This is a genomic window from Streptomyces sp. NPDC005808, assembly GCF_042871385.1.
Taxonomy (GTDB): Bacteria; Actinomycetota; Actinomycetes; order Streptomycetales; family Streptomycetaceae; genus Streptomyces.
Map to the genome: position 1 here is coordinate 1 of NZ_JBIAIK010000015.1, position 115,343 is coordinate 115,343.

The 115,343-nt window shown below is 69.3% G+C and carries 96 protein-coding genes, 5 tRNA genes, 1 pseudogene and 1 riboswitch (1 of these 103 running past the window's edge); of the genes and pseudogenes, 70 read left to right on the forward strand and 32 right to left on the reverse strand.

Annotation, left to right across the window (positions count from 1 at the left end; genetic code table 11):
• The first annotated feature begins 232 nt into the window (after positions 1-232).
• Positions 233-1,588 (forward strand): hypothetical protein, encoded by a 1,356-nt coding sequence (locus ACFYPC_RS28420; RefSeq protein WP_388681794.1) that lies wholly within the window; start codon positions 233-235, stop codon positions 1,586-1,588.
• A gap of 47 nt (positions 1,589-1,635) precedes the next feature.
• Here the strand turns inward: ACFYPC_RS28420 and ACFYPC_RS28425 are convergent, their stop codons facing one another.
• Together ACFYPC_RS28425 and ACFYPC_RS28430 are read right to left on the reverse strand one after the other, a co-directional pair.
• Entirely contained in the window at positions 1,636-2,130 is a 495-nt protein-coding gene (locus ACFYPC_RS28425; protein ID WP_388681797.1) for an N-acetyltransferase, read from the reverse strand.
• Positions 2,131-2,345: 215 nt separating this feature from the next.
• Positions 2,346-2,963 carry a YceI family protein gene (locus ACFYPC_RS28430; protein ID WP_388681800.1) on the reverse strand — a complete coding sequence of 206 codons (618 nt, stop codon included), beginning with the start codon at positions 2,961-2,963 and terminating at the stop codon, positions 2,346-2,348.
• A 434-nt stretch (positions 2,964-3,397) separates the two neighbouring features.
• Here ACFYPC_RS28430 and ACFYPC_RS28435 point away from each other — a divergent pair, with 434 nt between their 5' ends.
• Positions 3,398-5,005 (forward strand): acyl-CoA carboxylase subunit beta, encoded by a 1,608-nt coding sequence (locus tag ACFYPC_RS28435; protein ID WP_388681803.1) that lies wholly within the window; start codon positions 3,398-3,400, stop codon positions 5,003-5,005.
• 56 nt (positions 5,006-5,061) lie between these two features.
• Positions 5,062-5,256: an acyl-CoA carboxylase epsilon subunit gene (locus tag ACFYPC_RS28440; RefSeq protein WP_388681805.1), complete on the forward strand. Its 195-nt coding sequence runs from the start codon at positions 5,062-5,064 to the stop codon at positions 5,254-5,256.
• A 164-nt stretch (positions 5,257-5,420) separates the two neighbouring features.
• On the opposite strand, the gene ACFYPC_RS28445 is transcribed toward ACFYPC_RS28440, so the two are convergent.
• From ACFYPC_RS28445 to ACFYPC_RS28480, 8 genes are all read right to left on the reverse strand, one after another.
• Complete coding sequence (locus tag ACFYPC_RS28445; protein ID WP_103554950.1) at positions 5,421-6,002, reverse strand: ATP/GTP-binding protein; 582 nt, start codon at positions 6,000-6,002, stop codon at positions 5,421-5,423.
• A complete protein-coding gene (locus ACFYPC_RS28450; RefSeq protein ID WP_388681808.1) occupies positions 5,983-6,576 on the reverse strand; it encodes a DUF742 domain-containing protein in 594 nt (197 codons plus the stop codon). The genes ACFYPC_RS28445 and ACFYPC_RS28450 overlap by 20 nt, the downstream gene beginning before the upstream one ends.
• Before the next feature lie 94 nt (positions 6,577-6,670).
• The gene (locus tag ACFYPC_RS28455) at positions 6,671-7,084 is read right to left on the reverse strand and encodes a roadblock/LC7 domain-containing protein (RefSeq protein ID WP_266836330.1); all 414 of its coding nucleotides are present in this window, start codon (positions 7,082-7,084) and stop codon (positions 6,671-6,673) included.
• A 10-nt stretch (positions 7,085-7,094) separates the two neighbouring features.
• Complete coding sequence (locus ACFYPC_RS28460) at positions 7,095-10,403, reverse strand: nitrate- and nitrite sensing domain-containing protein (protein ID WP_388681810.1); 3,309 nt, start codon at positions 10,401-10,403, stop codon at positions 7,095-7,097.
• A 391-nt stretch (positions 10,404-10,794) separates the two neighbouring features.
• Positions 10,795-11,370: an ATP/GTP-binding protein gene (locus tag ACFYPC_RS28465; protein WP_028802395.1), complete on the reverse strand. Its 576-nt coding sequence runs from the start codon at positions 11,368-11,370 to the stop codon at positions 10,795-10,797.
• A complete protein-coding gene (locus tag ACFYPC_RS28470) occupies positions 11,351-11,749 on the reverse strand; it encodes a DUF742 domain-containing protein (protein WP_384379036.1) in 399 nt (132 codons plus the stop codon). Before ACFYPC_RS28470 ends, ACFYPC_RS28465 begins: the two co-directional genes overlap by 20 nt.
• Positions 11,750-11,862: 113 nt before the next feature.
• Positions 11,863-12,276 (reverse strand): roadblock/LC7 domain-containing protein, encoded by a 414-nt coding sequence (locus ACFYPC_RS28475; protein ID WP_044471908.1) that lies wholly within the window; start codon positions 12,274-12,276, stop codon positions 11,863-11,865.
• Between the two features lie 9 nt (positions 12,277-12,285).
• Positions 12,286-16,065, reverse strand: a complete 3,780-nt coding sequence (locus ACFYPC_RS28480) for a nitrate- and nitrite sensing domain-containing protein (RefSeq protein ID WP_388681813.1) — start codon at positions 16,063-16,065, stop codon at positions 12,286-12,288.
• A 599-nt stretch (positions 16,066-16,664) separates the two neighbouring features.
• Between ACFYPC_RS28480 and ACFYPC_RS28485 the strand changes: the two genes are divergently transcribed.
• The 9 genes from ACFYPC_RS28485 (at position 16,665) to ACFYPC_RS28525 (ending at position 20,738) form a co-directional block, all read left to right on the forward strand.
• Positions 16,665-16,853 (forward strand): hypothetical protein, encoded by a 189-nt coding sequence (locus tag ACFYPC_RS28485; protein ID WP_388681816.1) that lies wholly within the window; start codon positions 16,665-16,667, stop codon positions 16,851-16,853.
• 186 nt (positions 16,854-17,039) lie between these two features.
• Positions 17,040-17,828 carry a fumarylacetoacetate hydrolase family protein gene (locus ACFYPC_RS28490; protein WP_388681818.1) on the forward strand — a complete coding sequence of 263 codons (789 nt, stop codon included), beginning with the start codon at positions 17,040-17,042 and terminating at the stop codon, positions 17,826-17,828.
• Positions 17,821-19,290 (forward strand): glutamate--tRNA ligase, encoded by a 1,470-nt coding sequence (gene gltX, locus ACFYPC_RS28495; RefSeq protein WP_388681821.1) that lies wholly within the window; start codon positions 17,821-17,823, stop codon positions 19,288-19,290. The genes ACFYPC_RS28490 and gltX overlap by 8 nt, the downstream gene beginning before the upstream one ends.
• A 107-nt stretch (positions 19,291-19,397) precedes the next feature.
• Positions 19,398-20,132, forward strand: coding sequence for an HAD family hydrolase (locus tag ACFYPC_RS28500; protein ID WP_388681823.1), 735 nt, complete (start codon positions 19,398-19,400; stop codon positions 20,130-20,132).
• A 93-nt stretch (positions 20,133-20,225) separates the two neighbouring features.
• Positions 20,226-20,297: transfer RNA gene (locus tag ACFYPC_RS28505), tRNA-Gln, on the forward strand.
• Positions 20,298-20,339: 42 nt separating this feature from the next.
• Positions 20,340-20,412, forward strand: a tRNA-Glu gene (locus ACFYPC_RS28510).
• Between the two features lie 62 nt (positions 20,413-20,474).
• Positions 20,475-20,547 (forward strand) — tRNA-Glu (locus tag ACFYPC_RS28515).
• 26 nt (positions 20,548-20,573) lie between these two features.
• Positions 20,574-20,645 (forward strand) — tRNA-Gln (locus tag ACFYPC_RS28520).
• 20 nt (positions 20,646-20,665) lie between these two features.
• Positions 20,666-20,738, forward strand: a tRNA-Glu gene (locus tag ACFYPC_RS28525).
• 211 nt (positions 20,739-20,949) lie between these two features.
• Here the strand turns inward: ACFYPC_RS28525 and ndgR are convergent.
• Positions 20,950-21,666 (reverse strand): IclR family transcriptional regulator NdgR, encoded by a 717-nt coding sequence (gene ndgR / locus ACFYPC_RS28530; protein WP_006383662.1) that lies wholly within the window; start codon positions 21,664-21,666, stop codon positions 20,950-20,952.
• Between the two features lie 190 nt (positions 21,667-21,856).
• Here ndgR and leuC point away from each other — a divergent pair, with 190 nt between their 5' ends.
• From leuC to ACFYPC_RS28550, 4 genes are all read left to right on the forward strand, one after another.
• Positions 21,857-23,284 carry a 3-isopropylmalate dehydratase large subunit gene (leuC, locus tag ACFYPC_RS28535; protein WP_388681827.1) on the forward strand — a complete coding sequence of 476 codons (1,428 nt, stop codon included), beginning with the start codon at positions 21,857-21,859 and terminating at the stop codon, positions 23,282-23,284.
• Between the two features lie 3 nt (positions 23,285-23,287).
• Positions 23,288-23,881: a 3-isopropylmalate dehydratase small subunit gene (gene leuD, locus ACFYPC_RS28540; protein WP_388681830.1), complete on the forward strand. Its 594-nt coding sequence runs from the start codon at positions 23,288-23,290 to the stop codon at positions 23,879-23,881.
• 364 nt (positions 23,882-24,245) lie between these two features.
• Positions 24,246-24,476 carry a hypothetical protein gene (locus ACFYPC_RS28545; protein ID WP_388681833.1) on the forward strand — a complete coding sequence of 77 codons (231 nt, stop codon included), beginning with the start codon at positions 24,246-24,248 and terminating at the stop codon, positions 24,474-24,476.
• A gap of 138 nt (positions 24,477-24,614) precedes the next feature.
• Positions 24,615-25,265, forward strand: a complete 651-nt coding sequence (locus ACFYPC_RS28550) for an HU family DNA-binding protein (RefSeq protein ID WP_388681836.1) — start codon at positions 24,615-24,617, stop codon at positions 25,263-25,265.
• Positions 25,266-25,346: 81 nt separating this feature from the next.
• Here the strand turns inward: ACFYPC_RS28550 and ACFYPC_RS28555 are convergent, their stop codons facing one another.
• Positions 25,347-25,550 (reverse strand): hypothetical protein, encoded by a 204-nt coding sequence (locus tag ACFYPC_RS28555; RefSeq protein ID WP_384379002.1) that lies wholly within the window; start codon positions 25,548-25,550, stop codon positions 25,347-25,349.
• Between the two features lie 70 nt (positions 25,551-25,620).
• A complete protein-coding gene (gene cofC, locus ACFYPC_RS28560; RefSeq protein ID WP_388681838.1) occupies positions 25,621-26,268 on the reverse strand; it encodes a 2-phospho-L-lactate guanylyltransferase in 648 nt (215 codons plus the stop codon).
• A 144-nt stretch (positions 26,269-26,412) separates the two neighbouring features.
• Between cofC and ACFYPC_RS28565 the strand changes: the two genes are divergently transcribed.
• Genes ACFYPC_RS28565 through ACFYPC_RS28575 form a run of 3 tightly spaced genes read left to right on the forward strand, consistent with a single transcriptional unit; the run spans position 26,413 to position 29,487 of the window.
• On the forward strand, positions 26,413-27,264 hold the full coding sequence (locus ACFYPC_RS28565) for a lysophospholipid acyltransferase family protein (protein WP_388681841.1): 852 nt from the start codon (positions 26,413-26,415) through the stop codon (positions 27,262-27,264).
• Entirely contained in the window at positions 27,261-28,271 is a 1,011-nt protein-coding gene (locus tag ACFYPC_RS28570; RefSeq protein ID WP_388681842.1) for an NAD(P)H-dependent glycerol-3-phosphate dehydrogenase, read from the forward strand. Before ACFYPC_RS28565 ends, ACFYPC_RS28570 begins: the two co-directional genes overlap by 4 nt.
• Before the next feature lie 58 nt (positions 28,272-28,329).
• Positions 28,330-29,487, forward strand: a complete 1,158-nt coding sequence (locus ACFYPC_RS28575) for a D-alanine--D-alanine ligase family protein (protein ID WP_388681845.1) — start codon at positions 28,330-28,332, stop codon at positions 29,485-29,487.
• Positions 29,488-29,511: 24 nt separating this feature from the next.
• Here the strand turns inward: ACFYPC_RS28575 and ACFYPC_RS28580 are convergent, their stop codons facing one another.
• Positions 29,512-30,003 (reverse strand): DUF3515 domain-containing protein, encoded by a 492-nt coding sequence (locus ACFYPC_RS28580; RefSeq protein ID WP_388681848.1) that lies wholly within the window; start codon positions 30,001-30,003, stop codon positions 29,512-29,514.
• A 20-nt stretch (positions 30,004-30,023) separates the two neighbouring features.
• Positions 30,024-30,257, reverse strand: coding sequence for an Lrp/AsnC family transcriptional regulator (locus ACFYPC_RS28585; RefSeq protein ID WP_003997603.1), 234 nt, complete (start codon positions 30,255-30,257; stop codon positions 30,024-30,026).
• A gap of 272 nt (positions 30,258-30,529) precedes the next feature.
• Here ACFYPC_RS28585 and ACFYPC_RS28590 point away from each other — a divergent pair, with 272 nt between their 5' ends.
• Both ACFYPC_RS28590 and thiD read left to right on the forward strand, forming a co-directional pair.
• Entirely contained in the window at positions 30,530-31,495 is a 966-nt protein-coding gene (locus tag ACFYPC_RS28590) for a thiamine-phosphate kinase (protein WP_388681850.1), read from the forward strand.
• Positions 31,492-32,289 (forward strand): bifunctional hydroxymethylpyrimidine kinase/phosphomethylpyrimidine kinase, encoded by a 798-nt coding sequence (gene thiD, locus ACFYPC_RS28595; RefSeq protein ID WP_388681853.1) that lies wholly within the window; start codon positions 31,492-31,494, stop codon positions 32,287-32,289. Before ACFYPC_RS28590 ends, thiD begins: the two co-directional genes overlap by 4 nt.
• A gap of 147 nt (positions 32,290-32,436) precedes the next feature.
• On the opposite strand, the gene rpmB is transcribed toward thiD, so the two are convergent.
• Positions 32,437-32,622, reverse strand: coding sequence for a 50S ribosomal protein L28 (gene rpmB, locus ACFYPC_RS28600; RefSeq protein ID WP_266474652.1), 186 nt, complete (start codon positions 32,620-32,622; stop codon positions 32,437-32,439).
• 258 nt (positions 32,623-32,880) lie between these two features.
• On the opposite strand from rpmB, the gene ACFYPC_RS28605 reads away from it, so the two are divergent.
• Positions 32,881-34,668, forward strand: coding sequence for a DAK2 domain-containing protein (locus ACFYPC_RS28605; protein WP_388681856.1), 1,788 nt, complete (start codon positions 32,881-32,883; stop codon positions 34,666-34,668).
• 233 nt (positions 34,669-34,901) lie between these two features.
• Here ACFYPC_RS28605 and ACFYPC_RS28610 read toward each other — a convergent pair whose 3' ends face one another.
• Together ACFYPC_RS28610 and ACFYPC_RS28615 are read right to left on the reverse strand one after the other, a co-directional pair.
• A complete protein-coding gene (locus ACFYPC_RS28610; RefSeq protein WP_388681858.1) occupies positions 34,902-37,877 on the reverse strand; it encodes a tetratricopeptide repeat protein in 2,976 nt (991 codons plus the stop codon).
• Positions 37,874-39,712 carry an HSP90 family protein gene (locus ACFYPC_RS28615; RefSeq protein ID WP_388681861.1) on the reverse strand — a complete coding sequence of 613 codons (1,839 nt, stop codon included), beginning with the start codon at positions 39,710-39,712 and terminating at the stop codon, positions 37,874-37,876. The genes ACFYPC_RS28610 and ACFYPC_RS28615 overlap by 4 nt, the downstream gene beginning before the upstream one ends.
• Before the next feature lie 163 nt (positions 39,713-39,875).
• On the opposite strand from ACFYPC_RS28615, the gene ACFYPC_RS28620 reads away from it, so the two are divergent.
• The 8 genes from ACFYPC_RS28620 to mutM all read left to right on the forward strand — a co-directional run bounded on the left by ACFYPC_RS28620 (position 39,876) and on the right by mutM (position 48,396).
• Positions 39,876-43,115, forward strand: coding sequence for a helicase-related protein (locus ACFYPC_RS28620; protein WP_388681864.1), 3,240 nt, complete (start codon positions 39,876-39,878; stop codon positions 43,113-43,115).
• A gap of 112 nt (positions 43,116-43,227) precedes the next feature.
• Positions 43,228-43,815 carry a 16S rRNA (guanine(966)-N(2))-methyltransferase RsmD gene (gene rsmD / locus ACFYPC_RS28625; protein WP_388681866.1) on the forward strand — a complete coding sequence of 196 codons (588 nt, stop codon included), beginning with the start codon at positions 43,228-43,230 and terminating at the stop codon, positions 43,813-43,815.
• Positions 43,816-43,841: 26 nt separating this feature from the next.
• Positions 43,842-44,321 carry a pantetheine-phosphate adenylyltransferase gene (gene coaD / locus ACFYPC_RS28630; RefSeq protein WP_388682253.1) on the forward strand — a complete coding sequence of 160 codons (480 nt, stop codon included), beginning with the start codon at positions 43,842-43,844 and terminating at the stop codon, positions 44,319-44,321.
• A 180-nt stretch (positions 44,322-44,501) separates the two neighbouring features.
• The gene (locus tag ACFYPC_RS28635) at positions 44,502-45,593 is read left to right on the forward strand and encodes an ATP synthase F0 subunit B (RefSeq protein WP_388681869.1); all 1,092 of its coding nucleotides are present in this window, start codon (positions 44,502-44,504) and stop codon (positions 45,591-45,593) included.
• Positions 45,594-45,720: 127 nt separating this feature from the next.
• Positions 45,721-46,365 (forward strand): YceD family protein, encoded by a 645-nt coding sequence (locus tag ACFYPC_RS28640; protein WP_388681872.1) that lies wholly within the window; start codon positions 45,721-45,723, stop codon positions 46,363-46,365.
• Positions 46,366-46,367: 2 nt separating this feature from the next.
• The gene (gene rpmF, locus ACFYPC_RS28645) at positions 46,368-46,541 is read left to right on the forward strand and encodes a 50S ribosomal protein L32 (RefSeq protein ID WP_033321093.1); all 174 of its coding nucleotides are present in this window, start codon (positions 46,368-46,370) and stop codon (positions 46,539-46,541) included.
• A 19-nt stretch (positions 46,542-46,560) separates the two neighbouring features.
• Positions 46,561-47,415 carry a ribonuclease III gene (rnc, locus tag ACFYPC_RS28650; protein ID WP_388681875.1) on the forward strand — a complete coding sequence of 285 codons (855 nt, stop codon included), beginning with the start codon at positions 46,561-46,563 and terminating at the stop codon, positions 47,413-47,415.
• Between the two features lie 120 nt (positions 47,416-47,535).
• Entirely contained in the window at positions 47,536-48,396 is an 861-nt protein-coding gene (gene mutM, locus ACFYPC_RS28655; RefSeq protein ID WP_388681878.1) for a bifunctional DNA-formamidopyrimidine glycosylase/DNA-(apurinic or apyrimidinic site) lyase, read from the forward strand.
• A gap of 14 nt (positions 48,397-48,410) precedes the next feature.
• Here mutM and ACFYPC_RS28660 read toward each other — a convergent pair whose 3' ends face one another.
• Both ACFYPC_RS28660 and ACFYPC_RS28665 read right to left on the reverse strand, forming a co-directional pair.
• A complete protein-coding gene (locus ACFYPC_RS28660; RefSeq protein WP_388681881.1) occupies positions 48,411-48,824 on the reverse strand; it encodes a winged helix-turn-helix transcriptional regulator in 414 nt (137 codons plus the stop codon).
• 155 nt (positions 48,825-48,979) lie between these two features.
• Positions 48,980-49,939 (reverse strand): CAP domain-containing protein, encoded by a 960-nt coding sequence (locus tag ACFYPC_RS28665; protein WP_388681884.1) that lies wholly within the window; start codon positions 49,937-49,939, stop codon positions 48,980-48,982.
• 143 nt (positions 49,940-50,082) lie between these two features.
• Between ACFYPC_RS28665 and ACFYPC_RS28670 the strand changes: the two genes are divergently transcribed.
• The 4 genes from ACFYPC_RS28670 to ACFYPC_RS28685 all read left to right on the forward strand — a co-directional run bounded on the left by ACFYPC_RS28670 (position 50,083) and on the right by ACFYPC_RS28685 (position 56,407).
• Positions 50,083-50,364 (forward strand): acylphosphatase, encoded by a 282-nt coding sequence (locus ACFYPC_RS28670; RefSeq protein ID WP_388681887.1) that lies wholly within the window; start codon positions 50,083-50,085, stop codon positions 50,362-50,364.
• A 384-nt stretch (positions 50,365-50,748) separates the two neighbouring features.
• Complete coding sequence (locus ACFYPC_RS28675; protein WP_365428924.1) at positions 50,749-50,949, forward strand: hypothetical protein; 201 nt, start codon at positions 50,749-50,751, stop codon at positions 50,947-50,949.
• 208 nt (positions 50,950-51,157) lie between these two features.
• On the forward strand, positions 51,158-54,739 hold the full coding sequence (gene smc / locus ACFYPC_RS28680) for a chromosome segregation protein SMC (protein ID WP_388681892.1): 3,582 nt from the start codon (positions 51,158-51,160) through the stop codon (positions 54,737-54,739).
• Between the two features lie 252 nt (positions 54,740-54,991).
• Complete coding sequence (locus ACFYPC_RS28685; RefSeq protein ID WP_388681895.1) at positions 54,992-56,407, forward strand: sugar porter family MFS transporter; 1,416 nt, start codon at positions 54,992-54,994, stop codon at positions 56,405-56,407.
• 151 nt (positions 56,408-56,558) lie between these two features.
• Here ACFYPC_RS28685 and ACFYPC_RS28690 read toward each other — a convergent pair whose 3' ends face one another.
• Positions 56,559-57,530: an LLM class flavin-dependent oxidoreductase gene (locus tag ACFYPC_RS28690; RefSeq protein ID WP_388681898.1), complete on the reverse strand. Its 972-nt coding sequence runs from the start codon at positions 57,528-57,530 to the stop codon at positions 56,559-56,561.
• A 202-nt stretch (positions 57,531-57,732) separates the two neighbouring features.
• On the opposite strand from ACFYPC_RS28690, the gene ftsY reads away from it, so the two are divergent.
• The gene (ftsY, locus tag ACFYPC_RS28695) at positions 57,733-58,938 is read left to right on the forward strand and encodes a signal recognition particle-docking protein FtsY (protein WP_388681901.1); all 1,206 of its coding nucleotides are present in this window, start codon (positions 57,733-57,735) and stop codon (positions 58,936-58,938) included.
• A gap of 105 nt (positions 58,939-59,043) precedes the next feature.
• On the opposite strand, the gene ACFYPC_RS28700 is transcribed toward ftsY, so the two are convergent.
• Positions 59,044-59,706: a bifunctional DNA primase/polymerase gene (locus ACFYPC_RS28700; protein WP_388681904.1), complete on the reverse strand. Its 663-nt coding sequence runs from the start codon at positions 59,704-59,706 to the stop codon at positions 59,044-59,046.
• Positions 59,707-60,152: 446 nt separating this feature from the next.
• Here ACFYPC_RS28700 and ACFYPC_RS28705 point away from each other — a divergent pair, with 446 nt between their 5' ends.
• From ACFYPC_RS28705 to ffh, 5 genes are all read left to right on the forward strand, one after another.
• On the forward strand, positions 60,153-61,634 hold the full coding sequence (locus ACFYPC_RS28705) for a hypothetical protein (RefSeq protein ID WP_388681907.1): 1,482 nt from the start codon (positions 60,153-60,155) through the stop codon (positions 61,632-61,634).
• A gap of 339 nt (positions 61,635-61,973) precedes the next feature.
• The gene (locus ACFYPC_RS28710; RefSeq protein ID WP_388681910.1) at positions 61,974-63,311 is read left to right on the forward strand and encodes an ammonium transporter; all 1,338 of its coding nucleotides are present in this window, start codon (positions 61,974-61,976) and stop codon (positions 63,309-63,311) included.
• Complete coding sequence (locus ACFYPC_RS28715; protein ID WP_164411711.1) at positions 63,308-63,646, forward strand: P-II family nitrogen regulator; 339 nt, start codon at positions 63,308-63,310, stop codon at positions 63,644-63,646. The genes ACFYPC_RS28710 and ACFYPC_RS28715 overlap by 4 nt, the downstream gene beginning before the upstream one ends.
• Positions 63,647-63,674: 28 nt before the next feature.
• Positions 63,675-66,137 (forward strand): [protein-PII] uridylyltransferase, encoded by a 2,463-nt coding sequence (locus tag ACFYPC_RS28720; protein WP_388681913.1) that lies wholly within the window; start codon positions 63,675-63,677, stop codon positions 66,135-66,137.
• A gap of 203 nt (positions 66,138-66,340) precedes the next feature.
• On the forward strand, positions 66,341-67,891 hold the full coding sequence (ffh, locus tag ACFYPC_RS28725) for a signal recognition particle protein (protein ID WP_388681916.1): 1,551 nt from the start codon (positions 66,341-66,343) through the stop codon (positions 67,889-67,891).
• Between the two features lie 207 nt (positions 67,892-68,098).
• Here the strand turns inward: ffh and ACFYPC_RS28730 are convergent, their stop codons facing one another.
• Positions 68,099-68,956 (reverse strand): SAM-dependent methyltransferase, encoded by an 858-nt coding sequence (locus ACFYPC_RS28730; protein WP_388681919.1) that lies wholly within the window; start codon positions 68,954-68,956, stop codon positions 68,099-68,101.
• A 199-nt stretch (positions 68,957-69,155) separates the two neighbouring features.
• Between ACFYPC_RS28730 and proS the strand changes: the two genes are divergently transcribed.
• The 18 genes and pseudogenes from proS to ACFYPC_RS28820 all read left to right on the forward strand — a co-directional run bounded on the left by proS (position 69,156) and on the right by ACFYPC_RS28820 (position 84,277).
• Complete coding sequence (gene proS / locus ACFYPC_RS28735) at positions 69,156-70,571, forward strand: proline--tRNA ligase (RefSeq protein WP_388681922.1); 1,416 nt, start codon at positions 69,156-69,158, stop codon at positions 70,569-70,571.
• 250 nt (positions 70,572-70,821) lie between these two features.
• Positions 70,822-71,424 (forward strand): hypothetical protein, encoded by a 603-nt coding sequence (locus ACFYPC_RS28740; RefSeq protein ID WP_385731326.1) that lies wholly within the window; start codon positions 70,822-70,824, stop codon positions 71,422-71,424.
• A gap of 322 nt (positions 71,425-71,746) precedes the next feature.
• Positions 71,747-72,175 carry a 30S ribosomal protein S16 gene (rpsP, locus tag ACFYPC_RS28745; RefSeq protein WP_388681925.1) on the forward strand — a complete coding sequence of 143 codons (429 nt, stop codon included), beginning with the start codon at positions 71,747-71,749 and terminating at the stop codon, positions 72,173-72,175.
• A 2-nt stretch (positions 72,176-72,177) separates the two neighbouring features.
• Positions 72,178-72,417, forward strand: coding sequence for an RNA-binding protein (locus tag ACFYPC_RS28750; protein WP_075031224.1), 240 nt, complete (start codon positions 72,178-72,180; stop codon positions 72,415-72,417).
• Between the two features lie 84 nt (positions 72,418-72,501).
• Positions 72,502-73,050 carry a ribosome maturation factor RimM gene (gene rimM, locus ACFYPC_RS28755; RefSeq protein WP_388681929.1) on the forward strand — a complete coding sequence of 183 codons (549 nt, stop codon included), beginning with the start codon at positions 72,502-72,504 and terminating at the stop codon, positions 73,048-73,050.
• Positions 73,047-73,868 carry a tRNA (guanosine(37)-N1)-methyltransferase TrmD gene (gene trmD, locus ACFYPC_RS28760; protein WP_388681932.1) on the forward strand — a complete coding sequence of 274 codons (822 nt, stop codon included), beginning with the start codon at positions 73,047-73,049 and terminating at the stop codon, positions 73,866-73,868. The genes rimM and trmD overlap by 4 nt, the downstream gene beginning before the upstream one ends.
• A gap of 132 nt (positions 73,869-74,000) precedes the next feature.
• A complete protein-coding gene (rplS, locus tag ACFYPC_RS28765; RefSeq protein ID WP_388681935.1) occupies positions 74,001-74,351 on the forward strand; it encodes a 50S ribosomal protein L19 in 351 nt (116 codons plus the stop codon).
• Positions 74,352-74,396: 45 nt separating this feature from the next.
• Complete coding sequence (gene lepB, locus ACFYPC_RS28770) at positions 74,397-75,113, forward strand: signal peptidase I (RefSeq protein WP_388681938.1); 717 nt, start codon at positions 74,397-74,399, stop codon at positions 75,111-75,113.
• Positions 75,106-76,191 (forward strand): annotated as a pseudogene (lepB, locus tag ACFYPC_RS28775) (signal peptidase I); the annotation flags it as partial. The gene lepB (ACFYPC_RS28770) and the pseudogene lepB (ACFYPC_RS28775), both read left to right, overlap by 8 nt.
• Positions 76,082-77,020: a signal peptidase I gene (gene lepB, locus ACFYPC_RS28780; protein ID WP_388681941.1), complete on the forward strand. Its 939-nt coding sequence runs from the start codon at positions 76,082-76,084 to the stop codon at positions 77,018-77,020. The pseudogene lepB (ACFYPC_RS28775) and the gene lepB (ACFYPC_RS28780), both read left to right, overlap by 110 nt.
• 167 nt (positions 77,021-77,187) lie before the next feature.
• Positions 77,188-77,961: a signal peptidase I gene (gene lepB / locus ACFYPC_RS28785; RefSeq protein ID WP_388681944.1), complete on the forward strand. Its 774-nt coding sequence runs from the start codon at positions 77,188-77,190 to the stop codon at positions 77,959-77,961.
• Position 77,962: 1 nt separating this feature from the next.
• Entirely contained in the window at positions 77,963-78,511 is a 549-nt protein-coding gene (locus ACFYPC_RS28790) for an NUDIX hydrolase (RefSeq protein WP_388682255.1), read from the forward strand.
• Positions 78,512-78,566: 55 nt separating this feature from the next.
• Entirely contained in the window at positions 78,567-78,875 is a 309-nt protein-coding gene (locus tag ACFYPC_RS28795; RefSeq protein ID WP_003965949.1) for a DUF2469 domain-containing protein, read from the forward strand.
• Between the two features lie 188 nt (positions 78,876-79,063).
• The gene (locus ACFYPC_RS28800; RefSeq protein WP_388681949.1) at positions 79,064-79,438 is read left to right on the forward strand and encodes a YraN family protein; all 375 of its coding nucleotides are present in this window, start codon (positions 79,064-79,066) and stop codon (positions 79,436-79,438) included.
• Positions 79,438-81,060, forward strand: coding sequence for a YifB family Mg chelatase-like AAA ATPase (locus ACFYPC_RS28805; protein ID WP_388681952.1), 1,623 nt, complete (start codon positions 79,438-79,440; stop codon positions 81,058-81,060). Before ACFYPC_RS28800 ends, ACFYPC_RS28805 begins: the two co-directional genes overlap by 1 nt.
• A complete protein-coding gene (gene dprA, locus ACFYPC_RS28810; RefSeq protein ID WP_388681955.1) occupies positions 81,060-82,205 on the forward strand; it encodes a DNA-processing protein DprA in 1,146 nt (381 codons plus the stop codon). Before ACFYPC_RS28805 ends, dprA begins: the two co-directional genes overlap by 1 nt.
• 271 nt (positions 82,206-82,476) lie before the next feature.
• Complete coding sequence (gene whiG / locus ACFYPC_RS28815) at positions 82,477-83,319, forward strand: RNA polymerase sigma factor WhiG (protein ID WP_388681958.1); 843 nt, start codon at positions 82,477-82,479, stop codon at positions 83,317-83,319.
• 400 nt (positions 83,320-83,719) lie between these two features.
• Positions 83,720-84,277 carry a TetR/AcrR family transcriptional regulator gene (locus tag ACFYPC_RS28820; RefSeq protein ID WP_388682258.1) on the forward strand — a complete coding sequence of 186 codons (558 nt, stop codon included), beginning with the start codon at positions 83,720-83,722 and terminating at the stop codon, positions 84,275-84,277.
• Positions 84,278-84,532: 255 nt separating this feature from the next.
• Here ACFYPC_RS28820 and ACFYPC_RS28825 read toward each other — a convergent pair whose 3' ends face one another.
• The gene (locus ACFYPC_RS28825) at positions 84,533-85,183 is read right to left on the reverse strand and encodes a murein hydrolase activator EnvC family protein (RefSeq protein ID WP_388681960.1); all 651 of its coding nucleotides are present in this window, start codon (positions 85,181-85,183) and stop codon (positions 84,533-84,535) included.
• A gap of 270 nt (positions 85,184-85,453) precedes the next feature.
• Here ACFYPC_RS28825 and rpsB point away from each other — a divergent pair, with 270 nt between their 5' ends.
• From rpsB to ACFYPC_RS28875, 10 genes are all read left to right on the forward strand, one after another.
• The gene (gene rpsB / locus ACFYPC_RS28830) at positions 85,454-86,416 is read left to right on the forward strand and encodes a 30S ribosomal protein S2 (protein WP_388681963.1); all 963 of its coding nucleotides are present in this window, start codon (positions 85,454-85,456) and stop codon (positions 86,414-86,416) included.
• Between the two features lie 95 nt (positions 86,417-86,511).
• On the forward strand, positions 86,512-87,348 hold the full coding sequence (tsf, locus tag ACFYPC_RS28835) for a translation elongation factor Ts (RefSeq protein WP_388681966.1): 837 nt from the start codon (positions 86,512-86,514) through the stop codon (positions 87,346-87,348).
• A gap of 194 nt (positions 87,349-87,542) precedes the next feature.
• Positions 87,543-88,313, forward strand: coding sequence for a UMP kinase (gene pyrH / locus ACFYPC_RS28840; protein WP_385731298.1), 771 nt, complete (start codon positions 87,543-87,545; stop codon positions 88,311-88,313).
• A gap of 169 nt (positions 88,314-88,482) precedes the next feature.
• On the forward strand, positions 88,483-89,040 hold the full coding sequence (frr, locus tag ACFYPC_RS28845; protein ID WP_327432044.1) for a ribosome recycling factor: 558 nt from the start codon (positions 88,483-88,485) through the stop codon (positions 89,038-89,040).
• Complete coding sequence (locus ACFYPC_RS28850; RefSeq protein WP_388681970.1) at positions 89,040-90,170, forward strand: phosphatidate cytidylyltransferase; 1,131 nt, start codon at positions 89,040-89,042, stop codon at positions 90,168-90,170. The genes frr and ACFYPC_RS28850 overlap by 1 nt, the downstream gene beginning before the upstream one ends.
• 113 nt (positions 90,171-90,283) lie before the next feature.
• Entirely contained in the window at positions 90,284-91,390 is a 1,107-nt protein-coding gene (rlmN, locus tag ACFYPC_RS28855) for a 23S rRNA (adenine(2503)-C(2))-methyltransferase RlmN (RefSeq protein ID WP_388681973.1), read from the forward strand.
• A 49-nt stretch (positions 91,391-91,439) separates the two neighbouring features.
• Positions 91,440-91,557, forward strand: a riboswitch (TPP riboswitch).
• 79 nt (positions 91,558-91,636) lie between these two features.
• A complete protein-coding gene (locus ACFYPC_RS28860; RefSeq protein ID WP_388681976.1) occupies positions 91,637-92,719 on the forward strand; it encodes a thiamine ABC transporter substrate binding subunit in 1,083 nt (360 codons plus the stop codon).
• Positions 92,695-94,371, forward strand: a complete 1,677-nt coding sequence (locus tag ACFYPC_RS28865; protein ID WP_388681979.1) for an ABC transporter permease — start codon at positions 92,695-92,697, stop codon at positions 94,369-94,371. Before ACFYPC_RS28860 ends, ACFYPC_RS28865 begins: the two co-directional genes overlap by 25 nt.
• Positions 94,372-95,391 carry an ABC transporter ATP-binding protein gene (locus ACFYPC_RS28870; protein ID WP_388681982.1) on the forward strand — a complete coding sequence of 340 codons (1,020 nt, stop codon included), beginning with the start codon at positions 94,372-94,374 and terminating at the stop codon, positions 95,389-95,391.
• Positions 95,392-95,586: 195 nt separating this feature from the next.
• Entirely contained in the window at positions 95,587-96,396 is an 810-nt protein-coding gene (locus tag ACFYPC_RS28875; protein WP_388681985.1) for a maleylpyruvate isomerase family mycothiol-dependent enzyme, read from the forward strand.
• Between the two features lie 155 nt (positions 96,397-96,551).
• On the opposite strand, the gene ACFYPC_RS28880 is transcribed toward ACFYPC_RS28875, so the two are convergent.
• The 7 genes from ACFYPC_RS28880 to ACFYPC_RS28910 all read right to left on the reverse strand — a co-directional run bounded on the left by ACFYPC_RS28880 (position 96,552) and on the right by ACFYPC_RS28910 (position 103,686).
• Complete coding sequence (locus ACFYPC_RS28880) at positions 96,552-97,208, reverse strand: LAETG motif-containing sortase-dependent surface protein (RefSeq protein WP_388681988.1); 657 nt, start codon at positions 97,206-97,208, stop codon at positions 96,552-96,554.
• A 187-nt stretch (positions 97,209-97,395) separates the two neighbouring features.
• Entirely contained in the window at positions 97,396-98,511 is a 1,116-nt protein-coding gene (locus ACFYPC_RS28885; RefSeq protein ID WP_388681990.1) for an LOG family protein, read from the reverse strand.
• A 142-nt stretch (positions 98,512-98,653) separates the two neighbouring features.
• Entirely contained in the window at positions 98,654-99,061 is a 408-nt protein-coding gene (locus ACFYPC_RS28890) for a VOC family protein (protein ID WP_388681993.1), read from the reverse strand.
• Between the two features lie 109 nt (positions 99,062-99,170).
• Complete coding sequence (locus ACFYPC_RS28895) at positions 99,171-100,700, reverse strand: hypothetical protein (RefSeq protein ID WP_388681996.1); 1,530 nt, start codon at positions 100,698-100,700, stop codon at positions 99,171-99,173.
• A complete protein-coding gene (locus tag ACFYPC_RS28900; RefSeq protein ID WP_388681999.1) occupies positions 100,682-101,419 on the reverse strand; it encodes an ABC transporter ATP-binding protein in 738 nt (245 codons plus the stop codon). Before ACFYPC_RS28900 ends, ACFYPC_RS28895 begins: the two co-directional genes overlap by 19 nt.
• Before the next feature lie 384 nt (positions 101,420-101,803).
• On the reverse strand, positions 101,804-103,186 hold the full coding sequence (locus tag ACFYPC_RS28905) for an aspartate aminotransferase family protein (RefSeq protein WP_388682002.1): 1,383 nt from the start codon (positions 103,184-103,186) through the stop codon (positions 101,804-101,806).
• Positions 103,171-103,686 carry an Lrp/AsnC family transcriptional regulator gene (locus ACFYPC_RS28910; protein WP_365428805.1) on the reverse strand — a complete coding sequence of 172 codons (516 nt, stop codon included), beginning with the start codon at positions 103,684-103,686 and terminating at the stop codon, positions 103,171-103,173. The genes ACFYPC_RS28905 and ACFYPC_RS28910 overlap by 16 nt, the downstream gene beginning before the upstream one ends.
• Before the next feature lie 293 nt (positions 103,687-103,979).
• Here ACFYPC_RS28910 and ACFYPC_RS28915 point away from each other — a divergent pair, with 293 nt between their 5' ends.
• Entirely contained in the window at positions 103,980-105,428 is a 1,449-nt protein-coding gene (locus tag ACFYPC_RS28915; protein ID WP_388682006.1) for a gamma-aminobutyraldehyde dehydrogenase, read from the forward strand.
• A 382-nt stretch (positions 105,429-105,810) separates the two neighbouring features.
• Here ACFYPC_RS28915 and ACFYPC_RS28920 read toward each other — a convergent pair whose 3' ends face one another.
• A complete protein-coding gene (locus ACFYPC_RS28920; RefSeq protein WP_388682009.1) occupies positions 105,811-109,359 on the reverse strand; it encodes a DNRLRE domain-containing protein in 3,549 nt (1,182 codons plus the stop codon).
• A gap of 565 nt (positions 109,360-109,924) precedes the next feature.
• Here ACFYPC_RS28920 and ACFYPC_RS28925 point away from each other — a divergent pair.
• A protein-coding gene (locus tag ACFYPC_RS28925) for a polymorphic toxin-type HINT domain-containing protein (RefSeq protein WP_388682012.1) crosses the window boundary here: on the forward strand, positions 109,925-115,343 show its 5' portion. It continues 1,889 nt past the right edge of the window; the window shows 5,419 of its 7,308 coding nt (coding positions 1-5,419); the start codon lies at positions 109,925-109,927; its stop codon lies off the right edge, out of view.

The window sequence follows — 115,343 nt, forward strand, 5'->3', positions numbered from 1 at the left end:
GGGGGGGGGGGGGGGGGGGGGGGGGGGGGCCGGGGGGGGGGGGGGGGGGGGGGCCCCCCCGCGCCGGGGGGGGGTTTGTTTGGGGGGGGGGGGGGGGGGGGGGGGGGGGGGGGGGGGGCCCCCCCCCCCCCCCGGAACAAGGGACGGGTAGGGGCGGAGGGGGCGAAAAACCCACCCCCGCCCCACCCCACCGCACAGCCACTTCCGGCCCCCGTCAGGTACCGTCGATTACATGAGGGCCGCACGTGCGAAAGTGCTCCCCGGACTGCTGAGCGCACTGACGCTCGCCGCCCTGGCACTCCTCACCGCCCAGGCACCCACGGCCCACGCGGCAACCGACGTGGGCACGGTGGCGGCAGCCCTCCGCGAGTCCCCGGTATACGTGGACCCCGCCGCCTCCGCCCAGCTCTCCACCGCGGACGCCGACGCCCTGGCCAAGAAGATCAAGACCGCGGACAAGCCCGTCTTCATCGCGGTACTCCCCACGGACTTCCCCACCCAGAACCTCTTCCAGAACCTCCGCACCTCCACCGGCATCACCGGCCTGTACGCGATCAGGCTCGGTGACCGGTTCGACGCCCGAGCAGACTCCGCGGTGATGTCCACCACCGCCGTGCAGAACCTCGTCACCAGCGTCCAGAACGAGGACACCACCACCCAGCTGAACGACTTCGCGGACCGCGCGCTCGCCAACATCGGCGGCGCGGCCCCCGCGAGCTGGGACTCCGGCAGCACCGACGGGGGCGGCGTCTCCACAACCGCCCTGGTCACGGTCGGCGCGGTGGCGGTGGTCGGCGGCGCGGGCGCCTACACGCTCGTACGACGGAACAAGCGCCGCAAGGCGGAGGAGCAGCGGGCAGCCCTCGACAAACTCCGCGTGGTGGTGGACGAGGACATCACGGCGTTCGGCGAGGAACTGGACCGCCTCGACTTCCACCCCGCGGAAGCGGGCGCGGACGACGCGATGCGCGCCGACTACGAGCGCGCCCTGGACGCGTACGAGCAGGCGAAGTCGTCCATGGCCGCCGCCCAGTACCCGCAGGACGTACGCGCCGTCACCAAGGCGCTGGAGGACGGCCGCTTCTCCCTCGCCGAACTCGCCGCCCGCCGCGAGGGCCGCCCGGTCCCCGAGCGCCGCGCCCCCTGCTTCTTCGACCCGCGGCACGGCCCCTCGGTCGCCGACGCGACCTGGACCCCGGCCGGCGGCGCGACCCGCGAGGTCCCGGTCTGCGCGGCGGACCGGGCCCGCCTGGCCGACGGCGCCGATCCGGCGATCCGCGAGGTGGACACGGAATACGGCCGCCGCCCCTACTGGGACGCGGGCCCCGCCTACGGCCCCTGGGCGGGCGGCTACTTCGGCGGCGGCCTGCTGCCCGGCCTCCTCGTCGGCACGATGCTCGGCAGCATGATGGCCAGTCCCGGGTACGCGGCCGACTACGGCTCCGGTTACGGCGACTTCGGCTCCGCCGGATACGCCGGCGGCGATGTCTCGGGCGCCGACTTCGATTCCGGCGACTTCAGCGGCGGGTTCGGCGGTGGTGGCGGCGACTTCGGCGGCGGGGGAGGGGACTTCGGCGGCGGCTTCTGACGTACGCCGTCACCGCCTGCGTGGCTCGCTCGGCGGCACCCCGGGAATCAGCCCGCGTCCGGCAGAGCCAGCCACTCCCGCCACGACAGGTCCCGTCCGATGAACCGGGCCTGCTCGAAGGGCCAGTCCTCGGCGATCCACCGGGGCACGAGCGAGTTCAGGTCCCGCTCCAGCTCACTGCCGACCCGCTCGTCCACGACCCACCAGGAGATCTCGGCATCGGCGCCGGCCTTCTCCGGAGGATCGATGTAGACGCACCCGAACTCCTCGGTACCCGCGTCATTGAGCAGCACGTAGTTGAAGGACTCATGGGCGGTGATCTCGGCCGCGTGCCGCTCCAGGTCTTTCTTGTTCGCCTCGTACGACATGGTCTCGGCGGGCCACCCCCACGCCTCGCCGAAGATGGACCACAGCCGCTCACGCGAGCCCATCACGGTCGGGTAGTCGATGTCCGCGTCCTCCCCGGTGATCGGACGCAGGTGGTACCCGCCGGGCAGGTCGACGCGCAGGGGATGTACGAAGTCAGCAGGCAGCCATGTCATGGGCGGAGGCTAACTTCGACTTCCGTTCGGCCGCACCGGGTTATTCCCCGGGGACCGGGAACCTCGGAGCCGGAGCAGGGAAACGCGCGTGTGCGTGCGGGGCGGGCGCCCGGACATGGCGAAGCGCCCGTCCTCTCTGGCCACCGGGGAATCAGAGGACGGGCGCTTGGAGGGTGCTGGAGAAGCCGGAGACGCCTGACGCGTCGGCGGCGGGATCAGGCGGCGGTCTTGATCGCCGAGATGTCGAAGACCAGCTTGATCTTGTCGGAGACGAGGACGCCGCCGGTCTCCAGGGCAGCGTTCCAGCTGAGGCCCCACTCGGAGCGGATGATCTGCGCCTTGCCCTCGAAGCCGACGCGCTGGTTGCCGAAGGGGTCCGTGGCGGAGCCGTTGAACTCCAGGTCGACGGTGAGCGGTTTGGTGGTGCCGAGGATCGACAGCTCACCGGTGATCCGGTAGTCGTCGCCGCCCAGGGCCTCCGCCTTGGTGGAGCGGAAGGTCATCGTCGGGAACTCGTCCGTCTTGAAGAAGTCGGCGCTCCTCAGATGCCCGTCGCGGTCCGCGGAACCGGTCTCGACGCTCTCCATCGTGACGTCGATCGAGGCGGTCGACTTGGACGGGTCCGAGCCGTCCAGGTGCAGCGTGCCCTCGAAGTCCTTGAAGTTGCCCTTGACGTTGGTCACCATCGCGTGACGGGCGACGAAGCCGATCGTCGTGTGCGACGGGTCGAGCGTGTAGTCGCCGGTCAGTGCGGCCAGTTCGGGGTTCACCTCGACAGGGGCCGTGTCCGTGTCAGTGGCGGAGGAGTCGGTCTTGCGGCCGAAGATGCTCATGATGTGCTCCTTGGGGGGACGGGTCGCGGGTTCGTCCGGAAGCCGCGGCGTGAGGTGGTCGAGCAATGCTGTTTAAATTTCAACGATGCCAACAGGAAGGAAGGTAGCCTTATTCCGTTCAAGTTTCAACATCATCCGCTGCGTGTCTGTGGCGTTACGCTGCGTCTCGTGCCCGACTCCGCACGCGAGCTCCCCGAGCTGTCCCGAGGCGACCTCCCGGTGCCCGTTCACTCCGGGGATGGCATGTGCTCCTCATGAATGTGAGGTGACTCTCAGTTGACGAGTTTGTCCGACCTCTACAAGCCGGAGCCCTCCTGAGCAGTCAGATCGCCCGCCTGAAGCTGTGGTTCTGTCGAGTGGTACCAGGAAAACAGCCCCGAGACTGTACGGAGTCAACGGCCCCCTTTCCTTGGTTCGCTTCGTAAGGTCGCTACATGACCGTTTTGGATGAGGCCGAATCCTCAGGATCCTCAGGCCCCACGGGCGAGCCCACGGACGCACGCGGGCGCGTGGCCGAGCTGCACGCGATCCGTGCGGAGGCGCTGCGGGGCCCCAGCGAGAAGGCGACCGCCGCACAGCACGCCAAGGGCAAGCTGACGGCGCGGGAGCGCATCGAGCTGCTGGTCGACGCAGGTTCGTTCCGGGAGGTCGAGCAGCTACGTCGGCACCGGGCGACCGGATTCGGCCTGGAGGCCAAGAAGCCGTACACGGACGGTGTGATCACCGGCTGGGGCACGGTCGAGGGCCGCACGGTCTTCGTGTACGCCCATGACTTCCGCATCTTCGGCGGCGCGCTGGGCGAGGCCCACGCCACGAAGATCCACAAGATCATGGACATGGCCATCGCGGCCGGGGCGCCGCTGGTCTCCCTCAATGACGGTGCGGGAGCCCGTATCCAGGAGGGCGTGTCCGCGCTCGCCGGGTACGGCGGCATCTTCCAGCGCAACACCCGCGCCTCCGGTGTCATCCCGCAGATCAGCGTGATGCTCGGCCCCTGCGCGGGCGGCGCGGCCTACAGCCCCGCCCTCACCGACTTCGTGTTCATGGTCCGCGAGACCTCGCAGATGTTCATCACCGGCCCGGACGTCGTCAAGGCGGTGACGGGCGAGGAGATCACCCAGAACGGCCTGGGTGGCGCCGACGTGCACGCCGAGACCTCCGGCGTCGCGCACTTCGCGTACGACGACGAGGAGACCTGCATCGCGGAGGTCCGCTACCTCCTGTCGATGCTGCCGCAGAACAACCGCGAGAACCCGCCGCGCGTCGCGTCGGAGGACCCCGCCGACCGTCGCTCGGACGTTCTGCTCGACCTGGTGCCGGCGGACGGCAACCGCCCGTACGACATGACGAAGGTGATCGAGGAGCTCGTCGACGACGGCGACTACCTTGAGGTGCACGAGCGTTGGGCCCGCAACATCATCTGCGCGATGGCCCGCCTCGACGGCCAGGTCGTCGGCATCGTGGCCAACCAGCCGCAGTCGCTCGCGGGTGTGCTGGACATCGAGGCCTCCGAAAAAGCTGCGCGCTTTGTCCAGATGTGTGACGCTTTTAACATTCCGATCGTCACCCTTCTGGATGTCCCCGGGTTCCTGCCCGGTGTCGACCAGGAGCACGGCGGAATCATTCGGCACGGCGCGAAGCTGTTGTACGCGTACTGCAACGCGACGGTGCCGAGGATCTCGCTGATCCTGCGCAAGGCGTACGGAGGTGCGTACATCGTCATGGACAGCCAGTCCATCGGCGCGGACCTCACGTTCGCCTGGCCGACGAACGAGATCGCCGTGATGGGTGCGGAAGGCGCGGCCAACGTCATCTTCCGCCGCCAGATCGCGGAGGCGGAGGACCCCGAGGCGATGCGCGTGCGCATGGTCAAGGAGTACAAGGCCGAGCTGATGCACCCCTACTACGCGGCCGAGCGGGGCCTTGTCGACGATGTCATCGACCCCGCCGAGACCCGGGAAGTGCTCATCAGGTCCCTCGCGATGCTGCACACCAAGCACGCGGACCTGCCCTCCCGCAAGCACGGCAACCCCCCGCAGTAACCCTGCGGATCCTCCGCGGCAGCGCTGCGGAAACCTCTCTCACGGAGACTGAATCCATGAACAACTCTGACATCCGCGTCGAGAAGGGCCACGCCGAGCCCGAGGAAGTCGCCGCCCTCACGGCCATCCTGCTGGCTCGCGCGGCGGCAGCGCCCGCTTCCGCCACGTCCCACAACGCCGCCCACCCCAAGGCCGGCTGGCGCCGCCTGGAGCGCGAGCCCGGCTTCCGGGCACCGCACAGCTGGCACTGACGCCTTCAACGCGCACACGGCCCCGCTCTCCCTCCGGAGAGCGGGGCCGTGGTGTCGGCGGGCGCGGTACGGCCGCCGGGGAGCCCACGACAGACAACGGCCCCTGCTTCTCCGTGCGGAGAAGCAGGGGCCGTCGGGCGAAGAGCTGGGTCCCGGGGAGACCGCTAGCGCAACCGCGCCATCAGCGCGTGCTCCACGAGCGTGATCAGCGCCGACTTGGCGTCCGCGCGGTGGCGGGCGTCGGTCGTGATGATCGGAGCGTCCGGACCGATCTGCAGGGCCTCGCGGACCTCTTCCGGGTTGTACGGCTGGTTGCCGTCGAAGCCGTTGAGGGCGATGACGAACGGGAGACCCGAGTTCTCGAAGTAGTCGACCGCGGGAAAGCAGTCGGCGAGACGCCGGGTGTCCACGAGCACGATCGCGCCGATGGCGCCGCGGACCAGGTCGTCCCACATGAACCAGAAACGGTCCTGGCCCGGCGTACCGAACAGGTACAGGATCAGGTCCTGGTCCAGGGTGATGCGTCCGAAGTCCATGGCGACGGTGGTCGTCGTCTTGTCTCCGGTGTGCGTGAGGTCGTCGATGCCCGCTGACGCGGACGTCATGACGGCCTCTGTGCGCAGCGGGTTGATCTCCGAGACGGCCCCGACGAACGTGGTCTTGCCCACGCCGAAGCCGCCCGCCACCACGATCTTCGCGGACGTGGTGGAGCGGGAAGGCCCTCCGCTAGAGCTTGCGAAGTCCACTGAGCACCCTTTCGAGCAAAGTCACGTCTGGCTGACCGCCGGCGTTCTCGTCACCGCCGGGCTGATGGATGGCGACCAGGCCCGCCTCCGCCAAGTCGGCGACGAGAATCCTGGCCACACCGAGAGGGATCGTCAGCAGCGCCGAGATTTCGGCCACCGACTTGATCTCCCGGCAGAGGTTGCAGATCCGCTGATGCTCGGGCAATTGGCCCTGCATCTGGTGCGGTTGTGCGGTGGTGTGCACCAGCGCCTCGATGGCGAGCTGGTAGCGGGGCCTGGTACGGCCGCCTGTCATGGCGTACGGACGCACCAGAGGGTTGTGCGTGGACCCGGCCGGTGAAGGCTCGGGGTTGCGGCGCTGCGGCTGCACGGGCTGGATGCGCGGCGCCGACGGCTGGTCGTACGGAGAGGACCCGGGACCCTGGGGTGCGTACGGCTGCTGGTGCCGAGGGGTCGGTGCGGAGGGGAAGTTGTACCGGTTCGGGTTCTGTGAACCGTCACCCTGGCCGCCCTGCCCCTGGCTGGGGCCGTACGACCAGTTGCCCGAAGACGAACCGTCTGGGGGTGTTGCCACTTTCTCCTCCTCCGACTGTGCCGGGCACCCATCACTGAGGGACCGCGTCCCGAAACCTTATGGCCTCGGGACACCAATACGCACCGTCTGTCTGTTAGTTGAGAAGACTCCCCTGGAGCTCTGCCCGAAGGTCCGGAGTCAGGACCGTACCGGCACGGTCCACCAGAAGCGCCATCTCGTATCCGACGAGACCGATGTCCGCCTCCGGGTGTGCGAGGACGGCGAGGGACGAACCATCGGATACGGACATGATGAAGAGGAATCCCCGCTCCATCTCCACAACCGTCTGGTTCACGTGGCCGCCCTCGAAGATGCGGGAAGCTCCCGCGGTCAACGAGGTCAGACCGGATGCGACGGCCGCCAACTGGTCGGCACGGTCACGGGGAAAGCCTTCGGACATCGCCAGAAGGAGTCCGTCGGCGGAGACCACCACGGTGTGGGACACCCCGGGGGTGTTGTCCACGAAGTTGGTGATCAACCAGTTCAGGTTCTGCGCCGCCTGGCTCATCGGGCTCACACTAACGCTCCTGGTTGTAGGTGCTGTCAGGACCACTGTGCTGATTCGTAGTGGCCTGGCCGTTCGTGTTCGTGTCACTACCTGCGTTGCGTCCCTGCTGCACGCCGCGGCGCAGGTTGCTCAGCCTGCCCCGGATGTCCTCCGGAGCGCGGGAGACCTGCGGGCCGCCCTGCGGGGTCGATTCAGCGGTTCCCTCGACCAGATTGGCCTTGGGCACCCGCCGAGGCAGACCTGACGGGGTGACCCCGCCGGCCTTGGGCTTCTTGAGCTGCTCGGCGCGCTGCCACCGGTCGTCGTTGGAGGAGCGCCAGTCGTCGGGGCCCTCCGTCGTGGTCGCCGGCGGAGTCTGGTCCCTGCGCTCCACGGACCGCCGGCCGTTGCCTGTCGCGGCGGCACCGCGGCGGGGGAGACCGGCGTCGGTCAGGGCGTGGGGGGCAGAGGGTGCAGGCCCCGGTCGGCCCAAGCCTACGCGGTCCTGCTCACCCGCGTCAGCGGTCTTGGAGGATTCCGCTTCCGGAGCGTACTCGGACCGGTACGCATTCTGCTGCGCGTCGCGCTGGGGCCACTCCTCCTGGTAGGACGGCTCCGCGAAGGCCGAGAACGTCGCCGGGGCGGAGCTTCCGTTCCCCGCGCGCTCGTCCTGAACCGGCTCCGTATAGGCGGGCTCCGGGTAGCCGCCGTTCGTCGGGAAGTACGTCTCGTCGTACGCCCCCTGCTGCGGCTCCTCGTACGTCGTCTGCTGTTCGTACGTGGCTTGCTGCTCCTCGTACGGGGCCTGCCCGTTGACGTAAGGAGCCTGGCCGTCAGGAGCCTGGCCGTTGTCGTAGGGCGCCTGAGCGTTGTCGTACGGACCCTGCCCGTTGGCATAGGGGGCCTGTCCGTTGCCGTACGCGGGCTGCTGGGCCTCGAAGCCGTCCTGATAGCTCGGAGCCTCCAGAGCCTCCGGCTGGCCGCCTGCCTGGGCCTCCAGGGCCGCACGGCGTTCCTCGCGCATCAGGGAGCGGCCCACGGGGTCCAACTCGCGTATGTCGTCCGGCACTTCGTAGCGGCTGTCGTCGAAGCCGAGCTCGGCGGCCGTGAGCAGCGGCTGCTGGCCCTGACTCTGGAACGGCTCGCCTTGGAAGGACGGCTGGTCCGGCATGATCTGCGAGACCGTGAACTCGTCGCGCTGGAGCTGCTGTTCGCCGCCGCCGCCACCGTGGGTGATCGCGTCGGGGAGCATGACCAGGGAGGTCGTACCGGCCTGCTCGCCGGAGGGGCGGAGCTGGACGCGGATGCCGTGCCGGTCGGACAGCCGGCCGACCACGAACAGGCCCATGCGCTGCGAGATCGCGGCGTCCACGGTCGGCGGGTTGGCCAGCTTGTGGTTGATGTCCGCGAAGTCCTCGGCGGTGAGGCCGATGCCCTTGTCGTGGATCTCGACCATGATGCGGCCGTCCGGGAGACGGGTCGCGGTGACGCGGACCTTGGTCTGCGGGGAGGAGAACGTCGTGGCGTTCTCCAGGAGCTCGGCGAGCAGGTGCACGAGGTCGGTCACGGCGCGGCCGTGGATCTCGGCCTCCGGGACGCCGGAGAGCTCGATGCGCTCGTACTGCTCCACTTCGGAGGAGGCCGCTCGCAGGACGTCCACGAGGGGCACCGGCTGGTCCCAGCGGCGGCCCGGCTCCTCGCCGGCGAGGACCAGGAGGTTCTCGCCGTTGCGGCGCATACGGGTAGCGAGGTGGTCCAGGCGGAAGAGGTTCTCCAGCTGGTCCGGGTCGGCCTCGTTGTTCTCCAGGTCGGTGATCAGGGTCAGCTGGCCCTCGATCAGGGACTGGTTGCGGCGCGAGAGGTTGGTGAAGATCGCGTTGATGTTGCCTCGCAGGAGGGCCTGCTCGGCGGCCAGTCGTACGGCCTCACGGTGGACCTGGTCGAAGGCGCGGGCGACTTCGCCGATCTCGTCCGTGGTGGTGATCGGGATGGGCTGTACGCGGGTGTCGACGCGGCCGGGGTCGGTGCGCGAGAGCTGGTCGACGAGCATCGGCAGGCGCTGCTCGGCCACGTTGAAGGCCGCGTTGCGCAGCTGGCGCATCGCGCGGCTCATCTGGCGGGCGACCATGCCGGCCAGGATGAACGCGGCGAGCAGGGCGATCACGACGGCGGCACCGGTGATGATGGCGTCGCGCTTGGCGCTGGCGGAGATGTCGGCGGCCTCGGCCACGGCTTTGTCGGTCAGATCCGACTCGATCGTGCGGTAGGCGTCGTACTTGCCGGTGTTGACCGCCCACCAGTTGTCCGCGGTGATGCCCTGCGAGGCGAGCGCGTCGCGGGCACTCTGGTCCGTGGAGGAGAGCGTCGCGATGGCCGAGACCATCGCGGTGTCCCCGGACGGCGGGGGAACATAGGTCTGGCCCTGGGCCGCGGCGGCCTCGGCGGCGGCCTTGGCCTGGGCGGCGCCGTCGGCCTTGAGCTGCTTCTGGGCGTCCTCGAGTTTCGCCGCGTCGGCGTCGGTGCCACCGCCGATGTACTCCTCGACGGCGATGCCTTCGAGGTAGGCGTACGAGGAGAGGGCGACGCGCTGCTTGGCCAGGTCCTCATCGGTGGGGCCGGGCTTCAGCAGCAGGTGCATGCCGATGGACCGCTGCAGTGACTCCGCGGCCTTGGAGAGGGAGACCGCGTAGACGGTACGGCCGTAGCTGGTGATGTTTCCGGTGCCCAGGCCGAGCTCGTTGGAGAACTCCATCAGCGGGTGCTGGATCTGGGTGTAGCCCTCTTCGGTCTGCACGCCGGTGAGCGCGGGGGTGTACGCAGCCTTGCGCAGGGTGGCGAGGCCGGGCTCGACCTTGCGGAAGACGTCCAGGCGGCGCTGCAGACCGGCCGTCTGGGGCATGTTCTGGGCGGCTTCGTCGAAGGCGTCGGCCGCCGCGTCCGTGGCCGCGCGGGCCTTCACCACCGTCTCGTCCTTCTCGCCCTTGCCGGTCAGCAGTGGCGCGGCGGAGACGTCGCGCTCGACGAACAGCTTGTCGCCGTAGTTCAGCGCTGCCTGCACCAGCCGTGCCGTCTTCTCGGCGTCCTCGGCCTGCTGCCAGGTGTCGATCGAGCTCCTCACCTGGAAGCCGCCCATGACCAGGCCGACCACCACGGGGATGAGCAGAATCGCGTTCAGTCTGGTCGGCACGCGCCAGTTGCGCGGGGAGAAACGACTGCCGCTCGGCGCGGGGGCCGGAATGGGCTCGGAGGAGCCGGGCATCTGTGCGGGCGCCGCGACACGCGGCGGCGGGGTGAAGTTGCCCCGCGCCGACGGCTCGGGACCGTTCTTGCTTCGCCTCACTCGACCAAAACCTCTCGGCGTCGGCACCTACGTTGTGCCGCGGTGTCTCCGGCGCCCTTGACTACTGGGCAGGTCAGCGCATTCCAGCACGTCACTCGGCGCCCTTCCAAACACTCGGAACCCATGATTCCAGGTGAGGTAAGCCCCGGATAAAACGGTCATAAAGAACGAGCCCCGCCAAAAGGCGGGGCCTTTGTGAGCACAGCGGTACCGGGTGAACGCGATGCGTGGCGATGCCCATGAAATTCTCTGTCGAAACGTTATGAACACTGTCGCCGACCGTGTCAAACGACACAGCCGACTCCAGGGCGTCTACGACAACTGCCTTATGGAACTGTCGACTTGTGGACCGGGAGAAGCGCACCATCCGTTGCCCCCGTCCCGCGGTCCGCTACCGCAGACGTGCCATGAGCGCATGTTCGACGAGCGTGATGAGCGCGCTCTTCGCGTCCGCGCGGTGCCGGGCGTCCGTCGTGATGATCGGAGCGTCCGGACCGATCTGCAGGGCCTCGCGGACCTCTTCGGGATTGTACGGCTGGTGCCCGTCGAAGCCGTTGAGGGCGATGACGAACGGCAGCCCGGAGTTCTCGAAGTAGTCGACCGCGGGGAAGCAGTCGGCGAGACGGCGGGTGTCGACCAGTACCACCGCGCCGATGGCGCCGCGGACCAGGTCGTCCCACATGAACCAGAAACGGTCCTGGCCCGGCGTACCGAAGAGGTACAGGATCAGGTCCTGGTCCAGGGTGATGCGTCCGAAGTCCATGGCCACCGTGGTGGTGGTCTTGTCCCCGGTATGGGTGAGGTCGTCGATGCCCGCGGACGCGGACGTCATGACGGCCTCCGTGCGCAGCGGGTTGATCTCCGAGACGGCGCCCACGAACGTGGTCTTGCCCACGCCGAAGCCACCCGCCACCACGATCTTCGCGGAGGTGGTCGCCCGGCCTCCGTCAGAGCTTGCGAAGTCCACTGAGCACCCTTTCGAGCAAAGTCACGTCCGGCGCGCCGCCGTTGCTCTCGTCGCCGCCCGGCTGATGGATGGCGACGAGTCCGGCCTCGGCGAGGTCCGCGACAAGGATCCGTGCCACTCCCAGTGGCATGGACAGAAGTGCCGATACCTCGGCGACGGACTTCACCTCACGGCACAGGTGGCAGATCCGCTGGTGCTCAGGGAGCAGCCCCATCAGCTGCGCCGGGTCGGCCGTGGTGCTGATCAGTGCCTCGATGGCGAGCTGGTAGCGCGGCCGGGTCCGGCCGCCGGTCATCGCGTACGGACGTACCAGCGGCTGGTCGCCTTCATCCTCGTACGTATGTGCGTACGGATCATGAGAGGCGTTGGGCGGGGTCATGGGTCCTCCGGGCGGGACAGCAGGTGGGTCAGTCGTGCCGTCTGTTGAGGCCGGTGAGGGGACAATGTGTCGGCCGGACGGTGATTTGGTGCTGTGGGTAGAACCCAGAGCGGTCAGTGGAGCAGACTTCCCTGTAGTTCGGCGCGCAGGTCCGGCGTGAGCACTGCGCCCGCGCGGTCGACGAGCAGCGCCATCTCGTAGCCGACAAGGCCGATGTCGCAGTCCGGGTGGGAGAGGACCGCAAGGGACGATCCGTCTGAGACGGACATCAGGAAAAGAAACCCGCGCTCCATCTCCACGACCGTCTGAGCCACCGTGCCGCCCTCGAAGATCCGGGATGCCCCGGCCGTCAGCGAGGTGAGCCCGGACGCGACCGCCGCGAGCTGGTCGGCGCGGTCGCGCGGGAAGCCTTCGGACATCGCCAGAAGAAGGCCGTCGGCGGACACGACGACGGTGTGGGACACCCCAGGGGTGTTGTCCACGAAGTTGGTGATCAACCAGTTCAGGTTCTGTGCGGCCTGGCTCATCTGACTCAACTAGTGCTCCTGCTGGTGAGTGGGGCTGGGGAAGCTGCCGGTCTGGCCGGTACCGGCCTGGCGACCCTGCTGAATGCCCCGACGGAGATTGGTCAGCCGGCCGCGTACGTCATCGGGCGCACGCGAGACCTGAGGACCTGTTTGGTGCGTTTGCTGCTGTGCCGTGCCCGCCACGAGGTTGGCTCGCGGGACGCGGCGCGGCAGGCCTGAGGTGGTGACCCCGCCCGCCGAAGGCTGACGGACGCGTTCTGCCTGCCGGACGAGGTCGTCGTTCGGCGAGGTGCGCCAGGACGCCTGGGCGGCGGCCGGCGCGGCGGCGGGCCGCGGGGGAACCGCGGGCGCCGCCTGAGGCTGCGGGGCTGGGGGCTGCGGGGCCTGAGCCTGCGGGGCCTGGGGAGGAACCTGCGAGCCGTTGGTCTGGTTGTGCTGGTTGTTGTTCTGGGCGGCTGCCGCCGCGGCCTGCTGACCGTGGAACCAGTTGGTCTCCAGCGTGTCGTACAGCGGCGTACGTCCGTCACCGGGGCCGGCCGGCGGCAGGGCCTCGTGCTCCGGCTGCGCGACGGGCCGCTGCGGTACCTGCGGGCGCTCGAACTGGCCGGTGGACGACGGGCCCTGGCCGTTGCCGTACCCGGGATTCGCGAACTGGCCGGTGGACGACGGGTACTGGGAGGCGCCGTAGCCCGGGGTGGCGAACTGGCCCGTGGTGGACGGGTTCTGACCCGTGGGCACTGTGCCCGAAGAACCGAAGACATCCGGACGGACGAACTGACCTGGGTTCTGGGCCGAGTACTGCCCCGTGCCCTGACCGGAGTACTGCCCGGGGTTCTGCGGCGGGACGGCACCAGGGCGCGGAGCGTCGAAGTCGGGGCGGGAGAACTCCGACGTGGCTGCGGTGGGTGTGGGACCTTGGCGGTCGTCGATCCGCGGAAACTCCGAAGTGCCAGCCGGGCCCTGACGATCGTCGAAGCGCGGCATGCGCGAGGTGGAGTCGGGATCCTCGTGGCCGCGCGGGGTGTCGAGGGAAGCGCGCGGCACGGGCGGCTGGGCGTTGTCGTCGCTCCAGCTCGGCCGGGACTGCGTGTTGCCACCCGGGAGTTCGGCGCGTGCGCCACCACGGCCCGGCAGCTGAGGCCTGCGCCGGCTGCCCTTGCCGGCCGGCGGCTGCTGCGGGGGTGTGGCCGGGGGGCCGCTCTGCCGTGCACCTGGTGCGTCGCCGAAACCGCTCTGCCGGTTGCCGGACGCGTCACCGAACCCGCCCTGGCGGGCACCGGATCCGTCGCCGAAGCCCTGCGCGCCGGTTCCCGCGGCCGGGAGGCCCTGCGGGGCTCCCGGCGTGCTCTGCCCGAAGGCGTTGACGCCGGCACCGGCCGGGGTGGGCCTGCCCTGCGGCGAGTTGCCCGGACCCTGCGGTCCACGAGATCCGCCCGGTGCACCCGGGCGACCGCCCTGGCTGCCGGGGAGTGCGGCACGCGGCCCCTGGCCCGCGCCGACCTGTCCGCGCTGGGGCGGGGCACCGACACGTCCGGGGTTGCCGCCGCCACCGAGGGCCGGACCGCCCTGGCCGTTGCCACGGCGGGCAGCGCCGGAGGCTTGCGAGGATGCCGGACCGGCGCTCTGACCCGGCTTGTTCGGAACCTTCTTGCCGCCCTGGGCGACGTCCACGGGAAGCATGACGAGGGCGGTCGTGCCGCCGGAGTCGGACGGGCGCAGCTGGATACGGATGCCGTGGCGCTGCGACAGCCGGCCGACCACGAACAGACCCATGCGGCGCGACACCGAGACGTCCACGGTGGGCGGCGAGGCAAGCCGCTCGTTGATCGCCGCGAGGTCCTCGGGGGAGAGGCCGATTCCGGTGTCGTGGATCTCGATCAGCACGCGGCCGTCGGGCAGCGCGTGACCGGTGACCTTGACCTTGGTCTGCGGCGAGGAGAACGACGTGGCGTTCTCCAGCAGCTCGGCGAGCAGGTGCACGAGGTCGTTGACCACACGGCCGGCCACTTCGGTGGTCGGCACGGAGGACAGCTCGATGCGCTCGTACTGCTCCACCTCGGAGGCGGCGGCGCGGAGCACGTCGACCAGGGGGACCGGGCGGGTCCAGCGTCGGCCGGGCTCCTCACCGGCGAGAACGAGGAGGTTCTCACCGTTACGGCGCATGCGGGTCGCGAGGTGGTCGAGCTTGAACAGCGAGGAGAGCTGGTCCGGGTCGGCCTCGCGGGACTCCAGTTCGGAGATGAGCGAGAGCTGACGCTGGATGAGGCCCTGAGAGCGGCGCGAGAGGTTGGTGAACATCGCGTTGACGTTGCCTCGCAGGAGGGCCTGCTCGGCGGCCAGTCGTACGGCCTCGCGGTGCACGTCGTCGAAGGCCGCGGCGACCTGGCCGATCTCGTCCCGGGAGTGCACACCGACCGACTCGACGGAGGTGTCGACGTCCTGCGGGTCGGACTCGGAGAGCTGCTTGACCAGCTCGGGCAGCCGCTCCTGGGCGACCTTGGTCGCGGTGTCCTGGAGCCGGCGCAGCGAGCGGATCATGGACCGGGCCACCACGAAGGCGCCGACCAGCGAGACACCGAGAACCAGGAGGATCAGCGCACCCGAGATGATCGCTTCACTCTCGGCCTCGTTGCGCAGTTCGCGGGCCTTCTGCTCCATCTCGCCGAGCAGCGTGGTCTCGATGTTCGCCATCTGCCCGATCTTGGTCGAGTCGTCGTCGACCCAGTCCAGATACGAGCGCTTGTCCCGCGTCGCCAGACCGTTCTTGCTGGCCAGCACACGCTTGGCGTAGTCGTCGGCCGCTTCGATGGTCGGGTTGCCGCTCTCGATGGGCTTGAGGAGCTCGGCGGAGCCGTCCCCGTAGATGCTCTCGAAGCTGCTGAGGTCGGACTCCTGGCTCTGCTGCGCCGAGAGCGCGTACTGCCGGTCGTTCTCGGACAGCGAACCGAAGGTCGTGTTGCTCTCGGGCAGCGCGGCCGCGATGACCGCGCGCTGGACGGAGGCGTACTCCTTGGCCGAGGAGAAGGCCGCCAGCGCACGGGTGCGCTGGATCATCTCCGGGTTGCTGGTCGCCTCGGCCATGTCCTGCGAGAGCTCGAGGAGCTGGGTGATGACGCGGTGGTACGCCTCGACCGTCTGCGTGGAGTTGTTGGGCTCGTCGTAGGCGTCGCTGCGGATGCTGTTGAGCTTCTGCAGTTCGCGCGTGAGGCCGACGAGGCTGTCCCGTACGCCGGTGAGCTGCCCGTCCGCACTCGAGTCGTCGATCTCCTGGACGCCCTCGAGGAAGTTCTTCTTCGCGATGTCGGTGGCGTCGCGGACGCCCTTGACCGTGGGGGAGGTGGCCGTGGCGCCGTGCACCAGTGGCCCCGCCGTCGTGTCGCGCTCCTTCTGGAGCGCGGCCGAGAGCTCGGTCGCCTGCTTGGTGATGTCGGTGAGCAGCTTCATGTTGTCGAGCTGCTGGATGTCGTCCATCGACTGGTTGATGCGCAGTGCGCCGAGCGAGGTCGCGGCGACCACGGGGAGCGCGAGCAGCGAGACCAGACGCGTCGAGATGCGCCAGTTGCGCAGGGCTATTCGCGAGCCGCTGCCCGAGGGGCCCTGCGGATTCCTCGCGGCCGGTTTGGCGGCAGCCGTCGCGCCGGAGCGCGCGGAACGCTCACCGCCGCCGACCTCTGCCGGTCCCGGGTTCTGGGCGTGCTGGGGCGAGGAACTGCCTTTAGTGGGGCCAGTCCCGCCGTGCGGCTCCGGCTCCGCCGGAGCGCTGCCATCCCTCTTGAAACGTCCCTGCACTAGCGTCGCAACCTCTGGACCAGGCGCCCCTCCGCGAAACGGCGGGACGGTGTCGGTGTCGTTCAGGGGCGCAGATGCGCCCCCTGGTGGTCGTCAGTGACCGGCGCTGGATCCCCTTTCCGCCGCTGCTCGGCGCTGCGTTGCGCCCCCTGCGCGCCGGTTTCGATCCCGCGGCGGTCCGTGGAATTGCAGCACAGTGGCGGATCTCCAACAAGGGCCGAGTACCAGGCTGTGACCTCCGTGACAGCTTGTGAGTGCCGCGTCACGAGACGTAGAAAGTGATCCCGTACATAACGGACTTATCCCTACGAGGTGTTGACGTGCTCGGGGTGTCCCAGTCGCCATGATCAGGAGCGGAATGTCGGCTTCAGTGGAGCAATGTCTGTTTCGCCGGTTCGGAACCGGGGCCTGAATTGACCGCTTTGCCTGGTAGTAAGTGAGGAAACTCACACCACGATCATGGCGTCTCCGCGGCTTCGCCCGGGAATTGCATGTTTAGCCTGACGCTTTACAGGGATGGCGAATCCGACAACCCGCGCCCGCGCGAGGCCTCTTGAGGCCCGCCGGGCGCCCCCACGACGACAAGGTCGAATACAACAGTGAAGACCACGATGATGTTCCGCAACATAGCCAACCCGCGACGCACCACGCTGGCCCACCTCGAGGACGCCGACGAGCTGCGCACGCCGGAGCAGCCGGAGCACTCGGTCGACCTCCCCGCCCAGACCGCCAACCCCCGCCGCACCATCCTCATGGAAGCGCCGGTCGCCGCCTCCGTCGCGGAGTAGTGCGCCCGCCGGCGGCCCGTCGCCCGAGCCGCCGGCGTAGGGATGCCGGGTTGTCGGCGTAGGGATGCCGGGTTGTCGGCCTGCGGACACCGGGCCGCCCGCCGATATGCGCGAAGCGCCCGGCCCTTCCCGCGTTAGCCTGGAGCGTCCTACTCCAGCCAGCTCAGTGAGGGGCGCGACGATCCCGTGCGCATCGCCAGGTTCTCCATCGACGGCAACGTCGCTTTCGGCGCGGTCGAGGGCGACAAGCCGGACGAACTCGTCCTCGACATCATCAAGGGCATCCCGTTCGCGGACTTCGAGCTCTCCGGCACGAAGGTCCCCCTGAGCAAGGTGCGGCTGCTGCCCCCGGTGCTCCCCAACAAGGTCGTGGCCTTCGGCCGCAACTACGCCGAGCACGCGCGGGAACTCGGCAACGAGGTCCCCGACGTCCCCTTCGCCTTCTTCAAGCCGTCGACCTCCGTGATCGGCTCCGGCGACGAGATCCAGTACCCGTCCTTCTCGAACGACCTGCACCACGAGGCGGAGCTGGCCGTCGTCATCGGCCGCATGTGCCGCGAGGTCCCGCGCGAGCGCGTCAAGGACGTCATCCTCGGCTACACCTGCGCCAACGACATCTCCGCTCGCGATGTCCAAAAACGCGAGAAGCAGTGGGCCAGGGCCAAGGGCTTCGACGGTGCCTGCCCGCTCGGCCCCTGGGTGGAGACGGACATCGCCCCCTCCGCGATTGCCGAGGGCATCACCATCCAGTGCACGGTCAACGGGCAGCAACGCCAGCTCGGCAGCACCAGTGAGATGATCCACTCCGTCGAGGATCTGATCGTGAACATCACCGAGGCCATGACGCTGCTCCCCGGCGACGTGATCCTCACGGGCACCCCCTCCGGGGTCGGCCCCCTGAACGTCGGCGACGAGGTCGCCGTCACCATCGAAGGCATCGGCACTCTCACCAACAAGGTGATCAAGCGTGGCTAACGGCTCCGTCCGCGTACGTTTCTGTCCCTCCCCGACCGGCAACCCCCACGTGGGCCTGGTCCGCACCGCCCTGTTCAACTGGGCGTTCGCCCGGCACAACGAAGGCACTCTGGTCTTCCGCATCGAGGACACCGACGCGGCCCGCGACTCCGAGGAGTCCTACGACCAGCTGCTCGACTCGATGCGCTGGCTGGGCTTCGACTGGGACGAGGGCCCCGAGATCGGCGGCCCGCACGCGCCGTACCGCCAGTCCCAGCGGATGGACCTCTACAAGGACGTCGCCCAGAAGCTCCTGGACGCGGGCCACGCGTACTACTGCTACTGCTCGACCGAGGAACTGGACGCCCGCCGCGACGCCGCCCGCGCCGCCGGCAAGCCCTCCGGGTACGACGGCCACTGCCGCGCGCTCACCGCCGGCCAGGTCGAGGCGTACCAGGCGGAGGGCCGCACGCCCATCGTCCGCTTCCGCATGCCCGACGAGACGATCACCTTCACGGACCTGGTCCGCGGCGAGATCACGTATCTCCCGGAGAACGTCCCGGACTTCGGGATCGTACGAGCCAACGGCGCACCCCTGTACACGCTCGTCAACCCGGTCGACGACGCCCTGATGGAGATCACCCACGTCCTGCGCGGCGAGGACCTGCTCTCCTCCACCCCGCGCCAGATCGCCCTCTACAAGGCGCTGATCGAGCTGGGCATCGCCAAGGGAACCCCGGCTTTCGGCCACCTCCCGTACGTCATGGGCGAGGGCAACAAGAAGCTCTCCAAGCGTGACCCTGAGTCGTCGCTGAACCTCTACAGGGAGCGCGGTTTCCTCCCCGAGGGGCTGCTCAACTACCTCTCCCTGCTCGGCTGGTCGCTGTCGGCGGACCGCGACATCTTCTCGATCGAGGAGATGGTCGCCGCCTTCGACATCGCGGACGTGAACCCCAACCCGGCCCGCTTCGACCTCAAGAAGTGCGAGGCGATCAACGGCGACCACATCCGCCTGCTCGACGTGAAGGACTTCACCGAGCGCTGCGCCCCCTGGCTGAGGGCCCCGTTCGCCCCCTGGGCGCCGGAGGACTTCGACGAGGCGAAGTGGCAGGCGATCGCCCCGCACGCCCAGACCCGCCTCAAGGTCCTCTCCGAGATCACGGACAACGTCGACTTCCTGTTCCTTGCGGAGCCGGTCTTCGACGAGGCGTCCTGGACGAAGGCCATGAAGGAGGGCAGCGACGCGCTGCTGCGTACGGCGCGCGAGAAGCTCTCCGACGCGGACTGGTCGGACCCGGAGGCGCTGAAGAACGCCGTCCTGGCCGCCGGTGAGGAACACGGCCTCAAGCTCGGCAAGGCCCAGGCCCCGGTCCGGGTCGCCGTGACCGGCCGCACGGTCGGCCTGCCGCTCTTCGAGTCCCTGGAGATCCTGGGCAGGGAGAAGACGCTGGCGCGCATCGACGCGGCGCTGGCGAAGCTTTAGCTCGACAGGGGGCGGCGTCCGGTCCGGGCGCCGCCCCTTGTTGCGCATCGCCCCCTTTGTGCCCCGAGCGACAGACACGCGCCCCCGCCCGGAGTTACCGTCGGATCATGAGCATCAAGGCCTTGGTCTGGGACGTGGACGACACGCTCTTCGACTACACGGGCGCGGACCGGGCCGGGATGCGCGGGCACTTGGCGGCCGAGGGCCTGCTCGACAGGTACGAGTCCGTGGAGCATGCCCTCGTCCGCTGGCGGGAGATCACCGACGTGCAGTGGGCGAAGTTCGCGGCCGGCGAGTCGGACTGGCAGGGCCAGCGCCGTGACCGGGTCAGGGAGTTCCTGGGTGAGCCCCTCGGCGACGTCGAGGCCGACGGCTGGTTCGAGCGGTACGCCGGCCACTACGAAGCCGCCTGGGCTCTCTTCCCGGACACCCTCCCCGCCCTGGACGCCCTCGCCGCCAGTCACCGGCACGCGATCCTGTCCAACTCCAGCTTCCACAACCAGGACCGCAAACTCCGCGTCCTGGGCGTACGCGACCGCTTCGAGAGCGTGCTGTGCGCGGCGGAACTGGGCGTCTCCAAGCCCTCCGTGGCGGCCTTCCACGCCGCCTGCGACGCCCTCGCCCTGCCACCGCACCAGGTCGCGTACGTCGGCGATCACCCGGAGATCGACGGCCGCGGCGCCTTCGAGGCGGGGATGCTCTCGATCTGGATCGACCGTGACGGTGCTCACAGTGCTCCCGAGAGCGGTCCTACGGGCCCGCGCCGGATCGCCTCGCTGGCCGAACTCCCCGTGATCCTCGGCGCTGATACCCGTTTTGGAGCGCCGTCCACCTTCAGGTAATGTTCTTCCTGCGCCGCCGGAGAACGGGCTGAAAGGTCCAAAAACCCGGAGGCGCTAGCTAAAACAAAATCCCCGTAGGGGGTTGCGTTTCAGTGGCCTATGGTGTAATTGGCAGCACGACGGTTTCTGGTTCCGTTAGTCTAGGTTCGAGTCCTGGTAGGCCAGCTCGCAGAGCTCATCTGCAACAGCAGAGACCAACTCTGCAAGGCCCCCGTTGTGTAGCGGCCTAGCACGCCGCCCTCTCAAGGCGGTAGCGCCGGTTCGAATCCGGTCGGGGGTACAGATCCTTCCCAGGGGGACAGTCCGGGTCGCACCCGCTGACTCTCATGCAGGATCGCTAGGGCCCCCGTTGTGTAGCGGCCTAGCACGCTGCCCTCTCACGGCAGTAGCGCCGGTTCGAATCCGGTCGGGGGTACTTGATGGTCTGGTATAGACCACCATTGGGCTATGGTGTAATTGGCAACACGACGGTTTCTGGTTCCGTTGTTCTAGGTTCGAGTCCTGGTAGCCCAGCTGGATCACTTGTGGTCCTTGCCCCCGTTGTGTAGCGGCCTAGCACGCTGCCCTCTCACGGCAGTAGCGCCGGTTCGAATCCGGTCGGGGGTACACGATTCGATGGCCTCCCACTTCGGTGGGGGGCCATCGGCGTTTCCGGAGGAGAACAGCCCCGCCGGGGGAGCGGGCGCTCAACTCCCGTGCGGGCTCCCAGTCTCCCAGTCTTGTGCTTCCAGTACGCGGTGGGATCGGCTGTCGTGCGTCCCGGGGAGGGCCTGCCGCGGCGTTGAGGCCGGCCCTCTTCTGGCGGGGTGCGTGCGGATCAGCCGGTGCGGCGCAGGGCTTCGGAGAGGCGGCCGGCGGCGTCGATGACGGCCTGGGCGTGCATGCGGCCCGGGTGACGGGTCAGGCGTTCGATCGGTCCGGAGACCGAGACGGCGGCGACCACGCGGTTCGAGGGTCCGCGGACGGGAGCGGAGACGGAGGCGACGCCCGGCTCGCGCTCACCGATCGACTGGGCCCAGCCCCGGCGTCGTACGCCGGAGAGAGCCGTCGCGGTGAAGCGGGCACCCTGCAGTCCCCGGTGCAGGCGCTCCGGCTCCTCCCAGGCCATCAGGATCTGGGCCGAGGAGCCCGCCTTCATGGTGAGCGTGGAGCCGACCGGGACCGTGTCCCTGAGACCGGAGAGACGCTCGGCCGCGGCGACGCAGATGCGCATGTCGCCCTGGCGGCGGTAGAGCTGCGCGCTCTCTCCGGTGAGGTCCCGCAGATGCGTGAGCACCGGGCCCGCCGTCGCGAGGAGGCGGTCCTCGCCGGCGGCCGCGGCCAGCTCGGCGAGGCGGGGGCCGAGAATGAAACGGCCCTGCATGTCACGCGCCACCATGCGGTGGTGTTCAAGTGCCACGGCGAGGCGATGTGCCGTGGGTCGTGCCAGTCCGGTCGCCGCGACCAGTCCCGCGAGGGTGGCCGGACCGGACTCCAGAGCGCTCAGGACAAGGGCTGCCTTGTCCAGAACGCCGACGCCGCTACTGTTGTCCATGAAACGATACTCGCGTCTCACTCTGTGAAACGCAAGTTCAATTTCCCGTGGAACGCGCCACCCTTGTAGGTACGCGGCCCGCGGACCAACGGGCCCGGCGGCGGACGCCCGATACGAGGGGTACGAGCGTCGCCGCACCGGTAAATCTCTAGTTGGGCCGGCGCCACACAGGCCGGCCGGAGGGAAAGCGATGGGTAGGACACTCGCGGAGAAGGTCTGGGACGACCATGTCGTCCGGCGCGCCGAGGGCGAGCCCGACCTCCTCTTCATCGATCTGCACCTGCTGCACGAGGTGACCAGCCCGCAGGCCTTCGACGGGCTCCGCCAGGCCGGGCGACCCGTGCGCCGCCTCGACCTCACCATCGCCACCGAGGATCACAACACCCCGACCCTCGACATCGACAAGCCCATCGCGGACCCGGTCTCCCGGGTCCAGCTGGAGACGCTGCGCAAGAACGCCGCCGAGTTCGGTGTGCGCCTGCACTCGCTCGGTGACGTCGAGCAGGGCGTCGTCCACGTCGTGGGACCGCAGCTGGGCCTGACCCAGCCGGGCACCACCGTGGTCTGCGGCGACTCGCACACCTCCACACACGGCGCGTTCGGTGCGCTGGCCTTCGGTATCGGCACCTCGCAGGTCGAGCACGTGCTGGCCACCCAGACGCTGCCGTTGGCCCGCCCCAAGACCATGGCCATCACCGTCGACGGCGAACTGCCCGACGACGTCACGGCCAAGGACCTGATCCTGGCGATCATCACCAAGATCGGCACGGGCGGCGGCCAGGGCTACATCCTGGAATACCGCGGCTCCGCCATCGAGAAGCTCTCGATGGAAGCCCGCATGACCATCTGCAACATGTCGATCGAGGCCGGCGCCCGCGCGGGCATGATCGCCCCCGACGAGACCACCTTCGCCTATCTCAAGGGTCGCGCCCATGCGCCCGAGGGCGCGGAGTGGGACGCCGCCGTCGCGTACTGGAAGACCCTGAAGACGGACGAGGACGCGGAATTCGACGAGGAGGTCGTCATCGACGCCGCCTCCCTCGCGCCGTTCGTCACCTGGGGCACCAACCCCGGCCAGGGCGCGCCGCTTTCGGCGTCCGTCCCCGATCCCGCTTCGTACGAAGACGCTTCGGAGCGCCTGGCCGCCGAAAAGGCCCTGGAATACATGGGGTTGACCGCCGGACAGCCGCTGCGTGACATCAAGGTCGACACCGTCTTCGTAGGTTCGTGCACCAACGGCCGTATCGAGGACCTGCGTGCGGCCGCCGCGCTCGTCGAGGGCCGCAAAGTCGCCGACGGCGTACGGATGCTGGTGGTCCCCGGCTCGGCGCGGGTCGGTCTGCAGGCCGTGTCCGAGGGTCTGGACGTGGTCTTCAAGGAAGCCGGCGCCGAATGGCGGCACGCGGGCTGCTCGATGTGTCTGGGCATGAACCCCGACCAGCTGGCCCCCGGTGAGCGCTCCGCGTCCACCTCCAACCGCAACTTCGAGGGCAGGCAGGGCAAGGGCGGCCGTACGCACCTGGTCTCGCCGCAGGTTGCCGCCGCCACCGCCGTGCTGGGCCACCTGGCCTCCCCGGCCGACCTGTCCGACGCCCGTACGCCCGCTGGAGTCCGATAAGCCATGGAAGCATTCACCACGCACACCGGCCGGGCCGTCCCGCTGCGCCGCAGCAACGTCGACACGGACCAGATCATCCCTGCTCACTGGCTCAAGAAGGTGACCAGGGACGGTTTTGAGGACGGGCTCTTCGAGGCCTGGCGCAAGGACCCGTCCTTCATCCTCAACCAGCCCGAGCGGACGGGCGCCACGGTGCTGGTCGCCGGTCCCGACTTCGGTACCGGTTCCTCGCGCGAGCACGCCGTGTGGGCGTTGCAGAACTACGGTTTCAAGGCCGTCATCTCCTCGCGCTTCGCCGACATCTTCCGCGGCAACTCGCTCAAGAACGGCCTGCTCACCGTGGTTCTGGAGCAGAAAATCGTGAACGCGCTGCAGGAGCTCACGGAGAACGACCCCGAGGCCGAGGTCACGGTCGACCTGGAGACCCGCGAGGTGCGCGCCGAGGGCATCACCGCCTCCTTCGAGCTGGACGAGAACGCCCGCTGGCGGCTGCTGAACGGCCTGGACGACATCTCCATCACCCTCCAGAACGAGGGCGACATCTCCGCGTACGAGGCCAAGCGGCCCTCGCACAAGCCGAAGACGGTTCAGGTCTGACACGCGGGCCGGATTCACGGTCGGCCCACAGCGATTCGCCGCTGACCCGGGTCTGATTCGCCGCAGACCCGGGCCTGAATCACCGCCGACCGGGTCTGAATCACCGCAGACCCGGGTCTGATTTCAGCCACCGCAACACCCCTCTGTACCCCCAATCGTGGACGGTTGGGGGTACAGCCGTGTCTGCCTCCGGGCGGCCTTCGGATGCCTTGCCGGAAGGCCTCAACTCCCCTAGTTACAAAGGCCGTTGCGGGGGTAGACGGCCTATGGTACGGGGTGCCGCCGAGGTGCTCAGGAGCCCCTCCGGGGACGGCAGTTACCCCCTGAGCAGGCGACAACTCGCCCCAGATGGCACAATCTGTGCATGGGACACGACGGCCAACTCGAGCTCTATGCGGCAGTCGCGGCCCAACTCAAGGAAGCGCACACAAGAGTGCGTGCACTGCAAGTCCCGGAGGGCGTACGGATGGCGCTGACCCGGAAGCTGCTGGTCATTACGGCCGCGGCCAAGCACGATCTCGCCGATGCGACAAGGCGTCTGGAGCGGTTCACCGCCGACCTCGACGAGGGTCGATTCCTCGAAGAGGAACGCTGAGTTACTCCACGACAGTCCGAGTTCGTTGCGGCACAAGGGTGATTAGCCCGTTTCGTGTTTGATTTGCGGTATATATCTGCCTAACGTGCGAAAAAGCTTGAACGCATTCGTTCTGGCAATGTCTCCGAAGGGGAAGACGTGAACAAGGCGCAGCTCGTAGAAGCGATTGCCGACAAGGTCGGCGGGCGTCAGCAGGCCGCCGACGCGGTCGACGCCGTACTGGACGCGGTCGTCCGCGCGGTTGTCGGCGGAGACCGGGTCTCGGTCACCGGCTTCGGTTCCTTCGAGAAGGTTGACCGTCCGGCCCGCTACGCCCGCAACCCGCAGACCGGGGAGCGCGTTCGGGTCAAGAAGACCTCTGTGCCGCGCTTCCGCGCGGGCCAGGGCTTCAAGGACCTGGTGAGCGGCTCGAAGAAGCTCCCGAAGAACGACGTCGCGGTCAAGAAGGCCCCGAAGGGCAGCCTCTCCGGCGGCGCTTCGGCCACGGTGAAGAAGGCCGCGGCCAAGAAGGCCACCACGGCCAAGAGGGCGACGGCGAACAGGACCGCTGCCGCCGCGAAGAAGGCGACGGCCAAGAAGACCACGGCCACCGCCAAGAAGACCACGGCCAAGAAGACGACCGCCAAGAAGACCACGGCGACCGCCAAGAAGACCGCGGCCAAGAAGACGACCGCCAAGAAGGCGACGGCCAAGAAGGCCCCGGCGAAGAAGGCGACGGCCAAGAAGGCCCCCGCCAAGAAGTCGACGGCTCGCAAGACCACCGCCAAAAAGGCCACCGCCCGCTCGTAGCGAGGGCACGGAGGCAACTCACGCGCCGGGCCGGGCTCCCATCGGGAGCCCGGCCCGCGGCGTGTCCGGCCCGACAGGTCTCTAGAAGGTCTGCAGGGTGATCAGGGTGATCCGGCGTCCCTCGCCGTCGCCCTCGGTCTCGACCCGCACGCGCTGGCCGGGACGCAGCAGCCGCAGCCCGCCCGCGTCGAACGCCGGGCCGTCGAAGGGCACCGGGGTGCCGTCGTCGAGCAGCACCTGGCCGCTGCGGGTCTCGGGGTCGTACGTGTACGCGGTCGCCTGCATGGTGGAAGCCTATCCAGGCGGCGGGATCCAAGGCGGCCGGTGGTGGGCGCGAGGTGGGCGGGGAACGGTGTCAGCCGCCCGGTTGGCCCGGGATGAGCAGGCGGGCGGCCAGTGCCGCCGTACGTGGGCCGACGCCCAGTGCCAGTGCGGCTCGCAGGTCGTCACCGGTGTCCACGTCCTGACGTACGGAATCCACGCCGTCGGGGCGGAGTTCCACGGCGCCCGAGGCCTGATGGCGGGCGCGGGAATCGGTGCCGAAAGTCGGGAGCAATTCCTGGCCCGGGGCCGCGGCCAGCAGAGTGGTGCCGATTGCGGCTGCATCGGGGAGAAAAGCGCGGGGAAATTCGACGGCGGCTTCGAGTACTCGGGCCAATTCCCGCGGTCGCAGTGCGGGCAGATCGGCGTTCAGGGCGGCAACGGCGCTTTCGGGAGTTCGGGAGCGTACGGCGGAGCTGCCGTGCGCCAGGGCGGCGTTGAGGCCGCCCGCCGGCTCGCCCGTGACGATGCGGGCGCCCAGTGCGGCGAGTTCCCGCCCGGCAAGGGCGTCATCCGTGACCACCGCCACATCGCGGACCGCGGTGCAGGCCAGCGCCGCTGCCACGGTGTCCTGTGCGAAGGCGAGGGCGAGCCCGGGGCGCAGCCCGTCGCCGGCGGTGTCCGCCAGCCTGCTCTTGGCCCGTGCCAGAGGTTTGAGCGGTACCACCAGGAACCAATGCACGAGCGCCCCGTCTCTCCCTTGTCGCGCCCATTGTGACCCGGGCGCCCTGGCGGTCCGCACGCCGGGGCGTACGGTGTTCTCGACAGACAGGCGGCCCGGGGCGACACTTGTGCGGCCCCCCAGGCCTTGGAGGAAGGTGTTCGCGTGCCCCGCCGCAGAATCGGCTTCTGGTACCGCTTTGCAGCGGTCCTCTGCAAACCGCCGCTGGTGGTTCTGATCAAGCGGGACTGGCGCGGGATCGAGAACATTCCGGCAGAGGGCGGATTTATCACCGCGGTGAACCACAATTCGCATGTGGACCCGTTCATGTATGGGCACTATCAGTACAACACCGGGCGCGTTCCACGATTCCTGGCGAAGAGCAGTCTTTTCAGGAAGGGGTTCGTGGGCGCCGCGATGCGCGGCACCGGACAGATCCCGGTGTACCGCGAGACCACGGACGCGCTGAGTGCTTTCCGGGCGGCGATCGACGCCGTCGAGCGCGGTGAGTGCGTCGCGTTTTATCCCGAGGGCACCATCACCCGCGATCCCGGCCAGTGGCCGATGACCGGCAAGACGGGTGCCGCCCGGGTCGCCCTGCAGACCAAGTGCCCGGTGATTCCGGTCGCCCAGTGGGGCGCCAACGAACTTCTGCCGCCGTACGCCAAAAAGCTCCACGTACTTCCGCGCAAGACCCACCACGTCCTCGCCGGCCCTCCGGTGGACCTTTCGCGCTTCTACGACAAGGAGATGTCCCCGGACGTCCTCAAGGAGGCGACCGAGGCCATCATGGCGGCCATCACCGCGCAACTGGAGGAGATCCGCGGCGAGAAGGCACCTCGGGCGCCCTACGACCCGCGCCAGGAGCGGATCGAGCAGCGGAGGCGGACCGCGGCCCAGGAAAGGGCCGCCCGGCAGATCGCCGCGCAGGAGCAGGACGCCGAGGAGAACGCGCAGGCCCTGCACCAGGCGCAGGTGCGGCACGAAGCACAGCAGGAAGAGGGGCAGGGCACGTGAGCAAGCCGGTCAAGGCGGCTGTCTTCGGGACCGGATCGTGGGGTACGGCCTTCGGCATGGTGCTCGCCGACGCGGGATGCGACGTCACCCTGTGGGCGCGCCGCGCCGACCTCGCCGAAGCGGTCAACTCCACGCGCATGAACCCGGACTACCTGCCGGGTGTCGAACTCCCGGTGAACCTGCGGGCCACCGCGGACGCCGCCGAGGCCGCGCACGAGGCCGACTTCACGGTGCTCGCCATTCCCTCGCAGACCCTGCGCGGGAACCTCGCGCAGTGGGCGCCGCTGCTCGCGCCCGACACCGTCCTCGTCTCGCTCATGAAGGGCGTCGAACTCGGCTCCACCATGCGGATGAGCGAGGTGATCGAGGACGTCGCCAAGGTCGGCCAGGACCGCATCGCCGTGGTCACCGGACCCAACCTCGCACGGGAGATCGCCGCGCGGATGCCGGCCGCAGCCGTGGTCGCCTGCCGCTCCGAAGAGGTCGCCCAGCGTCTCCAGGCCGCCTGCCACACGCCGTACTTCCGCCCGTACACCAACACCGACGTGGTGGGCTGCGAACTCGGCGGCGCCGTCAAGAACGTGATCGGTCTCGCCGTCGGCATCGCGGACGGCATGGGACTCGGCGACAACGCGAAGGGCTCGCTCATCACGCGCGGGCTCGCGGAGACCTCGCGCCTGGGCCTCGCCATGGGCGCCGACCCGATGACGTTCGCCGGACTCGCGGGCCTGGGCGACCTGGTGGCCACCTGCTCCTCGCCGCTGTCGCGCAACCACACCTTCGGCATCAACCTCGGCAAGGGCATGACCCTCCAGGAGACCATCGCGATCACCAGGCAGACCGCCGAGGGCGTCAAGTCCTGTGAGTCGGTACTGGATCTGGCCCGTCGGCACGGCGTCGACATGCCCATCACGGAAACGGTCGTCGGCATCGTCCACGAGGGCAAGCCGCCCGTCGTCGCCCTCAAGGAGATGATGTCGCGCAGCGCCAAGGCGGAACGACGCTGAGCGACAGGGTCAACAGGCGCTGACTGAGGGGGGTACCAGCGGGTACGCTCAACGCGATATGAGCACTGAGAACCTCCCCCAGAGCCCTGAGCAGCCGCCGCGCAAGCCGCGCGTGGCCGTCGTCTTCGGTGGCCGCAGCTCCGAACACGGGATCTCCGTGGTCACGGCCGGCGCGGTCCTGCGGGCGATCGACCGGACGAAGTACGACGTCCTGCCGATCGGCATCACCCAGGACGGCCGTTGGGCGCTCACCGCCGACGAGCCGGACCGCATGGCCATCGTCGACCGGCAGCAGCCGAGCGTGGACCGGCTCGCGGAGTCCACCGAGGGCGGCGTGATCCTCTCCGTCGACCCGGCCAATCGTGAAGTCGTCTACAGCGAACCGGGTTCCGTCCCCAAGGCCCTCGGCGAGGTCGACGTGGTCTTCCCCGTGCTGCACGGCCCGTACGGCGAGGACGGCACCCTGCAGGGCCTCCTGGAACTCTCCGGAGTTCCGTATGTCGGCGCGGGTGTGCTCGCCTCGGCCGTCGGCCAGGACAAGGAGTACATGAAGCGGGTGTTCACCTCCTTCGGGCTGCCCGTCGGCCCGTATCTGGTGATCCGCCCGCGCGAGTGGACCGGCGACGAGCAGGGGGCCCGCGAGCGCATCGCCGGCTTCGCGGGCGAGCACGGCTGGCCGCTGTTCATCAAGCCCGCGCGCGCGGGCTCCTCGATCGGCATCACCAAGGTCGACTCCTTCGAGGGCCTCGACGAGGCGATCGCGGAGGCACAGCGCCACGACCCGAAGATCATCGTGGAGGCGCTGCTGCGCGGCCGCGAGATCGAGTGCGGGGTCCTGGAGTTCGAGGACGGACCGCGCGCCAGCGTGCCCGCCGAGATCCCGCCCGTGCAGGCGCACGCCTACTACGACTTCGAGGCGAAGTACATCGACTCGACACCCGGCCTCGTACCGGCCCCGCTGACGCCCGAGCAGACGGCGGAGGTCCAGCGGCTGGCGGTCGAGGCGTTCGAGGCCGCCTCCTGCGAGGGCCTGGTGCGCGCGGACTTCTTCCTCACCGAGGACGGCGAGTTCGTGATCAACGAGATCAACACCATGCCGGGGTTCACGCCCATCTCGATGTACCCGAAGATGTGGGAGGCGAGCGGCGTGGGCTACCCGGAGCTGGTGGACCGCCTGGTGCAGGCGGCGCTGAACCGTTCCACCGGGCTTCGCTGAGAGCCTTCCCGGCACCCCTGTACGTCAGTCGGCGATCCCTTCGGGGATCGCCTTCTTGATGGGTGCGGCGAAGGCCGTGAGCGGGCCCGCGCCCAGGTCGGCCCGCTCCTTGGGGAGCCTCACCTCGACGTATGCCGTGCGCAGGGTGGTGGTGAAGACGTACGACCCGTCGTCCTGCTCCTCGATCAGCCAGCCGACCCCGTTCACTTCGGCGCCGTCGGCGTTGGGGTCGTTCATCTCGGCAGGCCGTTCGACACCGCAGCGCAGTATGATCGCCGGGCTTCCCCAGCCCGCGGTCAGCGCGGACCGCGGCTCGGGATCGTTCCGGTCGAGTCCGTTGACTTTCTCCGGCAGCTCCTTGTCCAGGTTCTCGCACAGCTTCGTGACCTTCGCGTCCGGGCTGGGAACCACGGCCGAGGCGTCGTCGTCTGCCGAGGTGCAGCCCGTGGCGGCAATCAGCAGAGCGAGAACGGGCAGCCCGAAGGCGGCGGTGTGCCGGTGACGGAAGAAGTTCACCGGCCAAGGTTAGACGGGGGCTACAGGTGCACGACCGGGCAGGTCAGGGTGCGGGTGATGCCGTCCACTTGCTGGACTTTGGCGACCACCATGCGGCCGAGGTCGTCGACTGTGTCGGCCTGGGCGCGCACGATCACGTCGTACGGTCCTGTCACGTCCTCGGCCTGGATCACCCCCGGGATCTTGCTGATCGTCTCGGCGACGGTCGACGCTTTGCCGACCTCCGTCTGGATCAGGATGTACGCCTGTACCACGGAACCTCCAGGGCGGCCACGAGGATCATGTGGGGAAAAGGAACGCCACGGTATCGCGTCGCCGCTCGCCGCGGGGAGACCCGCGGTGACCGGGGATTGCGCGCCGGGGTGCACAGACTGCACAAGTGGACGGCCGATTCGACCGTACCGAGGACGAGGACGGCACGCGACCGCACCGAGGACGGTTCGCGTGGCGCGGCGCAGGCGGTACGCGCCACCGTTCGCACGAGACGTACCGTGGCGCAGACAGGAAGAGAAGGGGCAGTACGACTATGAAGGGCACCGTGGGCGAGTTGGGGGAGTTCGGGCTCATCAAGGAGCTCACCTCGCGTCTCACCACCACCCCGGCGGTCCGGGTCGGCCCCGGCGACGACGCCGCGGTGGTGGCCGCGCCCGACCGCAGGGTCGTGGCGAGCACCGACATCCTCCTGGAGGGGCGGCACTTCCGCCGTGACTGGTCGACGGCGTACGACGTGGGGCGCAAGGCCGCCGCACAGAACCTCGCGGACATCGCCGCGATGGGCGCCGTACCGACCGCGCTGCTGCTCGGCCTGGTCGTGCCGGCCGAACTCCCGGCCACCTGGCCGTCCGAGCTGATGGACGGGCTGCGCGACGAGTGCCAGGTCGCGGGCGCCTCCGTGGTCGGCGGTGATGTCGTACGTGGCGACACCATCATGGTCTCCATCACCGCGCTCGGCGATCTGCGCAACCACGAGCCGGTGATCCGGGGCGGGGCCCAGCCCGGCGACATCGTCGCCGTGACGGGCTGGCTGGGCTGGTCGGCGGCCGGCTTCGCGGTGCTCTCCCGGGGCTTCCGCTCGCCGCGCGCCTTCGTGGAGGCGCACCGGCGTCCGGAGCCGCCGTATCACGCGGGTCCCGCAGCGGCCGGGCTCGGCGCGACCTCGATGACCGACGTCAGCGACGGGCTGATCGCCGACCTCGGGCACATCGCCGAGGCGAGCAAGGTCCGCATCGACATCCGTTCCGGCGCCATCGACATCCCGACCCAGATGAACGACATCGGGCAGGCCGTCGGCGTCGACCCCATCCAGTGGGTGCTCACCGGCGGCGAGGACCACGCGATCGTCGCCACCTTCCCGCCGGACGTGAAACTGCCCGCCCGCTGGAAGATCATCGGCGAGGTCCTCAACCCGTCCGCGCTGCCGCAGGTCACGGTCGACGGCGCGCCCTGGACGAGCAAGGGCGGCTGGGACCACTTCGGGGAGATCGAGTCGTGAGTGCGCCGCCGAGGGTTCTGACGGTCGCAGGCTCGGACTCCGGTGGCGGCGCCGGAATCCAGGCCGACCTGAAGACGATGCTCGCGCTCGGCGTGCACGGAATGAGCGTGATCACGGCTGTCACCGCGCAGAACTCCCTCGGCGTGCAAGGCGCTTGGGAGCTGCCGGTTGAGGCGGTGCGCGCCCAGTACCGCAGTGTCGTCGACGACATCGGCGTCCAGGCGGTCAAGACCGGCATGCTCGCCTCTGCCGAACTCGTCGAGGCCGTCGCCGAGTTGATCGCCGGCACGGACGCGCCGGCCGTCGTCGACCCGGTCGGCGTCTCCAAACACGGCGACTCACTGCTGGCCGACTCCGCGCTGGATTCCGTACGTACGAAGCTGTTGCCGCTCGCCGTTGTGGCGACGCCGAACCTCGACGAGGTCGCCCAGTTGACGGGTGTGCGGGTCGAGTCCGAGGAACAGTTGCGTGACGCGGCGGCGGCTGTGCTGGCGTACGGGCCGAAGTGGGTGCTGATCAAGGGCGGCCATCTGACCGGGGACGCCGTCGATCTGCTGACGGACGGATCCGAGGAGCACTGGCTGCGCGCCCCCCGCTACGACAACCGGCATACGCACGGCACGGGCTGCACGCTCGCCTCGGCCATCGCGTGCGGCCTGGCGAAGGGGGAGAGTGTGCCGGAGGCCGTCGCGGCGGCCAAGGAGTACGTCACCGGGGCGATCGCGGCCGGGTTCGCGCTGGGGGGCGGGATCGGGCCGGTAGATCATGGGTGGCGGTTCAGGGCGGGCGGGTAGGTAGGCGCTTGGACGCGGCGCGTAAACGCTTGCGTAAGCGTTTACGTGTGCTGTTTCGTCTCGCCCGGGCGCAGCAAAAAACCGGCCCACCGTGAGGTGGACCGGCTCAGTGCAAGCGAACCAGCAGTGGCCGCGCGCTAGCGGTTGTCAGCGCGTGACCTTGCCGGCCTTGATGCACGAGGTGCAAGCGTTCACGCGCTTCGGCGTCCCGCCGACCACGGTACGAACGCGCTGGATGTTGGGATTCCAGCGACGGGGCGTACGGCGGTGCGAGTGCGAGATGCTGTTGCCGAAGCCCGGCCCCTTGCCGCAGACGTCGCAGTTGGCAGCCACGGGCTCACTCCAAAAACTTCAGATGCACTTACGGTGGATCCCGGCATGCCGGGATCAAGATCTACGATCTGAGTGGCGTTGCCAGGAGGAAGGCCCGATCGGATCGGGCAACCGGAGCAGCATACAACGACTGCGTCCAGACAACGAAACTACCATGGCTGCTCAGGGCCACGCCCCGGCCCTCCGTAGACCCGCTACCGACAGTAACCCCTTCTGGGTCTACGCTGCGTCCACGTCCAGCAGCTCAAGGAGGCGCAGGTGCCGCAGGTGCCGCAGACGTTCGATGCTCTCGCGGTGCGCACCTGGTGCGGTCTCTCGCTGGAGGCGCTGGGACGGGCGCGCGAGGAGATAGACGCGATCAACGTCTATCCGGTCGCCGACGGGGACACCGGCACCAACCTGTATCTGACGCTGGAATCGGCGACCGCGGCGGTCGAGGCGGTCTTCGCCGGGCACGAGGTCGGCGCGGGGTACGACGTCGACGAAGGGCGCGAAGCAGGCGGGGGGCGCGAGGCCGGCGGGGGTGAGCCGACGCTCGCGGACGCGGTACGGGCGATGGCGCACGGCGCGCTGATAGGCGCCCGGGGCAACTCCGGGACGATCCTCGCGCAGCTGCTGCGGGGCATGGCCCAGGTGCTCGCCGCCGACAGTGAGACCGCTCACACCGGCGGACCGGGCTTGCGGCTGGCACTCCGGCAGGCCGCCGACTCCGCCCGCCAGGCCGTCGCCCACCCCGTCGAGGGCACGGTCCTCACGGTCGCCTCGGCCGCCGCCGACGCGGCCACCGGCGCCGAGGGGGACTGCGGCACGGTCGCGCGCGCGGCGTACGCGGGAGCGCGGGCGGCCCTCGCCGCGACGCCCGGGCAACTGGCAGCCCTGAGGCAGGCCGGTGTCGTCGATGCGGGCGGACGGGGGCTGGTGGTGGTGCTGGCGGCGCTGGTGGAGACGTTCACGGGGGAGAGGCCGAGGGCGCTCGCCGGAGCCGCGGAGGTCCACGCGCGCGTGGCGGATGCCTCGACCGGCGTCAGCATCGGCGGCGGCATCGGCGGCGTCGACATCGTCGGTGCCGGCATCGGAGGAGTGCACCCCGACGTGTGCGGGGACGCGGTGCCGCAAGAGGGCGGGCCCGCCTTCGAGGTGATCTACCTCCTGGAAGCGGATGACGAGGCCGTGGCCCGGCTGCGGGACCGGCTCGACCGGCTGGGCAACTCGCTCGTCGTCGTCGGCGGGGACGGGTTGTGGAACGTCCATGTGCACGTGGACGACGCGGGTGCCGCCGTGGAGGCGGGTGTCGAGGCCGGACGGCCGTACCGGATCAGGATCACCCACTTCGGGCTCGGGGACGTCCACACCGGAGGCCCGGGGCGTCCTCCCCGGGAGCGCGCACAGCGTGCCGTCGTGGCTGTCGTGCCCGGAGAGGGGCTGGCCGAGCTGTATGCGGAGGCCGGGGCGACCACCGTGCTCGCGCGGCCCGGGGAGCCGCCCGCGAGCGGAGAGCTCGTCGAGGCCGTGCGGCGTGCCCACGCGCGCGAGGTGGTGCTTCTGCCCAACGACGCCGAACTGCGTCACACCGCGGCCGCGGCCGCCGAGCAGGCGCGCGTGGACGGTGTCCGCGTCGCGCTGATCCCGACCCGCTCCGCGGTCCAGGGCATCGCCGCGCTCGCCGTCCACGAGCCGGAACGCCGGTTCGACGAGGACGTCGTCGCCATGACCTCCGCGGCCGGCGCCACCCGCTACGCGGAGGTCGCGGTCGCCGAGCGCCAGTCCTGGACCATGGCCGGCATCTGCCAGGCCGGCGATGTCCTCGGCCTCATCGACGGCGATGTCGCCGTGATCGGCTCCGACATCACCGTCACAGCCGAAGCCGTCCTGGACCGCATGCTCTCAGCCGGCGGCGAAATGGTCACCCTCGTCCTTGGCGACGAGGCGCCCGAGACCATCGCGGACCGCCTTGAATCCCGGGTACGGGAAGGGTATTTGGCGGTGGACACGGTGGTGTACCGGGGTGGGCGGCAAGGGGCGTTGTTGTTGATCGGGGTGGAGTAGGTGTCGGTAGGGGTGGGTGGTTTGTCGCCCCCTCCGCCCCTATCCGTCCCTGTTTCTGGGGGCTGCCGCCCCCAGACCCCCGCTTCGGCCTGGACGGCCTCGTCCTCAAACGCCGGAGGGGCTGAAGATTTTCAGCCCCTCCGGCGTTTGAGGAGCGGGGAATGGGGCGGAGCCCCAGAAGCAAGGGACGGGTAGGGGCGGAGGGGGCGAAATAACTCCCCCCACCCCCCAGGTCACCCCTCCGAATTCGCCTCCATCAGCTTCAGCATGTTCTCGGCCTCCGCGCGCCGCGCCTGAGCGGTCTCGCCCTCCAGCCCCGCGTACGCGGCAAGCACCGCACGCGCGCGTGCCGCGGCCGCGGTGGGACGGCGGAGGTCCGCCTCCAGCCATCCGGCGCCGAGTTCGGCGGCGGTGCGGACGTCGAGGAGCTCGTCCCCGAGGGAAGCGAACACGGAGATCGCCTGGGTGAGATGGCCCAGGGCCTCCTCGAAAGAGGTTCTGGCCCAAGCCTTTTCTGCGTCGTCCGGCACGGATCGCGCCACCAGGTCACCGAATTGACGGTGGGTGTGCCCGAGTTCGGCGACGAGACGGAGACGCGCTGCCTCGCTCTCGTCCCCGTCCTCGTCCACCGCGGGGCCGGAGCCGCCCGGCGTGTCCCGGATCGCGTCCTCGCACTCCCGCACCGCCGCCGCCATCAACTCCCGTGCCCCGTCGAGCCCCGCGTCCGTAGGGACGGCCGCCCAGGCGCGGGCCCGCAGTGAGCGGACCAGCCCGTGGACGTTTCCGAGGTCGCGCCAGAGGTCGCCGGCGCGCGCGTACGCCTGGTCCGCCTGGGCGTGCAGCCCGGCGTTTCCGAGGGCCTCGGCGGCGAGATGGGCGAGCATCGCGTGGTCGCGCTGCTCGGGCCAGTGGCGGGCGATGTCGGCGGCCTGCAACCAGCGTTCGGCGGCCTCGCGGTGGTCGCCGAGTTCGGTGAGACAGTCACCGAGCCACCACTGGGTCTGCACGATCGCACCGTCGCCGTGCATGTCGGTGGTCAGATCGGGCAGCGCCGACTCCAGTATCTCGGCGGCCTCGGCCCACCGCCCCTGACGGACCAGGAAACCGCCGAGCTGATGCCGGGCCCAGGCGCCGAGCGTGGCACTCTGGCCCGCTTCGTCGGCCCAGTGCGCGGCCTCCAGGGCATGCTCAGCAGCGGGCCCGAACTGCCCCGTGCCACCGAGGATTTCGGCGAGCTGAAGGTGCAACTGCGCATGGCCCGGCGCCTCCAGGTGGGGCCCGCCGTGCTCCAACGCCGCGCGGGCCGCCCGCTCCGCTGCTTCCGTGTCGCCGTGGTGCAGAGCGATCGCGGCGAGTCGCGCTTCGTGCTCCATGGCGAACCACGGCAGCCCGGCCGCCACATACGTCTCGACGGCCAGGCCGAGCAGCTCCGCGGCCTTCACGGTGTCCCCGGCACGCGCGGCGAGCTCCCCGAGCATCGCCTGAGCCTCCGCGGCCCGTGAAGCCAGCCGTACGTCCTCGACGTGCGGCTCGGCAAGAGCCAACAACTCCCTGGCCGCCACTTCGGCAGCGCCTACGGCGTCACCCGACGACAGGCCCGCGCCCGCGTCGCTGTCCAGCCCATGCATCAGGATCCGCGCCCGCCCCACCAGCACGGACGCCGCCTGGGACACCCCCGTCCCGCCCTCCGCGAAGAGCGCGAGCACCCCGTCGCACAGCTCCGACACGGCCGCCAGGGCCTCCTCGGTGCCGCCGGTCAGGGCGAGTACGTAGGCGGCGCGGGCGCGGGCGGCGAGGGCTTCGCCGGGGTCGCCGGCCTCGGCGTAGAGCTCGGCGGCGCGGTGGAAGAGTTCGATGCCCTCCGGGCCGCGCTCCATCGCCGCGTGGTCGGCGATCTCCGCGCGGTCGCGGACGCCCAGCTGGTGTCCCTCGGCGGCGCGCGAGACCGCCGCCCAGGCTTCGACGGCGTCCGGGCTCCGGGAGTCCGACAGTCGGCGGGCCTCCGTGAGCAGCGTGGGCAGGTCGGGCTCGGCGGCCGACTCCGCTCCGGCGGGCGGACGGGTCACGTGCACCGCGGGTGCGGGGCGCGCTGAGCGCACACCCAGCGGCAGGCGGTCGACGAGCGCCGGCTGGTTCATCCGGGCGAGGGCCCGCGTGCTGACGTACGACGTGCCGTTGCGCGCGTCGAAGCGCGCCGCGAGCGAAAGTGCCTCCCCGCGCGCGTGGGCGGCGAGGTCGCTCGCGGTCCACGCGCGGCCGACCGGCCCGGGCACCGTCTGGTCGCCGAGCCCGAGGGAGGTCAGGCGGTCCGTCAGGAGGGCCACCACGGCCATGAAGTTCAGCTTGCTGCGCGGGTCCCCGGAGTCCGTGAAGTACGCGGGGCGTTCGGCGAGCAGCTCCAGGGCGCGCGCCTCGTTGCCGGAGAGCGCGCAGAACTCCACATGGTCCGCGTACGCGCCGCGCATGCTCTCCATGGCGCGGACGAGCCGGAAGCCCCGCAGATGGTTGGCGCGCGCCTCCTCCACGCGTCCCAGGCGCAGCAAGGGGACCAGGGAGGACGCGAGGACGGTGTGCGGCTCGTGCGCGCACGAGTACTCACCCTCCAGGACGGGGCCCCACAGCTCCACCGCCTCCGCGTCGGAGCCGCGCAGCGCCTGCCACCACCCCTGGCCGTGCAGCTCGCACGCGTGGCAGTCGGCCATGGTGTCCCGGTCGGCGGCCAGCCAGGCGGCGTACGCCCGCTCGGCGCGGTCCAGGTCCCCGAGATGGGCGGACACACTGAACTCGGCGCTGCGCACGGCCCGTTCGGAGTGACCGGCCAGCCGGTAGCGGTGTTCCATCTCGCCGAGCCACTTCTCTATGGAGGCGAGCGGAATGTGCGGCTGGTCCAGCATTCCGGCCGACATCCACTTGAAGACCCAGTGCAGGGAGTGGATCTCGTACTCGTCGAAGTCCTCGGGCCGTTCGTCCCACATGCGCAGCAGGCGCGCGAAGGGGACGAACATCTTGTCCTTCTCGGAGCTGTAGTTGTAGACCTTCAGCTGGTGCGCGAGTGCCTCGATCACCGCGAGGGGGATGCCGAGCTTCTCCGCCTCGGTCAGCAGCAGCTCCGCGCGCGCGTTGCGGGCGGGTCCCTCCGGCTGCTCGAAGTTGTCCGCCATCGCCTGGCGGAGAGTGTCGAAGTCGGTGATGGGGTCGATCCCGCTCATCGGTGGCCGTCCTCCCCGGAGTCGGTGTGTGTGGCCCACTCAAGGAGGCCGATGAACGCGCGGTTCAGGAGCGCGGAGTCGGCCGGCCGCAGCGGGCGCTGGGCCATCAGCAGGGCCTGCCCGTAGAGGGACTCCGTGGCGGTGCCGATCAGCTCCGGATCCTTGAGTGAGCTGATCCTCCGGATCAGTGGGTTGTGGTGGTTGAGCACCAGACGCGCGCGTGGAGCGCTGCCCCGCAGTGAGCCGAGGATGCCCGCCCACAGGTCGTCGGCCTGGTTCTCGGCCTCCGCGCGGGCCTGTTCGTGGCGGGCCGCCCGGTCGTCCAGATGCAGCGCCGGGACCGAGAGCGGGTGGAAGGCGCGCAGGACCACATCGCAGCCCAGGGGGTCGAGTCTGGCCCGCGCGGCCCCCAGGAAGGCCGACAGTGCCAGCTCCTCGGCCGGATCGACCGAGTCCAGGTGCGCCGTCACGGTGTCGGCGTCCAGCTCCGAGACGACCGTCCCGGGGCGCACGGACGGCAGCGCCTCGACCAGCTCGCTGTCGTACGTGTAGCCGCCGTTGACGACCCCGACGCCCTGGGCGGAGGCGATCGGCGCGACCTGCCGGTACTCCTCCACGGTCCGCGTGAAGTGCACCACCGGGTGCCGCTGGGCGAACTCCTCCAGGGAGAGCCGCCCGTCGGTCGTCTCGAAGGGCAGCCACGGCAGCATCGTGCGCAGCATCTCGGTGTCGTGCCGGGCCAGGGACTTCACACCCAGGTGGTGGACCGAGAGGAAGGCGGCCAGCCGCTCCGGGTCGCCTGCCGCGAGCCCGGTCAGCCAGGACCGGATCCGCTCGCCAAGGGCCTCGCGTACGGCGGCGAGCGTCTCGTCCTCGTACAGCGACTCGCGCGACGCGGTGGGCCGCAGACTGTCCGTGTCCAGGACGCAGCGCACGAAGAACGCCCAGTCGGGCAGCAGCTGTTCGGCCCGCTCGGTGAGCAGCATGCCCTTCAGGTGCACACGATGGCTCGCGCGCTGGGCAGGGCTGAGCGAGGACGGCAGGACGTACGCCACGCCCCGGATGCCGGCGAGCGGCACGTCCAGGTCGATCGAGTCCAGCGGCGTGAACCCGAACAGGTCGTGGCAGTGCCGCGCCAGGGCCACCCTGCGGGTCGCGGGGCTCGGGTACGCGCGGTCCCAGGGCGCCGGAAGGTCGGTGATCGCCTCGTCGCCCACGCGAACGTCGTACGGCAGCAGTGCACCGAAGTCCTGCGCCAGCGAGAGGACCTTCTCCTGCGTGAGCCACTCGCCGGCCCCGGCGCGCGCCACCAGGTGCACGGTGGTGCCCGGTTCGGTGCGGGCCTCCTGCGGCAGGGTGCGCACGGTGTACGAGCCGTCGTCGGCCGCTGTCCACTCCACGGGCGCCGCGTCGGGCGTACGCGCGCTTCGGCTGACGACCCGGATCCGCTCGGCGACCACGAAACATGCCAGCAACCCGATGCCGAACTGGCCCAGGAAGTCGGAACGCGCCGACTCAAGACCGTCGTTGCGCTTGGAACTGCGGCCGATGGTCGCCAGGAGGCTGTGCACATCGGACTCGGTCAGCCCGATCCCGGAATCCTCCACGCGCAGAGAGCCGTCCTCGGCGTAAAGGCGCACGGTGGCCGGAGCGTCCGGCTGTTCGGCGCGCCGGGCGGTGATCGCGTCCACGGCGTTCTGCAGCAACTCGCGCAGATAGACCTTGGGACTGGAGTAGAGGTGATGGGAGAGGAGGTCCACCAGACCGCGCAGGTCGACCTGGAAGGTATGAGGTGGCTGGGATGCCTGGGATGACTGTGAGGTCTGGGATTCCATCGTCGCAGCGCCGGTGGGGGGACGGGCGACGGCGCGGGGTCGGGCGGTCCCGGAAGGCGGTGACCGCGAAGAGGGCCGGAGCGGGTCATCCTAGGCCCGGAACCACCCGCCTGACCAGCGGATTTCGAGGACGTATACGGCGATGTCAGTGCGGTGGTGTGCAATGGATCTCGTGTCCGTGCTCGAAGAACCACTGAAGAAGGCGCTCGGCCCCGCCACCGCGAAGGTGATGGCCGAGCACCTCGGCCTGCACACCGTGGGCGACCTGCTGCACCACTATCCCCGCAGATACGAGGAGCGCGGTCAGCTCACCCACCTCGCCGACCTGCCCATGGACGAGCACGTGACCGTGGTCGCCCAGGTCGCCGACGCCCGCCTGCACAGCTTCGCCTCGGCGAGGGCCCCGCGCGGAAAAGGGCAGCGCCTCGAAGTGACCATCACGGACGGCAGCGGCCGTCTCCAGCTGGTCTTCTTCGGCCACGGTGTGCACAAGCCCCACAAGGACCTGCTGCCCGGCACACGCGCGATGTTCTCCGGCAAGGTCTCCGTCTTCAACCACCGCCTCCAGCTGGCCCACCCGGCGTACGAGCTGCTGAGCGGCGACGACGACGAGGCGACCGAATCCGTCGGTTCCTGGGCCGGGGCTCTCATCCCGCTCTACCCGGCCACCGCCAAGCTGGAGTCCTGGAAGATCGCCAAGTCCGTGCAGACGGTGCTGCCGCACGCGCAGGAGGCCCTCGACCCGCTCCCGGACTCACTGCGGGACGGCCGTGGTCTCGTCGCGCTCCCCGAGGCGCTTCTGAAGATCCACCGCCCGCAGACCACGGCGGACGTCCACGACGCCCGCGCCCGCCTCAAGTGGGACGAGGCCTTCGTCCTCCAGGTCGCCCTGGCCCGCCGCAGGTACGCCGACGCCCAACTCCCCGCCGTGGCCCGCGAACCCAAGCCGGCCGGCCTCCTCACCGCCTTCGACGCCAAGCTCCCCTTCACCCTCACCGAAGGCCAGCAGAAGGTCTCCAAGGAGATCTTCGACGACCTCGCGACCGAGCATCCGATGCACCGGCTGCTCCAGGGAGAGGTCGGTTCCGGAAAGGCTCAACCCCTTGACTCGCTGGTGTTGACGCCCATGGGCTTCCGCCGGATGGGGGACCTGCGGAAGGGCGACGAAGTTGTCGTGCCCAACGCAGAAATTGCCCTGATCGACGGGGTCTTCCCCCAAGGAGAGCGTGATGTCTGGCGCATGGTTCTCTCCGACGGAAGTTCCGTGGAGTGTGACGACGAGCACCTCTGGATCGTCGGTACGAGCCGCGGACGGCATCGTGGCCAGACGCCCAAGGTGATGACCGCTCGGGAGATTCGTCTCGACACGTTCAAGGCGAACGGATCGTCGAAGTGGTATGTCCCCGCAGCAACGCCGGTCGACCTGGGAGGGGACGCTGGGTTGCCACTTGACCCCTACCTCTTCGGGTTGCTGCTGGGTGATGGCTCGTTCCGACATAATCTGCGTCTGTCCACGGTCGATGACGAGATCCATGACGCCGCGGCGAGTGCTGTCGCGCCGGACTGCCTGCTGGTTCCGGTGACCGGGTCCCGCTGTGACTACACGATCCAGCTGAAGCAGCGCTCCGGCGGTGTGCGGAATCCTGTCATCCAGGCCCTGCGCGACCTGGACCTGTGGGGTAGGACATCCCACAGCAAGTTCATTCCCGAAGACTTCAAAAACACGTCGATCAAGAACCGTCTCGCTCTCCTCCAGGGGCTCCTGGACACCGACGGCACGGTCCACGCGGACGGGATGAGTGTCTCTTTCTGCTCGGCTTCGCTCAGGCTCGCTGAGGATGTCGCGTGGCTCGTGCGTTCGCTGGGTGGCCGGGCGCGAGTGCTGCCCAAGCGGGCCGCGTTCAACGTGTCGGTGGCGCTCCCGGACAAGTACGCGCCCTTCAGGCTGTCCCGCAAGGTTGAACGAGTGTGCCCGCGCCCGAAATACAACACATTCCGACGGGGTATTCGGGCAGTGGAGTACGTGGGCCGCAAACCGGTCCAATGCATCAGCATCGCCCACCCGAGCCACGCTTATGTCACGGACAACTTCACAGTGACCCACAACACCATGGTGGCCCTGCGCGCCATGCTCACCGTCGTCGACGCGGGAGGGCAGGCCGCGATGCTCGCGCCCACCGAAGTGCTCGCCCAGCAGCACCACCGTTCGATCACGGAGATGATGGGGGAGCTGGCCGAGGGCGGGATGCTCTCAGGGGCCGAGCACTCCACGAAGATCGTGCTGCTCACCGGGTCCATGGGGGCCGCCGCCAGGCGGCAGGCGCTGCTTGACCTCGTCACCGGTGAGGCCGGGATCGTCATCGGCACGCATGCGCTGATCGAGGACAAGGTGCAGTTCCACGACCTGGGCCTGGTCGTGGTCGACGAGCAGCACCGCTTCGGTGTCGAGCAGCGCGACGCCCTGCGCGGAAAGGGTAAGCAGCCCCCGCATCTGCTCGTCATGACCGCCACACCCATCCCGCGCACCGTGGCGATGACCGTCTTCGGTGACCTGGAGACCTCGGTCCTCGCCCAACTCCCCGCCGGGCGCTCGCCGATCGCCAGCCATGTCGTTCCCGCCGCCGACAAGCCGCACTTCCTGTCGCGCGCCTGGGAGCGCGTGCGCGAGGAAGTGGAGAACGGCCATCAGGCGTACGTCGTCTGCCCCCGCATCGGCGACGACGAGGACGACCCGGCCAAGACCAAGAACAAGAAGAAGTCCCCCGAGGACGGGACCGAGGCCGAGAAGCGCCCGCCGCTCGCGGTCCTGGACATCGCCGACCATCTCGCAGGCGGCCCTCTCCAGGGACTCAGGGTCGAGGTCCTGCACGGCAGGATGCAGCCCGACGACAAGGACGCCGTCATGCGCCGCTTCGCCGCGGGCGAGACCGACGTCCTGGTCGCGACGACGGTGATCGAGGTCGGGGTGAACGTGCCGAACGCCACAGCGATGGTGATCATGGACGCCGACCGGTTCGGAGTGTCGCAGCTCCACCAGCTGCGCGGCCGGGTCGGCCGTGGCTCGGCCCCCGGCCTGTGCCTCCTGGTCACCGAGATGCCGGAGGCGAGCCCGGCCCGCCAGCGGCTGAACGCGGTGGCGTCCACTCTCGACGGTTTCGAACTCTCCCGCATCGACCTCGAACAGCGCCGCGAGGGCGACGTCCTCGGCCAGGCCCAGTCCGGTGTCCGCTCCTCGCTGCGCATGCTGGCCGTCATCGAGGACGAGGAGATCATCGCCGAGGCCCGCGAGGAGGCCGCCGCGGTCGTCGCCGCTGACCCGGAGCTCGCCGGCCTGCCAGGCCTGCGTACGGCCCTGCAGGCGCTCCTGGACGAGGAGCGGGAGCAGTACCTGGACAAGGGCTGAGAGGGCAGGAAGGGGAGAGAGACCGAGAGGCTGAGAGGCGGTACGCGGACAGCGGCTGAGAGACTGGGGCCCGACAGACCCGCCGCCTTCCCCACCAGCGCAAAGGACCCTCATGACCCGCGTGATCGCCGGCCGGGCCGGCGGACGCCGCCTGACCGTCCCGCCGGGCACCGGCACCCGGCCCACCTCCGACCGGGCGCGCGAGGGCCTCTTCTCCACCTGGCAGTCCCTGCTCGGCGGCCCCCTGGCGGGCGAGCGCGTCCTCGACCTGTACGCCGGGTCGGGCGCCGTGGGCCTGGAGGCCCTCAGCCGCGGCGCCGGACACGCCCTGCTCGTCGAGGCCGACGCCCGCGCGGCCCGCGTCATCCGCGAGAACGTGAAGTCGCTGGACCTGCCCGGCGCCGAGGTCAGGCCGGGCAAAGCGGAACAGATCATCCAGACACCGGCGCCGTCGGACCCGTACGACCTCGTCTTCCTCGACCCCCCGTACGCCGTCTCGGACGACGATCTTCGCGAGATTCTGCTCACACTCCGGTCGGGGGGCTGGCTCGCGGCCGAAGCCCTCGTCACCGTGGAGCGCAGCACCAGAGGCGGCGAATTCGGGTGGCCGGTCGGTTTCGACGCGATCAGGGCCCGTCGTTACGGCGAGGGGACGTTTTGGTACGGTCGCGCCGCCGCTACGTGCGAAGACGCACGATGACCGGACTGGAGAGCGAGGGACCTCAGTTGCGCCGCGCCGTCTGTCCCGGGTCGTTCGACCCGATCACCAACGGACATCTCGACATCATTGCCAGAGCCTCCAAGCTGTACGACGTCGTGCACGTCGCGGTGATGATCAACCAGTCGAAGAAGGGCCTCTTCGAGATCGACGAGCGGATCGCACTGATCCGCGAGGTCACCGCCGAGTTCGGCAACGTCGAGGTCGAGGCGTTCCACGGCCTCCTCGTCGACTTCTGCAAGCAGCGCGACATCCCCGCGATCGTCAAGGGCCTGCGCGCCGTCAGTGACTTCGACTACGAGCTGCAGATGGCCCAGATGAACATCGGCCTGTCGGGCGTGGAGACCCTCTTCGTCCCCACCAACCCCACCTACAGCTTCCTGTCCTCCTCGCTCGTCAAGGAGGTCGCGACCTGGGGCGGCGACGTCTCCCACCTGGTGCCGCCGGTGGTCCTGGACGCGCTCAAGGAGCGTCTCGGCAAGGACTGATCCCGTTCCCGAGGCGGGGACCGAGCCCGTTCCCGAGGCAAGGGCCCAGACCTCCCCGAGGCACGGACCGAGCCGCCCCGCGCAACTGACAGGCCGTCATCCGGTGTCGGGCGGGGCGGGAGTGGTCGTACAGTCGACCCGTCCGTCTCCATCACAGCTGTAGAGAGTGGCGAGCACAGAGTGGACGTGCAGAAGAAGCTCGATGAGATCGTCGCGTCGGTCGGCAGCGCCCGTTCCATGCCCATGTCGGCCTCGTGCGTGGTCAACCGCGCCGAGCTGCTCGCCATGCTCGAAGAGGTGCGCCAGGCGCTGCCCGGCTCCCTCGCCCAGGCCGAGGAGCTGATCGGCGGCCGCGAGCAGCTGGTCGAGCACGCCCGCCAGGAGGCCGAGCGGATCATCGAGACCGCGCACGCCGAGCGCGGCTCGCTGATCTCCGACACGGAGATCGCCCGGCGCTCCCAGGCCGAGGCCGAACGCATCCTCGCCGAGGCCCGCCAGGAGGCCGAGGAGGTCCGCGCGGAGGCCGACGACTACGTCGACTCCAAGCTCGCCAACTTCGAGGTGGTCCTCACCAAGACCCTCGGCTCCGTCGGCCGCGGCCGCGAGAAGCTCCTGGGCACCGGCCCCGGTATCGACGAGCAGGGATACGAGGACGAGGACGCCCCCGAGCGCAGCCACGACCCGGAGACCCTGCGCCGGAGCGCCGACGAGTACGTCGACGTCAAGCTCGGTGCCTTCGAGGCCGTCCTCGCCAAGACCCTGGATGCCGTCGGCCGCGGCCGGCAGAAGCTGCACGGCCGCATCGCCAGCGACGACCTCGGCCTCCTCACGGACGACGGGACGCCCGCGCACCACACGAACGACTCCGACTACCTGGCGGGCCTCGCGGAACTCGCGGAGACCACCCCCGAGCCGCCTGTGGCGCCCGTGGCCCCCCAGGCTCCGGAGATCCCGGCCCAGCAGCAGGTGTACGCACAGCAGGACGCGTACGCGTATCAGCAGCAGGCCCCCGATCCGTACGGATACCAGCAGCAGTACGCCCAGCAGGATCCGTACGCGTACCAGCAGCAGACCGCCGACCCGTACGCCGCCTACCCGCAGCAGCAGGGCTACGACCAGCAGCCGGCGTACGACCCGAACCAGCAGCAGGTCTACGCGCAGCCCCAGGCGCACGTCATGGACGCGCAGCAGCACGCACTCGACGAGACCAGCCTCTTCGACACGAGCATGATCAGTGCGGAGCAGCTGCGGGCGTACGAACAGGGGCGCTGACACCGGATTGGGCCGTGAGCGAAAGGTCCAGTATCCTGGCCGTTCGGTCGCGTGTACGTCCGCGATCACTGCTGCCCCGGAACACCACGGGCAGCATCCTCTTGAGCTTCGAAGATCGAAAGCAGGAATGGCTCTGAACGCCCGCCTCGACCACCGCAACCCGCTCGTGTTCGACACACACGAGCTGGGGCGGCGTCCTGGCGCGCTCCAGCGCCTGTCCCGCACGATCGAGGCCCCCAAGGATCTCGGGATCCAGGGAGTCATCGGAGTGCCGGAAGGCGCCCCGGTGGAGCTCGACCTCCGGCTTGAGTCGGTCATGGAAGGTGTGCTTGTCACAGGCACCGCCCGTGCACTGGCCAAGGGGGAGTGCGTAAGGTGTCTGGAGCCGCTCGAGCTGGCGCTCGACGCGGAGTTCCAGGAGATGTTCTCGTACCCTGACGCCGACGACCGGGGCCGCCCCAAAGCGGAGCCGGCCGACGACGCCGAGGACGACGAGGACGCGCTCTTTCTCGAGGACGGCCTGTTCGACCTCGAAGGCGTGCTGCGTGATGCGGTGGTGCTCGCACTGCCGATGCAGCCGGTGTGCCAGGACGACTGCCCCGGCCTGTGCTCCGAATGCGGAGCACGGCTCGCGGACGCCCCGGACCACCACCACGAGGCCGTCGACATCCGTTGGGCGGCACTGCAGGGACTCGCCGGTTCACTCGAAGATGGCGAGAAGGACGAGTTGGGCGGCGCCGAAACTGGCGTCGACGAGAAGCAGGAGAAGTAGCCGTGGCTGTTCCGAAGCGGAAGATGTCGCGCAGCAACACGCGCCACCGCCGGTCGCAGTGGAAGGCTGCGGTCCCCAACCTGGTTGCGTGCGAGCGCTGCCACGAGCCCAAGCTGCAGCACATCGCGTGCCCCGCTTGCGGCACTTACAACAAGCGCCAGGTCCTCGAGGTCTGAGCGGCTGGTGAGAGGTCTGATGTCTGACGCCAAGGCGGATTCAAACGCCAAGAAAAAGGCGGACAACACAGCCTCGTCCCACACGCTTCTGGAAGGGCGGCTCGGCTACAAGCTCGAGTCCGCCCTTCTGGTGCGTGCACTGACCCACCGTTCGTACGCATACGAGAACGGCGGTCTGCCGACCAACGAACGCCTGGAGTTCCTCGGGGACTCCGTGCTAGGCCTCGTGGTCACGGACACGCTGTACCGCACTCACCCCGATCTCCCAGAAGGCCAACTGGCCAAGCTGCGGGCCGCGGTGGTCAACTCGCGTGCGTTGGCGGAGGTGGGTCGTGGCCTCGAACTCGGCTCCTTCATCCGGCTCGGCCGGGGTGAAGAAGGCACGGGTGGCCGGGACAAGGCGTCCATCCTCGCCGACACCCTTGAAGCGGTGATCGGCGCGGTCTATCTCGACCAGGGTCTGGAATCGGCGGGCGAACTCGTCCACCGGCTCTTCGACCCGCTGATTGAGAAGTCCTCGAATCTCGGAGCCGGCCTGGACTGGAAGACCAGTCTCCAGGAGCTCACCGCGACCGAAGGGCTCGGGGTTCCCGAGTACCTGGTCTCGGAGACCGGCCCTGACCATGAGAAGACCTTTACTGCTGCCGCCCGCGTCGGAGGCGTCTCGTACGGCACCGGCACCGGCCGCAGCAAGAAGGAAGCGGAACAGCAGGCCGCGGAATCCGCGTGGCGTGCGATCCGTTCCGACGCGGACGAACGCGCGAAGTCGGCCAGGGCGGCCACCGCAGAACAAGCAGAACAGGCGGCAGCCCAGGCCACCGAGGGGAACGCCGACACCCCCTCGGTTCCGACGAGCGATCCGGCCACGGCCTGATTCCTTCACAACTGAAGCACCTGCATTACCCAGTAGTAAGTGATGTATCCGCAGTATCCGAACCCCGTCGCAGCGCTCGCGCAGCGGCGGGGTTCATATCGCATTCTCCCAAGGAGCGCCGTGCCCGAGTTGCCCGAGGTCGAAGTCGTGCGGCGCGGTCTGGAGCGCTGGGTCAGCGGGCGGGTCGTGCGGACGGTGGAGGTCCGGCATCCGCGAGCCGTACGGCGGCATCTGGCCGGGCCCGAGGGTTTCGCGAAGGCGCTCGCGGGTCACCGCGTGGGCGAGGCCATGCGTCGCGGCAAGTACCTGTGGCTGCCCCTCGCCGACTCCCCGTACTCCGTGCTCGCGCACCTCGGTATGAGCGGCCAGCTCCTGGTGCAGCCCGAGGACGCGCCGGACGAGAAGCACCTGCGCGTCCGTGTCCGCTTCGAGGACGGCCGGGGGACCGAGCTGCGCTTCGTCGACCAGCGCACCTTCGGCGGCCTCTCCCTGCACGAGAACACCGCGGACGGCCTCCCGGACGTCATCGCGCACATCGCCCGCGACCCGCTCGACCTGCTCTTCGACGACGCCGCGTTCCACACGGCGCTGCGCGGCCGGCGTACGACGATCAAGCGCGCCCTGCTCGACCAGTCGCTGATCAGCGGGGTCGGCAACATCTACGCGGACGAGGCGCTCTGGCGCTCCAGGCTGCACTACGAACGTCCCACCACAACCTTCACCCGGCCGCGTACCACCGAGCTGCTCGGCCACATCCGCGACGTCATGAACGACGCCCTCGCGGTCGGCGGCACCAGTTTCGACAGCCTCTACGTCAACGTCAACGGGGAGTCCGGCTACTTCGACCGCTCGCTCGACGCGTACGGGCGTGAGGGCGAACCCTGTGGTCGGTGCGCGACGCCGATCATGCGGCGCGCGTGGATGAACCGGTCCAGCTACTTCTGCCCGCGCTGTCAGCGGGCGCCGCGCGCGACCGTGTAGCCGCGAGGGTTTCGCTAGCGCTGCAGGCGCGCCTCGTCGTAGCGTCCGCGGGACTCCAGTACGTCTTCCATGTGGCCTTCCATGAAGTGGATGAGGCTCAGGAGACGCTGGGCGACCTCGCGGCCGAGCGGCGTGAGCGTGTAGTCGACGCGTGGTGGGTTGGTCGGCTGGGCGTCGCGGTGCAGCAAGCCGTCGCGCTCCAGTGCCTGGAGGGTCTGGGAGAGCATCTTCTCGCTGACGCCGTCGACACGGCGGCGCAACTCGTTGAACCGGAACGTGCCGTCGTGCAGGGCTCCCAGCGTGAGCGCGCCCCAGCGGCCGGTGATGTGCTCCAGCGTGCCCCGGGACGGACAGTTCCGGGCGAACACGCTGTACGCGGGATCCTGGCACTCACCGCTCGCGGCGGCGGTCTGCACGGCTGGCTCCATGTTTCGGAGCGTACCCCGGCACCGCGCCCACCGTGGGGTCGCGCTTGCTCATCGACAGTGCACGCCAGGCCGGGTACCGGTCGTCGGCCGGTACCCGAAGTCGGCCGGTACCCGAAGTCGGTCAGTAGCCGAAACCGGTCAGTACCCGCAGCCGGTCAGTAGCCGAAGTCCTGCGTCCACCAAGGGCCGCCCTCGCCGAGGTGCACACCCACGCCCAGGGTCTTGAAGTCGCAGTTCAGTATGTTGGCGCGGTGGCCGGGACTGTTCATCCAGGCTTCCATCACGGCCTCGGCGGTCGCCTGGCCGCGGGCTATGTTCTCGCCGCCCAGGTTGCTGATACCGACGGTCGCCGCGCGGTCCCAGGGGGTCGCGCCGTCAGGGTCGGTGTGGTCGAAGAAGCCGCGCGCGGCCATGTCCTCACTGAAGGCGGAGGCCAGCTCGGTCAGGGAGCTGTTCGCCGCCACCGGGCTGCACCCCGCACTGGCCCGCTCCACGTTGACCAGTTCGAGCACTGCTGCCTCGGCCGCGGTCTCCGCCGACACCGTCACCGGGGCGGTGGTCTTCGGAGCCTTGGTGGGTTTCTCGGCGGGCTTCGACGGCTTGGCCGTCTCGGCGGGCTCGGCCGCGGGCTTCTCAGAGGGCGTCGTCGTCGGAGCGGCCTCAGATGTCGAGGGGGCGGCCGAGGGCGTGGCCTCGCGCTCGGCGTCACGGCTCGTCCCCGAGTCGTCGCGGTTCTCCTCCGCGCTGCCTGACGTACCGCCCTGCGGTGTCTCCACGCTGGACGGGGAGCCGGCGGCCTGCACGTTGTCGGCGTTGCCGCCGCCGAGCGAGTAGTTCTCACTGCCGGGCAGCACACCGGCCGCGACGGCGACGGTGCCGAGGGCCACGGCGGCGGAAACGCCGAGCAGCCCCGTACGCACGGGGGTGGCGGCCCTCCTCTTGCGGTGCGAGCGGGCTACGGCACCGCTCGGGAAGTCGGCGACAGCCGCGTAGCCATACAGGTTCTCCGGCCCGTAGGGACCGTTGGTGCCCGTGCGGTCCGTGCGGGTGTCAGTGCTCCCGGTGGCGCGACCTGTGGCGGCGCGGCCGGCGGCTGAGCGTCGGTGGCGTCCCATCTATGTGGCCTTCCTCGATCTTGCCGTCAGCGAACCTCACCCTAAAGAGTGAGTTTCATATGAGACTCATTGGGTCCGGACGGTACCGCATGGCGCAAGGGGAGGATGTGTCCCGAGAGACATTGTCCGGTTAGCGTGCACCCATGAATGAGGTTGTACGGGTGGTCGTCTGGGTGCGCGGAAGGGTTCAGGGCGTGGGTTTCCGCTGGTTCACGCGGGCCAGGGCGCTGGAGATCGGAGGGCTGAGTGGTTTTGCTCTCAATCTCGACGACGGACGCGTCCAAGTGGTCGCGGAGGGCCCCCGGAGCGGCTGCCAGAGCCTGCTCGACTGGCTCCAGAGTGACGACACACCCGGGCGCGTGGACGGAGTCACTGAGATCTGGGACACGCCCCGCGGGATCTACGACGGGTTCGCCATCCGCTGACCGAACCGCGGCAGCCGGCCGTGCGGGAGCGGCAGAGCATGCCACCAGCACCTGCCGGGAGCGGAAAGGCCCAGGTGGTTGCCAAGAACGACCGGTCGTGGCAGGCTCCGCGGATACGGATGATCTCCACGCCCCAGGGCCCGCGGGAGTCGCAGCGCCGCCCTTGAAGGGCCGCGTGCCCCGGCGTTGCCCGCCATTACGGGCGTGATCGTGTTGACCGTCAAACTTTTTGGTGAGACGCTGAAAGCCCCGCGCACCTTAGCTGTTTGGCATGTGGAACAGCAGCAAGAACTTAAAAGTGTCAAGCATCGCGGGTGCGATTCCCTCACGACCCATCGACCCACACCGTTTCGGTCGGTCACTCAGTGTGGAGGACCATCCATCATGGCAAAGGCGCTTCTCGGTTACGTCGGCGGTTCCGACCCGCGACTCATCGCCGAGATGCGACGGCTCCAGCAGCGCGTACAGGACCTCGAATCCGAGCTCGGACGGATCCAGGCCGAGAACGACGCGCTCGCGGCTGCCGCTTCTCACGACTCGCTTCTCGATCTCGACGTACCCCAGGCGGAGCCTGCGCTCACCTGATCACTGCATCGCACCACGACAGCAGTGGTTGGGCAGCCCACATCAACCGCTAAGTTGTCAGAATCGCAAGGGACGCCTCTTCGGCGTCCCTTCTTTTTTCCCCCGCGCTCTCTTCCACTGTCTTTAACGTCTGGTGTGCCCTGCACGTTCATGGGTGAAACCGCGCGTTCATGGAGTGAGACCGGCTGGAAAGGTAGAGTCCAGCGGCGTGCACCTCAAGGCCCTGACCCTGCGCGGGTTCAAATCGTTCGCCTCGGCGACCACGCTGCGGTTCGAGCCGGGCATCACCTGTGTCGTGGGCCCCAATGGTTCGGGCAAGTCCAATGTCGTGGACGCGCTGAGCTGGGTCATGGGCGAGCAGGGCGCCAAGTCGCTGCGCGGCGGCAAGATGGAGGACGTCATCTTCGCCGGCACCACCGGGCGTCCGCCGCTCGGCCGCGCCGAGGTGTCGCTCACCATCGACAACTCCGACGGCGCGCTGCCCATCGAGTACGCCGAAGTCACCATCACGCGGATCATGTTCCGCAACGGCGGCAGCGAGTACCAGCTCAATGGCGACACGTGTCGACTCCTTGACATCCAGGAACTGCTGAGCGACTCCGGCATCGGCCGTGAGATGCATGTCATCGTCGGGCAGGGCCAGCTCGACTCCGTGCTCCACGCCGATCCGATGGGGCGCCGCGCCTTCATCGAGGAGGCCGCGGGCGTCCTCAAGCACCGCAAGCGCAAGGAGAAGGCGCTGCGGAAACTGGACGCGATGCAGGCCAACCTGGCCCGTGTCCAGGACCTGACGGACGAGTTGCGCCGGCAGTTGAAGCCGCTGGGCCGGCAGGCCGCGGTCGCGCGCCGCGCCGCCGTCATCCAAGCAGACCTGCGCGACGCCCGGCTCCGGCTCCTCGCCGACGATCTCGTACGGCTGCGGCAGGCACTCCAGAGCGAGATCGCCGACGAGGCCGCGCTGAAGGAACGCAAGGAGACCGCCGAGGCCGAGCTGAAGAAGGCACAGCAGCGGGAGGCGCTCCTGGAGGACGAGGTCCGCAGGCTCGCGCCGCGCCTGCAGCGTGCCCAGCAGACCTGGTACGAGCTGTCGCAGCTCGCCGAGCGGGTGCGCGGCACGGTCTCGCTGGCCGACGCGCGCGTGAAGAGCGCGACTTCCACACCTCCCGAGGAGCGGCGCGGGCGCGACCCCGAGGACATGGAACGCGAGGCCGCGCGGATCCGCGAGCAGGAGGCCGAGCTCGAAGCGGCCCTGGAGGCTGCCGAGCACGCTCTCGAGGACACCGTCGCGCACCGTTCCGAGCTGGAGCGCGAGCTCGCCGCCGAGGAACGCCGCCTCAAGGACGTCGCCCGCGCCATCGCCGACCGTCGCGAGGGCCTCGCCCGACTGGGCGGCCAGGTCAACGCCGCCCGTTCCCGGGCCGCCTCCGCGCAGGCCGAGATCGACCGTCTCGCCGCGTCCCGCGACGAGGCCCAGGAGCGAGCGGTCGCGGCCCAGGAGGAGTACGAGCAGTTGAAGGCCGAGGTCGACGGCCTCGACGCGGGCGATGCCACGCTCGCGGAGCAGCACGAGGCGGCCAAGCGGGCGCTGACGGACGCGGAGGCCGGGCTGACGGCGGCCCGCGAAGCGGCCACGGCGGCGGAACGCAAGCGCGCCGCGACCCAGGCCCGCCGCGAGGCCCTCGCCCTCGGGCTGCGCCGCAAGGACGGCACAGGAGCGCTGCTCGGTGCGAAGGACCGCCTCACGGGCCTCCTCGGCCCGGCCGCCGAACTCCTCACGGTCACCCCCGGCTTCGAGGTACCCCTGGCCGCCGCATTCGGCGCCGCGGCCGACGCCATCGCCGTCACCACCCCCGCCTCGGCGGCGGACGCCATCCGCATGCTCCGCAAGCAGGACGCCGGGCGCGCGGCGTTGCTGCTGGCGGGCGCGCCGGAGGAGCGGGGCACGAACGCGGCGGAGGTCGGCGTACCCCGTCAGGAGCGGAACGACGGGCCTCCCTGCGCCGCTGATCTGGTCCGCGGCCCTGCCGAGCTCATGCCCGCCGTACGGCGGCTGCTGCGCGGGATCGTCGTGGTCGGCACCCTTGAGGACGCCGAGGAACTCGTCTACGGGCGGCCGGAGTTGACGGCTGTCACCGCTGAAGGCGACCTGCTGGGCGCCCACTTCGCGCACGGCGGGTCGGCCGGGGCGCCGAGTCTGCTGGAGGTGCAGGCGTCCGTCGACGAGGCGGCGGCGGAGCTCGAAGAGCTGGCCGTGCGGTGCGAGGTCCTCGGCGAGGCGCAGCACGAGGCCGCGGCGCGGCGGAAGGAATGTGCCGCGCTCGTCGAGGAGGTGGGCGAGCGGCGGCGGGCCGCGGAGCGCGAGAAGTCGGCCGTGGCGCAGCAGTTGGGGCGGCTTGCCGGGCAGGCGCGGGGCGCGGCGGGGGAGGCGGAGCGGAGTACCGCTGCCGCGGCGCGGGCGCAGGACGCGCTCGACCGGTCGGTGGAGGAGGCGGAGGAGCTGGCCGAGCGGCTCGCCGTCGCCGAGGAGATGCCGGTGGAGGAGGAACCCGACACCGGAGTACGTGATCGGCTCGCCGCCGACGGCGCCAACGCGCGGCAGACCGAGATGGAGGCGCGGCTCCAGGTGCGTACGCACGAGGAGCGGGTGAAGGGGCTCGCCGGGCGGGCCGACGGACTCGACCGGGCCGCGCGGGCCGAACGTGAGGCACGCGCGCGTGCCGAGCAGCGCCGGGCCCGGCTGCGGTACGAGGCCGAGGTCGCCGAGGCCGTCGCCTCCGGGGCGCGGCAGCTGCTCACGCACGTCGAGGTCTCGCTGACCAGGGCCGAGGAGGAGCGGGCCGCCGCCGAGAGTGCCAAGGCCCACCGGGAGCAGGCCCTCGGCGTCGCCCGCAGTGAAGGCCGTGACCTCAAGGGCGAGCTCGACAAGCTCACGGATTCGGTTCACCGCGGTGAGGTTCTCGGCGCCGAGAAGCGGATGCGTATCGAGCAGTTGGAGTCGAAGGCGCTGGAGGAGCTCGGTGTCGAACCGGCGGGGCTGGTGGCGGACTACGGCCCGCAGCAGCTCGTGCCGCCCTCGCTCGCCGCCGAGGGCGAGGAGCTGCCCGAGGATCCGGAGCACCCGCGCAACCAGCCCCGGCCGTTCCACCGCGCCGAGCAGGAGAGGCGGCTCAAGTCGGCCGAGCGGGCGTACCAGCAGCTCGGGAAGGTCAATCCGCTCGCGCTGGAGGAGTTCGCCGCGTTGGAGGAGCGCCACAAGTTCCTCAGCGAGCAGCTGGAGGACCTCAAGAAGACGCGTGCCGACCTGCTTCAAGTGGTGAAGGAGGTCGACGAACGCGTCGAGCAGGTGTTCACCGAGGCGTACCGGGACACGGCACTCCAGTTCGAGGGCGTTTTCAGCCGGCTGTTTCCGGGCGGGGAGGGGCGGCTCATCCTGACTGATCCCGACAACATGCTCACCACGGGCGTGGATGTGGAGGCCCGCCCGCCGGGCAAGAAGGTCAAGCGGCTGAGCCTGCTCTCCGGTGGCGAGCGGTCCCTGACCGCCGTGGCCTTGCTCGTCTCGATCTTCAAGGCACGGCCAAGCCCGTTCTATGTGATGGACGAGGTCGAGGCGGCGCTCGACGACACCAATCTGCAGCGGCTGATCCGGATCATGCAGGAGCTGCAGGAGGCCTCGCAGCTGATCGTGATCACTCACCAGAAACGCACGATGGAGGTCGCCGACGCGCTGTACGGCGTCTCCATGCAGGGCGACGGTGTGTCCAAAGTCATCAGCCAGCGCCTCCGCTAGATGCGTGTAGCCCACACGGGTCGTGACCTGGGCCTTTCCCTTGAGTTCAAGTCTTGAATATTTGGTGGCTTCCCTATGCGGAAAGTTCACAGCAGATCTGCCTGTTGACTTCGAAACTTGAAGGCATAGTCTCTGCAACGTTGCTTTTACCTTCAGGTGGTGGGTGGCGCCAAGCTATGCGCCACTGGTACGACCACCTGAAGGGCTCGCCCCAACCCCCGGCAGTGAGGCCGGTGGCCCGAGGAGTTACACGTGACCAGCACAGTGCCCCCGAACACAGGCGCCCGAGCGGCTCACCCCGAGCATCTCGGCCATGTCATCTTCATCGCGGCGGCGGCCGCGATGGGCGGGTTCCTCTTCGGCTACGACAGTGCCGTGATCAACGGCGCCGTCGAAGCCATCCGAAGCCGGTACGACATCGGCTCGGCGGCGCTGGCCCAGGTCATCGCCATCGCGCTGATCGGCTGCGCGATCGGCGCGGCGACCGCGGGGCGCATCGCCGACCGCATCGGCCGCATCCGCTGCATGCAGATCTCGGCCGTCCTCTTCACCATCAGCGCCGTCGGCTCCGCGCTGCCCTTCTCCCTGTACGACCTGGCCTTCTGGCGCGTCATCGGCGGCTTCGCCATCGGCATGGCATCCGTGATCGGCCCCGCCTACATCGCCGAGGTCGCCCCGCCCGCGTACCGCGGACGCCTCGGGGCCTTCCAGCAGGCCGCGATCGTCATCGGCATCGCCATCTCGCAGCTGGTCAACTGGGGCATCCTGAACGCCGCCGACGGCGACCAGCGCGGCAAGCTCATGGGCCTGGAGGCCTGGCAGGTCATGCTCGGCGTGATGGTCATCCCGGCCGTCCTCTACGGCCTGCTCTCCTTCGCGATCCCCGAGTCGCCGCGCTTCCTGATCGCCGCGGGCCGGGACGAGCACGCTCGTGAGGTGCTCAGGGAGGTCGAGGGCGACAAGATCGATCTTGACGCCCGCGTCGCCGAGATCGAGCACGCCATGAAGAGCGAGCACAAGTCGACCTTCAAGGACCTGCTCGGCGGCAGCGTCTTCTTCAAGCCGATCGTCTGGGTCGGCATCGGTCTCTCCGTCTTCCAGCAGTTCGTCGGCATCAACGTCGCGTTCTACTACTCCTCGACGCTGTGGCAGTCGGTCGGCGTCGACCCGACGGAGTCGTTCTTCTATTCGTTCACCACGTCGATCGTCAACATCATCGGCACCGTGATCGCCATCATCTTCGTCGACCGGATCGGCCGCAGGCCGCTCGCGCTCATCGGTTCCGTGGGCATGGTCGTCGGTCTCGCCCTCGAGGCCTGGGCCTTCTCCTTCGACCTGGTGGGCGGCAAGCTGCCGGCCGCCCAGGGCTGGGTCGCCCTGATCGCCGCCCACGTCTTCGTCCTCTTCTTCGCCCTCTCCTGGGGTGTCGTGGTCTGGGTCTTCCTCGGCGAGATGTTCCCGAACAGGATCCGCGCCGCAGCGCTCGGCGTCGCCGCCTCCGCGCAGTGGATCGCCAACTGGGCCATCACCGCGAGCTTCCCGTCGCTGGCCGACTGGAACCTCTCCGCGACCTACGTGATCTACACCCTCTTCGCCGCGCTCTCCATCCCCTTCGTGCTCAAGTACGTCAAGGAGACGAAGGGCAAGGCGCTGGAGGAGATGGGCTAGCCAGGTCCGGTACGTACGACCCGCCCCCCGAACTCGGGGAGAAGGGCCACATCCCCGCTGCCCTTCTCCCCGTACTCGCAGGAAGAAGACGTACGGCCCCGGCTCGGCCTTCGAGGTGTCGAGCCGGGGCCGAACGTTTCTCTCCGCCCGGTCAGTCCTTGAGACGGGGCAGGACGTCCTCGCAGAACAGGTGCAGGCTGCGCCAGCCCTCCTCGACAGGCATGCCCCCGGACAACGGGTGCAGGACGTGGTTGTCGAGGCCGTGCGCCACGCACTCGTCGGGCGTGAGGATCCGGTAGACGCCTTCGGCACGCAGTTCGTCCACCGTGGTGGCCGCCGACTTCACCGCCGAGCGGATGTCGCCGGACTGCCAGGAGGCGTACGTCCGTGCCTCGTGCAGGAAGTGCGTGCCGTACTCGTCCCAGGCCCGGTCCGGGTCCTCGGCGATGTGCAGCAGCGGGGTCCGGGCCGACGGCATCATGGTCCAGCCCTCGGTGCCGTACTCGATGAGCAGCTCCTTGTAGTACGCCTCCAGGTCGGGAAGGTGGGCGCTGGGGAAGAACGGCAGGCCCAGCCGTGCCGCCCGGCGCGCCGCCGCCTTCGAGGAGCCGCCGACCAGCAGCAGGGGATGGGGATCCGAGAACGGCCGCGGAGTGACCCGTACGGTCCTGCCCCGGTACTCGAATTCCTCGCCGGTCCACGCCTTCAGCACCGTCTCCAGCAGCTCGTCCTGGAGCTTGCCGCGCCGCGTCCAGTCGACCCCGAAGAGGGCGTACTCCTCGGGCCGGTAGCCGATCCCCGCGACGGTGACGAGGCGTCCGCCGCTGAGCAGATCGAGTACGGCGATGTCCTCGGCGAGGCGCAGCGGATCGTGCAGCGGGCCGATGACCGCCGACACGGTGACCGCGATCTGCCGGGTCGCGCCGAACACGGCGCCCGCGAAGGTGAAGGGCGAAGGCAGCCAGTTGTTGGGGACGCCGTGATGCTCCTCGGTCTGCACGGTGGTGATGCCGCGGTCGTCGGCGTACGCGGCCATCTCAACTGCTGCTTTGTAGCGGGCGCTCAGCGACGCGGGGGTGGCGTCGGGGTCGACGAGGTTGAAACGTACGACGGTTACCGGCATGGGGAGCCCCCTTCGTGTGTGGAGGGGGACGGTAGCTGACGGTTCGTCAGGTCGCCAGGGCGGCGGGCCCGGGTTCGCGTGGTTCGCGGGGTTCGCCGCGTTCGCGTGACGAGGGCCCGATCTCTTTGGAGGAAGATACAAAATCCCTTGCCCGGGAGGGATTCTCCCTCACGGGCAGGCGATGGCCGATACTGGGTCCGTTATGGAAATCGTCATCCTTGCTGTAGTCATCGCCGTGGTCGTGATCGGCGCGCTCGGTGGGCTCGTCGTCGGCAGCCGTAAGCGGAAGCTGCCTCCGCCGCCCCCCGTCGCCCCCGACATCACCGCCCCCCCTGCCGAGCCGCATGTCGGCGACGAGGCCGAGACGCCGCGCGACGAAGCGCGCCGCACGATCGAGGAGGTGGATCTCCCGGGCCCCGACGCCTCGGCGCCGGCCCCCGTCGCTGTCGAGGAACCCCCGGCGGTCCCCGCGATCGAGGTCCCGGAGCCCACCGCGGGGCGCCTGGTGCGGCTGCGCGCCCGGCTCTCGCGCTCGCAGAGCGCGCTGGGCCAGGGCCTGCTCACGCTGCTCTCGCGCGAGCACCTCGATGAGGACACCTGGGAGGAGATCGAGGACACGCTGCTCACCGCCGATGTCGGTGTGCAGCCCACTCAGGAGCTGGTCGACCGGCTGCGTGAACGCGTGAAGGTGCTCGGCACCCGTACGCCGGACGAGCTGCGCGCGCTGCTGCGTGAGGAGCTGCTGCAACTGCTCGTCCCCGAGTTCGACCGAGAGGTCAGGACGGACTCGAACCTCGACACCCCGGGCATCGTGATGGTCGTCGGGGTCAACGGCACCGGCAAGACCACCACGACCGGCAAGCTCGCGCGCGTGCTGGTCGCCGACGGCAAGCACGTCCTGCTGGGCGCCGCCGACACCTTCCGTGCCGCCGCCGCCGACCAGCTGCAGACCTGGGGTGAGCGCGTGGGTGCTCGCACGGTGCGAGGCCCCGAGGGCGGTGACCCCGCCTCGATCGCGTTCGACGCCGTCAAAGAGGGCATCGAGGAGGGCGCCGATGTCGTCCTCATCGACACCGCGGGCCGGCTGCACACCAAGACCGGCCTCATGGACGAGCTCGGCAAGGTCAAGCGCGTCGTCGAGAAGCACGCCCCGCTGGACGAGATCCTGCTCGTCCTCGACGCCACCACCGGGCAGAACGGTCTGGTCCAGGCCCGCGTCTTTGCCGAGGTCGTCGACATCACCGGCATCGTGCTCACCAAGCTCGACGGCACGGCCAAGGGCGGCATCGTGATCGCGGTGCAGCGCGAGCTGGGCGTGCCGGTCAAGCTGGTGGGTCTGGGGGAGGGAGCGGACGATCTGGCGCCGTTCGAGCCGGAGGCGTTCGTGGATGCCCTTATCGGAGAGTAGGCGCACGCCGAATTCAGGCAGAGTCAGCAGGTGCTCGGAGAAGCGCCCGCCCCCAAGGTGCAGTTGGAGGCGGGCGCTTCGTCATGTGAGCCCAGGGGGAAACGTCTATGCCCGCGACCGATGTGCCACATAGGCCAGCGTCCCCAACAGCAGCCGTGCCTGAGGCGGTTTCGTCGCCGAGTCCAGGGCGGGGGAGCGCAGCCAGCGGACCGGGCCGAGGCCCGCGCGGTCGGAGGGCGGAGCCGTGATGTGCGTGCCCGAGCCCAGGCCGTGCAGGTCGAGAGAGGCGTCGTCCCAGCCCATCCGGTAGAGCAGCTCGGGGAGTTCGGACGCTGAGCCGGGGGTGACGAAGAAGTGGGCGCGGCCGTCCGGGGTGGCCGTCACGGGTCCGAGGGGAAGCCCCATGCGTTCGAGCCGGACGAGCGCGCGGCGCCCGGCGGCCTCGGCGACCTCGATCACGTCGAACGCGCGGCCGAGCGGGAGCATCACGGCGGCACCCGGGAAGTCGGCCCAGGCCTCGGTCACTTCGTCGAGCGTGGCGCCGGCCGGGATCGTCGGTGCGAAGTCCAGTGGGTGAGCACCCGGCGCCGCACAGTCGGCCCGGCCGCAGGAGCATGCCCCCGCGGCGGCGCGGGCGCCGGGGACCACGTCCCAGCCCCAGAGTCCGGTGAACTCCGCCACCGTGGTGCACTCCGACGAACGGCTGCGGCGCCGTGCGCCGGGCCGGAGTTCGCGCGTTCCCCGACTACTGCCGATCGTGAAGTCCATGCCCCCTCCAACGGGTCCGATCCACGGGTGGTTACGTGACGGAATCGGAACGTGACCCTGTGTTCCGACTTCCCCTGTGTCGCCCGATCCAGACGGCGCTCAGTGGTGCCCCGGGTGGTGCGCTCGGCATCGCGCGCCCCGGCGCACACCGCTCCGCCCACTCCCGGCCATCCTGTGTCAAGTGAATCGCGCGTGAGCGATGCGGAGTTCATTCGAAGGGGTGGCGAATGGTGGCGTTTCCGGGATCGCCATGGCTGGAGGGGTGATCGTAGGATTACTTTGAGTACACGAGTCCTGGGGACATGTGCACTCGTGGGTATGCCAAGGGCAAGTCGGCTTCCCGTTCGAAGGGTGAGAACCACCGGACGGGCGGCCGTATTTACCGGCATTCTGATAGGGCTTGGCGCACGCAGCGTACAAGTGGTCTCAGGGATGGGGGCGTTCCAGTGGGCGGCAACGGCGGAGGCGGGACGACCGCGACCGGCACGGACAAGCGCCCCAACGAGCTGCTCGGCTCGTGGTTCGTGCGCAGTGGCTGGTCCAAGGGCGAGCTCGCACGTCAAGTGAACCGCCGGGCCCGCCAGTTGGGGGCCAGCCACATCTCCACGGACACTTCGCGAGTACGTCGCTGGCTGGACGGCGAGAACCCGCGCGAGCCGATCCCGCGGATCCTGTCCGAGCTGTTCTCCGAGCGGTTCGGCTGTGTCGTCGCAGTCGAGGACCTCGGCCTGCGCGCCGCCCACCAGTCACCGTCCGTGTCCGGTGTCGACCTGCCCTGGACGGGCCCGGGGACCGTGGCGCTGATCAGCGAGTACTCACGCAGCGACCTGATGCTGGCGCGGCGCGGCTTCCTCGGCAGCTCCCTCGCCCTCGCCGCAGGACCGGCCCTCATCGAACCCATGCAGCGCTGGCTCGTGCCCTCGCCCACCGCGCCGCGTGAGGAGCCCGAGCCGACCACCTCGGTGCGCCGCGGACGGCTCTCCAAGCCGGAGCTGGACCTCCTCGAGTCCACCACGGTGATGTTCCGCCAGTGGGACGCCCAGTGCGGCGGCGGCCTGCGCCGCAAGGCGGTCGTCGGGCAGCTGCACGAGGTGACGGACCTGCTCCAGGAGCCCCAGCCCGCCGCGACCAGCCGGCGCCTGTTCAAGGTCGCCGCCGAACTGGCCGAGCTGGCGGGCTGGATGAGCTACGACGTGGGGCTCCAGCCCACCGCCCAGAAGTACTTCGTCCTCGCCCTGCACGCCGCCAAGGAAGCGGGCGACAAACCGCTCGGCTCGTACGTCCTGTCCAGCATGAGCCGCCAGATGATCCACCTGGGCCGGCCCGACGACGCGCTGGAACTCATCCACCTCGCGCAGTACGGAAGCCGCGACTGCGCGAGCCCGCGCACCCAGTCCATGCTGTATGCGATGGAGGCCCGCGCGTACGCCAACATGGGCCAGCCAGGAAAGTGCAAGCGTGCCGTCCGGATGGCCGAGGACACCTTCGCCGACGTGCACGAATGGGACGACCCGGACCCCGACTGGATCCGCTTCTTCTCCAAGGCGGAGCTGTACGGCGAGAACTCGCACTCCTACCGTGACCTCGCCTATGTCGCCGGGCGCAGCCCCACCTACGCCTCGCTGGCCGAGCCCCTGATGCAGCAGGCCGTCGACCTCTTCGCCAAGGACACCGAACACCAGCGTTCGTACGCACTGAACCTCATCGGCATGGCCACTGTGCACCTCCTCCAGAAGGAGCCCGAGCAGAGCGCGGTCCGGGCCAAGGAAGCCATGTCGTACGCGAAGAAAGTGCGCTCGGAGCGCGTCAACACTCGTATCCGAAAGACGGTCGACACGGCGGCCCGGGATTTCGGGGATCTCGCCGAGGTTGTCGACCTCACCGCCCAGCTCGCCGTCGACCTGCCCGAGACCGCGGAGGCGGTCTGACCCGGGCCGCGAAAGCGGTTACTCCCCAGTACCCCGGCCGCGGCCGGCCGTCCCGAACTGCCCGACTCGGCTCCCCCATGCCAGGTCATCGGACGGCCCGCCGCGGCCGGCCTGTCTCCCCCTCGGGGAAGGTTGCGCCACGATAACGATCGCTCGGTCCGGTCTCAGGCAGTTCATCGAGGCGTAACACACAAGGCGCCTTCGTCACGGTGGCGAAACATCGAGGGGTGCCGACCGAAACCGCGCTGCGCCAATCTCATGGCGCATAACCGGCCCACCCCTCACGCCCACTTCAGGCTTCGCCCGCACGGGGCCGTACCAAACGACGAGGAGACGCCGATGGCACCAGCCATCACCCTTGCCGCAGATGCACCCACGCTGTCTGCCGCCAATACAGGGTTCATGCTCATCTGTTCCGCCCTGGTGCTGATCATGACGCCCGGACTCGCCTTCTTCTACGGAGGCATGGTCCGTGTCAAGAGCACCTTGAACATGCTGATGATGAGCTTCATCAGCATGGGCATAGTCACCATCCTGTGGGTGGTGTACGGCTTCTCCCTCGCCTTCGGTACCGACAAGGGCTCGCTCATCGGCTGGACCTCCGACTACGTCGGATTCGGCGGTATCGGCATCACGGACCTCTGGGACGGCTACACCATCCCGGTCACTGTCTTCGCCGTCTTCCAGCTGATGTTCGCCATCATCACGCCCGCCCTGATCAGCGGCGCTCTCGCGGACCGGGTGAAGTTCACCGCCTGGTCCCTCTTCGTCGCCCTGTGGGCCACGATCGTGTACTTCCCGGTCGCGCACTGGGTGTGGGGCACCGGCGGCTGGGCGTTCGACCTCGGCGTGATCGACTTCGCGGGTGGTACGGCGGTCCACATCAACGCCGGTGCTGCGGCGCTCGGCGTGATCCTCGTCATCGGCAAGCGGGTGGGCTTCAAGAAGGACCCGATGCGCCCGCACAGCCTGCCGCTGGTCATGCTCGGCGCCGGTCTCCTGTGGTTCGGCTGGTTCGGATTCAACGCAGGCTCGTGGCTCGGCAACGACGACGGTGTCGGCGCGCTGATGTTCCTCAACACGCAGATCGCCACCGCCGCTGCGATGCTCGCCTGGCTCGCCTACGAGAAGATCCGGCACGGCGCGTTCACCACGCTGGGTGCCGCCTCCGGCGCGGTCGCCGGTCTGGTCGCCATCACCCCGTCCGGCGGTGCGGTCTCCCCGCTCGGCGCCATCGCCGTCGGCGTCATCGCCGGTGTGCTGTGCGCCATGGCCGTCGGTCTGAAGTACAAGTTCGGCTACGACGACTCGCTCGACGTCGTCGGTGTGCACCTGGTCGGCGGTGTCGCCGGCTCCCTGCTCATCGGCTTCTTCGCCTCCGGCAAGGGCCAGTCCGATGTCGAGGGCCTCTTCTACGGCGGTGGCCTGGACCAGTTCTGGAAGCAGTGCGCCGGCGTCTTCGCCGTCCTCGCCTACTCCCTCGTCGCCTCCGCGATCCTCGCCTTCCTGATCGACAAGACGATCGGGATGCGGGTCAGCGAGGACGAGGAGGTCGCGGGCATCGACCAGGCCGAGCACGCCGAGACCGCATACGACTTCAGCGGCACCGGTGGTGGTGCGGGCTTCACCTCCACCCCGACCCCCGCTGCGGGCACTGCCAAGAAGGTGGACGCATGAAGCTCATCACCGCCGTCGTGAAGCCTCACCGGCTCGACGAGATCAAGGAAGCCCTGCAGGCCTTCGGGGTACACGGTCTGACGGTCACCGAGGCCAGCGGCTACGGTCGTCAGCGGGGACACACCGAGGTCTACCGTGGTGCCGAGTACACGGTCGACCTGGTTCCCAAGATCCGCATCGAGGTGCTGGCCGAGGACGACGACGCCGAAGGCCTGATCGACGTCATCGTCAAGGCGGCCCGCACCGGCAAGATCGGTGACGGCAAGGTCTGGTCGATCCCGGTCGAGACCGCCGTACGGGTCAGGACCGGCGAGCGCGGCCCGGACGCGCTCTAAAGAGACAAAGAAAGACAGGAGTCGCTGGGTGACGAGTACGGACATGCGTTCGGAAGCAGAGGATCCGGGACCCAGCGGCTATGCGGCGGCCCGGCTGCGCCTCCTCCAGGGGGAGGCGCAGTCCGGGCCGCCGCGTCGTGCGGCCCTTGCCGAGCTCACGGACGACTGGCTCACCGGCCTCTTCGACGCCGGCTCCGAGGCACTGCGCGGCGTCTCCCTCGTCGCCGTCGGAGGCTACGGCCGGGGCGAACTCTCCCCACGCAGCGACCTCGACCTGCTCCTCCTGCACGACGGCACCGACTCCGGCGCCGTCGCCGCCCTGGCCGACCGCATCTGGTATCCCGTCTGGGACCTCGGCCTCGCACTCGACCACTCCGTCCGTACGCCCACCGAGGCCCGCAAGACCGCGAGCGAGGACCTCAAGGTCCAGCTCGGCCTGCTCGACGCCCGGCACATCGCGGGCGACCTCGGCTTCACCGCCTCCCTGCGTACGGCCGTCCTCGCCGACTGGCGCAACCAGGCGCCGAAACGTCTCCCCGAACTCCAGGAGCTGTGCGCCGAACGTGCCGAGCGCCAGGGCGAGTTGCAGTACCTCCTCGAACCGGACCTGAAGGAAGCGCGCGGCGGGCTGCGTGACGCGACCGCTCTGCGCGCCGTAGCCGCCTCCTGGCTCGCCGACGCGCCCCGCGAAGGCCTCAGCGACGCACGAAGGCGTCTCCTGGACGTCCGCGACGCACTCCACCTCACCACCGGCCGCGCCACCGACCGCCTCGCACTCCAGGAACAGGACCAGGTCGCCGCGGAACTGGGCCTCCTGGACGCCGACACACTGCTGCGCCAGGTGTACGAGGCGGCGCGCGTCGTTTCGTACGCGAGCGATGTGACGTGGCGCGAAGTGGGGCGCGTACTGCGGTCCCGCGCCGTCCGTCCGCGCCTGCGCGCCATGCTCGGCGGCGGCGCCAAGCCCGTCACGGAACGCTCACCGCTCGCCGAGGGCGTGGTCGAGCAGGACGGCGAAGTGGTGCTCGCGCGCGCCGCGCGCCCCGAGCGCGACCCCGTGCTCCCGTTGCGCGCGGCAGCCGCGGCGGCGCAGTCGGGACTTCCGCTCTCCCTGCACGCCGTGCGGCGCATGGCGGCAGCCGCGCGCCCGCTGCCCACGCCCTGGCCCGCCGAGGCGCGCGAACAGCTCGTCACACTCCTCGGCTCCGGCCGCCCCACCATCGAGGTCTGGGAGGCGCTGGAGGCGGAGGGCCTGATCACCAGACTGCTGCCCGACTGGGAGCGCGTACGTTGCCGGCCGCAGCGCAACGCCGTCCACATCTGGACCGTCGACCGTCACCTCATCGAGACGGCCGTCCGCGCCTCCGAACTGGCCCGCCGCGTGGGCCGCCCCGACCTGCTCCTTGTCGCCTCCCTGCTGCACGACATCGGCAAGGGCTGGCCCGGCGACCACTCCGTGGCGGGCGAGATCATCGCGCGGGACGTGGCCGCCCGCATCGGCTTCGACCGCGCGGACGTGGCGGTGCTCGCCACCCTGGTACGCCACCATCTGCTGCTCATCGACACCGCGACCCGGCGCGACCTGGAGGACCCGGCCACCGTCCGCTCGGTCGCCGAGGCGGTCGGCTCGCAGGGCACCCTCGAACTGCTGCACGCGCTCACCGAGGCGGACGCCCTGGCCACCGGGCCCGCCGCCTGGTCCTCCTGGCGCAGTTCCCTGGTCACCGACCTGGTGAAGCGGGTCTCGGCGTCGCTCTCCGGGGACGCCCCCGAGGAGCCCGAGGCCGCGGCCCCCACGGCCGAACAGGAACGGCTCTCGATCGAGTCGTTCCGCACGGGCGGGCCCGTGCTGTCGCTGCGCGCACAGACCGAACCGGTCGACTCCGATGCCGCCGCCCCCTCCGCCTCCCACGACCCGGAGCCGCTGGGCGTCGAGCTCCTCATCGCCGTACCCGACCAGCCCGGTGTGCTCCCCGCCGTCGCGGGCGTCCTCGCCATGCACCGGCTGACCGTCCGCACGGCCGGACTGAGCGCCCTCGACCTGCCCGACGGCGTAGAAGGATCGGTCCTGCTGCTCAACTGGCGCGTCGCCGCCGAGTACGGCTCGCTGCCCCAGGCCGCCCGCCTGCGCGCCGATCTCGTACGCGCACTGGACGGCTCCCTCGACATCGCGGCCCGTCTCGCCGAGCGGGACGCGGCCTACCCACGCCGCCGGGGCACGATCGCACCGCCGCCCCGGGTGACGGTCGCGCCGGCGGCATCACGTCATGCCACGGTCATCGAGGTCCGCGCCCATGACGCCCCTGGTCTGCTGCACCGCATCGGGCGGGCGTTGGAGGAGGCGAACGTACGGGTGCGGAGCATGCATGTGTCGACGCTGGGCGCGAACGCCGTGGACGCCTTCTATGTGACGGGCGCGATGGGCGCACCCCTGCCGGGGGAAGAGGCGGCAGCGGTTGCGCGTGCGCTGGAGGAGATGCTGCGGGGGTGAGCCCGCCCGGGCGGGCGAGCCGCGCACGGGGGATGCCTTCACGGGCGTACCAACGCGGTGGGAGTCCGAATACGCGCGGTGGGAGTCCGAATACGAGGGGTGCCCCAGCCTCGTACGAACGCGGTGGAGACCCTTCCGCGCGCGGCCAGATACCCTGGAGGGCGATTCCCATCGCCCCCGACCCCTGAGGACAGACGAGCGCCGTGTTCGATACTCTCTCCGATCGCCTCTCAGCGACGTTCAAGAACCTGCGGGGCAAGGGCCGGCTGTCCGAAGCTGACATCGACGCCACCGCACGCGAGATCCGTATCGCGCTCCTCGAAGCCGACGTCGCCCTGCCGGTCGTGCGGACCTTCATCAAGAACGTCAAGGAACGCGCCCTCGGCGCCGAGGTCTCGAAGGCGCTGAACCCTGCCCAGCAGGTCCTGAAGGTCGTGAACGAGGAGCTCGTCACGATCCTCGGCGGCGAGACCCGCCGGCTCCGGTTCGCCAAGAACCCGCCCACCGTGATCATGCTGGCGGGTCTGCAGGGTGCAGGTAAGACCACGCTCGCGGGCAAGCTCGGCAAGTGGCTGAAGGACCAGGGCCACTCCCCGCTCCTCGTCGCCGCCGACCTCCAGCGCCCGAACGCCGTGACCCAGCTCAGCGTCGTCGCCGAGCGCGCGGGCGTCGCCGTCTACGCGCCCGAGCCGGGCAACGGCGTCGGTGACCCGGTCAAGGTCGCGAAGGACTCCATCGAGTTCGCGAAGCAGAAGGTCCACGACATCGTGATCGTGGACACCGCCGGCCGCCTGGGCATCGACCAGGAACTGATGCGGCAGGCCGCGGACATCAGGGACGCCGTCAGCCCGGACGAGATCCTCTTCGTCGTCGACGCGATGATCGGCCAGGACGCGGTCAACACCGCGGAGTCCTTCCGTGACGGCGTCGGCTTCGACGGTGTGGTGCTCTCCAAGCTCGACGGCGACGCCCGGGGCGGCGCGGCCCTCTCCATCGCGTCGGTCACCGGCAAGCCGATCATGTTCGCGTCGAACGGCGAGAAGCTCGACGACTTCGACGCGTTCCACCCGGACCGGATGGCCTCCCGCATCCTCGACATGGGTGACCTGCTCACCCTGATCGAGCAGGCGGAGAAGACGTTCAGCCAAGAAGAGGCCCAGCAGATGGCCTCCAAGCTGGCGTCCAAGAAGGGGCAGGACTTCACGCTCGACGACTTCCTGGCCCAGATGGAACAGGTCCGGAAGATGGGCAGCATCAGCAAGCTGCTCGGCATGCTCCCGGGCATGGGCCAGATCAAGGACCAGATCGCCAACCTCGACGAGCGTGACGTCGACCGCACGGCCGCGATCATCAAGTCGATGACTCCGGGCGAGCGCCAGGAGCCGACGATCATCAACGGCTCGCGCCGCGCCCGTATCGCCAAGGGCTCAGGCGTCGACGTCAGCGCGGTCAAGGGCCTGGTCGAGCGCTTCTTCGAGGCACGCAAGATGATGTCCCGCATGGCCCAGGGCGGCGGAATGCCGGGCATGCCCGGGGTACCGGGCATGGGTGGTGGCCCCGGCCGCACCAAGAAGAAGCAGAAGCAGGCCAAGGGCAAGCAGCGCTCCGGAAACCCGATGAAGCGCAAGCAGGAGGAGGCGGAGGCCGCGGCCCGCCGCGAGGCCGGCGCCCAGCCGGGCGGCGCCTTCGGACTGCCCCAGCAGAGCGCCCAGGACTTCGAGCTCCCGGACGAGTTCAAGAAGTTCATGGGCTGACGGTTCGTCGCGTACGGGGTTCCTTTCCCGTACGACACTGGGGGCGCCCTTCCTGTTCGGAGGGGCGCCCCCAGTACGTTCTCAGGATTCCGGGTGGGTTCTCTGCGGGTGCCTGCGCCCTTTCCCTGTCGTAACGTCCGGATATCAAGCGGCTGGCGCAGGTGGGGGTTTCCTCGCCCCCGGAGGGGGCGAAAAACGTCTGTCACCTCACCTCGTGCGCGCGATCAGGTACCGGAAGACATTCGGCATCCAGATCGCCCCGTCCCCCCGCCGGTGGGGATGCAGCGCCTCCCGGAGCTCCTTGTCGACCTGCGCCTCGTCCGTCGCGCCGACCGCCGCGTCGAAGAGCCCGGTCGACAACAACCCCCGCACCGCACTGTCCACATCGGCATACCCGAACGGACAGGCGACCCGCCCGGACCCGTCCGGCCTGAGCCCGGCCCGCTGGACGACCTCCTCGAGGTCGTCACGACGGGCGGCCCGCCAACTGCGCGCCTTCCGCAGGGGGTCGGCCAGCTTGGTGGCGACCCGCAGCACGGACGAGGTGGCGCACCGCTCCGGCGGCCCCCACGCGGCGAGCACCACGGGCGCCCCTCGTTCGGCGAGCGGTGTCGCCGAGTCCAGGAGTTCGGCGAGTCCTTCGGAGTCGCCGGCCGCACATCCGATGGGCTCGAAGGCGGTGATCAGGTTGAACGGCGGTACCGCCGCGTCGGCCACGTCTTCGGGGACGCCGTCGACGAGACGGGTGTCGGCACGCGCGCGTGTGCCCCACGTCCGGGGCCGTAACCGCTCCCGCGCGAGGGCCACTCGTTCGGGCGAACCGAGGTCGACACCGGTGACCGCGGCGCCCCGCGAGGCCGCCGTCAGCAGGGCGAGCCCGGAGCCGCAGCGCAGGCCGAGCAGCCGTGTTCCTGCGCCCACTTCGAGTCGCTCGTAGACGGCCTCATGGAGCGGCACCAGCATCCGCTCCTGGATCTCGGCCCAGTCACGCGCGCGTGCACACGGGTCCACCCGGGGCGTCGGCCCCGCGTGAGGTTGGTGCTGCCGCACGAGCGTAGGTGTCATAGAAAGCGCCCCAATCCGCCGAGAGTTGCCGCTGTGCCCCGTCTCCCCGACCCCCGTGACGGTGCGCCGCAGTCCCCCCGTATGCCAGGAAACTCCGCACTCGACGTGCCGTCCAGGGGTTACGGCGCCCGGTTTGGGCGTCAGGCGTGCGCTCGATAAGAATTCACATCCCGGCAACGTGGGCCCGTACCATCGCGCCATGGCCAAGGCACCCGTACTCACGCCCCGGGCGGACGACTTCCCGCGCTGGTACCAGGATCTGATCAACAAGGCCGAGCTGGCCGACAACGGTCCGGTGCGCGGCACCATGGTCATCCGACCGTACGGGTACGGGCTGTGGGAGCGGATGCAGCAGGAGATGGACGCCCGTATCAAGGAGGCGGGCGCCCAGAACGCGTACTTCCCGCTCTTCATCCCGCAGTCGTATCTGACGAGGGAGGCTGAGCACGTCGAGGGCTTCGCCCCGGAGCTCGCGGTCGTCACGCACGGCGGCGGCAAGGAACTGGAGGAGCCGATCGTCGTACGGCCCACCTCCGAGACGATCATCAACGACTACTTCTCCAAGTGGGTGCAGAGCTACCGTGACCTGCCGCTGCTGATCAACCAGTGGGCGAACGTGGTCCGTTGGGAGATGCGTCCGCGCGTGTTCCTCCGTACGACCGAGTTCCTGTGGCAGGAGGGGCACACCGCCCACGCCACGTACGAGGAAGCCCGGGAGTATGCGGCGTACATCCACGAGAAGGTCTACGCCGACTTCATGGTCGACATCCTCGGGATCGACGTCGTACTGGGGCGCAAGACGGCGAGCGAGCGGTTCGCCGGAGCCATCAACACCCTCACCCTCGAAGCGATGATGGGGGACGGCAAGGCCCTTCAGATGGGCACAAGTCACGAGCTCGGGCAGAACTTCGCGAAGGCCTTCCACACCCAGTTCCTGTCCAGGGACGGCAAGCAGGAACTCGTCTGGCAGACCTCCTGGGGGTCCTCGACCCGCATGGTGGGTGGCCTGATCATGTCGCACGGTGACGACAGCGGGCTGCGGGTGCCGCCGCGGCTCGCCGCCGTGCAGGCCGTCGTCCTCGCCATCAAGGGCGATGATGCGGTTCTGGCCAAGGTCCACGAAATCGGCGCTCAGCTGAAGGCCGCGGGTGTGCGGGTGCACGTGGACGACCGCACGGACACGCCTTTCGGGCGCCGCGCCGTCGACTGGGAGCTCAAGGGTGTGCCCGTACGTGTCGAGGTCGGACCCCGTGACCTGGAGAACAGCACCGTGATGCTGGTCCGTCGTATCCGCGGCGGCAAGGAGCCGGTGGCGATCGACAGCCTCGTCACCCTGCTCCCCGCCGTCCTCGAAGAGGACCAGGCGCTGCTTCTCGAGCAGTCGCGCGCGCGACGTGAGTCCCGGACGGCGGACGTGTCGACGGTCGAGGAAGCCATCGAGGCGGCGGTGGCCGGCGGCTGGGCGCGCATCCCGTGGGCCGATCTCGGTGAAGAAGGCGAGGCCAGACTGGCCGAGCATGCCGTGACCGTACGGTGTCTGATCGCCGCGGACGGGTCGGTGCCCGACTCCGACGATTCACCCGGTAACGTCGCTGTCGTGGCTCGCGCGTACTAGGTTTGCCCAAGTGCGACCGAAACGCCTCTTGCGCATCTGATGACCACAGGTGCCCCGGAGCGCGGACCTCGTCTACGCGCAGGGGCGTACGGGTGTCTACGTACCGGCTAGGTATGAACTGTGAGGCTTCTCCGCAGATCAGCGCACCCGCCCTCGTCCGGACGCATCAGCGGCAACTGACGGGTACGTGCAAATTATTTGAGATGCCCCGGAATAGGAACACGGCGGTACCCCCGCTCGTTGTGATTACGTGAGCACGACACAGACACCACCTGTTCTCGCCGCAGAACTGGCAGAGGCGTGGGCCGACATTCAGCGGTACCACCCCGAGCTGCCGGACCTTGCCGCGCCAGAGTCCCTGATCGGGGAGTCGTCGTCCGCTTGCGGGCACGAGCTCTCCTTCGAGCGACTGCTCCATGAGGCAGTCCACGGCATCGCAGCCGCGCGCGGAGTCCGCGACACTTCGCGCGCCGGCCGCTACCACAACCGCAGATTCCTCGCGATCGCCGAGGAGTTGGGCCTTGACCACCCCGAGGAGCCGCATCCCAGCAGTGGCTTCTCGCTGGTCATGCTCAACCCCGAGGCTAAGCGGCGCTACCGCCCGACCATCGAGCGGTTGCAGCGCTCCCTCAAGGCACACACCGTCGCGACCGCCGCGGACACGGCCCGCAGTTTCCGGGGCCCGGCCGCCAGGCACGGCTCCTCCGGAGGAGGCGTGCGAGTGAAGGCGGTGTGCGACTGCGGCCGCAATGTACGGGTCGTTCCGTCGGTGCTGGCGCAGGCGCCGATCGTGTGCGGGGGGTGTGGCAAACCGTTCCGGATCCCTGAGGTGGTCGGCGCGGCTGCCGGCTGAGCGGTATCTCGTAGGCGCCGGGTTGCGCGGTGAGCGCGTCGGCTTCGGTCGGGTTCGACAGTGAGCGGCGGCACCTCGTGGGTGCCGGAACGCACGGTCGATATCCGGCTCGTCCCGGCGCCGGGAGCCGTCGTGCCCAGGTAAGGGCGTCACCGGGGTCCAGTCGCCCGCCAGGGTGTGGCAGAATGGTCAGCTGTACTCGACAGTCGCATAGGACCCCTCTCTCCTCCGGCTGACGCGTCCATCGGGCACTCGGGTACCGCAACCCCACGCGGCCATCTCGCCGTGCCCAACCACGTCAATTCCAGGAGAGACCACTCACGTGGCAGTCAAGATCAAGCTGAAGCGTCTGGGCAAGATCCGTTCGCCTCACTACCGCATCGTCGTCGCCGACTCCCGTACCCGCCGTGACGGCAGGGCCATCGAGGAGATCGGCCTGTACCACCCGGTGCAGAACCCCTCGCGCATCGAGGTCGACACCGAGCGTGCGCAGTACTGGCTGGGTGTCGGCGCGCAGCCGACCGAGCCGGTTCTCGCCATCCTCAAGCTGACCGGCGACTGGCAGAAGTTCAAGGGCCTGCCCGCCCCGGCTCCGCTGCTCGTGGCCGAGCCGAAGGCCGCGCGCCCGCTGTTCGAAGCCCTCGGTGGCGACGACACGGGCAAGGGTGAGGCCATCACCCAGAAGAAGAAGGCTGAGAAGAAGGACGAGGCTCCGGCTGTGTCCTCTTCGTCTGAGCCGACCGAGGCCTGAGCATGCTCGAGGAGGCTCTCGAGCACCTCGTGAAGGGCATTGTCGACAACCCCGACGATGTGCAGGTCGCCTCCCGCGAGCTGCGCCGCGGGCGCGTTCTCGAGGTCCGGGTCCACCCGGACGACCTCGGCAAGGTGATCGGCCGCAACGGCCGCACCGCACGCGCTCTGCGCACCGTCGTGGGCGCTATCGGCGGCCGCGGTGTCCGCGTCGACCTTGTCGACGTGGACCACGTCCGCTGACGTACACGTAGCACCGGCTCGGGCCGGGGAGGGCCTGTCGGGCCGTCCCCGGCCCGTCGTCGTATCGACAGGAGATCAAGCACAGTGCAGCTGGTAGTCGCTCGCGTCGGCCGTGCCCATGGCATCAAGGGCGAGGTCACCGTGGAGGTACGTACGGACGAGCCGGAGCTCAGGCTCGGGCCTGGCGCCGTCCTGCTCACCGACCCGGCCTCCGCCGGGCCGCTGACCATCGAGACGGGCCGCGTCCACAGCGGCCGTCTCCTGCTGCGCTTCGAAGGCGTCCGCGACCGGACCGCCGCCGAGGCACTGCGCAACACCCTGCTCATCGCCGAGATCGACCCGGACGACAAGCCCGAGGATCCGGACGAGTACTACGACCATCAGCTGATGGACCTGGATGTCGTCACGGTCGACGGCACCGAGGTCGGACGGATCACCGAGATCTCCCACCTGCCTTCCCAGGATCTCTTCGTGGTCGAGCGGCCGGACGGGACCGAGGTGCTGATCCCGTTCGTCGAGGAGATCGTCACCGAGATCGACCTGGAGGAGCAGCGGGCGGTCATCGACCCGCCGCCGGGGCTCATCGACGACCAGGCAGAGATCGTCGCCTCGTCGGAGGACGAGAACGGATGAGGCTCGACGTCGTCACGATCTTCCCCGAGTACCTGGACCCCCTGAATGTCTCGCTGGTCGGCAAGGCACGCGCGCGTGGACAGCTGAATGTGCACGTGCATGATCTTCGGGAATGGGCGTACGACCGCCACAACACGGTCGACGACACCCCCTATGGCGGCGGCCCCGGCATGGTCATGAAGACCGAGCCGTGGGGCGACGCCCTGGACTCCGTACTCGCGGAGGGCTACGAGACGGGCTCGCACGGGCCCGTACTGGTCGTGCCCACCCCCAGCGGACGCCCCTTCACCCAGGAACTCGCCGTCGAGCTCTCCGAGCGCCCCTGGCTCGTCTTCACGCCGGCCCGCTACGAGGGCATCGACCGCAGGGTCATCGACGAGTACGCGACACGGATGCCCGTCTACGAGGTGTCCATCGGGGACTACGTACTGGCCGGCGGTGAGGCGGCCGTACTCGTCGTCACGGAAGCCGTGGCCCGGCTGCTGCCCGGTGTCCTCGGCAACGCGGAGTCGCACCGGGACGACTCCTTCGCGCCCGGGGCCATGGCCGACCTCCTGGAGGGGCCGATCTACACCAAGCCGCCTCAGTGGCGCGGCCGCGGCATCCCCGAGGTGCTTCTCAGCGGTCACCACGGGAAGGTCGCCCGCTGGCGCCGGGACGAGGCGCTGCGGCGTACGACGGCGAACCGGCCCGACCTCATCGAGCGCTGCGATCCCAAGGCCTTCGACAAGAAGGACCGCGAAATGCTCTCGATCCTGGGCTGGGAGCCCGGGCCCGACGGCCGATTTTGGCGCAGGCCGGAGGCCGTGGAACAATAGGGGGCTGTTGTGCGTCGTCCGGCGTGCGCCCCTGCCACAGGGGGACACGACGCCCGCCCCGGCGAAGACAGCACCTCTTCTGGAAACGACTTCCGTTGATGACCTGTGGCATCAGCGAAGAAAGCAGACAAAATGGCTCACCTGCTCGACACTGTCGACAGCGCGTCGCTGCGCACCGACATCCCGGCCTTCCGCCCGGGTGACACCGTCAACGTCCACGTCCGCGTCATCGAGGGCAACCGCTCCCGTGTGCAGCAGTTCAAGGGCGTAGTCATTCGCCGCCAGGGTTCGGGTGTCCGCGAGACCTTCACGGTCCGCAAGGTCTCCTTCTCCGTGGGCGTCGAGCGCACCTTCCCCGTGCACACTCCGATCGTCGAGAAGATCGAGCTCGTCACCCGCGGTGACGTGCGTCGCGCCAAGCTGTACTACCTGCGCGACCTGCGCGGCAAGGCCGCGAAGATCAAGGAGAAGCGCGACAACTGAGCTCGCGGGAGTGTTCATATCGGGGCCGGATAGCATCTGGCTCCGATGAACACCGAAGCACAGCACACGGAGCGCGACCGCTCCTCCCGTCCTGGTGTGTCCGAGGAGATCTCGGACACCGAGGGGCCGGAGGGACGGTCGCGTTTCGTTTTGGTGGACCGCGTCGCGGACTGGCTCCCGGGTGGCTGGATCACCTTCACCGCGCTGGCCTGCTTGCTCTTTCTGCTCTTTGTCAGCACCTTCGTGATGCAGCCCTTCCAGATTCCCAGCGGCTCCATGGAGCCGGGATTGAGGGTTGGCGACCGCGTTCTCGTAAATAAGTTGGCGTACCGTTTCGGTGCTGAGCCGCAGCGGGGTGACGTCGTCGTGTTCGACGGAACCGGGTACTTCGGAAACGCCGACTACATCAAGCGCGTTGTCGGTGTGGGGGGAGACCATGTGGTCTGCTGCGACAAGGAGGGGAGGGTCGAGGTGAACGGCCGGTCGGTCGACGAGTCGACGTTTCTGTACCCGGGGGACAGCCCGTCCTACGTGCCTTTCGACGTCGTCGTGCCCGACGGCACCCTCTTTCTCCTCGGCGACCACCGCAACGACTCCCGCGATTCCCGCGACCATCTGGGATCACCCGGCGGCGGCATGATCCCCGTCGATGACGTCATCGGCAGAGCGGACTGGATCGCCTGGCCCTCGGATCACTGGACCCGGCTGACGCGCCCCGGCTCCTACGCGCGCGTGCCTGCCGCGGACGGTGCCCATGGGTAACCGTGGTAAACAGCGCGGAGTTTCCAGCCATCCCGCCGACAACCTGCTGCCGACCGGAACCCGGCGCGCGTCCGGCAGCGCGGGTCGCCCCAGCCGAGTCGAGCGACGCAAGCTGGCCCGCAAGATCAAGCGGCGCAGGCGGCGTTCGTCGGTCAAGGAGATACCGCTCCTCGTCGGCGTCGCGGTACTCATAGCCCTGGTTCTCAAGACCTTCCTCGTCCAGGCGTTCGTGATCCCGTCGGGCTCCATGGAGAGCACGATCCAGATCGGCGACCGGGTCCTGGTCGACAAGTTCACCCCGTGGTTCGGCTCCAAGCCCCAGCGCGGCGATGTCGTCGTCTTCCAGGACCCGGGCGGCTGGCTCACCGCGGAGGAGACCAAGAAGGCGGACGACCCCATCGTCGTCAAGCAGCTCAAGCAAGGGCTCACCTTCATCGGACTGCTGCCGTCCGACAACGAGAAGGACCTCATCAAGCGGGTCGTCGGAGTCGGTGGCGACACGGTCAAGTGCTGTGACGCGCAAGGGCGGGTGACCGTCAACGGGACGCCGCTGAGTGAGCCGTACATCCTCGCCGGCGACAAGCCCTCCGACTTCGCGTTCGAGGTGAAGGTGCCCGCGGGGCGCCTGTGGGTGATGGGTGACCACCGGTCCAACTCCGCGGACTCCCGCTACCACCGCACCGACGAGTATGGCGGCACCGTCTCCGAGGACTCCGTCGTCGGCCGGGCCATGATCATCGCCTGGCCCATCGGGCACTGGACACGTTTGGAAGAGCCGGGAACCTACGCCTCGGTGGCCGACGGAGCCGGAGGCGCGAACTCCGCTCTTCTCACGTCGCATAGGGTGGCCCCTGCGGATCCAGACGGATTGATCCCGCTCCCGAGCCCTGCGGAACTCCCGCTCGTTATGGGAGTGGTGGGCCTGCGACGAATCCGACGCGGGCTGCGGCACGGAGTGAGGAGTGGATGTGGGGGATGTGGCGGTCGGCGCACGGTCCGGACACGAAGGTCCCGAAGGGCGGCCGGAGCGGCCCGACGACTCGGCTGCCCCAGCTGTAGACGCCGAAAACTCCGAGAGCGGATCCGTGGACGACAGCGCGGAGCGGGAGCGCGCGGAGCAGGACGACCGGGCGAGGAAACAGAAGCAGCGCTCCTTCTGGAAGGAGCTGCCGATCCTGATCGGCATCGCCCTGGTGCTCGCGCTGCTCATCAAGACCTTCCTGGTCCAGGCGTTCTCGATCCCCTCGGACTCGATGCAGAACACCCTCCAGCAGGGTGACCGCGTCCTCGTCGACAAGCTGACCCCGTGGTTCGGCTCCGAGCCGGAGCGGGGCGAGGTCGTCGTCTTCCACGATCCCGATGCCTGGCTGGCCGGCGAGCCCGCGGCCAACCCGAACGCCCTGCAGACGGTCCTCAGCTGGATCGGTCTCATGCCGTCGGCCGAGGAGAAGGACCTCATCAAGCGGGTCATCGGGGTCGGCGGCGACACCATCGAGTGCAAGGGCACGGGCCCGTTGACGGTCAACGGCAAGGCGTTGAACGAGCCGTACGTGTACCCCGGGAACACCCCGTGCAGCGTCGACGAGGAGGGCGGCCAGTTCAAGGTCACCGTTCCCACCGGCAAAATCTGGGTAATGGGTGACCACCGCCAGAACTCGCGGGACTCGCGGTACAACCAGACGGACAAGAACCACGGCATGGTCCCGGTGAACGATGTCGTCGGGCGCGCCATCGTGAAGGCCTGGCCCATCAACCGCTGGGGCACCCTCCCGGTTCCGGACACCTTCGACCAGTCCGGCATCAACACCAAGGCGGCGGCCGCGATCACCTCGCCGGGCGCCGTGGCGCTGGTAGGGGCTGTGCCGCTGGTGATGCTGCGGCGTCGGCGCAAGGCGTCGTCGCAGTAGCGCGCGGGATTCTCTTCTGGGGCCGGGGTGCTCGGATACGTCCGGGCGCACCGGCCCCGTCGGTTGTACGGGTGTCCCGCGGCGCGGTGGGAAGTCGGTGGGGCCCCTGTGCGTGATCCGGACCATGGGCTGACCATCACCCGTACCCCCGGGTAAGGTGCCGATCCATGGGTGGCGAGAGCGCGACAGGTACGGCCGCACGCGGCGGCACACGCAACGCCCCGGCGGGCAGCCGGACCGGAGAGGTGCTGTCCGGGGTCGCTGTCGCGCTGGGCCTTGTGCTGTTCCTCGGCGGATTCGTCTGGGGAGCGGTGGTCTACCGGCCGTACACCGTGCCCACCGGATCGATGACGCCGACGATCGACGCGGGGGACCGCGTGCTGGCACAGCGCGTCGACGGCGCCGACATCCGGCGCGGCGATGTCGTCGTCTTCAAAGAAGCCAGCTGGGGCGACCTGCCCATGGTCAAGCGCGTGGTCGCCGTCGGCGGCGACGAGGTCGCCTGCTGCACGGACGGGAAGCTGACCGTCAACGGGAAGCAGATCGACGAACCGTATCTCCCCAAGGGCTCGGCGGCCGAGGTCATGGGCATCCCGACGGTTACGGTTCCGGACGGCAACCTGTTCCTGCTCGGTGACGAACGCAGCGGCTCCCTGGACTCCACAGCCCATCTGACGGACGCCGCCAGCGGAACGGTGCCGCGCACAGCCGTGGAGGCGCGGGTCGACGCCGTCGCCTGGCCCATGAACGGCATGCTGAAACGACCGACCGGCTTCGAGACGCTGGGCAGCCTCTCCGAGCCGGGACCGCTGCGCCTCATGGTCGGCGCGGTGGTGGCGGGCGCGGTGCTGGTCCTGGGTGGTGCCGCGTACGGTCCGCTCGCCAAGAAGCGCGCGGCTCGGCGCGGCCGGGCCCGGACGGAGCCTGCCGGTGCCCGCTGAGGTGTCGTACGACGGGAGTCAGCACGACGAGGGGACCGCTGCCCCTGACGAGTACGAGGGCGGGCTGCGCAAGGTCGCTCGGGTGGTGCTGCTCGACCCCGACGATCGGATTCTGCTGCTTCACGGGCATGAGCCGGACGACCCCTCGGACGACTGGTGGTTCACGCCCGGCGGCGGCCTGGAGGGCCAGGAGACACGTGAGGAGGCCGCACTGCGGGAACTCGCGGAGGAGACCGGAATCACCGAGGTCGAGCTGGGGCCGGTGCTGTGGCGGCGGATGTGTTCCTTTCCGTTCGCGGGGCGCCGCTGGGACCAGGACGAATGGTATTTCCTGGCCCGTACGGCCAGTACGGGGCAGGCGACGCCGGTCGCAGCCGGGCTGACGGAGCTGGAACGGCGCAGTGTCGCCGGAGCGCGTTGGTGGACGTGCCAGGAACTTAACCAGGCACATGAGACGGTGTATCCGACCAGACTCGCCGAGCTGCTGCGCAGGGTGCTCGACGAGGGTCCCCCGGCCACACCCGAGGTCCTCGACACCGAAATCGTCTAGGGGCTCCCGGGGCTGGCGCACAATAGGGGGACGCACGGCTGAAGGGGAACATGCCATGAGCGCCGAGGACCTCGAGAAGTACGAGACCGAGATGGAGCTGAAGCTCTATCGGGAGTATCGCGATGTCGTCGGTCTGTTCAAATATGTGATCGAGACCGAACGGCGCTTCTACCTCACCAATGACTACGAGATGCAGGTGCACTCGGTCCAGGGCGAGGTGTTTTTCGAGGTATCCATGGCGGATGCCTGGGTGTGGGACATGTACAGGCCCGCTCGCTTCGTGAAGCAGGTAAGGGTACTCACGTTCAAGGACGTGAATATCGAGGAGCTGAACAAGAGCGATCTGGAGCTGCCGGGCGGTTGATGACGCGAGTGGCTGCTCGTCGGGCGTCCGTTCGGGGGACGGGCGCCCGCTCGTGCGCCGGGTGTCCGCTCATGTGCAGTGTGTCCGCTCGTGTGGGTGACGGAGTTTTCCACAGTCGACCACCCGTCCACCAAGATCCAATAGCGAGCTGAAGTGGCCGCAATGTTGGCGCCGGAGGTGGTGCCGACATGAACACGCGCAACGCACAACGCAGCGCACTCGGCAGGTACGGCGAGGATCTGGCCGCGCGGCGGCTGACCGAGACCGGTATGACGGTCCTGGCGCGCAACTGGCGCTCCGGCAGGACGGGCGAGATCGACATCGTGGCGCGCGACGGTGACGCGCTGGTGGTCTGCGAGGTCAAGACCCGCAAGGCGGGAGCCTTCGAACATCCGATGGCGGCCGTCACCACCGTCAAGGCGCAACGCCTGCGGAGCCTGGCGGAACGCTGGCTGCAGGAACACGGCGGATCCCCACCCGGCGGCGTCCGCATCGACTTGATCGGCGTTGTCCTCCCCGACCGCGGCGCGCCCGTGGTCGAGCACGCGCGGGGGGTGGCCTGATGGGGTTCGCACGGACGTGCTCAGTGGCCCTGGTCGGTGTCGAGGGCGTCGTCGTGGAGGTCCAGGCGGGCCTGGAGCCCGGCATCGCGGCGTTCACCCTGGTGGGACTGCCGGACAAGAGCCTGACGGAGAGCAAGGACCGGGTCCGGGCGGCCGTGGTGAATTCCGGGGAGTCTTGGCCGCAGAAGAAGCTGACGGTGGGGCTGAGCCCGGCTTCGGTCCCGAAGGGCGGCTCCGGGTTCGATCTCGCGGTGGCCTGCGCCGTGCTGGGTGCTTCCGAACGGATCGATCCGCGGGTGCTCGCCGACATCGTGATGATCGGCGAGCTGGGACTCGACGGGCGGGTCCGGCCGGTACGCGGTGTTCTGCCAGCGGTGCTGGCCGCGGCCGGCGCCGGCTACGAGCAGGTGGTGGTGCCCGAGTGCGCCGCCGCCGAGGCCTCGCTCGTGCCGGGGGTCTCGGTGCTCGGGGTCCGCAGTCTGCGTCAACTGATCGCCGTGCTCACGGACGAACCGGTGCCCGAGGAGGATCCGGACGAGCAGGGGCGGCCGGATCCCCTGCTGGCCGGACTGCGGATGCCGGGCATGGGCGAGGCGACCGGCCTGTGTGGCATGGCTGTGCCGGAACGCGACCAGGGGCACGACTTCGCCGACGTGGTCGGCCAGATGTCGGCGCGTACCGCCATGGAAGTCGCGGCTGCCGGAGGGCACCACATCTTTCTCCAGGGCCCGCCCGGCGCGGGCAAGACCATGCTCGCCGAGCGGATGCCCTCCCTCCTGCCTCGTCTCAGCAGGCAGGAATCCCTGGAGGTGACGGCCATCCACTCCGTGGCGGGACTCCTGCCACCGGGCAAGCCGATGGTGGACATCCCGCCGTACTGCGCGCCCCATCATTCGGCGACGATGCAGTCCCTCGTCGGCGGCGGCAAGGGCCTGGCCCGGCCCGGTGCGGTGTCTCTTGCCCACAGGGGTGTTCTCTTTCTGGATGAAGCACCCGAGTTCAGCAGTTTCGTTCTCGATGCCCTGCGGCAGCCCTTGGAGGCGGGGCATGTGGTGATCGCACGCAGCGCCGGTGTCGTGCGGTTTCCGGCGAAGTTCCTGCTGGTCCTCGCGGCCAACCCCTGCCCCTGCGGGCGCTTCAGCGCGGCGAACGACATCTGCGAGTGCCCGCCCTCCTCCGTCCGCCGGTACCAGTCCAGGCTCTCCGGCCCGCTGATCGACCGGATCGACCTGCGGGTCGAGGTCGAGCCGGTCACCCGGTCCGAACTGACGGCGGCCGGCGCGCTGGGCGAGTCGACACGGACGGTGGCCGACCGGGTGAGCGCCGCTCGCGAGCGTTCCGGTGTGCGGCTGACCGGCACTCCATGGCACACGAACAGCGAGGTGCCGGGGCGTGAACTGCGCAGCCGCTGGCAGGCAATGCCGGGAGCGATGGACGAGGCCGAGCGGGGGCTGGAGCGAGGTGTGCTGACCGCACGCGGTCTGGACCGTGTCCTCAGGGTTGCCTGGACCGTGGCCGACCTCGCGGGACACGACCGACCCGATGCCGGGGACGTGGCACTGGCCCTGCAACTGCGCACAGGGGTTCCGCGAGGTGTGCCGATGATGATCGGTTCACGGTGATGACGTACGACGAGCGTATGGCCCGCGTCGCCCTCGCGCGGGTCTTCGAACCCGGCGACGAGCTCGGCGGGCGGTGGCTGCGTGAGTTCGGAGCGGTGGAGGTGGCGCGGCGGCTCGTGGAGGGACGGGAGCCGTTGCCCGGGGCGAGTGCGCAGCGGTGGGAGGGGCTGCGGGGGAGGGTCACCCGGATGCAGCCCGAGCGGGATCTGGCCCGGGCGGAGGACGCCGGCGCGAGATTCATCTGCCCCGGAGAGCCGCAGTGGCCCGCGCAGCTCGACGATCTGGGCGACGCCCGGCCCACCGGACTCTGGGTGCGAGGGCATCCCAGCCTGCGGATATGGGCACTGCGCTCCGTCGCTGTCGTCGGCGCGCGGGCGTGCACCGAGTACGGCGCGCATATGGCGGCCACGCTGGGCGCCGGGCTCGCGGAGCGGGGGTGGGTGGTGGTGTCGGGCGGTGCGTACGGCGTGGACGGCGCCGCGCACCGGGGTGCCCTCGGGGCGGGCGGCGCCACCGTCGCGGTGCTGGCCTGCGGCGTCGACAAGCCCTATCCGCGCGGGCACACCGAGTTGATCACCAGAATCGCCGAACAGGGCCTGGTGGTGGGGGAGTTGCCGCCAGGAGATCATCCCACGCCGAGCAGATTCATCCTGCGGAACAGGGTCATCGCGGCGCTCACCCGGGGAACCGTGGTCGTCGAGGCGGCGTACCGCAGCGGCGCGCTGGTCACGGCTCGCGCGGCGGCGCGGCTCGGGCGGTTCACGATAGGTGTCCCGGGGCCCGTCACCAGCGGGTTGTCGGCCGGGGTGCATGAATTGTTGCGCGGGGACGCGGTCCTGGTCTCCGACGCCGCGGAAGTCGCCGAGTTGGTGGGCGACATAGGAGACCTGGCTCCTGACCGGCGGGGACCCGTGCTGCCGCGCGATCTGCTCGACCCGGGCGCCGGGCGGGTGCTGGCCGCGCTGCCCGCCCGTGGCCTGATGGGAACCGAGGAGATCGCCCGCGGCGCGGGGACCACGGCGGACGAGGCGGTCGGGAGACTGTACGAACTCCGAGCACTTGGTTTCGTCGAACGACACGGCGACGGCTGGAAGTTGACACGCCAGGCGATGATCTCGGTCCGTGGTGCTCGAAGCGGGTGCTGACTGAGCGTGTTCGGCCGTCCGGGCGAACGTCGACAGCCTTGGCAATTCCCGCAGTTGGCGTATCCCGGTGATCACACAGGGCGATCACCGGGACGCCGGGAGGTGCTCAGCGGAACGGATCTGTACAGGGGTGATCCACCGACCTTCGCGCACTGCGACGCTCCAGTCACGCTACGCTCACGGGGTTTCCGGCACACTCAGGCAACTCGACATCAGACCGACAGCTCACCCAGGCATCCCCAGTTCACAGCAGAACGGCACAAGGCGACGAATGCCCCAGCACACCTCCGGGTCCGACCGGGCGGCGATCCCCCCGGCCGCCCGTGACGGCCGCAGCGTGCGCCCGCCCGCTCCCTCGACGCTCGACGAGCTGTGGCGGTCGTACAAGTCGACGGGCGACGGGCGGCTGCGGGAGCAGTTGATCCTGCATTACTCGCCGTTGGTGAAGTATGTCGCCGGGCGGGTGAGCGTCGGCCTGCCGGCCAATGTCGAGCAGGCGGACTTCGTGTCGTCGGGGGTGTTCGGGCTGATCGACGCGATCGAGAAGTTCGACATCGAGCGGGAGATCAAGTTCGAGACGTACGCGATCACGCGGATCCGGGGCGCGATGATCGACGAACTGCGTGCTTTGGACTGGATTCCGCGGTCCGTGCGGCAGAAGGCGCGCAATGTGGAGCGGGCCTACGCGACGCTGGAGGCGCGGCTGCGGCGTACCCCGTCCGAGGGCGAGGTGGCCTCCGAGATGGGGATCGGCGTGGACGAACTGCACGCGGTCTTCAGCCAGTTGTCGCTGGCGAACGTGGTGGCGCTGGAGGAGTTGCTGCACGTCGGAGGCGAGGGCGGTGACCGGCTCAGTCTCATGGACACCCTTGAGGACACCGCGGCCGACAATCCGGTGGAGGTCGCGGAGGACCGGGAGCTGCGGCGGTTTCTGGCGCGGGCGATCAATACGCTGCCCGACCGGGAGAAGACCGTGGTCACGCTGTACTACTACGAGGGGCTCACGCTCGCGGAGATCGGCAATGTGCTGGGGGTGACCGAGAGCCGGGTGAGTCAGATCCACACGAAGTCGGTGCTTCAACTGCGGGCGAAGCTGGCCAGTTTCGGCCGCTGATCTCGCTGGGGGGCGCTGAATCGTCTCTGCCGCGCCTTGTCCGGTACCGGGATCAGCCCTGGGTGCGGAATGAGTCCCGTTCTTGGATCCGTGCCGGGGGTCAGTCCTGGGTCCGGCGTGAGTCCCGTTCTCGGATCCGTGGCGGGAATCAGCCTTCGGTCCGGCGTGCGTCCCGTTTCGGGATCGTCCTCGGCTCCCGCCTCCTCGGCTCCCGCTTCCTCGGCTCCGTCCTCGGCTCCTGTACCTGGCCGGCGGCTTCTCCGGCCTTGCCTCGGCCATGGCGTGAGCCGTCTTGCCCCTGTTTGGTGCGGGCTTCGGATGGTCGCCGATCGGAGTGGGGTGCCCTTCGGGGCGGTCCGTCCGTAAAGTGGTGGCCGTGCCAAGGATTCGAGCGGCCTCCGTGGCCGAGCACCGGTCGATGCAGCGCGCCGCCCTGCTGGACGCGGCGCGGTCCCTGCTGTCCGAGGGCGGGACCGAGGCGCTGACCTTCCCGGCTCTCGCCGAGCGCACGGGGCTTGCGCGGTCTTCGGTCTATGAGTACTTCCGGTCGCGGGCTGCCGTTGTCGAAGAGCTGTGCGAGGTCGACTTCCCGGTCTGGGCGGCGGAGGTGTCCGACGCGATGCACCGGGCGGAGACCTCGGAGGCCAAGGTCGAGGCCTATGTCCGACAGCAGCTGGCCCTTGTCGGGGACCGGCGGCACCGGGCCGTGGTGGCCATCTCTGCGAGCGAGCTCGATGCCGGGGCTCGGGAGAAGATCCGAGCGGCACATGGTGGCCTTGTAGCGATGATCGTTGAGGCGCTCGGGGAGCTGGGGCACGCTGAACCGCGGTTGGCGGCGATGCTTCTTCAGGGTGTGGTGGACGCCGCTGTGCGCCGGATCGAGCTGGGGGCGGCTGAGGATCCCACCGCCATCACCGACGCGGCGGTCGCCATGGCCCTGCGAGGCGTTCGGGGCTGAGGCCCTGCGTTCTGCGCACCCGGCGTGGGAGCTGAGGTCGGAGTGGGTGCGCAGCCGGGCGCCTGCGGGGGGCCGCTCTCGTTGGACGGGAGCCGCCCCTAGCGTCACGTTTGCCCACAGCGATGACGGTGCAGCGGCACGCATGCCCGCAGCCTGGACGGTTGCGGAGCGGCACGCCAGGCGCTGCGAGGGCGGCCGCGCGTTCCCACGGTGAGGACGGTTGCAGCGCGGCGCTCAAGCCCACGGTGAACGCGGTTATGGCTTCACCCCGGCCACCGGCAGTAGGCGCGATGGGCCCCTGCTCAGTAGCCAAGGTGGGAGCAGCGACAGTGGGTCCAGGTACGTCTTGCCTCTGAGCAGGCCCCAGTGGAGGCACGACGTCGGGCAGTGGGAAGTGCCTGGTTCCACGATGCCCACAACCTCGCCCGCCGCGACCTCGGCGCCCTTCTCCACCGCCGCCCGCACCGGACCGTACGTCGTGCGCAGAGGCGGCGTGCCCGTGCCCGTCAGTTCCACCGAGACCACTCCGCGCCCCGCGACCGGGCCGGTGAAGGACACCCGGCCTGGCGCGACGGCTCGTACCGGTGTTCCCGGCGCCGCCGCGAGGTCCACGCCCCGGTGACCGCGGCCGTATGCCGTCGCCGGAGGTTCCCAGCCTCGTACGACCGAGGGACGTACACCCAAGGGCCAGGCGCGGGCGACAGCCGGGACCGTGGGGTCGGCGACCGCGGGCGGGCCCGGTGACCGCGCTCCCGAAGACCCCGGCGAACCAGGGGATCCCGGCGGCACCGGTGGCGCCGGGCCGGTCGTCCGGGCCAGGGCGGACGGGGTCAGGGACCCCAGGACGGTCACCGTCAGTCCCAGCAGCAAACCCAGCCACGTACGCAGACATCGTTTCGCTCGCATGCGAGAACCGTCCCCTATCGGGCCGGTCATGGCCGGGATCTGTGGAGCGCCAGCCGGTTGTGGACAACGGCGTCACCCGGTGCCTCTCAGGTCCCGTACACTTCTGGTGGCGATCCGGGCGACCGGGTCGACTTCGCACGCCCCGACACGAGGCCCTCGAACGGCCGGTGTCAGCGCCTCTCGGTCCCTGGTGGCAAGGCGCAAGCGGGCGTCAGGCGCGGGTGCCGTCCGGCACGCGCGGCACAACCGAGAACACCAAGGAGAACGGCCATGGCCGTCGTCACGATGCGGGAGCTGCTGGAAAGCGGCGTCCACTTCGGTCACCAGACCCGTCGTTGGAACCCGAAGATGAAGCGCTTCATCTTCACGGAGCGCAACGGCATCTACATCATCGACCTGCTCCAGTCGCTGTCGTACATCGACCGCGCCTACGAGTTCGTCAAGGAGACCGTCGCCCACGGCGGCACGGTCATGTTCGTCGGCACGAAGAAGCAGGCGCAGGAGGCCATCGCCGAGCAGGCCACCCGCGTCGGCATGCCCTACGTCAACCAGCGCTGGCTGGGCGGCATGCTCACCAACTTCTCGACCGTCTACAAGCGTCTGCAGCGCCTCAAGGAGCTCGAGCAGATCGACTTCGAGGACGTCGCCGCTTCGGGTCTCACCAAGAAGGAGCTTCTCGTGCTGTCGCGCGAGAAGGCCAAGCTGGAGAAGACCCTCGGTGGTATCCGCGAGATGTCCAAGGTGCCCAGCGCCGTCTGGATCGTGGACACCAAGAAGGAGCACATCGCGGTCGGTGAGGCCCGGAAGCTCCACATTCCGGTTGTTGCCATCCTCGACACCAACTGCGACCCCGACGAGGTCGACTACAAGATCCCGGGCAACGACGACGCGATCCGCTCCGTCACCCTGCTCACTCGCGTGATCGCCGACGCCGTCGCCGAGGGCCTCATCTCCCGCTCCGGCGCCGGCAAGGCCGCCGAGGGTGACAAGGCCGCGGGCGAGCCGCTCGCCGCGTGGGAGCGTGACCTGCTCGAGGGCGAGAAGAAGGCCGACGACGCCGAGGCTCCGGTCGCCGAGGTCCAGACCTCCGCCGAGACCGAGAAGGTCGCCGACGCCGAGCAGGCCGAGGTTGTCGCCGAGGCTCCGGTCGCCGAGGCGCCCGCCGCCGAAGCCCCGGTTGCCGAAGCCCCGGTCGCCGACGAGGCCCCCGCCACGGACGCCGAGCAGGCCTGACCCCTCACCCCTTCGGGTTCTGAACGGCGGGGGCGCACCAAGCCCCCGCCGTTCGGCCCGTAGATCTTCAGACTTCGAGAGAGATTCCAGGAATCATGGCGAACTACACCGCCGCCGACGTCAAGAAGCTCCGTGAGCTCACCGGCGCCGGCATGATGGACTGTAAGAAGGCGCTGGACGAGGCCGACGGCAACGTCGACAAGGCCGTCGAGGCGCTGCGGATCAAGGGCCAGAAGGGTGTCGCCAAGCGCGAGGGCCGCTCCGCCGAGAACGGCGCTGTGGTCTCGATCATCGCCGACGACAACTCCTCCGGTGTCCTGGTCGAGCTGAAGTGCGAGACGGACTTCGTCGCCAAGAGCGAGAAGTTCCAGGTCGTCGCCAACCAGATCGCCGAGCACGTCGTCGCGTCCTCCCCGGCCGACCTCGACGCCCTCCTCGGCTCCGAGATCGAGCCCGGCAAGACGGTTCAGGCGTTCGTCGACGAGGCCAACGCGAACCTGGGCGAGAAGATCGTCCTGGACCGCTTCGCCCAGTTCTCCGGTGCCTACGTCGCGACGTACATGCACCGCACCATGCCCGACCTGCCCCCGCAGATCGGTGTCCTGGTCGAGCTGGACAAGCCCAACGCCGAGCTGGCCAAGGGCATCGCGCAGCACATCGCCGCCTTCGCGCCGAAGTACCTCTCCCGTGAGGACGTTCCGGCCGAGGTCGTCGAGTCCGAGCGTCGTGTCGCCGAGGAGACCACGCGCGCCGAGGGCAAGCCGGAGGCCGCGCTTCCGAAGATCGTCGAGGGTCGCGTCAACGGCTTCTTCAAGGAGGCCACCCTTCTCGGTCAGCCGTACGCGCTCGACAACAAGAAGTCGGTCCAGAAGGTTCTGGACGAGGCCGGTGTCACCCTGAAGCGCTTCGTGCGCATCAAGGTCGGCATCTGAGTCCGTACCGCGATCGACGCCCGGCCCCGCTGCTAGGGTCGACAGCAGTCGTCCGCGTACGTGGGCACGTGCGCGTGCGTGTCGGACGACAGCAGATCTGACGAGGAGGCCATTGCCGAGCATGGGATGCGAACAACACCCCAGCGGCAATGGCCTTCTTCGTATGTGTGACACGTAAAAGAGGCGAGAGATCCATGACCACCACCCAGGCCGGCAAGGGCGAGAAGACCGACGACGGCAAAGGCGCGGGACGCTTCATGCTGAAGCTGTCCGGCGAGGCGTTCGCCGGCGGCGGCGGACTGGGCGTCGACCCCGACGTGGTGCACAAGATCGCCCGTGAGATCGCGGCCGTCGTGCGCGGCGGAGCCCAGATCGCGGTTGTCATCGGCGGCGGCAACTTCTTCCGCGGCGCGGAACTCCAGCAGCGCGGCATGGACCGGGCGCGCTCCGACTACATGGGCATGCTCGGCACGGTCATGAACTGCCTGGCCCTCCAGGACTTCCTGGAGAAGGAAGGCATCGACAGCCGTGTCCAGACCGCCATCACCATGGGGCAGGTCGCCGAGCCGTACATCCCGCTGCGCGCCGTGCGGCACCTGGAGAAGGGCCGTGTGGTCATCTTCGGCGCCGGTATGGGCATGCCGTACTTCTCCACCGACACCACCGCCGCCCAGCGCGCCCTGGAGATCGACGCCGAGGCACTGCTGATGGGCAAGAACGGCGTCGACGGTGTGTACGACTCCGATCCCAAGACCAACCCCGAGGCGGTCAAGTTCGACTCGCTCAGCTACGCCGAGGTCATCACCCGCGACCTCAAGGTCGCCGACATGACGGCCATCACGCTGTGCCGGGACAACAAGCTGCCCATCCTGGTCTTCGAGCTCCTGGCGGAGGGCAATATCGCACGCGCCGTCAAGGGTGAGAAGATCGGCACACTTGTGGGTGAACACAGCAGCCGGGCCTGACGGAACCGGCCCCGAGCGGGGTCGGGACCGGACGGAGCACAGACCCTGACCGGGGGATGGACAATGTCCTGCCGGTCCGGAACCGTGCAGGAACAAGACGCGACGCAGCCGGCTGCCGCCCCTACGAGGAACAGCTGCCGGGCCTACTCAAGACACGCAGGAGCAAGTGGTGATCGAAGAGACCCTCCTCGAGGCCGAGGAGAAGATGGAGAAGGCCGTCGTGGTCGCCAAGGAGGACTTCGCCGCGATCCGCACCGGCCGTGCGCACCCGGCGATGTTCAACAAGATCGTGGCGGACTACTACGGCGCACTGACGCCGATCAACCAGCTGGCCTCGTTCTCGGTGCCCGAGCCCCGCATGGCGGTGGTGACCCCGTTCGACAAGAGCGCGATGCGCAACATCGAGCAGGCGATCCGCGACTCCGACCTCGGTGTCAACCCGAGCAACGACGGCAACATCATCCGGGTGGTGTTCCCGGAGCTGACCCAGGAGCGCCGCAAGGAGTTCATCAAGGTCGCCAAGACCAAGGGTGAGGACGCCAAGATCTCGATCCGCTCCGTACGCCGCAAGGCGAAGGAGACCATCGACAAGCTGATCAAGGACGGCGAGGTCGGCGAGGACGAGGGCCGCCGTGCGGAGAAGGAACTCGACGACACGACGGCGAAGTACGCCGCTCAGGTGGACGAGCTTCTCAAGCACAAGGAAGCGGAGCTGCTCGAGGTCTGATGAACGATTCTTCCTGGGGCGCGCCGTCACAAGCCGGGTACTGGGGGCCGTCCGAGCAGGGGCCTGTCCAGGGGGTTGCCCCGGCGGGTCCCGCATACGATGCGTATGACGCGCAGCACACTCGGCCCATGCCCATCGTGCCCGACGTACCCGATCATGGCGAAGACCAGGATGACGACCGGGGGGCCGCTCGGCTGAGCGGTCCCCTGTTCCGCGACGACACACCGGCGGCGGCGCCGTTCTACGGGGGCCCGTCGCAGAAGCCGCAGGAGCCCATGTCCAGCGCCCCACAGCCCGCCCCCCCACCGCAGAAGAAGAGCGCGGGACGGGACCTGGGCGCGGCCATAGGCGTGGCTGTCGGGCTCGGTGTGGTGATCGTCGTCTCCCTGCTCATCGTCAAGGCCGTCTTCATCGGCGTGATAGCGGTCGCCGTGGTGGTGGGGCTGTGGGAGCTCACCTCGCGGCTGGAGGAGCGCAAGGGCATCAAGGCGCCTCTCGTGCCGCTGGCGCTCGGTGGCGCGGCGATGGTCGTCTCCGGTTACGTCCGGGGCGCCGAGGGTGCGTGGGTGGCGATGGCGCTCACCGCGCTGGCGGTTCTGGTCTGGCGGATGACGGAGCCCCCCGAGGGCTATCTGAAGGACGTCACGGCCGGCGTCTTCGCGGCTTTCTACATCCCGTTCCTGGCCACGTTCGTCGCGCTGATGCTCGCGGCCGACGACGGTTCCCTGCGGGTGCTCACGTTCCTGCTGCTCGCCGTGGTCAGTGACACGGGCGCGTACGCGATCGGCTGGCGCTTCGGCAAGCACAAGCTGGCGCCGCGCATCAGCCCCGGCAAGACCCGCGAGGGCCTGGTCGGGGCGGTCACCTTCGCGATGGCCGCGGGTGCGCTGTGCATGGAGTTCCTGATCGACGACGGTACCTGGTGGCAGGGCCTGCTCCTGGGCCTCGCGGTCGCGGCCAGCGCCACGCTCGGGGACCTCGGCGAGTCGATGATCAAGCGGGACCTGGGCATCAAGGACATGGGCACGCTGCTGCCGGGGCACGGCGGAATCATGGACCGGCTGGACTCGCTGCTGCCCACGGCTCCGGTGGTCTGGTTGCTACTGGTGATCTTCGTCGGCTCCGGCTGACCGGCTGTTGCGCATGAGTCTGTACGTCGCTGACGTGCGGGTTTGTCGGTGGGGGGCTCGTTGTCCACAGGGCGGCGAGTCCCTCTTCGTATGTCTGCGACACTGGGAGGGTTATGCCTGCACCCGGAGAACTCACATTCGTCGCCCCGCGCGGAGCCAAGAAGCCGCCGCGGCATCTTGCCGATCTCACGCCCGCTGAGCGTAAAGAGGCGGTTGCCGCGATCGGCGAGAAGCCGTTTCGTGCCAAGCAGCTCTCGCAGCACTACTTCGCGCGGTACGCGCACGACCCCGCGGAGTGGACGGACATCCCGGCCGCCTCGCGCGGCAAGCTTCAGGAGGCGTTGCTTCCCGAGCTGATGACGGTCGTGCGGCATCTGTCGACCGACCAGGAGACCACCCGCAAGACCTTGTGGCGGCTCTTCGACGGCACGCTCGTCGAGTCCGTGCTGATGCGGTACCCGGACCGGGTGACCATGTGCATCAGCTCGCAGGCCGGATGCGGGATGAACTGTCCGTTCTGCGCGACCGGGCAGGCCGGGCTCGACCGGAACCTCTCCACCGGCGAGATCGTGCACCAGATCGTGGACGGCATGCGGGCGCTCCGGGACGGCGAGATCCCGGGTGGTCCGTCGCGGCTCAGCAACATCGTCTTCATGGGGATGGGCGAGCCGCTGGCCAACTACAAGAGGGTGGTCGGGGCGATCCGAGCGCTGACCGACCCCGAGCCCGACGGGCTCGGCCTCTCGCAGCGTGGCATCACCGTGTCGACGGTCGGTCTTGTCCCGGCGATCAACCGGTTCTCCGACGAGGGCTTCAAGTGCCGCCTCGCCATTTCGCTGCACGCGCCCGACGACGAGCTGCGCGACACCCTCGTACCCGTGAACACACGCTGGCAGGTGCGGGAGGTGCTGGACGCCGGCTGGGAGTACGCGGCCAAGTCGGGGCGCCGGCTCTCCATCGAGTACGCGCTGATCAGGGACATCAACGACCAGGCCTGGCGTGGTGACCGGCTCGGGCGGATGCTCAAGGGCAAGCCCGTGCATGTCAATCTCATCCCGCTGAACCCGACGCCGGGTTCGAAGTGGACCGCCTCGCGGCCCGAGGACGAGAAGGCGTTCGTCGAGGCGATCGCGGCCCACGGGGTGCCGGTCACCGTTCGCGACACCCGTGGTCAGGAGATCGACGGGGCGTGCGGACAGCTCGCGGCCACCGAGCGGTAACCTGACTGCGTACGTACGTCGTACTTACATCCGTAGTTCCCACATCTTCATATTCCGACAGGGGAGCGCCACAGCGCTGAGAGTGCGGCAGCCGGTCACCGGCGGGCCGCAGACCCTCAGAACCTTGCCCAGGTCATTCTGGGTAGGAAGTTCGGTCAATACTCAAGCTGTTGCGCCCTGCCCGGGAACTGTCAGAGGTTCCCGGGCAGGGCCGCGTCTCTTCCTGGTCATCCCAGGAGGAATTCAGTGAGCAAGAAGAAGACGATCACGGCCGTAGCGGTCGGGTTGGGGCTTGTCGCGCTCTCCGCGTGCGGCTCGACCGAGTCCGGCTCCGGGAGCAGCGGTGACTCCAAGACGGTGACCCTTGTCAGCCATGACTCCTTCGCCTACTCCAAGGACGTGCTGAGCGCCTTCGAGAAGGAGTCCGGGTACACGGTCAAGGTCCTCAAGGACGGTGACGCGGGGCAGGCCGTCAACAAGGCGATCCTCACCAAGGACAACCCGCAGGGCGACGTCTTCTTCGGCGTCGACAACACCCTGCTGTCCCGCGCGCTCGACAACGGGCTCTTCCAGTCCTACGAGGCCAAGGGCTCGGACCAGATCCTCCCGGAGTACCGGGTCGACGAGGACAAGCACCGGGTGACGCCCATCGACACGGGCGACATCTGCGTCAACTACGACAAGGCGTACTTCACCGAGCACAAGCTGACGCCTCCGCAGTCCTTCGACGATCTGATCAAGCCCGAATACAAGAACCTGCTTGTCACCGAGAACGCCTCCACGTCCTCGCCCGGCCTCGGCTTCCTGCTCGGCACCGCCGCGAAATACGGCGACGACGGGTGGCAGGACTACTGGACGAAGCTCAAGGCCAACGGCGTCGAGGTCGTCGACGGCTGGGAGCAGGCGTACAACGACGACTTCTCCGGGTCCGCGGGCGGCAAGAAGGCCAAGGCGGACCGGCCGCTAGTCGTCTCGTACGCATCCTCGCCGCCCGCCGAGGTCATCTACGCCGACCCGAAGCCGACGACCGCGCCGACCGGCGTCGCGACCGGCACCTGCTTCCGGCAGGTCGAGTACGCGGGGCTGCTGAGCAACGCGAAGAACACCAAGGGCGGCGAAGCACTCATCGACTTCCTGATCACCAAGAAGTTCCAGGACGACATGCCGCTGAACATGTTCGTCTACCCGGTGGTGGAGGGCGCGAAGGTGCCCGCCGAGTTCACGGAGTTCGGGCCGCAGGCCAAGGACCCCGAGACCATGGACCCCGCGAAGATCGCCGCCAACCGGGACCAGTGGGTCAAGTCGTGGACCTCGCTCGTACTGAAGTAACGCCCCGGGCGCGTAAGGAGTCCCGTCGGGGAGGCGCGGCGCGGCTCGGGCTGATGGCCCTGCCGGTCGCGTTCTTCGGCGTCTTCTTCGCCTACCCCGTGGTGGCGATCGTGGCCCGAGGCCTAAGGGTTGACGGGGTCTGGCAGTTCGGGCGGATCGGGGATGTCCTCGCGCAGTCCGACATCCGGCACGTGCTGTGGTTCACCACCTGGCAGGCGCTCGCCTCGACCGCGCTCACGCTGCTGATCGCGCTCCCCGGCGCGTATGTCTTCGCGCGCTTCGAATTCAGGGGCAAGCAAGTGCTGCGGGCGGTGGTGACGGTGCCGTTCGTGCTGCCGACGGTCGTCGTCGGTACGGCCTTCCTTGCCCTCGTCGGCCGGGGCGGGCTCCTCGACGAGCTGTGGGGCGTACGGCTCGACACCACCGTCTGGGCGATCCTGCTCGCGCATGTCTTCTTCAACTACGCGGTCGTCGTCCGCACGGTCGGCGGGCTCTGGTCGCAGCTCGACCCGCGTCAGGAGGATGCCGCCCGGATGCTCGGCGCATCCCGCTTCGCGGCCTGGCGCAAGGTGACGCTGCCGGCCCTGAGCCCGGCCGTGGCCGCGGCCGCGCTGATGGTGTTCCTCTTCACCTTCACCTCCTTCGGTGTGGTGCAGATCCTCGGCGGCCCGACCTTCTCGACCCTCGAAGTCGAGATCTACCGGCAGACCTCGGAGATCTTCGACCTCTCCACGGCGGCGGTGCTGACGATCATCCAGTTCGTGGCGGTGGGCGCGATCCTCGCCGTGCACGCCTGGACCGTGCGGCGCCGGGAGACCGCCCTGCGTCTGGTGGCCCCGGAGACCACCGCACGCCGGCCACGTGGTGGCGGGCAGTGTGCGTTGCTGGCCGGGGTTCTCGCGACCATCGCCGTGCTGCTCGTGCTGCCGCTGGGTGTGCTGGTCCAACGGTCTCTGGACGCGCCCGACTTCGGCTACTACAGGGCACTGACGTCCGACGACAGCGGCATCTTCCTCGTCCCGCCGATCGAGGCCATCGGCAACTCGCTGCAGTACGCGCTCGCCGCCACCGCCATCGCCGTACTCGTCGGCGGTCTGGCGGCCGCCGCCCTCACCCGGCGTGCGGGCCGTCTCGTACGAGGCTTCGACGCGCTGCTGATGCTGCCGCTGGGCGTGTCGGCGGTGACCGTCGGATTCGGGTTCCTGATCGCGCTGGACGAACCGCCGCTGAACCTCAGAAGCAGTTGGATTCTGGTGCCCCTCGCACAGGCACTGGTCGGTGTCCCCTTCGTCGTACGAACGATGCTGCCCGTGCTGCGGGCGGTCGACGGGCGGCTGCGGGAGGCGGCGGCGGTGCTCGGGGCGTCGCCGTGGCGGGTGTGGCGCGAGGTCGATCTGCCGATGGTGCGGCGTGCGCTGCTGGTCGCGGCCGGCTTCGCCTTCGCGGTGTCGCTGGGCGAGTTCGGGGCGACCGTCTTCATCGCACGGCCCGACAATCCCACGCTGCCGGTCGCCGTGGCGCGGCTGCTCGGACGCGCCGGTGACCTCAACTACGGCCAGGCGATGGCCCTTTCGACCATCTTGATGGTGGTGTGCGCGGTGGCGCTGCTGCTGTTGGAGCGGGTACGGACCGACCGGACCGGGGAGTTCTAGATGCTGCTGAGCCTTGAGACCGCGACCGTACGCTTCGGCGGGCGTGCGGTGCTCGACGCCGTCGACCTCGCGGTCGCCGAGCACGAGATCGTGTGCGTGCTGGGGCCGAGCGGCAGCGGCAAGTCGACGCTGCTGCGGGCGGTGGCCGGGCTCCAGGCGCTCGACGCGGGCCGGGTGCTCCTCGACGACCGCGACCAGGCGCAGGTGCCCGCGCACCGGCGGGGCGTCGGCCTGATGTTCCAGGACCACCAGCTCTTCCCGCAGCGGGACGTGGGCGGCAACGTGGCGTTCGGGCTTCGGATGCACGGCGCGAACAAGGGCGAACAGGCGGTACGAGTACGGGAGTTGCTGGAGCTCGTCGGATTGCCGGGTGCCGAGCGCAGAGCCATCGCCGCCCTCTCCGGTGGTGAGCAGCAGCGGGTTGCGCTGGCCCGTGCCCTCGCGCCGCGCCCCCGGCTGCTGATGCTCGACGAACCGCTCGGCCAGCTCGACCGCTCGCTGCGCGAACGCCTTGTCGTCGAACTCCGGGAGCTGTTCGGCGAGTTGGGTACGACCGTGCTCGCCGTCACGCACGACCAGGGCGAGGCCTTTGCGCTCGCCGACCGGGTGGTCGTGATGCGCGACGGGCGAATCGCCCAGTCGGGTACGCCACTTGAGGTCTGGCAGCACCCCGCGGACGAGTTCGTGGCGCGCTTCCTCGGCTTCGACAACGTGGTCGACGTGACGGTGAGCGGGGAGACCGCGGACACCCCGTGGGGGAAGGTCCCGGTGCCGGAGGGCGTGCCGCAGGGGCCGGGCACGCTACTCGTCAGGCCCGCGGGCGTACGGCTGGTGGACGCGGCCGAGGGGCTGTGCTGCACCGTGGTCGCCCGGACGTTCCGGGGCACCCATGTCGCCGTACAGCTGCAACCGGAGGACGCGCCCCGGCTCGAAGCGGCGTGCACGCTCAGGGACGCGCCGGTCCCCGGTGACCAGGTCGGGGTCGAGTTCGACGCCGCGGAGACCGTCGTCCTCGGCTGACTGCCCGGCGCCCGGAAGCGGTGTACTCGCACAGTTGCCTGGCGTCCGGAAGCGGCGTACACGCGCAACTGCCTGGCGTCCGGAAGCGGCGTACACGCACAGTTGCCTGGCGTCCGGAAGCGGCGTACACGCGCAACTGCCCGGCGCCCGAAAATGACGTACTCGCAGAACCGTCCGCCGCATAAAGTGCGGCTCATGACGTCACTCGGGGTGCTCGGGCATGAACGCTACTGCGACGCGATCGAGACGCAGGTGCGGCAGTTGAGGGACGTGGTGAGCTCGGACGGCGTCGAGCTGTCCGCCACCGTGCCGACCTGCCCGGACTGGTCGCTGGAGCGGCTCGTACGGCATACGGGCGGGGCGTTGCGCTGGGCCGAACTCCTCGTCCGTAACAGGGTGCAGGAGTACACCCCCGACGAGAACACTCCTCTCGCCCCGGGGCCGGAGGTCAAGAGTGATCCGGCGGCCTTGGACGCCTGGCTCGCGGAGACCGGCGAGATGCTCGTCGGCACGCTGCGGGAGGCGGGGCCCGACGTGAAGGTCTGGGGGTGGGCCGGGGTTCTGAACTCCGGTTTCTGGGCGCGCCGCATGACGCACGAGCTGGCGATCCACCGCGCCGACGCGACGCTGGCCGCCGGGCTGCCGTACGAGGTCGACCCCGATGTGGCCGCCGACGCGATCGACGAGTGGCTGGGGATCGTGGAGTACATGCAGCGGACGCAGCCGCACGACGCGGCGCGGGAACTGCGCGGAACCGGGCGCAGCATCCATCTCCACGCCACCGACACGAGCCCCGAGTTGAATGCCGAGTGGGTAGTCGAACTCACCGAGGAAGGCGTCGTCTGGCGCCGGGGCCACGAGAAGGCGACCGTCGCGCTGCGGGGCCCGCTGACCGACGTACTGCTGGCCTTCTACCGCCGACTGCCGCTGGACGGCGGTCGTTTGGAAGTGCTCGGGGAGCGGGAGCTGCTGGAGTTCTGGCTGGAGCGGGCGACGTTCGGGTAGGTCCCGTGTCGCGGGTGCTCGCCGGGGTCAGGTTCCGTGTCGTGGGTTCCCTCAGGGTCACGCCCCGCTTCGCGGTTGCTCGCCAGGGGCACCACAGGTGTGTGGCCCGCCTCCTGGGTGAGGGGACGGGCCACACATTTCGTACGGGGTGAGGGTCAGGCCTTCGTCGCGCCACGGCGGCGCATTCCGAAGAACACAGATCCGCCACCGACCAGGACGAACGCAGCGGCGATGCCGGCGATCACCGGGGTGTTGGAGTTCGCACCGGTCTCGGCGAGGTTGGACTCACCGGCCGCGGGGGACGGAGCGTTGCTGCCCGTCGTGGCGGGAGCGGTGGTGCTCTCGGCGGGCGACGGGGTCGCCGACTCCGAAGGCGTCTGCGACGGGGCAGGCGTCTCCGATGCCGGAGGCGTCGATGCCGGCGGAGTGGTCTCCGTGGACGTGCACGCCTTGTCCGGCGTGATCAGGTTCGGGGAGATGTCCTCGTCGACGGCGTTGTTCTCGGCCTTGATGTGGACGCGGTACTCGGCCTTGGGGGCCCAGTCCTCCGAGAACGTGACCTTGGCGCCCTCGCGGGTGCCGACCACCGTCTCCTCGCCGACGAGCTTCGCGTCGGCGCCGTTCGACTCGAGGTAGACCTTCACGGTGGCCTTTACGCCCGAGGCGTCTATGTCGGTGACGGTGATGATGCCCTTCCCGTTGTCATCGCAGTCGGCGACAGCGGAGAAGTCCTTAATGTTGCAGGCCATTGCGTTGCCGGCGACACCGAGCGCGAGCGCGGCCGTCGCTGAAGCAACACCGAGGATTCGCACAGAACGTGCGGTACGGCGAGATATGGACACGATTGCCCTTCACGGGATGCGCAACTGCGGGGGGTGAGAGGGGCCTTCTGCTGCTCTGCTGCCACAACAGCGCCCCCAGTAGCCTCACTGGTTTATAAGCGTCGGCTAAGGGCTGTCAATGCATATGCCCTGCCAAGGCGTTGCCTTTACCTTGTCGTTAACCGGCGAGACGTTTGAGAGCGTCGGGAGCGTCCTCGATACGGTCAACAAGGGCGATTCGGGACTCCATCGCGCGTTCGCGGGCGAGCGACTGGAGAAGGGGCCAGGTGGGGTGTTTTTCGGTCCAGTGGGCGCGGTTCACGAGAACCATGGGCGTCGGCTCGCCACGGGACTCGTAGTAGTTCGGCGTCGCGTTGTCGAAGATCTCCTGTACGGTCCCGGCGGCGCCCGGCAGGAAGACGACGCCCGCGTTCGAGCGAGCCAGCAGGCCGTCCTCGCGGGTCGCGTTGGCGAAGTACTTGGCGATGTGCGCGGCGAAGGCGTTCGGCGGTTCGTGGCCGTAGAACCAGGTGGGAATGCCGACCGAGGCGCCGCCGGAGGGCCAGCGTTCGCGTACGTCGAAGGCGGCGCGCGCCCAGTCGGTGATCGAGGGGACGAACGACGGCGCCCGCGCGAGGAGTTCGAGGGCCTCGCCGAGCATCTCGTCGTCGAAGGGAGCCGCGTACGCGCCGAGATTCGCCGCCTCCATCGCGCCCGGGCCGCCGCCGGTCGCGACGGTGTAACCGGCGCGCGCCAGCTCACGGCCGAGGCGCGCCGCCCCCTCGTACGCCTGCGTGCCGCGCGCCATCGCGTGGCCGCCCATCACACCCACCACCCGCGCGCCGACGAGGAGTTCGTCGAGTGCGTCGGAGACCGCGTCGTCGTGGACGGCGCGCAGCATCGAGGCGAATATGTCGCCGTCGGCCTTGGTCTGCTGGAACCAGGCGTACGCGCGGGCGTCCGGCGTGGCTTCGTAGTCCACGTCGAGCCCGTCGAAGAGTTCGGCGGGGGAGTAGAGCAGGCCACGGTAGGGGTCGAAGGGCAGACCGGGGACGGGCGGGAAGACCAGCGCGCCCGCCGCGCGTACCCTCGCCGCCGCGTCAGGGTCCATCGGGCAGCCGAGGAAGACGGCGCCCGCGGTGTCCAGGGACAGCAGATCGGTCGTACGGGCAGTCAGATCGACTGCCTGAACGCGAAGGTGCGCGAGTGAGCCGTGCTTCGAGACCACCTCGTCGAACTCGGCGAGGGACTCGATCTCACGGTCGCGGGAAGCGTGAAGGGGGGTCGGCTGCACGCGGCCATGCTAGGCGCACGGGCGGCGGGGTTCGGGGGCGGCCTGGCGGTGGCGGCGGCCTGGAGGTGGCGGCGGCCTGAGGGCGAAGGGAGTGCGGGGAGTTGGGGCGCCGTGAGGCCGCCGGACGCCTGTGCGTGGGGGGTCAGCCCTGTACCGCCGCCGGGTCCATCCACATGACCTCCCAGGTGTGGCCGTCCGGGTCGTCGAATGCGCGGCCGTACATGAAGCCGTGGTCCTGGGTCTCGCCCGAGGCCGAGCCGCCCGCCGCGATCGCGTTGTCGACGAGCTCGTCGACCTTCTCGCGGCTCTCGGCGCTCAGACACAGCAGCACCTCGCTGGTCTTGGTGGAGTCGGCGATCTGCTTCTTCGTGAAGTCGGCGTAGCGCTGCTTGCTCAGCATCATCGCGACGATCGTGTCGCTGATCACCACGCAGGCGCAGTCGTCCGTCGAGAACTGCGGGTTGATCGTGTAGCCGAGCTCGGTGAAGAACTTCTTCGAGGTGTCCACGTCGGCGACGGCCAGGTTCACGAAGATCATCTGCTGGTACATGTCGGGGTCTCCCATCGGTGCGGTACGGCGCTGTGGTGTCGTTCGCAGGGATAGACCCGGGGTCCGCGCGGAACTCATCGCTCGGCGCGGACTTTTCTCCCTCGGGCGGTCAGCCGACCAGGGGGAGCGCGGCGAGTTCGGCGACCGCCCAGGTCAGCGGGCCGAATACGGCGAGCAGCGCACCCGCGCGCAGGGCGGCGGCGCTCCGGAGCATGGTCGCAGGCGCTCCCAGCCGCAGCAATGCCGCCGTGGTGTCCGCCCGCGCCTGCTTGGCCTCCAGGGCGGCCGTCGCCAGGGTCAGGAGGGTGCACCCCGCGACCACCAGGGCGCCGAGGGTGGTGAGCGGGCCGAAGTCGGGGCGCGCGCCGGTGTAGAGCGTGGCCACGGCGTACCCGCCCGACGCCACCGCGCACACCACGCCGAGCGGCTGACCGATCCGCCGCGCCTCCGCCTGCAGCACCCGCCCGGCGAGCAGCCGCACCGCGCCGGGCCGTACGGCCTGGAGCAGCCGCCCGCAGGCGTAGGTGATCGCAGGGCCGGCCAGCGCCAGGCCGACCGCGGTCAGTGCCCAGCCGACCAGCACTCCGGCGGGGCCGCCCGCGAAACCGCCGGGCAGCGCGAGACCGGGGGCCGCGCCCGAACGGCTCGCGTACGTCTCCACGGCGAGGCCCGCCGCGAGCACGGCGGCGCCCCAGGGAAGCCCGCTCGGGATGCTCTGGGGAGTGGGAGAGAGTCCCGGGACTTCGAGGAGGCGCGGGTCGTGGGAGGGGTCGGCGTGGGTGCTGGGGCTGCCGTCCTGGCCTCCCTCGTTACGAGGGCTGCCGGAGCGGGCGTATGCGCCTGGGTCGTGGGCGGAGGCAGCGGTGATGTCGTACGTGTCCGCGTTCCTGCTGGCGTCGGTGATGTCGTACGTGTCCGCGTTCCGGCCGGCGTCGGTGATGTCGTCCGGGTCCGTGTTCCCGGCGGCGTCGGACGGATCGTGCGCCTGCGTGCCCTTTCCGGCCTGCGGGGGCTCGGACGCTCGGCCTCTCCCCGCATGTCGAGGCGTGCGCCGGGATGTGCGTGCCGGGGCGCTGCCCATCGCGCCCGCGCGTGCCGCGAGCCACGCGCCTCCGCGGCGTACCGTCGCGTCCCGTGGACGCAGCACCACCGCGCTCGCCGCCGAAGCCGCCAGCGGCACCAGTGTGAGCAGCGTCAGCGCGGCGGGCAGCGGGAGCGGCTGGTCCGCGGCGAGGAACTCGGCCGCCGCGCCGTCGAAGGGCATCCCCGTCAGATCGCCGCGCAGGTGCAGGAAGAACAGCAGGGCGAGCAGCGAGCCGAGGGTGGTGGACAGAGCGGTGGTGACCGCCGCGATGGCCATCAGACGGCCGGGGCCGAGGCCGATCGCCGAGAGCCCGGGGCGCGGCCGGGTGCCCGGGTCGGCGCGGGCGACCGCGACCGCGAAGTACACCGTGGCGGCGAGCGGAGCGGCGCACCAGGTCAGGCGAAGCACCGAGGCGGCCGAGGCGTCCGGGTGCGCCATTGCGTACCCCAGCGTGCACAGCAGCAGGAAGCCGGTGCCCGCCGCCGCGGCGGTGACCAGGAGCCGGCGCAGCTGGACGAGGGGGTCGGCCCTGCGGGCTAGACGGAGAGCGAGCACGCGGCCCGGCCTTCCGACTCGGTGACCGGGGGCAGATGGACGGTGTTCACGCGCCGTCCGTCCAGGAGCGAGACCGTGCGGTCGGCGAGCGCCGCGGTCTCCGCGTCGTGTGTGGCCAGGACGACGGTGATGCCGTGCGAACGGGCCGCCGTGGTGAGCGTACGCAGCACATGGGCGCGGTCGGCGCGGTGCAGCGGCGCGGTCGGCTCGTCGGCGAAGAGCACGGTGGGCGAGGGGACGAGCGCGCGGGCGACGGCGACGCGCTGGCGCTCGGCCTGCAGCAGCTCGTGCGGGCGCTTGCCTGCGCAGCCGCCGATGTCCAGGCGCTCCAGCCACTCCAGGGCGGCGGTCTTGGCGGCCCGGCGTCCGCAGCCGCGGAGCATCAGCAGCAGCGCCGCGTTCTCCCAGGCGTTCAGCTCGGGGACGAGGACCGGCGTCGGGTCGATCCAGCCGAAGCGGTCGCGGCGCAGCCGTTCGCGGGTGAGCGGGCCCATGGTGTGCACGGGTGTGCTGTTGAACCAGATCTCGCCCTGGTCCGGCAGGAGCTGGCCCGCCAGGCACCGCAGCAGTGTCGTCTTGCCGCTGCCGCGCGGGCCGCCGACGGCGAGGATCTCGCCCTCCCGGACGCCGAGCGAGACACCACTGAGCGCGGGCGAGCCGTTGTGCTTGACGTGCAGGGCGCGTGCCCAGATCACGTCGTTGTCAGGCGGGGCCACCATCGCGTACACCTCGGTTCAGATCTGATTTGCCTTGCCAAGTCCCCCGGTCGGGGGAACGAAGGCAGGGCCGATCGGTCACTGGGCACGCTAGGGAGTCGGGGCCGGGAGGCCGGACAGCACGCGGCCCCGGGCGGCCCATTCTCACTCGAACGGGCGGCACCGGGGCCGGTGTTGATCACAGATTCAGCTCATCGGAGCGCTGCCGAAGCCTCCGCGAGGAAAGCTGAAGCCTTCGCGAGGACAGCCGAAGCTTCGTGAGGACAGCCGAGGACAGCCGAAGCCTTCGCGAGAACAGCCAAGGAAAGCCGAAGCCTTCGCGAGAACAGCCAAGGAAAGCCGAAGCCTTCGCGAGAACAGCCAAGGAAAGCCGAGGACAGTCGTGGCTCAGAGCTTCGTCCAGGCCTCCGTCAGCACCTGACGGACGATCCCCTCGATCTCGTCGAAGGTCGACTGGTCGGAGATCAGCGGCGGCGACAGCTGGATGACCGGGTCACCGCGGTCGTCGGCGCGGCAGTAGAGGCCGTACTCGAAGAGCTTCTTGGAGACGAAGCCGTAGAGCACGCGCTCCGACTCCTCGTCCGTGAAGGTCTCCTTGGTGGCCTTGTCCTTCACCAGCTCGATGCCGTAGAAGAAGCCGTTGCCGCGGACGTCGCCGACGATCGGCAGGTCGTGCAGCTTCTGCAGGGTCTGCAGGAAGTTCGCCTCGTTGTCCAGTACGTGCTGGTTGAGGCCCTCGCGCTCGAAGATGTCGAGGTTGCTGAGCGCCACCGCCGCGGAGACGGGGTGGCCGCCGAAGGTGTAGCCGTGCAGGAAGGTGTTGTCGCCCTTGTAGAAGGGCTCGGCGATGCGGTCCGAGATGACGGTGGCGCCGATCGGGGAGTAGCCCGAGGTCATGCCCTTGGCGCAGGTGATGATGTCCGGGACGTAGCCGAACTTGTCGCAGGCGAACATCGTGCCGAGGCGGCCGAAGGCGCAGATGACCTCGTCGGAGACGAGCAGGACGTCGTACTTGTCGCAGATCTCGCGTACGCGCTGGAAGTAGCCGGGGGGCGGCGGGAAGCAGCCGCCCGCGTTCTGCACCGGCTCCAGGAACACCGCGGCGACGGTCTCCGGGCCCTCGAAGAGGATCTCCTGCTCGATCTGGTCGGCGGCCCAGCGGCCGAAGGCCACCGGATCGTCGCCGTGGATCGGGGCGCGGTAGATGTTGGTGTTCGGCACCTTGTGCGCGCCGGGGACCAGCGGTTCGAAGGGGGCCTTCAGAGCCGGCAGGCCGGTGATGGACAGGGCGCCCTGCGGGGTGCCGTGGTAGGCGACCGCACGTGAGATGACCTTGTACTTCGTGTGGTTGCCGGTGAGCTTGTGGTACTGCTTCGCCAGCTTCCACGCGGTCTCGACGGCCTCGCCGCCGCCCGTGGAGAAGAACACCTTGTTCAGGTCGCCAGGCGCGTAGTGCGCGAGGCGCTCCGCGAGTTCGACGGCCTTGGGGTGGGCGTAGGACCAGATCGGGAAGAAGGCCAGCTCCTGCGCCTGCTTGAACGCCGTCTCCGCGAGTTCCGTGCGGCCGTGGCCCGCCTGGACCACGAACAGGCCCGCGAGACCGTCGAGGTAGCGCTTGCCCTTGTCGTCGTAGATGTAGGTGCCTTCACCACGCACGATGGTGGGAACGGGCGCGTTCTCGTACGAGGACATGCGGGTGAAGTGCATCCACAGGTGGTCGTACGCGGTCTTGCTGAGGTCCTTGGTGCTCACGGTTATCGGGTTCCCCACATGTAGGTCTGTTTCTTGAGCTTCAGGTAGACGAAGCTCTCGGTGGAGCGCACGCCGGGGAGGGCCCGGATGCGTTTGTTGATGACGTCCAGCAGGTGGTCGTCGTCCTCGCAGACGACTTCTACGAGGAGGTCGAACGAGCCCGCGGTCATCACCACGTACTCGACTTCCGGCATCGCGGTCAGGGCGTCGGCCACCGGCTCCAGATCACCCTCCACGTTGATGCCGACCATCGCCTGCCGCCGGAAACCCACGGTGAGCGGGTCCGTGACGGCGACGATCTGCATCACGCCCTGGTCGAGCAGCTTCTGGACGCGCTGACGCACGGCCGCCTCGGAGAGGCCGACGGCCTTGCCGATCGCGGCGTACGGACGGCGTCCGTCCTGCTGGAGCTGCTCGATGATGGCGAGGGAGACGGTGTCCAACGAGGGACTGCCGTTCCTGGACTCGCGGGAGTCCCTGGGGTCTGCGCTTCGACTGGCCACGGCTTCACTCTGCACGACGTCTCGACGGATCCGCAAGGCCGATGCGATGAAATTCGTTGTTTGGAGGCGCAAGTCTTGCGGATTTCGCAGCTCCGGGTCGATCGGGGGTGTTGAAAACGTGGGTGCACGGATTAGGGTGGGTGTCTCAGTGAATGGACATCCGAAGTCACTCAAGTCATGGGCATCCGAAGTCACCTCAAGTCATGGGCATCCGCAGTCACTGAAGCCATGGATGTCGCAGTCACCTGAAGCCGTGGATGTCCGCAGTCAGCTGAAGTCAATGAACACCTGAACCTGGAGGGCCGGCAGTGAGCACCGAGCTGCGTCGTCTGCGCAACTACATCGATGGTGAGTTCCGGGACGCCGCCGACGGGCGGACCACCGAGATCATCAACCCCGTGACCGGCGCTGCGTACGCGACGGCGCCGCTGTCCGGCCAGGCGGACGTGGACGCCGCGATGGCGGCCGCCGCCGCGGCATTCCCGGCCTGGCGCGACCAGACCCCGGCCGAGCGCCAGCGGGCGCTCCTGAAGATCGCGGACGCTTTCGAGGAGCGGGCCGAGGAGCTCATCGCGGCCGAGGTGGAGAACACCGGCAAGCCGATCGGGCTGACCCGCTCGGAGGAAATCCCGCCGATGGTCGACCAGATCCGCTTCTTCGCGGGCGCCGCCCGGATGCTGGAGGGGCGCAGCGCAGGCGAGTACATGGAGGGCCTGACCTCCATCGTCCGCCGCGAGCCCATCGGGGTCTGCGCGCAGGTCGCGCCGTGGAACTACCCGATGATGATGGCGGTGTGGAAGTTCGCCCCCGCGCTCGCGGCCGGCAACACCGTCGTCCTCAAGCCCTCGGACACGACCCCCGCCTCCACCGTCCTGATCGCCGACATCCTCGGCTCGATCCTGCCCAAGGGGGTCTTCAACGTCGTCACCGGCGACCGCGACACCGGCCGCCTGATGGTCGAGCACCACACCCCGGCGATGGCCTCCATCACGGGTTCCGTGCGTGCGGGCATGTCGGTCGCCGAGTCGGCGTCCAAGGACCTCAAGCGGGTCCACCTGGAGCTGGGCGGCAAGGCTCCGGTCGTCGTATTCGACGACCTCGACAGCGCGGCCATCGCCAAGGCTGTCGAGGACATCTCAGTGGCGGGCTTCTTCAACGCGGGCCAGGACTGTACGGCCGCCACCCGCGTGCTGGTCCAGGAGACCATCCACGACGAGTTCGTGGCCGCGCTCGCCAAGGCCGCCGCCGAGACGAAGACCGGGCAGCCGGACGACGAGGACGTGCTGTACGGCCCGCTGAACAACCCCAACCAGCTCAAGCAGGTCGCCGGCTTTATCGAGCGCCTCCCCGCCCACGCCAAGGTCGAGGCGGGCGGCCACCGGGTCGGCGAGGTCGGCTTCTTCTACGCGCCGACCGTCGTGTCGGGTCTGAAGCAGGACGACGAGATCATCCAGAACGAGGTCTTCGGCCCGGTCATCACCGTCCAGTCCTTCACGGACGAGGCGCAGGCCGTCGAGTGGGCCAACGGCGTCGAGTTCGCCCTCGCCTCCTCGGTGTGGACCAAGGACCACGGGCGGGCGATGCGACTGTCGAAGAACCTCGACTTCGGCTGCGTGTGGATCAACACCCACATCCCGCTGGTCGCCGAGATGCCGCACGGCGGCTTCAAGAAGTCCGGTTACGGCAAGGACCTCTCCGCGTACGGGTTCGAGGACTACACGCGGATCAAGCACGTGATGACGTCGCTGGACGCGTAGTCGTCCGAGGCGCTTGTACGTCGCCCCTCAAGGGCGCTCGCATGACGTCAATGACGTGTACGTCGCCCCTCAAGGCGCTCGCACGACGTCAATGGCGCCGCCCCGGACGGGAGTTGATCGACGCTGTGACCGGCGAAGGCGCCGGCGCCGGGGCCCTGCGCCTCCTCACGGAGCGGATCGAAAATCTCGGAGGCAGCGTGGATGTCGTCGCCGACGACCTCGGAGGCTCCCGGGTGGAGATTCACCTGCCGCTGCGCGGCCGCCACTCACGTAAGGGCAGTCCCGTTCCAGCGGCGGCCCGGCGCGTTTCGCGTCGGGCCGCACTCGGTCGGCTGCCGGCTGCCGGCAGTGTGGGCGTCTGTCCTGCTGCCGGGGATTGGTGTCAGCCGATGGCCTGTCGGGCCTGCCACGCACTGGACGCGCCCATGATCGGGACACCGCTGCCGGAGAGGGCCGTCCTGCTGCCGGGATGGATGCGTACGGAGCCGTCGGCGTAGAGGGCCCATATGTCGGGGATGAGGTCGCCGTTGATGTCGGGGGTGCCCAGGATCTGGGGGATGGCGGTGCTGGACCAGCCGGCAGACGCGTACTCGGAGTCGATCCCCCCTTGTGAATTGCCCGCCAAGGCGAGCGAGTTGAGATCCACTCCGCCGGCCGCCCGCTTGATACCGGTACGGAGCAGGAGCCGCCCCGTGGTGTCGGAGCGGTAGACCAGGTCGGTGACGCCGTCGCCGGAGATGTCCTGGACGAGGACGATCTCCCTCGCGGCCCAGGACGCGGCGGAGAGCAGCGTGGCCTGCTCGATGGTCGCGCCGCTGTAGCCGGTCAGGGCCCAGAGTGCGTCGCCGACGGTGACGAAGAAGTCGGTTCTGCCGTCTCCGGTGGCGTCGCCCGCGGAGACGATCTGGGTGAAGGTGCCGGGGTCGGGGGCTCCTGGCGGGAGGAGGATCTCGCGGCGTTGGTCGATGTTCACGGCTCCGTAGCCGTCGCCGGGGTAGACCCACAGCTTGCCCTCGACGCGCACGACGAGGTCCTGGAGTCCGTCGCCTCCGTAGATGTCCCCGTTGTGGGTGATCAGCGCATTGTCGAAGTGACCGGACGGCGCGGCGACATGGACGGGAAGGTTGTCGCCGTTGGGGTCCTTGTCCGGGTTGCCGCGGTAGGCGCCGAACATGGCGTAGTCCAGGTCTCCGGTGCCTTTGCTGAGGTCGGGGGTCGCCTGCGAGGGGTAGAGCAAGAGGCGGCCGTCCTGGGAGACGGTGAAGAGATCAGGCAGTTTGTCGCCGGTGAAGTCGCCCGGGGAATCGGCTTGACTGCTGGGCGTCGCGTAGAAGAGGTATTTGGTCGGTTCGGAGACGTTGCCGGCCCCGTCGACGGTCCGTACGAACAACACGTTGGGTCCGGCGGTCGGGGGTTTGGCGTTCGAGATCTTCGCACTGACCAGCGTCGAGGTACCGGCGGCGCGGGACAGGGAGGAGGGGTAGGTCGGGGAGTTGAAGCCGTACTCGTAGCGCACCACGTCGGTATTGAGCGCGCGGAAGGTGAAGGAGCCCGCGGTGCCGAACTTGGTGGTGCTCCAGATGGTGTCCTCGGGCTCGGTGCTGAATCCGTTCTGGTTCGTGTCGGCGTTGGGGAAGTCGGTGGAGGTCACTATGGGAGGCCTCGGCGCGGCGGTGTCCAGGACGAACCGGCAGGGGGTGTTCTTCGGGGAATAGGCAGAGCTGGAACCGGCGTCGTCGAAAGATCTCACCCGCCAGGAGTACACCGTGTTGTTCGTCAACTTGGAGGTGGAGAATCCGGCGGTGGTGACGCGGGCGGTGTCGGTGTCCCCGCCCACGGACTTCTTGCCGGTGGTCTTCAGCAGGTCACCCGTGGTGTTCCATTTCCCGAGCGCCCACAGATCGAAGTCCAGGTAGTTGAGGTTGCGGTCCTTGTCGGTCGCCGAAGCGGTGAAGGTGATCTCGTCGGCTGCTACGCGGACGTACGGCTCGGTGGTGGTGCACCGGGCGTCAGGACCGAGATCAAGGGAAGTGGGCGCGTCCGGACGGCGGTTGTAGATGATCTCGAGATAGGGCGCGTTGTCGCCGTTCGCGGCGAACTTCTTCCAGGAGTACTGGGAGTCCTCGTTCACCGCGCGCATGCCGAAGGTGATGCTGTCCGCGCCCTTGTCGGCCGCTTTCTGGGCGGATTTCTTGACGTCGAAGGTCTCGTACGCGTCCCGACAGCCGGAGTTGTAGCCGTGGGCGAAACTCCGTGTGGTGATCTTGTTGGCGTCGTTGAGTTTGGGGGCGTTCTTCCAGTTGGTCTTCGAGTTGATCTCACCGGTGAGGTGCACGCTCATGGCCCGGTCGGTGCATGACCAGGAGTACGTCTCCAGAAGGCGCAGGGTGGCCTTGGTGATGACCGCGCCCTTGAGGGAACTGTCGAAATCGATGTTGAGGAACGACCGGGAGGTACCCCAGGTGTCGGACTCGAAGCCGACCCGTGCCTCGTGCGTGCCGCCCTTGTTGAACCCCTTGCCGTTGTAGAAGGTGGCGCTCGGGTACCGGTTGTAGACCGTGGTCCAGTTCTGCACGTGCTTCTTGACCGAAGGGTCGATGAAGACAGGGAAGACCGTGGACGGGTCGGACAGCAGCTCCGCGTCCGGCGTGATGAGCCATTTTCCGCCGGCGAGAGCCGCCTCGACCAACGCACCGTGAGAGTCGGGGGACGGTCCGTCGAGGCCTGGCAGGGACAGGGTGGCGGCCGACCCGGTCTGAGAGGGCGCGGGGGTCGGTTCGGCAGGGACGGGAGGCGCTGGTGAGTCCGAGACGGGCGGAACCGATTCGTCGCTCGCGGACGGCAGTTCTTCGGGGTACGGGTCGGTCTGCTCGTCGGTCTCCGGATCGGCTTCCGGACCGGTACTTTCCGGGGCGGACGGGGTCTCTTCGGGTGTCGCCGTGTCGGAGGGCAGGACTTCGGGTGCGGTGGGCTGCGCGGTGGTGCCGACCCCGCCGTCGGTCACGGCCGGGTTTCCGGCGTTGTCCCACATCACCGGGGAGGGGGACAGGGCGACCTCGTCGCCGTTGCTGTCCTCGGCGCTGACGATGTTGGACACCGGGCTGAGCCGGAAGGTGAGGGTGGGCGAGGACAGGCCGTAGGCGAGCTCGACGACGCGGGGATCCGCGGCGGCGGCGCGGGTCTTGACCACGAGGAGCTGGGAGAACCCGTCGTCGTCCGCGGTGAGTACCAGGTCCGCGCCGGGCAGGATCTCCGGATACAGCGCCCGGTTGGTGTCGATGATCGGCTGGGGGATGGGGCCGGGCCAGGTGAGCTGGATGTCGTGCCCGTCAGCGTGCAGGGTGACGAGTGGACTCTCGGCATCGGCATCGGCATCGGCATCGGCACCGGCATCGGCATCGGCATCGGCACCGGCACCGGCATCAGCCGCGGCCGCGGCATCGGCTGAGTCCGAGGCCGTGGTCCCGAGGAGTGCGACCCGGCGTACCGTCCCGCGTGACGCGCGCTCCTCGCCGTCTCCCTCGCCCCCGGACCCGGCGGAGAACACCATCCCGGTGTTGGTGGCCGCGGGTTCCCAGCCTCGGCTCGTGCGGTGCAGCGACCGGTCGATCGGTTTCCACACCCCGTCGACCTTGGCGCGGATGGGGGAGACGTAGATCCGGCGGGCCATCTGGCCGTCAGGGCGCGCCCATGTGGTGGTGTCAGGCGTGCGCAGCGAGGTGACCTCGACCGCCTCGCCCGATTTCGCGGCCTGGGTGATCGCGTCGCTCTCGCTCACCGCCCGGGCGGCCGACGGCGCGGGTGACGTGGCCCCCGGCCCGGGATCGGCGAACCGTATTCCCGCGTAGGTCAGCCCGGTTGCCGCGATCGCGGCAGCACAGGCCAGAGCAATGGTGCGCTGGCCCGGCAAGCGGGTTCGGCGTTGTGACATGAGTGAGGCCCCTCCCCCCTCGGCCCCGGCGTACGGCGGGTCGCCGACCGGGGATATGGAGCCCCCCGCGCGGGCCTGAGCACACGAGATGAGCGAGCAGATCATGACCCATGAGTGAGTGGCCGTCACCCTGCGGAAACGGAGGGGGCCTTCCGTACACGCCGACGCGGCCCGTCCGTGACGCTCCCTCAGATGCGGCGTATCCCTCCCTTGGACGGGAGGAAGCGCTCGTATCCCTCCAAAGAGCGGGAGGAATTGATCATGAAAGCGACCAGCTGGGGGCTAGATCCGATTGTTCGATGATCTGGCGCGATGTGCTCATGCGGACACCTATCGACCGCTTCCCTGAGTCTGGTCTGTAATTGATTCATTACGTGCAGTGACTATGATCACTTGATCATTATTTCTCTGGTCTTTCGTCACAACTCCCCCACAGAATCAGCGCGTTCTTGCACGACGTCCCGTGCGGCCCACCCCGGTGCCGCGCTCACTGGTCCGGGGGGATCCTGGCGTGTCTCGCCTCTCTGAAACTCGCCGTCGTTGGCGCCGTGTTCGCCACACCGTGGTGCCCACCCTCGGTCTCGCCCTGCTGGTGGGGCTGCTGCCCACGCAGGCGTTGGCGATGCCGCCCGACCCGAACAAGGTCGGGCGTGAGGAGCTTGTCCTGGAGCAACTCGCTCAGGACAAGCCCGTTCCAGGTAAGGCCGCGAGTGAGAATCTCGACAGTCTGAGGGCCGCCGATGTGCCCAAGGACCTCGGCGCGGCGCCTGCGGGCACGACCACTGTCCCGCTCAAGGACTCCGGGAAGATCGACTTCGGTTCCGTCCCGGCGTCGGCGTCCGCGCGCACCAGCAGTGCGACCTCGGCCGCCGCCACTCCGGTCGAGGACCTGCCGGTCAGCCTCGGGCAGGCGACCGGCCAGGCGGCACCGACCGGTATCTGGCAGGTCACGGTTGCCGGCCGGCCGGAGACGGTGGCGCAAGGTGTGGACGGCGCGGTGGTGACGCTGCAGGCGCCGGCCGCCGGAGCGGTGCCGGTGTCGGTGCGGTTCGACTACAAGAAGTTCAAGAACCTCTACGGCGCGGACTGGGCTTCGCGCCTGCGCTTCGTGCAGTTCCCTCCGTGCTATCTGACGACGCCCGACGTGGAGGACTGCCAGGCGTACGAGGAACTGGAGACGGTCAACGACACCGGCACCGGCACGGTGACAGCGACGGTGGACCCGGCCGCCGGCGGCACCGCCGCACCGACCTCCGCGTCAGCGGCCGGGAGCGGCAAGGACCCAGGCGTCGTACAGGCCGGGTACAGCGACCAGGTGGCGGCAGCGGCAGAAAGTGGCACCGCTGTTCTCGGCGTCACCGACTCCGGTGCGGGCGAGGGTGGTTCGTTCAAGGCGAGCCCGCTGGCCGCCAGCGGAAAGTGGGCGGCCGGCGGTTCGTCCGGCTCCTTCTCCTGGTCGTATCCGCTGACCGTTCCGCCGACGCCGGCCGGTCCCTCCCCGAACATCTCCTTCGAGTACGACTCGCAGGAGGTGGACGGCAGGACCGCGGTCTCCTCGGGACAGTCGTCGTGGATCGGCGAGGGATGGAACTACGAGCCCGGGCACATCGAGCGGCGCTACCGCTCCTGCAAGGACGACACCAAGACGGGCACGCCCAACAACACCGCTACCAAGAACAAGACGTCCGACCTGTGCTGGGTGTCGTACAACGCGGTGATGTCGCTGAACGGCCGGACCACCGAACTGGTCCGGGAAGGCGCCACGAATGTCTACCACCCGCAGAACGACGACGGCACCCGCGTCGAGCTCAGGGACAACGCCACCAACGACGACAACAACGGCGAGTACTGGGTGGTCACGACCCCCGACGGCACGACGTACTACTACGGTCTGAACGCCGTCGGTGGCGGTCACGCGAACACCGGCTCGGTCTCCACCGTCCCCGTCTACGGCAATCACCCCGAGGAACCCTGCCACGCCGCCGCCTTCGCCGACTCCCGCTGCGGAGCGGGCAAGCAGCAGGCCTGGCAGTGGGGCATGGACAAGGTCGTCGACGTCCACGGCAACGCGATGGTCGTCAACTGGAAGCAGGAGTCCAACTACTACTCGGTCAACAAGAAGTTCACGTCACCGGAGAACTACGACCGGGCCGCGTACCCCGTCTCGATCGAGTACGGGATGCGTACCGCCGACCTCACCAAGCCGTCGGCCACCGTCACGTTCGATGTCAAGCAGCGCTGCCTCCAGTCGGCGACAGCCTGCGATCCGGCGAACTTCGCCAAGACCGACGACCCGGGCGCCTACCGCGTCTGGTGGGACACCCCGGGCAACCTCAACTGCAAGTCCACCTCCAAACTGTGCCCCGCCTTCCCGTCGTTCTGGACCCAGTTGCGCCTGGACTCGGTGACGACGAAAGCCGCCCGCCCGGGCCAGACCGAACTGGGCAAGGTGGACACGTACACACTCCACCAGTCCTTCCCCGCCGACTGGTACGACACTTCGCCCGGCCTGTGGCTCAACTCCCTCACCCGCACCGGCTTCGCCCCCGGTGACACCAAGGGGACCGTCCAGTCCGCGGACGGCGTCAGCTTCGCCCAGTACACGGTGGGCACCGACTCTCCGCTCAAGTCGCGGCTGAAGGACCGTCAGCTGCCCAACCTCGTCCCCTCCGGTGACACTGACAAGCGCCCCGGCTTCACCCGCCCGCGCATCGGCGTCGTCTCCACCGAGAACGGCGGCGACATCGAGGTGGAGTACACCGGCGGCTGCTCCGTCGAACCCGCCACCGACAAGGGGAAGGCCAACGGCACCTGCTATCCCGTCCGGTGGTCCCCGGACGGAGAGGAGAAGACGCCGGCCAAGGCCTGGTTCAACAAGTACGTCGTCGCCAAGGTCACCGAGACCGACAAGGTCACCACGCACACCAGGCCGGTCGTGACCTCGTACACGTACACCTCACCGGCCTGGGACAAGACCGACGACGAGTTCACCCGCCCATCGCTGCGCACGTACAGCGTCTGGCGCGGCTACCGGCAGGTCGCCACGACCAAGGGCGGCTCCACCGCCAACGATCTCGACCTGGATCCGGCGTCCTACTCCGTCACCCGGTACTTCCAGGGCACGGGGGGTGCCGTAAAGGACTCCAAGGGCGCGGTGGAACTGGTCGCCGACGACGCGTTGCAGTTCGCCGGGATGTCCGCGGAGACCCTCACCTACGACCAGGCGGGCGCGGGACGCCGTCTGCTCAAGCGCGCCCTGACCTTTCCCAAGTCCAAGCAGACCGCGTCCCGCGCCCGCGAGGCCGAGGACGGCACCGTCCTCGACCCGCTGCTCGCCCAGCGCACCTGGGTGGCGCGCTCCGACGCCGTCCAGACGGTCGGCAACAGCTGGCAGACCGTCCGGACCGAGACCACTGTGGAAGGCACCTACGGACTGCCCACCCAGGTGGAGATGTCGGTCGTCAAGCCCGACGGCACCGGCGAAACCCTGAGCAACCAGGTCTGCGTGCAGACGTCGTACGTCCACAACGCCGCCAGCTGGATCATCGGCAAGACCAAGGAAGCGCGCTCCACGGCGACACCGTGTTCCGCGTTCGCCACGGCGGACCCGGCCACCCAGCTGCTGAGCTCGGTACGTACCTCGTACGACAACCAGGCCTGGGGCGAGGCGCCGACCAAGGGTCTGGAGACCTCGGTCGCGGACATCAACGGCGAGGGCACCGCCCACTCCGTCGTGACCACCAGCACCTACGACACCCTGGGCCGGATCAGGAAGGTCACCGCGCCCCTGACCGGGACGACCGAGACCGTCTACACCCCCGCCGACGGCGGCCCTGTCACCGCTGTCAAGAACATCAACTCCAAAGGGCACGCCTCCACCACGACGTACGATCCCGGCCGTGCCCTGGCGTTGACCGCCACGGACGCCAACGGCCGCGTCACACGCAACGAGTACGACGCGCTCGGCAGGCTGGTCAAGGGCTGGTCCCCCTCCCGCTCGTCGGGCGGGAAGTCCCCGGACACCGAGGTCGTCTACCAGACGGCCGTCGCGACCCCCGCGGAGACCAAGCCGGCCGCGGTCACGGTCAAGGCCCTCAAGGACGACGGCGGGTACGCCAGCCAGGTCACCATCTACGACGGCCTGATGCGTGAGGTGCAGACCCAGAGCGAGGCGCTCGGCGCGGGCCGGATCGTCACCGACACCAAATACAACGACCACGGCCTGGTCCGGGAGCAGACCAGCGGCTACCTGGCCAAGGGCAACCCGGAAACCAAGCTGTTCGCCCGCATATCGGAGACGCTGGTCCCGAGCAAGACCAGGACCCAGTACGACGGCCAGGAACGCGTGGTCCGCGCGTCGCTCTACTACGGCAGCGTCTACCAGAACGCCACCGTCAGCACTTACGACGACACCACCGTCACCATCGATCCCGCCGGCTCGACCACTCCGCCCACCAAGAGCTTCACCGACGCGCTCGGCCGGGTCACCTCGATCACGCACTACACCACCGCCACTGCCACCGCCGGCACCGGGGCGGGGCGGACGACCATGTACACCTACGACGCGCGGGGCAACCGCACCAAGGTCACCGACCCGGCCGGCAACGTCTGGTCCTACGTGTACGACGTCCGTGGCCGCCTGAAGAAGTCCACCGACCCGGACACCGGTGACTCCCTCTTCGAATACGACGACGCCGACCGCAAGATCAAGAGCACCGACTCGCTCACCAAGAGCACCTTCACCGAGTACGACGAGCTGGACCGTCCCGTCGCCGTCCGCGAGGGATCGGCCACCGCGGAGCCGACCAAGAAATTCACCTACGACATGGCCGGCGCGCTCGGCCTGCCCGTCGCCTCGACCAGCCACGACGCGTCCGGTGACTACATCGACCGCGTCACCGGCTACGACACCGACTACCAGGTCACCGGCCGTGAAACGGTGGTGCCCGCCAACGCGATGACCGCCGGCCTGTCCGGCACCTACGCGTACGCGTACACCTACACCCCGACCGGAAAGCCCGAGTCCGTCACGCTCCCGGCCAAGGGCGGCCTGGCGGGCGAGAAGGTCATCACCCGCTACAACGCCGACGGCCTGCCGGAGTCCACCTCGGGGGCCAACTGGTACACCTCCGACGTCACTTACTCCCCGTTCGGCGAAGCACTGCGCTCCGTCAGCGGATCGCAGCCCTCGCGGGTGTGGACGACCAACTTCGTCGACCAGCACTCCGGAAGCCTCCAGCGCACACTCACCAACCTCGAATCGGTCGGCAGCACTCCGATCTCCGACAGCTACTACTCGTACGACACCTCGGGCACCGTCACCTCCAACGCCAGCAAGATCACCGACGCCACCGGAACCACCTGGGACAACCAGTGCTACACGTACGACGCACTGGGTGAACTGGTCCACGCCTGGACCTCTAACATCGCCCCCAACAACTCCGGAACGGGCTGCCGTTCGTCCGGCGGCACCAACTGGGGACCCAGATCCGACGGCGCGCCCAGCAGCGGCCCGGTCGCCGACGCCGCCTCGACGGCCGACGCCGTCACCAGCCCCAGCGCCGCGCTGACCGCCTCACTGGCCGCGGCCGCCCCCGCCGCGGGCACGGTCTCCTCGACCTCCACCAGTGCCACCGCCTACCGCCAGTCCTTCACCTTCGACTGGCTCGGCAACCGCGCCACCCTCACCGAACACAACACCGCGGACGCCACCAAGAACGTCACCCTCAAGTACGGCTACGGCCGCCAGGTGGCCGGTACGGGCGTGGTCCAGCCGCACACCCTCTCAACGATCACCTCCACGACCGCGGGACAGAGCAGCACCTACACCAACAACGCCGTCGGCAACACGACGGACCGCGATCTCCCCGGCACCACCCAGGACCTGGACTGGAGCACGGAGAACAAGCTCCGCACGGTCACCGTCAACGGCGTCAAGACGACGTACATCTACGACGCCGCCGGCAACCGCATCCTGGAGAACT

Excerpts from the sequence above, each read along its gene's own strand:
- ACFYPC_RS28420 (WP_388681794.1), top strand. The coding sequence starts at position 233 with ATGAGGGCCGCACGTGCGAAAGTGCTCCCCGGACTGCTGAGCGCACTG.
- ACFYPC_RS28425 (WP_388681797.1), bottom strand. The coding sequence starts at position 2,130 with ATGACATGGCTGCCTGCTGACTTCGTACATCCCCTGCGCGTCGACCTG.
- ACFYPC_RS28430 (WP_388681800.1), bottom strand. The coding sequence starts at position 2,963 with ATGAGCATCTTCGGCCGCAAGACCGACTCCTCCGCCACTGACACGGAC.
- ACFYPC_RS28435 (WP_388681803.1), top strand. The coding sequence starts at position 3,398 with ATGACCGTTTTGGATGAGGCCGAATCCTCAGGATCCTCAGGCCCCACG.
- ACFYPC_RS28440 (WP_388681805.1), top strand. The coding sequence starts at position 5,062 with ATGAACAACTCTGACATCCGCGTCGAGAAGGGCCACGCCGAGCCCGAG.
- ACFYPC_RS28455 (WP_266836330.1), bottom strand. The coding sequence starts at position 7,084 with ATGAGCCAGGCGGCGCAGAACCTGAACTGGTTGATCACCAACTTCGTG.
- ACFYPC_RS28470 (WP_384379036.1), bottom strand. The coding sequence starts at position 11,749 with ATGACCCCGCCCAACGCCTCTCATGATCCGTACGCACATACGTACGAG.
- ACFYPC_RS28475 (WP_044471908.1), bottom strand. The coding sequence starts at position 12,276 with ATGAGCCAGGCCGCACAGAACCTGAACTGGTTGATCACCAACTTCGTG.
- ACFYPC_RS28500 (WP_388681823.1), top strand. The coding sequence starts at position 19,398 with ATGAGCATCAAGGCCTTGGTCTGGGACGTGGACGACACGCTCTTCGAC.
- ndgR (WP_006383662.1), bottom strand. The coding sequence starts at position 21,666 with ATGGACAACAGTAGCGGCGTCGGCGTTCTGGACAAGGCAGCCCTTGTC.
- leuC (WP_388681827.1), top strand. The coding sequence starts at position 21,857 with ATGGGTAGGACACTCGCGGAGAAGGTCTGGGACGACCATGTCGTCCGG.
- leuD (WP_388681830.1), top strand. The coding sequence starts at position 23,288 with ATGGAAGCATTCACCACGCACACCGGCCGGGCCGTCCCGCTGCGCCGC.
- ACFYPC_RS28545 (WP_388681833.1), top strand. The coding sequence starts at position 24,246 with ATGGGACACGACGGCCAACTCGAGCTCTATGCGGCAGTCGCGGCCCAA.
- ACFYPC_RS28555 (WP_384379002.1), bottom strand. The coding sequence starts at position 25,550 with ATGCAGGCGACCGCGTACACGTACGACCCCGAGACCCGCAGCGGCCAG.
- ACFYPC_RS28575 (WP_388681845.1), top strand. The coding sequence starts at position 28,330 with ATGAGCACTGAGAACCTCCCCCAGAGCCCTGAGCAGCCGCCGCGCAAG.
- ACFYPC_RS28590 (WP_388681850.1), top strand. The coding sequence starts at position 30,530 with ATGAAGGGCACCGTGGGCGAGTTGGGGGAGTTCGGGCTCATCAAGGAG.
- ACFYPC_RS28610 (WP_388681858.1), bottom strand. The coding sequence starts at position 37,877 with ATGAGCGGGATCGACCCCATCACCGACTTCGACACTCTCCGCCAGGCG.
- ACFYPC_RS28615 (WP_388681861.1), bottom strand. The coding sequence starts at position 39,712 with ATGGAATCCCAGACCTCACAGTCATCCCAGGCATCCCAGCCACCTCAT.
- ACFYPC_RS28620 (WP_388681864.1), top strand. The coding sequence starts at position 39,876 with ATGGATCTCGTGTCCGTGCTCGAAGAACCACTGAAGAAGGCGCTCGGC.
- rsmD (WP_388681866.1), top strand. The coding sequence starts at position 43,228 with ATGACCCGCGTGATCGCCGGCCGGGCCGGCGGACGCCGCCTGACCGTC.
- ACFYPC_RS28640 (WP_388681872.1), top strand. The coding sequence starts at position 45,721 with ATGGCTCTGAACGCCCGCCTCGACCACCGCAACCCGCTCGTGTTCGAC.
- rnc (WP_388681875.1), top strand. The coding sequence starts at position 46,561 with ATGTCTGACGCCAAGGCGGATTCAAACGCCAAGAAAAAGGCGGACAAC.
- ACFYPC_RS28660 (WP_388681881.1), bottom strand. The coding sequence starts at position 48,824 with ATGGAGCCAGCCGTGCAGACCGCCGCCGCGAGCGGTGAGTGCCAGGAT.
- ACFYPC_RS28665 (WP_388681884.1), bottom strand. The coding sequence starts at position 49,939 with ATGGGACGCCACCGACGCTCAGCCGCCGGCCGCGCCGCCACAGGTCGC.
- ACFYPC_RS28670 (WP_388681887.1), top strand. The coding sequence starts at position 50,083 with ATGAATGAGGTTGTACGGGTGGTCGTCTGGGTGCGCGGAAGGGTTCAG.
- ACFYPC_RS28675 (WP_365428924.1), top strand. The coding sequence starts at position 50,749 with ATGGCAAAGGCGCTTCTCGGTTACGTCGGCGGTTCCGACCCGCGACTC.
- ACFYPC_RS28690 (WP_388681898.1), bottom strand. The coding sequence starts at position 57,530 with ATGCCGGTAACCGTCGTACGTTTCAACCTCGTCGACCCCGACGCCACC.
- ftsY (WP_388681901.1), top strand. The coding sequence starts at position 57,733 with ATGGAAATCGTCATCCTTGCTGTAGTCATCGCCGTGGTCGTGATCGGC.
- ACFYPC_RS28700 (WP_388681904.1), bottom strand. The coding sequence starts at position 59,706 with ATGGACTTCACGATCGGCAGTAGTCGGGGAACGCGCGAACTCCGGCCC.
- ACFYPC_RS28710 (WP_388681910.1), top strand. The coding sequence starts at position 61,974 with ATGGCACCAGCCATCACCCTTGCCGCAGATGCACCCACGCTGTCTGCC.
- ACFYPC_RS28715 (WP_164411711.1), top strand. The coding sequence starts at position 63,308 with ATGAAGCTCATCACCGCCGTCGTGAAGCCTCACCGGCTCGACGAGATC.
- ACFYPC_RS28730 (WP_388681919.1), bottom strand. The coding sequence starts at position 68,956 with ATGACACCTACGCTCGTGCGGCAGCACCAACCTCACGCGGGGCCGACG.
- proS (WP_388681922.1), top strand. The coding sequence starts at position 69,156 with ATGGCCAAGGCACCCGTACTCACGCCCCGGGCGGACGACTTCCCGCGC.
- ACFYPC_RS28750 (WP_075031224.1), top strand. The coding sequence starts at position 72,178 with ATGCTCGAGGAGGCTCTCGAGCACCTCGTGAAGGGCATTGTCGACAAC.
- trmD (WP_388681932.1), top strand. The coding sequence starts at position 73,047 with ATGAGGCTCGACGTCGTCACGATCTTCCCCGAGTACCTGGACCCCCTG.
- rplS (WP_388681935.1), top strand. The coding sequence starts at position 74,001 with ATGGCTCACCTGCTCGACACTGTCGACAGCGCGTCGCTGCGCACCGAC.
- lepB (WP_388681938.1), top strand. The coding sequence starts at position 74,397 with ATGAACACCGAAGCACAGCACACGGAGCGCGACCGCTCCTCCCGTCCT.
- lepB (WP_388681944.1), top strand. The coding sequence starts at position 77,188 with ATGGGTGGCGAGAGCGCGACAGGTACGGCCGCACGCGGCGGCACACGC.
- ACFYPC_RS28795 (WP_003965949.1), top strand. The coding sequence starts at position 78,567 with ATGAGCGCCGAGGACCTCGAGAAGTACGAGACCGAGATGGAGCTGAAG.
- ACFYPC_RS28800 (WP_388681949.1), top strand. The coding sequence starts at position 79,064 with ATGAACACGCGCAACGCACAACGCAGCGCACTCGGCAGGTACGGCGAG.
- ACFYPC_RS28805 (WP_388681952.1), top strand. The coding sequence starts at position 79,438 with ATGGGGTTCGCACGGACGTGCTCAGTGGCCCTGGTCGGTGTCGAGGGC.
- dprA (WP_388681955.1), top strand. The coding sequence starts at position 81,060 with ATGACGTACGACGAGCGTATGGCCCGCGTCGCCCTCGCGCGGGTCTTC.
- whiG (WP_388681958.1), top strand. The coding sequence starts at position 82,477 with ATGCCCCAGCACACCTCCGGGTCCGACCGGGCGGCGATCCCCCCGGCC.
- ACFYPC_RS28825 (WP_388681960.1), bottom strand. The coding sequence starts at position 85,183 with ATGCGAGCGAAACGATGTCTGCGTACGTGGCTGGGTTTGCTGCTGGGA.
- rpsB (WP_388681963.1), top strand. The coding sequence starts at position 85,454 with ATGGCCGTCGTCACGATGCGGGAGCTGCTGGAAAGCGGCGTCCACTTC.
- tsf (WP_388681966.1), top strand. The coding sequence starts at position 86,512 with ATGGCGAACTACACCGCCGCCGACGTCAAGAAGCTCCGTGAGCTCACC.
- pyrH (WP_385731298.1), top strand. The coding sequence starts at position 87,543 with ATGACCACCACCCAGGCCGGCAAGGGCGAGAAGACCGACGACGGCAAA.
- ACFYPC_RS28850 (WP_388681970.1), top strand. The coding sequence starts at position 89,040 with ATGAACGATTCTTCCTGGGGCGCGCCGTCACAAGCCGGGTACTGGGGG.
- rlmN (WP_388681973.1), top strand. The coding sequence starts at position 90,284 with ATGCCTGCACCCGGAGAACTCACATTCGTCGCCCCGCGCGGAGCCAAG.
- ACFYPC_RS28870 (WP_388681982.1), top strand. The coding sequence starts at position 94,372 with ATGCTGCTGAGCCTTGAGACCGCGACCGTACGCTTCGGCGGGCGTGCG.
- ACFYPC_RS28875 (WP_388681985.1), top strand. The coding sequence starts at position 95,587 with ATGACGTCACTCGGGGTGCTCGGGCATGAACGCTACTGCGACGCGATC.
- ACFYPC_RS28890 (WP_388681993.1), bottom strand. The coding sequence starts at position 99,061 with ATGTACCAGCAGATGATCTTCGTGAACCTGGCCGTCGCCGACGTGGAC.
- ACFYPC_RS28900 (WP_388681999.1), bottom strand. The coding sequence starts at position 101,419 with ATGGTGGCCCCGCCTGACAACGACGTGATCTGGGCACGCGCCCTGCAC.
- ACFYPC_RS28920 (WP_388682009.1), bottom strand. The coding sequence starts at position 109,359 with ATGTCACAACGCCGAACCCGCTTGCCGGGCCAGCGCACCATTGCTCTG.